Genomic DNA, 115,343 nt, shown 5'->3' with positions numbered 1-115,343 from the left:
CGGCTGACGAGCGCACCGGTGCGGGTGCGGGTGAAGAACGCGATCGGCATCCGCTGCACATGGTCGAAGACGGCGGTGCGCAGATCCAGGATCAGCCCTTCCCCGAGGTTCGCCGAGAGCCAGCGGCCGAGCAGGCCGAGCGCCGCCTCCGCCACGGCGATCACGGCGATGAGCAGGGACAGCCGAGTGACGGTACCCCCCTCCTTTCCGGCCACGATCGCGTTCACGACGCGGCCGGCCAGGACCGGAGTGGCGACCGCGAGCAGCGCCGTCGCCACGCTCAGGATCAGGAAGAGGGCGACGCGGCGCCGGTGCGGTCGGGCGAACGCGGCGATGCGTCGCAGGGTGGCTCGGTCGAAGGGGCGTCGGTCCGCTTGCGCGTTCATGACGTTGTGGAGCTGCGTCCACGCGGTGGCTTCCATGCTCATGGGAGGAACGTACGACCTCCAGTGGACTTGAGGTCAACGCCCGGGTCCGATCGGCCCCCGAGAGCCGGTTCCCGGATCCGGGGGCACCGCCCGAAGAACGTGGTGCCGGGCCCCGAGAGCCCGGCACGGTACGAACGGGAGACCCTGTGAGCTGTCGCGTGATCCCTGGTCGTCGCGGGCCCGCCAGGGATGACGGGACAGCCCTCAGACGTCGAGACCCGGAACCTCCTCGGGCAAGGGGCAGATCCGGCGGCCGTGGTGGTCGAAGACGTACAGATGGGCGAGGTCGACCAGGAGCGGAACCTGGCCGCCGGTGCGCAGCCGCATGTCGGGGCCGGTACGGACGACGAGGTCGGCCGCCGTGATCGCGGGGCGGTCCGGGCCTCGGGGTGCGCTCGGGTCGTTCTCCGGGACGGGCTCGTCGAGGGCGACGGTGGGCCCGCCGATGTACCCGATGGTGCGTTCCTTGAGGCGCTCCAGTACGCCGACCCCGCCACCGTGACCGGTGCGGCGCCGGCGTGGCGCGGCTCTGCCGGGGCGGGCCGATTCGAGTTCGGGGACCACGGCGGGCCGCGATCCCGTGTTGAGGTGGACCAGTGCCTCGTGGCCCTGGTACTCGACATGCTCGACGATGCCGCTCAGCGCGACCTCGCCGGGGCGGGCCTGGCTGGGCGGGGCGATCCTGGCGGCCTCGGAGCGCAGTCCCACGATGAGCCGGCGGCCCTGCTGGATGCGGAGCAGCTGGTGGTCCGGGCTGAGCGGTTCGGGCAGCGGCAGCCGCTGACGGCCGAGGTCGATCGACATGCGCCCCTCCAGCGGGGCATGGACGACGGCCTGCAACAGGTTGATGCGCGGGGTGCCGATGAACGCGGCGACGAAGACGTTCTCCGGCAGGGCGTAGACCTCGCGCGGCGGGCTCACCTGCTGGAGCTGTCCGCCGCGCATCACGGCGACCCGGTCGCCCAGCGACATCGCCTCTGCCTGGTCATGCGTCACATAGACGGTGGTGACGCCCAACTCCCTGGTGAGATGCGCTATCTCGGCCCGCAGATGGTTGCGCAGTTTCGCGTCGAGGTTGGAGAGGGGCTCGTCCATCAGGAAGACGGAGGGGCGGCGCGAAATGGCCCGGCCCATGGCGACCCGCTGGCGTTCACCGCCGGAGAGCTGACCGGGGTAGCGGTCGAGGACCGTTTCGATGCCGAGCATCCTGGCCGTGTGCTCGACGCGGTCGGTGTGGTCCAGGCCGGGGTTCTCCAGCTTCAGCGGAAAGCCGATGTTGGCCCGGTTGGTCATGCTCGGATAGAGCGCGAAGTTCTGGAAGACCATGGCCATCCCGCGTTCGCCGGGCGCCAGGTCGTTGGCGTGTTCGCCGTCGAGCAACAGCTCGCCCTCGGTGATCTCCTCCAGGCCGGCGATCATGCGGAGCACGGTCGACTTGCCGCACCCCGAGGGGCCGAGCAGGACGACGAATTCGCCCGGATCGACGGAGAGTGAGAGACGGTCGACGGCACGCGTGGTCCGTCCGTACGTCTTGCTGACGTTGTGCAGGGAGATGGCGCGAGTCATGTGGTTCCGCCCGGGACTGGTGGGGTGGAGCGGTGGGCAGCGGCTGCAGTGGGCCGAAATTAGCCCACGGTCCCGGGTGGTGGGAATGACTCGCGCAAAGGTTGCGCAGTACTGGGGTGGGTGGGCCGGAATTGTCAGGTGTGGTTACGGCTCGCCGAGCGCGGTCCGCGCCGGGGCACCGCCCCGGCCGGGGCGGCGGCGGACGTCACCGTCACCGGGATGCCGTTGAGCACGGCGGTACCGGAGAGCGGGTCGAGCCTGCTGCCGTCGAGGAGCTGGTTGACGTTGACGCCGGGGTGGGCCGCGGCAAGGGACATCCGGGTGCCGGGGCGGTTGTGCCCCCATCCGTGCGGGAGGCTCACCACTCCGGCCCGTACGCCGTCGTCGATCTCGACGGGTACGGTCACCGCGCCGCCGTCCGACGCCACGGTGGCCGGGGCACCGTCCGCGAGTCCGAGCCGGGCCGCGTCGGCGGGGTGCATCTGCAGCGTGCAGACGTTCGAACCGCCGCTCAGCTCGGCGATGTTGTGCATCCAGCTGTTGTTGGATCGCAGATGGCGGCGGCCGACGAGAAGGAGCGCGTCCGGTCCGTGCCGGTCCGCCAGGGCGTGGCGGAGCCTCGGCAGGTCGGCGGCGATCGGCGCGGGAAGGAGCTCGACGCGCCCGCTGCGGGTGGCGAGGACCTCCGGGATCCGGGGCCGGAGCGGGCCGAGATCGATGCCGTGCGGGTGGGCGAGCAGGCGCTCCAGGGTGAGGCCCTCGGGATCGGCGCCGAAGCCTTCGCCGTACGGGCCGAGGCGGAGCATCAGGTCGAGTCGGCGCTCGGGTCCGGTGCGGCCGGTGAGGGCGGCGGCGAGTTCGGCGGGGGTGCGGCCGTGCACGGGCGAGTGCGGGTCGGCGACGGCCCTGGTCAGCATCCGGTCGACGACCGTCGTGTCGACGGTGCAAGGATCGGCGCCGTGCATCCCGGAGACCGCGAGGACGAGTCGGGCGAGGATCTCGCTCTCGTCGAGCAGACCGTCGCCGAGGGGGACGGCCGGGCGGGTGTAGCGCACCTGGTTGCGTACGGCGAGGGCGTTGAACGCGAAATCGAAGTGGGCGCTCTGCGAGGGCGGCGGCGGAGGCAGCACCACGTGGGCGTGCCGCGAGGTCTCGTTGAGGTACGGGTCGACGGCGACCATGAAGTCGAGCCCGTCGAGGGCCCGGTCGAGCCGGTCGCCGTCGGGGGCGGAGAGCACGGGGTTGGCGGCGAGGACGATCAGGGCGCGGATCCGGCCCTCCCCCGGTGTCTCGATCTCCTCGGCCAGTGCGGAGATGGGCAGTTCGCCCTTGGCCTCGGGGTGTCCGGAGACCCGGCTCGTCCAGCGCCCCAGGGCGAAGCCCTTGCCGGGAGCGGCGGGGCGGGGGGTGCGGGCGGTGGCGGAGAGCGGGAAGAGCGCGCCGCCGGGGCGGTCGAGGTTGCCGGTGAGGATGTTGAGGACGTCGACCAGCCAACTGGCGAGGGTGCCGTGCTCGACGGTGCAGCTGCCGATGCGCCCGTAGACGGCGGCGGTGCGGGCCGCGGCCAGTTCACGGGCGATCGCACGGATGGTGGCGGCCTCGATGTCGCAGGCCCCGGCGACCGCCTCGGGCGTGAACTCCCGTACGGCGTGGGCGGTTTCGTCGAGCCCTTCGACGTGTTGGGCGAGTGCGCCGGTCGCGGTGAGCTTCTCCTCGAAGAGGACGTGGGTGAGCGCGGCGAGAAGGAGAGCGTCGGTACCGGGGCGGATGGCGACGTGCCGGTCGGCGAGCCGGGCGGTTCGGGTGCGGCGCGGGTCGACGACGGTGAGGGTGCCGCCGCGGCGGCGCAGCGCCTTCAGCCTGCCGGGGAAGTCGGGGGCGGTGCAGAGACTGCCGTTCGATTCGAGGGGATTGGCGCCGAGGAGAAGCAGATGGTCGGTGCGGTCGAGGTCGGGCACCGGGATGGCGTTCGGGTCGCCGAAGAGCAGTCCGCTGGAGACGTGCTTGGGCATCTGGTCGAGGGTGCTCGCGGTGAACAGGGAGCGGGTACGGAGTGCGGAGAGCAGGGCGGAGGGGTAGAGCGCGCCGGCCATGGTGTGCACGTTCGGGTTGCCGAGGACGACGCCGACGGCCTGCTGCCCGTGCTCCTGGGCCAGTGCGGGCACGGCGTCGGCGATCACGTCGAAGGCATCGCTCCAACTCGTCTCCGTCAGGCGGCCGTTCCTGCGGACGAGCGGGGTGCGCAGCCGGTCGGGGTCGGCGTCGAGCCCGCCGATGGACGCACCCTTGGGGCAGATGAAGCCGCGACTGAGGACGTCGTCCCGGTCGCCCCGGGCGCCGGTGACCCTCGTCCCCTCGATGGTGAGGGTGAGTCCGCAGGTGGCCTCGCACAGGGGGCAGATGCGCAAAGCGGTGCGGGAGCTGCTGAGTTCGTGCGGCATGGGCCCTCCCCGGGGCGGCGACAGCGGTGGCGCGCGTACGTGGGCAAGCACGGCCGAGCATACCGACCGGTACGCATGGCGGGGAGGTGCGGTCGCCACGACATCGGCGATCTCCGGAGGAGTCTCTCCCGGTCAGTCCAGAACCTGGGCCAGATAGGCCCGGAGCAGGACGCGGGTCTCGGCGACGATGGCCCGGTCGCCCGCCGGGTCGGTGCGGAAGGCGAGTTGGAGGAGGGCGTCGGCGGCCTCGACGCAGACGAGGACCGTCCGGAGCAGGTCGTCGTCGGGGGCCCGGCCGAGGTGCCCGGAGAGCAGTTCGGTGAGTCGGCCGGCCACCCGGCGATTGGCTTCACTGGCCGGATCGTCGTCGGGGGCGGGTGCGCCGAAGTCGACGAGCGCGAAACCGGCCACGGAGCGCTTCATCGCCAGGTACTCGTCCAGGACGGCGTCGATGGCGCCGCGCCAGTCGGCGGCCTCGATGGCGTCGAGGCGGGAGGTGATGCGTTCGGCGTAGCTGTCCAGGTTGCGCCGGGCGAGCGCGTCGGTCAGCGCGCGCTTGTTGGAGAAGAACCGGTAGACGGAGCCGATGGGGACCTCGGCGCGGACGGCGACGGCCCGGGTGGACAACTGCTCGTAGCCGGTCTCGTCGAGGAGTTCGGCGCAGGCGTCGAGTATCCGTGCGAGGCGGTCGGCACTGCGCTGCTGCACGGGGGCGCGGCGGAGGTTCGTGTTCGCTTGGGGCACGGGCTCCATCATGCCGTGGGTCTCCTCTGCGGGTGACGGGTCGGTGCGGGGAGCGGCCGTCATGCGATGAGCAGGGAGAGCCCGCCGATGGTGTAGGTGATCATCAGGACCAGCAGCGGGAGTTGCCCCGCGACGGCCCGGCCGGACGGGAAGAGGCGCACGGACCGGTCGTGCGCGGCGACGACCCCGAGTACGTGCCCCAGGACGATCGCGCCGACCTGGAGCGTGGCGACGCCGCCGGGCCCGAGGGGCGGATCGGGCGGGAGCGGATTGTCGGCGCCGGATGCCACCATGACCGTGCGTGGCCCTTCGGTGACGAACAGCGTGAAGTAGTGCGCGACGAGATAGCCGAGGGCGATCGGGACGAGCGAGTGCGCGAAGGAGGTGAGGGGGTGGCCGAGCCGGCCGGAGATCAGCCGGGTGGCGCCGGTGCAGAGGGCGTAGAGGGTGGCCACGAGGGCGACGGCGCCCAGGAGCCCGAGCGTGGCGGTGGTGGTGCGGCCCAGGGGTGAGGTCTGGACGGTGGTGATCCAGGAGGGGGCGTCGGAGAAGCCGTCGTAGGCGGTGGAGCCGAGCATGACGCAGACGGTGGCGACGAGTCCGGGAATCTGCGGGGTGCCGTCGAGTCCGTTGAACGGGGAGCGGAGCACGAGGCGGCGGTCGGTGGTGCGGCGGCCGAGCGGGGAGAGCCGGGCGAGCAGTCCCGAGTAGACCTCGAACGCGTCCGCCCGGTCGAACCATCCGGCGCCGTACCGGGCGGCGCCGGCGAGGTGGACGGCGGCGTGGAGGGAGAGGAAGAGCAGGAGAGCGGTGGTCGACGCGGGGTCGGGGGCGACGAGTTCGAGCCAGGTGAAGGCGAGGAGCCCGGTCGCGGCGGGCCGGAGACCGAGGCGTTCGGGAAGGGGGCGGCCTGCGGCGGGGTCACGGCCGAGCGCGCGGCAGACGAGGAGATGGACGGTACGGAGCGGGTTGAGCAGTCGCCAGACGGGACCGAACAGGAGTGAGGCGGGGACGAGCCCGACCCAGAGGAGTACGTAGACGGCACCGGGGGCCGGGTTGCGCTCCGGGTCGTCCGGTCCGAGGAGGAGGTGGAGCATGTCGAACGAGGCGGCGGCCAGACCGAGTACGCGCACGGCGGTACGGGTGGGCCGGGCGTCGACGAGACGCTGGACGGCGGCCGGGACCGGGCGGCCCGCCCGGTCGCCGCAAAATCGCGAGGCGGACCAGAGCAGGCCGAGCGCGAGGAAGGAGACGAAGAGCGCGGCGAAGGCTCCGGCGAAGGCGTAGAAGGGGGACAGCGGAAGGTCGTGCTGGGCGCCGATGCCGTGGGCGAGGACGCTCACCGTACGACGAGTTGGGTCAGGAGCAGGTCGGACTCGTGCGTCTCGACCTCGAAGAGCCCGGTGCGGTCGGCGGTGAAGACGAGGGTGACGGTCTTCCCCGCGGGCAGCCGGGCCTCTTCGTCGTAGCCGTGGACATGGAGGGTGTCGGCACGGTCGCTGCGGACCCGGAGCTCGACGGTCCGGCCCTTCTCGATCTCGGTACGGCCGGGGGCCGGACTGACCCTGCCGCGGGAGACGACGATCTCCAGGGTCGTGTCGGGCCGGGGCGATGCCGGTGGGGACGTTTCGGGACGGGGATCGGCGGGGGCGGAGGGCTGTGCGGTGGCGGCGAGGGACGTGGCGGCCTGGACGGGGGCGGTGCCGACGGCCCAGGCGGTGTGGTCGTCGGCGTAGAGCCGGGCGGTGAGGCGGGTACCGCCCCCCGCGCCGCGGACGAGGGAGGCGGGAAGGTGGTACCAGGGGCCGTAGACCCGGGCGAGGGGGTGGCCGTCGAGGAACAGCCGGGCATGGCCCCGCCCGAGAAGCGCGGCGCCACCCACGCTGTCCGGGGTGAACCGGAAGTTGCGCACGGAGAGATGGACGTTCCACCCGTCCTCGGAGTCCGGCCGCACGGCGACCGTCACCCCGGGGGCGTCCCCGGCGTCGACCTGGCGCAGCCGGTGGCCGGAACCGTCGTCGGCCGCCAGGAGCCGGCCGACGCTGCCGCCGGCCTGCTCGTGGCTCGTGCCGGGTTTGTGGTGGGTGGTGGCCCGCCCGCCACAGGCGCTCGCGCCGAACACGAGGACGCCCGCGGAGAGCACGGTGACGGCAAAGAGGGCGGTCCGGGTGACCCGGTCAGAACGCCCTTGCCCGAGACGGCGGTTCATGATGCGTCCCCTTCCGGAGCGGACGTCGGGGAGTCGGGTCGCGTCGGGGCCGGGGCGCGGCCCGAGCCCCGCGCCGACACCGCGCCGGGGTCCGGCGCCGCGTCCCGCCCCGACGGGCCCCTTCCGTCCGACGCACCCGGGCCGTCTTCCGGCGCACCCCGTTCGCCACCCCGTTCGCCGTGCCGGGCGGAGGCCACCACGGCCCACACCACCCAGATCACACCGAGCAGTCCACGCACCCAGGCCGGGCTGAGCGGAATCCACGGAATCATGAACACGGCCTTGTCGACGGCGTCGAGCAGGGTGAGCGCCCCCAGGACCACCGTGGTCCAGCCCAGCCAGGGCCGTTCGCCGCGCAGTGCCAGCCCGGTCCCCGTCCACCACACCCCGGTCAGCAGCAGGGCCAGCGCGGGCACATGGGTGGAGGCCAGCCCCATGGTCGATCCGGCCACATCCAGTCCGAGGCCGATCGCACCGAGCACCGTGACCACGGTCGCGAGCCGGCTGTCGCGCAGTCTGCGCCACCACAGCACTCCGCCGACCAGCGCGAGCACCACCGCGACCACCAGCGCCAACTGCACCTCGATGCGCTCGATGCCCCGTGCCCCGTACCAGTCGCAGCCGGCCGGCAGCCGCCGGGCCTGCACGTTGTAGTCGGCGCAGACCAGCAGTTGGGCGAGTTTGACCGGTTCGCCGACGAGCCGGTCGGTGCGTCCGGACACGGCGCCGCGCTCGGATCCGCAGACGGGCAGGGCGCGCGGGGAGGACGGGCCGGTGTCGGACTGCCAGCAGTTGCCGTCGCCCTGGCCGTCCCACCACACGTCGGTGCGGTTGGGCCGGGAGTTGCCCGCCCGGTCCGTGCCGAGGTGGTTGCCCGCGTACCGGTTGTGGTGGGAGGTGTCGGTCTGCTCGGACAGCGCGTTCTCGCCGCGGATGAAGGCCGGGACCGCGCTCAGGAAGAACGCGGCGCGCTGCTGACCGTAGATCCAGTTGTTCTCGTACAGGTTCCAGTTGCCGCCCGCGGTGATGATGCCGGTGCCCGGCGGCATGGAGATCTGCGGGCAGACGACCCCGTCCTCGTACCCCCGGTCCACGGGCGGCTTGGCGCAGGTGCCGTCGGCGACGTACGGGTAGTAGTCGGCGTTGTTGTCGTGGATCAGGTTGCGTTCGAAGCGTGCGTGGTTCTGGGGCAGTCCGGGGTGGCCGGGGAAGGCGCTGTCCATCGAGGCGCCGCCCATGTTGTGGTCGAACTCGTTGTCGTGGACGTGGACGGAGTCGCCCGCGGTGCCGGAGTAGCCGACCATGTTGTGGTGGCTGCGGCAGCCGGTGATCTCGATCGAGTAGCGCGGCACCTCGTAGCCGTACCCGTCGTTGATGTTCGACGCGCTGCCGGGGTAGATGCCCGAGTCCCCGTTGCCGTACGACTCGCAGTTCTTGTACAGCCCGTGGTCGCTCGCGAAGGTCAGAAAGCCGTACTCGTCGTTCCACCGGGTGAGGACGGAGTCGATGACGAAGCCGTCCTGGGCGAGAACGTACAGGGAGTTGAACGTGGTGCGCTGGGCGGTGAAGTTCTTGAAGTAGACGCCGTCGGAGCCGTCCGCGCGGATCGCGTTGAGCTTCTGGTACTTGGCGTCGATGACGACGTCGGTGCGCTCGGCGCCCGTCCCCTCGATCTGGAGGTTCTTCTTCCCGAGGATCGCCACCAGGTTCTGGTTGTGCGGGCACCGCGCCTGTTGCGCGTAGGACAGAATCTGGTAGCCGAGCTTGGAGTTGGGCGCCTTCAGCCGGGCGCACTCCCCCGTCGGCTTGGGCAGCGAGGGCTCCTCCTCGTACAGGCCGGGCAGGATCGCGATGTTCATGCCGGGCCTGGCGACCGCGTCGACGGCCTGCTGCAGATGGCGGTAGCCGGACTTCCGGCAGCGGTCGAACAGCTTCAGGTTCCGGGATCGCAGCTCCTGCGGAAAACCGGATATGCGGCGTTCGAAGTCCGCCCGGTCGCTCTTGCAGACCAGCAGATCCGGCTCGCCGGTGCGGTACACGGGGACGCTGCCGGTTCCGTCGGGCAGGGTGACCGGTCGTTCCTCGTGCGCCTGGGCGGCCGGAGCCGCGAGGAGGGCGGCGACGAGCGCCGCCAGGACCACCAGAAGTCTACGTGTCCACGACATGTGCGGGAGAGTAGAGCATTGTTCAACTTTTGGAACCCCCCTGTGCGCCCCGAATACCGTTGACGCGCCCCGTTCCGATTCCTACGGTTGTCCATAGGATTTCTTCGGCACCGGGAGCGCACATGAGCGGCATCGAGCAGGCGAGGAAGACGGCGGAGGGGCTGGAACATTCCGCCGGTTTCGGCAATCAGCACAGCTCGGAGGCGGTGCCGGGAGCGCTGCCGATCGGCCGCAACTCGCCTCAGCGCGCGCCCCTCGGGCTCTACGCGGAGCAGCTGAGCGGCTCGGCCTTCACCGAACCACGGGCGCACAACCGCCGTTCCTGGCTCTACCGGATCCGCCCGTCGGCCGCTCATCCGCCGTTCACCCGCATCGACAACGGCGCGATCCGGACCGCTCCGTTCAGCGAGTCCGTGCCCGATCCCAACCGGCTGCGCTGGGATCCGCTCCCCGAACCCGCCCCCGGGACGGACTTCCTGACCGGCCTGTGGACCCTCGGCGGCAACGGCGACGCGACGCAGCGCTCCGGCATGGCCGTGCATCTCTACCACGCGAACGCGTCCATGACCGACCGGGTGTTCAGCGATGCGGACGGCGAGCTGCTGATCGTCCCGGAGCGGGGCGGCCTGCTGCTGCGCACCGAACTGGGTCTGCTGCGCGCCGATCCGGGGCACGTCGCACTGATCCCGCGAGGCGTCCGCTTCCGCGTGGAGCTGCTCGATGCCACCGCCCGCGGTTATGTCTGCGAGAACTACGGCCGGCCGTTCACGCTCCCCGACCTCGGCCCGATCGGCGCCAACGGCCTGGCGAACGCCCGGGACTTCCTCGCCCCCGTCGCCGCGTACGAGGACGCCGAACGCCCGGTGGAGGTGGTGAACAAGTTCTGCGGGAATCTCTGGTCCGCGACCTATGACCACTCGCCGCTGGATGTGGTCGCCTGGCACGGCAACCACGCTCCGTACGTCTACGACCTGCGCCGTTTCAACGTCATCGGCTCGATCAGCTACGACCACCCCGACCCGTCGATCTTCACGGTGCTGACCGCGCCGTCCGACACCCCCGGTCTGGCGGGCGTCGACTTCGTCGTCTTCGCGCCGCGCTGGCTGGTCGGCGAGGACACCTTCCGGCCCCCGTACTTCCACCGCAATGTGATGAGCGAGTACATGGGCCTGATCGAGGGCGCGTACGACGCGAAGACGGCCGGCAAGGGAGGTTTCGTCCCGGGCGGCGGCTCGCTGCACAACATGATGTCGGCGCACGGACCGGACCGGGAGACCTTCGACCGGGCGAGCGGGGCGGAGCTGAAACCGCAGAAGATCGATGACGGTCTCGCCTTCATGTTCGAGACTCGCTGGCCGGTGACGGCGACCGGGCAGGCGGCGACCGCCGGGCATCTGCAGCACGGCTACGACGACGTGTGGCAGGGTCTGAGCCGCAACTTCAGGCCGTAGGCAACGACGCCGCTTCCCGGCCCCGCGTCGTCGCGGCCACCGTGTCGCAGTACGGAGAGACCAGGTGACCCAGGTGCCTCATATGCCCAAGACGTCCCAGGGGCCCGCCTTCGCTCCCGATTCGCTGGTCCTGAACCGCAAACTGCCGCTCTGGTACCAGGTTTCGCAGTCCTTGCGCGCCTCGATACTGGGGCGCGCCAAGGACGCCTCGGCCCGGCTGCCGACCGAGGAACAGCTCGCCGCACACTACGGCGTCAGCGTGCTGACGATGCGCCAGGCGCTCAAGGAGCTGGAGACGGAGGGGCTGATCAGCAGGCACCGGCGGCGCGGCACCTTCATCGAGCCGCGCGCCCGCCGGGTCTCGCCGGTCCGGCTGCTGGGCTCGATCGACGCGATCGTGGCCCAGCAGTCGGGCGAGCGGACCGCGGTCCTCGGTCATGGCCCGGTCGCCGTACCGGGCGATCTCACCGAGTACTTCCCCGAGTGCGCGGAGGTGGTCAGCTACCGCAGGCTGCGCCACGACGGGGACAGTGGTGAGCCCACCAACTGGGCGCAGAACGTGGTGCGGCCCGAGGTGGCGGCCCGGCTCGACGTCCGCGATCTCGAACGGTGGCCGATGACCAAGGTGCTGCGCGACCGGGTCGGTGTCCGGATCGCGCGCATCACCGACACGGTCGAGGCGCGCCTCGCCGACCCGGTCACCGCCGAGCTCCTCCAGGTACCGCTGCTGAGCCCGATCCTGTTCTACACGGGCGTGACGTACGACGAGAGCGGACAGGTGGTGGATGTGGCGCAGATCCGCTACCGGGGCGACCGGTTCTCATTCTCGGTGACGGTGGAAGCGCACTGACGGCCCGCCCTCCGGCGCCGTTACGATGCCAGGGCCGGCCCGCCGGACCGGCCCTGACAGCGGCGTGGCGACGGGGGGACGACACGGTGGCAGCACGGGCGGCGGCCGGAGCCGACGGGGACGACGACATCCCGCTGCTCGACGACCTCATGCCATGGTCCGTACGGCCCCTGCGGACCGGTCGCCCCTGGGTGACCGCCCCGGACGCCGGTTCCCTCAGAGCCCGTTGGGAGCGGCTGGTCCGGGCCGGGGCCGCCGAGCGGGAACGGCTGTTCCGGCCCACTCGTTCCCGTACCCCGCAGACCCCGGTGGCGGCGCTTCCCGGGCAGGCCACGGGCACCGGCCCGTTCGCCCGCGAGTGCGGGCCGTGTCCCGAGCCGGTACGGATCCTGCACGGCCCGTTCGACGAACAGTGGCTGATCCCCGACCACCGGCTGATCGACGCCGCCCGCCCCGAGCTGTGGCGGGTCGCCGACGGGCACCAGCTCTTCGCCGTCGAGCACGGCTACGTGCCCCGGGACACCGGGCCCGCCCTGTCCGTGACGGCGCTGCTGCCGGACGGCCATTCCCCCGCCGGCCGGCCGGGCCGGATCCGGCCGCTGTACCGGCGCCCCGGCGGTCTCGAACCCAATCTCGCCCCCGGACTGCTCGCCCTGCTCCGTGACCGCCACGGGGACACGGTCACCGAGCGCTCCGTGCTGGCCTGGACGCTGGCCGCGGCCCGCCACTCCCCCGCCGGCTGCGTGGTGCCCCTGCCCGCCGCCACGGAGCGCTGGTCGGCGGGGGTGGAGCTGGGCCAGGAACTGCTGCGACTGGAGCTGCGCGGTGCCCGTGGCGGGGAGCGCCCGCGGCTGCCCGGTGGACGCCGCCCCTACGTGCGGGCCTCGGTTCCGCCCGTACCGACCACGCTGGGGTACGACCCGGCCGACGAGACGCTCACGCTGGGCACGGGCCGGATCTCGCCCGTGCCGGCCGGGGCCTGGGAGTTCCGGGTCGGCGGGGTCCGGATGCTGGAGCTGTGGTTCGAACGGCGCACGGGTGCGGGTGCGGCGGACACGGACGCCCTGGAAGCGGTCCGGCCCCGCGTCTGGCCCCAGGAGTGGACCTCGGAGCTGCTGGAACTGATCACCGTGCTCGCGCTGCTCGACGGGCTCCGGCCCCGGCGGGAGGGCCTGGCCGACGGCCAGCGGATCACGGCCGACGAGCTCCGCGCGGCGGGCGTCCTGCCGGTCCCGGCAGCGGCCCGGCGGCCCGCGTCGGTGCTCGATCACCAGGAGGAGGGCCCGGACGGGCAGTTCGCGCTGCTGTGACGGGCCGCCGGGGGCGGCGCGCTACCGGTCGAAGGAGTCCAGCACCCGGGCGAGCATCCGGTCGAAGACCCCGTCCAGATCGATCGGCCCGGGATCCTCGGCGAATGCCGCCGCCATCCGCGGATACTTCCCGGTCCCGATCTGGCTGATCAGATAGCCGGTGCGCGCGGCCTGCTCCTGCTCCTCGGACCAGGGCAGCGACCGGCTGCGCTCCGCCGTGGCGATCTCGTTGGCCACATAGGTGGTGACCACGCCGTTGACCATGGCGATGAGTTCCATCTTCTCGCCGAACCGTGCGTCGACGCCGTCCAGAAGGCTGAGCGTGTACTCCAGATACCGCAGCGCGTTCGGGCTGAAGCCGTACACGGGTGACATGAGCCGGGGCACCCAGGTGTGACGGTGCATCATCGCGCGGGCCTGATGGGCCAGCGAGAGGAGATCGGCACGCCAGTCGCCGGACGGCGCGGGGAACTCGTACCCCCCGCTGACCGCGTCGAGCATCAGCTCGTGCAGGTCCTCCTTGCGCGGCACGTAGTTGTACAGCGACATCGTGCCGCAGCCCAGCTCCGCCGCGACCTTCCGCATGGACACCGCGTCGAGGCCCTCCGCATCGGCGATACGGACGGCTGCCGCCGCGATGTCGGCTCGGCTGAACGCGGGCCTGGGGCCTCGGCCCGCACGCTCGGGGCGCGCCCAGATCACTTCGGGTACAGCGGGTCGCCCCACCATTGATCACCACCTCTCCCACCATCGTAGTTACGTACACCGTACGTAGTGCGGTACGGTGGGCCGCATGACAACTACGTACGCTGTACTTAGTGAAGGTCTGGAGAAGCGCTACGGCGATGTCCACGCCCTGCGCGGGCTCGATCTCGCGGTCGCCGAGGGCACCGTCTGCGGAGTGCTGGGACCGAACGGCGCGGGCAAGACCACCGCCGTCCGGGTCCTCACCACGTCGACCGCCCCGGACGGCGGAAGCGCCCTGGTCGCGGGCCACGACGTGGTGCGCGAGGCGGACGCGGTGCGCGCGGCGATCGGCGTCACCGGACAGAGCGCCTCGGTCGACGGCGAACTGTCCGGCCGCCAGAACCTGCGGCTCTTCGCCAGACTGCTCCGGTTCCGGGGCGAGGCCGCGCGCAGCCGGGCCGACGAGCTCCTGGAACGCTTCGAACTGGGCGACGCAGCCGACCGTCCGGCCCGCACCTACTCCGGCGGGATGCGCCGCCGTCTCGACCTCGCCGCCAGTCTGCTGACCCGGCCGCGGGTGCTCTTCCTGGACGAACCGACCACCGGACTCGACCCGCACAGCCGCAACCAGATCTGGGCGGCGGTGCGCGAGCTGGCCGGCCTGGGCACCACCGTGCTGCTGACCACTCAGTATCTGGAGGAGGCCGACCGACTGGCCGACGACATCGTGCTGATCGACCGGGGCCGGGCCGCCCACCACGGCACCCCCGCCGAGCTGAAGTCCCGCATCGGCAGCTACGCCGAAGTGGTCGTCACCCATGAGTCGGCGCTGGTCCCGGCGGCAGCCGTCCTCGATCAGCTCACCGGCGCCGAACCGGTGCTCGACCGCGAGCACCGCACCGTGGGCGCCGTCGCGACCGACCTCACCCTCACCCTCCCCCGCATCGTCCGCGAACTCGACGCGGCCGGCGTACCGCTGGTCGACGCGAGCCTGCGCCCGCCGACACTCGACGAGGTCTTCCTCCGCCTGACCGGCCGCAACGACGGCCGCACCTCCCCGCCCCTGAAGGAGACGGCAGCATGAGCAGCATCGCACCGGCCCACGAGCCGGCCGTCGCGTCCACCGCGACAACCCCCGTCGCCGACACCCTGGCCATGCTGGGCCGCCATCTGCAGCGGATCAAGGCCGCGCCGGGCGTCATGATCCTGACCCAGACCATGCCGATCACGATGCTGCTGTTCTTCGGCTACGTGTTCGGCAGCGCGCTGGCCATGCCCGGCCAGGAGTACCGCGCCTTCCTGGTGCCGGGCCTGCTGGCGTCGACGGCGGCCAACGGGATCATGGTCGGAATGTTCCAGGCGTCGCAGGACTGCGACCGCGGAGTCATGGACCGGTTCCGTACGCTGCCGATGAGCCGGACCGCCGTACCGTTCGGCCAGACCGCCGCGGATCTGCTGACCACGGCCATCGGCATGGTTCCGCTGATCCTGGCCGGACTCGCGGTCGGCTGGCGGATCGAGGGCGGCCCGCTCGCCGCTGCGGGTGCCTTCGGACTGCTGCTGCTCCTCCGGTTCGCCACGTCCTGGCTGGGCTGCTGGCTGGGTCTGCTGATCCGCAACGAGGAGGTGGCCGGCCAGCTGGGCAGCGCCACCTTCATCCTGCCGCTGCTGTCGAGCGCGTACATTCCGACCGACAACCTGCCGGGCTGGCTGCGCACGGTCGCGGAGTGGAACCCGATCAGCGCCATGGCCTCGGCCACCCGCGATCTGTTCGGCAACGCCTCCCCGTCCGCCGACGCCGCCTGGCCGGTCGCCCATCCGGTGGCCGGGACGCTCGCCTGGTCGGCGGTGCTTCTCGCGGTGTTCGTGCCGTTGGCCGTGCGGCGTTACGCGCGCGGCGGCGAGTGACCGCGGTCACCGGGGCAGCGCGACAGGCCGGTCCAGGGCGCCGAGCAGGCTGATGAAACTCGACTCCAGGAAGGCGCCGAGCTCCGCCGGCCCCTCCGACCCGCCTGACGGCCAGCTGGTGACGGCCTCCTCCGCGAACGCCATCCAGGCCCTGGCCGCGACCGGCAGCCGGGGCGAGTCCGGCATCCCGAGCCGTCGCTGGGCCTCCTCCACCCGCCGGGCGAGGACGCCTCTGGTGCGCTCGACTATGTCCTCCACCGCAGGCTGACCGCCGGCGGCGCCGCGGACCAGGGCGAGGTACACCTTGCGGTGCTCCAGTACGTACGCCACGAAGCCGGTGATGAACGACCGCAGCCAGGGGACGGGCTCCAGCGAGGAGTCCGGTTCCGTGGCTGCGGCGAAGCCGTCGCACTCCTGCCGTACGACGGCGCGGTAGAAGTCCCGCTTGGAGTCGAAGTAGTGGAAGAGCAGCCCCCGGGAGATACCGGCGCGGCGCGCCACCTCGTCCGTGGAGAGCTCGTCCAGTGACCGGTCGGCGAGCATGTCGAGCCCGATGGCGACCAACTGGGCCCTTCGTTCGTCGGGGCTCAGGCGCGCGGCTCGCTTTTCGGGCATGCGAGCAGTCTAGTAAGTACTTCGGCGCCGAATTATTTCGGCATACCGCTCGGCATGGGCCGGATGCCTCGGCGAACACACCGAAGCGCTGCTGCGAGCCCCGGGGATGACGGGAGGGCGGACAGCAGCGCAGTGCCGGGACGGTGTGGTCACCCGAGCGGGCGGCCTGGCCAGGGAGCCCGAGCAGCGGACCGGTGCGGTCGTGACGGGCCGTCGACTCAGTGGCGGCTGCCGAAGAGCGAGCGGCGCAGTCGGCGCAGCGGCGCGAAGAGCGAGACCCGCGCACTCCTGCTCCGGTGGCTGTGGGCGACGTCGCGCGAGGTGAGCTCGCGCATCAGCAGTGTCGCCTCCGCCGCCTCCCGCTGCGGGACGGCAGGGCCGCCGAGCACCGCGAGATGGCGGTCGAGGCGCGAACTCGTCGCACTGCTTCCGCATGTGATGGCAGGCACACGAGGCCTGCTGCGCATCGTTATCTGTTCCATGTCACTCCCCACCCGTACGAGGGCACCCGGCCCGGGCAGGTTAACCCTATCCCCCCGCGACGACACCCGTGTATCCCGGTCACAGGATTGAGCACACATATACGGAGGTTGACGACCAGCACCCCGATCCGCCCGATTCCAGGGCGAGTTGGACAGAACGGAAGCGATTCGTCCGCGACGGACCGCCGGCCTGCCGGACGGAGACCCCTGCGGACGGGGGTCTCCTACCCGCCGGCCTGCCGGACGGGCCCGACGCACGGCGGAGCGGGATCAGGCGGCCGAGTTGAGGGCGGGCAGATAGCCGCCCGACTGTCCGGCCGCGGTGGGGTGGTAGGACTCACCGATGTTGAGCCAGTTGAGGCTGTGCAGCCAGGCGCTTCCGGAGCAGATCTCGTGTCCGGTGAACTTCCCCGCGACATCGGCGAAGGCGAAGCCGTGGTCGGCGGCACGCTTGGCGGTCGCCGCGTTCAGGTAGTCGGCGGCACCGTTGATCGCGGTACGCACCTTGTCGCTCAGGCCGACGACGCAGCTGCCGCCGATCTGGTAGAAGCGCGGGTACCCGAGGACCACGACACGGGCGGACGGCGCCTTGGCACGGATCGCCGAGTACACCGAGTCGAGGTTGCCGGGCAGGGTGGTGTCGACGAAGCTGCGAGCCGTGGCGATCCGGCTGAGGCAGGTGGCCTCCGACTGGAGGACACAGGTGGTCATGACGTCGGCGAAGCCCGCGTCGTTGCCGCCGATGGATATCGAGACGAGGTCGGTCGAGGCGTTCAGGGGGCCGAGCTGACCGGCCTTGACATCGCTCGTGCGAGCACCGGAGCAAGCGGTGAAGGCGAACGACGAGGGCGAGTTGGCGGCGGCCCAGAGCGCGGGGTAGGCCTTGCTGCTGCGCTTGCAGTCGCCGCTGGCGCTGTCGTAACTGCCGGATCCGACACCCGAGGAGTACGAGTCGCCGAGTGCGACGTAGTCGACGGCCTGGGCGGACGAGGCGGCATCGGCGGTGGCCGCTCCGGTCAGCGCGAGTACGGCACCGAGCAGAACCGACGACGAGAACGCCACGAGTCTGGACATCTTCATGGAACCTCCCTTGGACCGACCGGCAGGATCTCCGCCTGGTCTGCCGAGTCCGTGGTAGCAGCACCTGCACCTCCACCGGAAGTGTCCATGCCAAGTTGCTCCAACGAGTTGTCTCCCGCGCCGCCCTGAGGACACGTCGGACCCGCGGTCCGACCGTCCGAAGCGGGGAGAAAGGCGGTGAAACCCGGGTGCGTCGGGTGCTCCCTTGCCGGATCATGGGCGCCATGCCTGCCAACCCCGAGTCCGCTCTGCCGATCCGGCTCACCGTCGACGACAGCGATTCCCCGTCCGACGTCGTCGACGCGCTGTTCCTCGGGCGCTTCGCGACGGGCGAGCAGCCGTACTCGCACAGCTCGTCCCTGGATCGCGTCAGGGCCGGGGCGACTCTGCTGCCTCCGGCGGCCCAGGTGCTGCGTGTCGCGCGCGACGACGACCGCAGCGCCACGCTGGCCGAGGGCGACGGCTGGACGCTGCTCGTCTCGCGCTGGAACCGCGGCGCCGACGTCACGGTCACCGCCACCAGCGCGGAACTGGCCCAAAAGATCCTCGACCGGGCGACCGACGGTGCGAGGGACGAACCGGAACCGCAGCCCGAGAACGTGACGATGGGTTTCTGGTACGTGTCCCCGCGCCGCGGCCCGTACCGCACCACCCGGCAGATCGCCGCCGGCACCTGGGACGAGGTCCGCGCCAACTACACCGCGCCGGTGGCCGATGCCATGGACCGGCTGATGAAGGTCACCCCCGACGACATCGCGGGCCGGCTGCTCCTGCTGCACGGCCCGCCCGGCACCGGCAAGACCTCCGCGCTGCGCACCCTCGCGCGCTCGTGGCGGGACTGGTGCCAGGTCGACTGCGTGCTCGATCCGGAGCGGCTCTTCAACGACGTCGGCTACCTGATGGACATCGCGATCGGCGAGGACGACGGCACGGCGAAGGGCCGCTGGCGGCTGCTGCTCCTGGAGGACTGCGACGAGTTGATCCGCGGCGAGGCCAAGCACACGGCGGGCCAGGCGCTCTCCAGGCTGCTGAACCTCACCGACGGACTGCTGGGCCAGGGGCGCAACGTGCTGGTGGGTGTCACCACCAACGAGGACCTGGAGCGGCTCCACCCGGCGGTGGTCAGGCCCGGCCGCTGCCTCGCCAGGATCGAGGTGGGCCCGCTGACCCGCAAGGAGGCGGTGGGCTGGCTGGGTACGGAGGAAGGGCTCGGCCGCGAGGGCGCCACACTCGCCGAGCTGTACGCGCTGCGGCGCGGCATCGGTCCCGCGTCGGTGCCGAAGCAGGATTCAGGCGCGGACGCGGGCCTGTACCTCTGAGCCCGGTGGTCCGTCGCCCCCGGCCGCCCCTGACGGGCCGCAGGACCGGGCCGGACCGGCGGCCGAGGGCGGACCCGCCGCGGCCGGCCCCGGCCCCGGCAACGGCAACGGATCAACCCGCCGCGTACGCCGCCCGCACCGCGTCCTCGGCCAGGGACAGCGCCTCGGCCCGCGACAGGCCCAGCCGCCGGGCCTGCTCCGCGTACTCCTGGGCGGCGGCCGCCGCATGACGTTCCGCCGCGTCCCCCGCGGCGGCGATGAACGTGCCGTTGCGCCCACGGGTCTCGATCACCCCGTCGGTCTCCAGGGCCCGGTACGCCTTGGCCACGGTGTTCGCGGCGAGGCCGAGCTCCTCGGCGAAGCCGCGTACGGTCGGAAGTCTGAAGCCGACGGGCAGCGCGCCGGAGCGGGCCAGCTCGGAGATCTGCGTGCGCAGTTGCTCGTACGGGGCGGTACCGGCGTCCGGATCAAGGGTGATCTTCAGGGTCACGCAGCGATTCTCCCCCACCGGCCGGAAAATCAGGGGCGGCCCGTGCGTGCCCACGCGTAACGTCCGCCCCATGACTGTCCTCGTCCGCGATTTCCTGCCCGCCGACGCCGAGGCCTGGGTGCGGGTCCGGCGTGCCGCACTGCCCTACATCGTGACGACTCCCGAGCTGGTCGCCTTCGATCTGTCCAGTGCCCACCCCGGCAAGCGCTACCGGCTGCTGGTCGCCGAGGAGGACGGGGAGCTCATCGGGACCGCGCAGGTCGGCCTCGTCCACGACAGCCCCGAACCCGGCCAGGCGTTCTTCAACCCGTACACGCACCCGGACCGCACCGGGCGCGGAGCCGGTGGGTTGCTGCTGAGGACGGCCGAGGAGTATCTGGCGCGGGAGGGCGCGCTCGCGATCTACACCTGGGTGCTCGACACCCCGTCGAACCGCGCCTTCGCGGAGAAGCGCGGCTACACGGCCAGCCGCTCGGCCCACTTCCTCCATCTCGACCTGGCCCACGGGGCACTGCCGCCCCGTCAGGCGCCGACGGCGGACGTCGAGCTGCGCACCGCCGCCGACTTCGCGGACGACCCGCGCCCGCTCTTCGAGGCGGACGCCGAGACCACGGCCGACGAGCCGAGCGACACCCCGATGGAACTGTCCGACTACGAGGACTGGCTGAATCACACCTGGCGCAATCCCGCGCTCGACCACGGGCTCACCTCGGTCGCGGTGGTGGACGGGGAAGTGGCGGCGTTCAGCGCGGCGCAGACCGACGGGCTGACCCGCTACCTGTCGGGGATGACCGGAACCCGTCGGGCGTACCGCAACCGGGGCCTTGCCAGGCTCGTCAAGAACGACTCGCTGCACCGGGCGCGCGCCGCCGGATACACGGACGCGTACACCGGCAATGACGCGGACAACGGTCCGATGCTGGCCGTCAACCGATGGTTCGGCTATGAGATCTGTGCCACGGAGGTGCGCCATGTCCGCAAGCTCGGCTGAGACCGCTCTGGTGGTCGCCCTGGTGAAGGCCGGGCGGACCAAGATCCGCTATCCGGCGGACGTGGTCCGCGACGACGGCACCCGGGTGACGGTGCGCGCGCCCTGGGCGGCGCCGGGGGTCCGCGACTTCGGCTTCGTACGGTTCGAGCCGGGGGACGTGTTCACCGAGCACTACTGGCGCGACCGCTGGTTCGCCGTGAAGGAGGTCCGTGGCGGCGCGGGCGAACTCAAGGGCTGGTACTGCGACATCACCCGCCCCGCCGTGCTGCGGGACGGGGAGCTTCTGGTCGAGGATCTGGACCTGGACCTGTGGGTGTCGGCGGACGGTTCGGCCGTACTCCGGCTGGACGAGGACGAGTTCGAGGAGAGCGGGCTCGCCGAACGCGACCCGGAGGCGGCCGGGGCGGCCCGCCGGACGCTGGACGAACTGGAACACCTGGCACGCACGGAGGGTCTCGCGGCGCTGCTGGCCTGACGCGCGGGGCTCCGTCCGTCCAGCGGGGTTCCCGTAACGGGACCCCGGGCGGGCGGCACCCCGGCCGTGGCGGTCCGCCGTGCACGGGGCAGTGGGGAGTGCGTCCCGTGCGCGGCGGGCGGTGAGGCCGGGGCCCGCTCCCGCCCTCGGGCGCACTGGCCGGGAACGGCTTCCCCGATCACCGGTTGATCTAAAGTGCTCAGGCCAGTTCCCCACCCGGTGACCTGAGAAGGAATCACGGATTATGCCGACTGAGACGTTCGAGTTTCAGGTGGAAGCGCGCCAGCTTCTGCAGATGATGATCCACTCGATCTACTCGAACAAGGACGTGTTCCTGCGCGAACTCGTCTCCAACGCCTCCGACGCGCTCGACAAGCTGCGGCTCGAAGCACTCCGCGACGACTCGCTCGACGCCGACGTGTCCGATCTGCACATCGACATCGAGACCGACAAGCAGTCCCGCACGCTGACCGTGCGGGACAACGGCATCGGCATGTCGCACGACGAAGTCGTCCAGCTCATCGGGACCATCGCCAACTCGGGCACGGCGAAGTTCCTGCGGGAACTCAAGGAGGCCGAGGACACCGCCGCGGCCGAAGGGCTGATCGGCCAGTTCGGTGTCGGTTTCTACTCCAGCTTCATGGTGGCCGACGAGGTCACGCTGCTGACCCGGCGCGCGGGCGAGAGCCAGGGCACCCGCTGGACGTCGAGCGGCGAGGGCACGTACACGATCGAGTCCGTCGACGACGCCCCCCAGGGCACCGCGGTCACGCTGCGGCTCAAGCCCGAGGACGCCGACGACCGGCTCTACGACTACACCTCCCCGTGGAAGATCAGGGAGATCGTCAAGCGGTATTCGGACTTCATCACATGGCCCGTCCGCATGGCCGCGGAGACCGCCTCCGACGACACCGCGAAGCCCGGTGAGGAGGCCGACGGCGACGCCCCGCGCGAGCCCGAGACCCTGAACTCGATGAAGGCCCTCTGGGCACGCTCGCGCGACGAGGTCACGGACGACGAGTACCACGAGCTGTACAAGCACATCAGCCACGACTGGATCGCCCCGCTCGAAACCATCCGGCTGCAGGCGGAGGGCACTTTCGAGTACCAGGCACTGCTCTTCATCCCGTCGCACGCGCCCCAGGACCTCTTCATGCAGGGGTACAAGCGCGGCATCCAGCTCTATGTGAAGCGCGTCTTCATCATGGACGACTGCGAAGCGCTGATGCCGCCGTACCTGCGCTTCGTCAAGGGTGTCGTCGACGCGCAGGACCTGTCGCTCAACGTGTCGCGCGAGATCCTCCAGCAGGACCGCCAGATCCAGTTGATGCACCGGCGTCTTGCGAAGAAGGTGCTGTCGACGGTCAAGGACATGATGTCCGCCGACCCGGAGCGCTACGCCACGTTCTGGCGGGAGTTCGGCCGTGTCCTCAAGGAGGGGCTGCTGAGCGACTTCGAGAACCGCGACGCCATCCTCGGCGTCGCCTCCTTCGCCACAACCCACGACAAGGACGAGCCGACCACGCTGCGGCAGTACGTGGAACGGATGAAGGACGGCCAGGAGCACATCTACTACCTCACGGGTGAGTCCCGGCAGGCCATCGAGAACTCCCCGCACATGGAGGCGTTCCGGGCCAAGGGCGTCGAGGTGCTGCTGCTGACCGATCCCGTCGACGAGGTGTGGGTCGAGGCGGAACCCGAGTTCGACGGCAAGCAGTTGCGGTCCGTCGCCAAGGGCGAGGTCGACCTCGGTACCGAGGAGGAGAAGAAGGAGGCCGCGAACGAGCGCGAGAACCGGCAGCAGGAGTACGCGGATCTGCTCGCCTGGATGACGGACCGGCTGAGCGGGACCGTGAAGGAGGTACGGCTCTCCTCGCGCCTCACCGTCTCTCCCGCCTGCATCGTCTCGGACATGCACGACGTGACACCGGCGCTGGAGAACATGTACCGCGCCATGGGCCAACCCGTCCCGCACGTCAAGCGCATCCTCGAACTCAACCCGGAACACCCGCTGGTCAGCGGCCTCAAGCGGGCGCATTCCGAGAAGAACGAGGAGTCCGGCACCGGCCTGGAGGAGACGGCCGAGCTCCTCCACGACCTGGCACTGCTGGCCGAGGGCGGCGAACTCGGCGACCCGTCGCGTTTCGTCAGGCTGATGGCCGACCGCCTCGAGCGCACCCTGTGAGCCGAGGTCCTGAGGGCCCGGACGGCCTCCGGGGCCCGTCCGGGGCCTCAGGGCCGGACAGACCCTGAGGGCTGTCCCGTGGTTGCGCGGGTGGGCGGGCCCCCGCGCAACCGGGGTCCGGCCCTCCGGTGCCCGGACGAGCGGACCGTCGAGCAGAACGCCGAGGCGGTACGCGTCCGACGGGAGGAAGCCCCGCCGGCGTTCCGCCCGGGAACGCGCACCGCGGGCGCCGCGGTGCTCCTCGCCGACCGGGCCGGCATTCGTCCCGACCGGATCACCGGCCGGGACGAATGGTTCGGTTCGTCCGAGGAGCGGCCTCGACCGGACGGCGGGACATCAGCTTCCGAAGCCCAGGCCGAGCCGGTCGAGGGTCTTGAGCCAGAGGTTGCGTCGTCCGGAGTTCTCGTCCGCACGGGCGAGAGACCATCTGGTGGCCTGGATTCCCGCCCATCGGACCGGTTCCGGCGGAAACGGAAGGGGTTTGCGCCGCACCATCTCCAGTCGCGTCCGCTCGGTGCGCTCGCCCGCCAGCAGGTCGAGCATCACCTCGGCACCGAAGCGGGTCGCACCCACGCCGAGGCCGGTGAATCCGGCCGCGAAGGCGACGCGGCCCCGGTGAGTGGTGTCGAAGAACGCGGAGAAGCGGGTGCAGGTGTCGATCGCGCCGCCCCAGGCGTGGGTGAAGCGCAGCCCTTCGAGTTGCGGGAAGGTCCGGAAGAAGTGCCGGGCCAGGGTGGCGAAGGTCTCCGGCCGCTGGTCGTGCTCGGCACGCACCCGTCCCCGGTAGTGGTAGAGGGTGTCGTAGCCGCCCCACAGGATGCGGTTGTCGGTCGAGAGCCGCACGTAGTGGAACTGGTTGGCGGCGTCGGAGAATCCCTGCCGGTTGCGCCAGCCGACGGAGGCGAGCTGTTCGTCCGTCAGCGGCTCCGTCATCAGCGCGTAGTCGTACACCGGGACGGTGTAGAGGCGATGCCGCTTGACCAGGGAGGGGAAGGCGTTGGTCGCGAGGGCGACCCGGTCCGCCAGGACGCGTCCGTACGGGGTGCGCACCGTGATCCCCGGGCCGGTCTCCTCGATGGCCGTCGCCCGGGTGCGCTCGTGGATGCGCACGCCGAGGTCCTGACAGACCTGCTTGAGGCCCCATGCGAGACGCGCGGGGTTGAGTATCGCCGTGCCCTCGTCGTCCCTGAGCGCGCCCAGGAAGGTCGGTGAGTCGATCTCGGCACGGGTCTGGTCGGCGTCGAGCACCGTCTGCTCGGAGCCGTAGCGGGCGGCGAGCGCGGCCATCTCGTGCAGGTCGTCGACCTGGTACGGCTCGGTCGCCACGTTGAGGGCGCCGGTGCGCTCCCAGTCGCATGCGATGCCGTATCCCTTGATCGTGTCCTCGATCGCCTGGAGGTTCCGGATGCCGAGCCGTTCCAGCTCGGCAAGCTCGTCGGGCCAGCGCTCGAAGCCATTGCCCAGACCGTGGGTGAGGCTGGATTCGCAGAAACCGCCGTTGCGCCCGGACGCGGCCCAGCCGATCTCCTCCCCTTCGATCAGGACGACGTCACGGGAGGGGTCGCGCTCCTTGGCGATCAGGGCGGTCCACAGGCCGCTGTATCCGCCACCGACCACGAGCAGATCGCAGCGGGTGTCGGCGACCAGGGCCGACGCGGCCTGCGGGCGGCCGGGGTCGTCCAGCCAGAAGGGGGTGGGACAGGCATCCCGGAGCGCGTGGACGGGATCCATGGAGGACTCCTCGGGTGGTGCGTAGTGCGGCTGGGCCCATGGGTCCCGCCATCAGACTCCACCCGGAGATGCGTGTCAACGGCGTTGACGTAAGCCTTGGTGCCGCGCCCCGTCCGGAACGCGGGCCGGAACGGCCGGGATCCCGGCCGCGCCCCGCCCGGTCCGTCCTTCCGGCGGGCGGCGTGGCGGGAGCACCCGGTCCGGGCTCAGCCGGCCTCCCCGCCCGCCCGGGGCAGCCTGGCCTCGACGGCGTCGAGCAGCAGCTCCAGCGCGAACGGATAGCCACTGAGCATCATGTCGGTCGCCAGCAGTTGCGCGGTGGCGGCGATGTGGGGGTAGGAGTTCGCGTCCAGGCGGCCGTAGCGGTCCTGCCACACCTGGAGATCGGCCGCCTGTGCGGGAGCCGGCAGGGCGAGCGCCGCCGCGTCCAGGGCCGCGAAGGCGAGCGCCTGGTCGACGAAGGCGTGATAGATCCGCACCGCCTCCCCGTCCCGGAAGCCCGCCGACCGCAGCACGCCGAGGATCGTCTCCACGGCCCGCATCTCGTTGTCCCGCCCGGTCGTCCGGTGCGCCGCCAGCAGGGCGGCCTGCGGGTGCGCCTGGTACGAGGCATGGACGCGCAGACCCAGCTCGCACAGGTCGGTACGCCACTCGCCGGTGGCCTTCCAGCCGTGCTGGGCCCGGCCGATGAGCTCGTCGGCGATCGCGAGCAGCAGGTCGTCGGTGTTGCGGAAGTACCGGTAGAGCGCACTGGGGTCGGCGCCCAGAGCCGCCCCCAGCCGCCGGACCGTCAGCGCCTCCGCACCATGCTGACCGACCAGCCGCAGGGCCGTCTCCACGATGGTCTGCTCGGACAGTACCGTGCCCTGCTTCGTCGGCCTTCTGCGCCGCCGCTGCCGCTCCGGAACCACACGCTCATTCATGGCGCGGAGCTTATGACAACAGCATTGACGTGTGAAGGGGGCAACGGTTTCATGGCCTGCCATCCGGACCCTCCGGCCACCTCCCCCGAGCGAGGCGACGACCGTTGGTGGTACCAGTGAAAAGTGCAAGCACCACGCCGAGGAACAGCGCCCAGGCCCCCCAGCCCGCGATGCGGAAGTCCATCGGCGTCGTCGACGGCATCGTCCTCGCCGCGTCGAGCACCGCGGCGACCAGCAGTATCGGCATCGGCCTCGGTCTGATGGCGAGCATCGTCGGCCTGCACCTGCCGGCGATCATGCTGCTGGCCTTCCTGCCCGTGCTCGGCATAGCCGGCGGATACGGACGGCTCAACCGCGTCGAACCCAACGCGGGCAGCAGCTACAAGTGGGTCGGCCGCATCTTCAGCCCCTGGCTGGGATTCCTGATCGGATGGGTCAACGTCGTCGGCACCATCGTGTTCATGGCCTACACCACCACGGTGACGGGCTCGGCGATCATCCAACTCCTCGGCCAGGCCTCCGTCCACAGCGTCGCCGGCCTCTCCCTCGATCCGGACTCCACCCTCCAGTCCACCCTGCTCGGCATGGCCGTCCTGGTCGCCGCCGCGCTGGTCGCCGTCCGCGGGCTCGACCTCGCGGCACGTCTGCAGAAGTACCTGTTGATCTTCGAGTACGGCGTGCTGCTCGCCTTCTGCGGCTACGGCCTGTTCGCCGGGGACCAGCCCTTCTCGCTCCAGTGGTTCAACCCCTTCGACATCCCCTCGGCAGCGGCCCTCGCCCAGGGCATGGTGCTCGCGGTCTTCTGCTACTGGGGCTTCGAGTCGGTCTTCAGCGTCGGAGAGGAGGTCGGTGATCCGCGGGACGCCTCCCGTGGCGGGTTCATCGCCCTGACCGTCATGCTGCTCCTCTTCCTGCTCGCCGGCACCGCCTTCCAACGGGTCCTGCCTCTGGACGAACTGGCCGACAACGGCGCCCAGGGACTCGCCTACTTCGGGATGAAGCTCGCCGAGCAGCCGCTGGCCGCACTGCCGCTCATCGCCCTCATGTTCTCCGCGGTGGCGTCGCTCCAGGCCTCGGTCATCCCCACCGCCCGCGGGATGTACGCGATGGGCCGCGACGGCGTTCTCGGCTCCGTCTGGACGCGGCTGCACCCCAAGCACGGGACCCCCGCCGTCGGCACCCTGCTGATCACCGCGATCGCTCTGGCCCTCGCCGCGATGGCGCTGGTCATCCCCACCGTCAACGACTTGATCTTCGCCGCCGTCAACGCGATCGGCATCGTCGTCGCCCTCTACTACGCCCTCACCGCCGCGGCCGCCGCGGTGCACTTCCGCCATCTGCTGCGCACGTCACCGCTGGAGGCCCTGCGCGCTGTCGTCGGACCGGTGCTGGGGGCGCTCGCGCTGCTCGCCACCGGCGGCTACCTCGCCTGGACCTTCTACCGCTCCACCGACCACTTCGAAGTCTCCGCCGACAACGGCTGGTTCGCACTGCTCGTCCCGGTCCTGATGATCGGCTCCGGACTGCTGGCCGCCGCGTGGGCCCGCTGGCACCACCGGTCGCCCTACTTCGTCCCCACCCGCGACGCCACCGTCGCCGACGGACTCGACACCGCCGTCTGACCCCCGTGCCGTCGGCGCCCGGCGCGGACCGCGGCACCGCGTTCCCTCCAGCGGTCGGGGGAACGCGGGTGCACTCCGTCCGCCCCCGGCGGGGTCGCGACCCGCATCCGGCGAACGGCGCCACGCACCCACCCGACACCTCTGATCACTCCGATCCACCAAGGACCCTCACATGACCGACCTCACCGACCTCGCCCATCTGCCGGCCACCGAGGCCCTGCGCCGCTTCCGTGACCGCTCCCTGTCACCGGTCGAGCTGATGACCGCGATCATCGCGCGTGCCGAAGCCGTCGAGCCGAAGGTCAACGCCCTTGCCGAGCAGACCTTCGAGGAGGCGCTCGTCGCCGCCCGCGAGGCCGAGGTCAGGTACGGAGGCAAGGGCGAAGCACCTCGCGCACTGGAGGGCCTCGCCGTCGCGACGAAGGAGGAGCAGCCCATCGCGGGCCGTCTCATCACGGACGGTTCCCTGGCGTTCCAGGGGGAGATCGCCGAGCGGACGCACCCGGTGATCGAGCGGGTCCAGGCCGCCGGAGGCATCGTGCACGCCCGGACCACGACCCCGGAGTTCAGTTGCGCGGGTTACACGCAATCGCGACTGTGGGGCGTCACCCGCAACCCGTGGAACTTGGAGTTCACCCCGGGCGGCTCCTCGGGCGGCGCGGGCGCCGCACTCGCGGCGGGCGAGACGACGCTTGCGACCGGCTCCGACATCGGCGGCTCGATCCGCATCCCCGCTTCGTGCACGGGCACGGTCGGCTTCAAGCCGCCGTACGGGCGCGTGCCGGCGATGACGCCGTTCAACCTCGACACGTACTGCCACGACGGCCCGATGGCGCGCACCGTCGCCGACTGCGCCCTGTTGGAGAACGTCATCGCGGGGCCCCACCCGTTGGACGCCGTCTCGCTGCGGTCCGAACTCGTCCTGCCCGAGCGGTTCGAGAGCGCCGAAGGCCTGCGGGTGGCGCTTTCGGTCACCCTCGGGGACTGGCCGGTCGATCCCGAGGTCGAGGCCAACACCCGCGCGGTCGCGGAGGCGCTGCGCGCGGCCGGTGCCGTCGTCGAGGAGGTGGAGGTTCCCATCATGCGGGCGGACGTGATGCGGGCATCCATGATCCACTTCGGCTCGATCTTCGGCCCCTACATCGCCTCGGTCGCCGCCGAGCACGGCGACCGGCTCACCACGTACGCGCTCGACTTCGCCCGGCGGGCCGCCGAGGCCGTCCGCGAGCCCGGCAGCTTCCTGCAGGGCCTGGAGATCGAGGCCGCGGTGCAGACGACGCTCGGTGTGCTGCTGGACCGCTACGACGTCCTGCTGTGCCCGACGACCGCCGTCCCGGCGCTCAGGGCGGACGACGACCACCTCTCGGCCAAGGTCGTGATCAACGGCGTCGAACTGGACTTCTACCTGGAATCCGCGATGACCACGGCGTTCAACATCGCCGGCCGCTGCCCCGTGCTGAGCGTGCCGTCCGGTTTCGCGTCGACCGGAGTACCGACGGGGGTGCAGGTCGTCGGACGCACCTACGACGACGCCACGGTGTTCCGTGCCGCCGCGGCGATCGAGTCCGTCCGGCCCTGGAGCGGCGTCCCGGCGCTCTGACGTGACGTCAGGCATCCGAACCAGGGACCGGGTGCTCTGTCGCGGGGGCCGGAACCGGGCGAGTCACCGCCCGCCCAACGGGGCCGACCCGCCACCGGTGCGGGACCCGGTCCGCCGAACCCGCCGCCGTCCCGCACGACGTGGGCTGCGCGAGATCGTTCCGGACCCGAACACCCTTTCAGTCCCGGCGCCACGCCCATACGTCGGTGTGCGGCGCCGGGACCTGGGGCGCGGGGCGGGCCGGCGGGACGTCGGCGACCAGCTCCACCTCGTACCCCGCCGCGTCCTCCAGATAGGCGGCGGTGTGCCCGTCGCCGCCCGCGTGCGGGTAGCGGTCGGGGAAGAGTGGCCGCCAGCCGTGTTCGAGGGCCCCGGCCACCAGTGCGTCGAGGGTGGCGCGGTCCCGGACGTGGAACGCCAGGTGGTTGAGCCCGGGGCGGCGGCGGTCGTGCGTCTCCCCGGTCAGGTCGGGTGACTGCTCGACCACCACGTAGCTGTCGCCGCGTCGCCAGCTCCGCCCGTTCTCCCAGCGCTGGTACGGGACATGACCCAGCTCGCCGAGCAGCCAGCCCCACCCCCGCTCGGCCGTCGGCAGATCGGGCACCCACAGTTCGATGTGGTGCACCCCGCCGGTGCGGGCCGCGCCGGCCGGCAGCGGGACGGCGCGGCGGACGCCGTGCGGCTGGTACGCCACGGTGTCGCCGTCCTCGTGCCAGTGGATCAGGAAGTGTTCGCCCGCCCGATAGCCGTCGAGCCCCGCCCGGCAGTAGGCGACGATGTCGTCCGGGAGGGCGTCCAGCGGGAACCAGGCCAGCTCGGAGCACTTGTCCGGTTCGCGGTTGTACGGCGGGCGGGCGGGGTCGTACTCGGCCTCGAAGAACCAGCCGGTCCGCGGGCTGCCGCCGGGGCCGCGGTGCTGCATGACGAGGGCGACCCGCAGCTCGTCCGGCCCGAGCTCGACACCGATCTCCTCGGCGGCCTCGCGGATCATCGCCTCGCGGACGTCCTCGCCGTCCTCCACGTGTCCGGACGGGCCGTTGAACAGCCCGTCCGCGTACCCCGTGCCGGCCCGGCGGGCGAGCAGGACGTCGGGGCCGCGGCGGAGGATCAGATGCACATCGACGACCTCGGTGTGCCGCCGCGGCGGTTCGGCGCGGGCCACCAGGGCGTAGCGCTCGTCGTCGACCCGCTTGCCCCACAGGGCCGGATCGTCGGAGAGCCGCTCGTGGTGGATGCGCTCGGTGAGCTCGGAGAGCAGACCGGTCAGCCGCTCGGCGGAGAGGCCGACTCCGCCCCAGACGCCCTCGACAAGGATCAGCCGCCCGCCGGGGCGCAGCAGGGTGAACCAGTGGCGCAGGGCCGCCGCCGGATCCGGCAGCAGCCACACCACGTGCCGGGCCATGATCACATCGAACTGCTGCTTGCCGACCGGTGGTTGGGACGCGTCCCCGAGATGCACCGCGGTGCCGGTCCCGGCGAGTTTGGTCCGCGCCTGCTCCACCATGCGCGGCGACCGGTCGACGGCGGTGACCCGGTGCCCCTGTCCGGCGACGAGCAGGGCCAGGCTTCCCGTGCCGCACCCCAGGTCGAGCACCTCGGAGCGCTCGCCGGGCAGCCAGTTCTCCAGCCGCCGCGCCCAGGCGTGCCGGACCGCCGGATCGAGCAGCCCGTGGTCGGGCTCCTCGTCGAAGGAGTCGGCCGCGGAGTCCCAGTCGATCGTCGTCATGGGTCGATCGTGCCATCCGCCACCGACAACGGCGTGGCGCCCGCCGGATCGCGACCGGGCCGGCGTCCCGTCCGGCCGGCGGTGCGACGGCGGGCCGTACGGGACGGGACGCCCCGCCCGGGGTTCCTTCCGCGGGCGGGGCGTCCCGTGGTTCCGTTCCGATCCGGACGAAAGACCTGAGGGCTGTCCCGTAATCCCTGGCGGGACAACCCTCAGCCGACCACCGAGGCACAGGTGGTGGGGGTGGCATGAGCCGGATCCAGGGCGTTCGCCACCTCGTGGTAGGCGATCCGGTCCACGGTGCCGATCGCCACGTGCTCGGAGAGGTCGACCGGGCACAGGTCCTGGAGCAGGACGTTGCGTACGTTCGGACCGTCCAGGAACTGCGTGCGGTACGGGGTCACGACCTCGTCGTACCTGGTCGCGATGACGGTGTAGCGCACGCCGGGCACGGTGTCGCCGCCCGCATTGAGCTTGGTGAGGAAGGGAGAGCCCGCCACCTGGTCGGCGAGACCCGGCGTGTTGGCGTTCAGCAGGTCCTCCGCCCCCGGGAAGTACGGCAGCAGTTTCGTCAGGCCGAGAAGAGTGGTGCCGTGGTTGTCGGGTGCGAGCCCGATCATGGCGTTCACCTTCGCGGCCCCGCCGAGGAACTTCAGATAGTAGTTGGGCATCATGCCGCCCTGGGAGTGCCCGACGACGTCGGCCTTGGACGCGCCGGTGGAGGCGAGCACCCTGTCGACGAATGCGGCGAGCTGGCCGGCCGACTTGTCGATCGGGCCGAGGCCGTTGAAGAGAGGCACGCCGGGCAGCTGCCCGTAGTCCAGCGAGTAGACGCAGTAGCCCCGGTTGACGAGATAGGGGGCGAGGACCAGCCAGTTGTCGATCGAGTTCCCGAAGGTTCCGTGGACCAGGACGACGGGGCGGGGATGGGCCGCGGAGGGTTTGCAGGAGTAGTCGTTCCAGCCACGGGAGGTGGCGACGGTGGGGGTGGCTGCAGCGGCAGCGGCCGTGGGGGTGGCGACTGCGGCGACGGCGAGGAGCAGTGCGGCGAGGGCTCTCCGCGCACGTGGGGCGCGCGGCGCACGGTTCCGGGGCAGCATCGTGTGGTCTCCTTGCGGATCAAGGGAGTTGCGATGTCGGTGCGCCCTGCGGCCCGGACCACAAGTTCTGACTGCTAAATTTCTGTGTGCTCATGCCAAATTACGCATGAGTAGGGGGCGCGGGAAGTTACGCGTCGGTAAAAACTGAGCGTTCATCAACAAGGGGACGTCAGAGGGCCGATCGTCCCGCGAGCCGGCCCGGCATCACGGCCTGCGGGCCGAACCTGGCCCGTAGCCGGTCCGCCACCGCCTCGATCCGGCGCGCCCGCTCGTCCACCGGGTCGAACGACAGCTGGTGCGTGGCCCGTTCGCCGTCCATCAGCCCTTCCGCGCGCAGCGCGATCCCCCGCACCCGGGCCCGCTGCAGAGCGAACGAGTCATGGATCCGGTACGCGAGTTCGGTGAGCGCCGCGGAGTGGGCCGTGGGCTCCCGGAGCGTACGGCTGCGGGTCAGCGTCGAGTAACCGGTCCGGTCGGCATAGCGCACGGAGACCGCCAGCCCGCGGCACACCTGCCCGTCCCCGCGCATCCTGGCCCCCAGCTCCTCGGTGAGCGACATGAGCGCGCGGCGCTGCCGCTCCCGGTCCAGTTCGTCGCGCGGGAAGGCGCGTTCGGCGGCGATCGACCGGGCGGCGGCGCCCGGAACGACCGTCGTGCGGTCGATGCCGTGCGCCCGCTCCCACAGCTCGCGACCGGTCCGTACACCGGTGATCCGCTGCAGAGTACCGAGCGGGGTCGCCGCGATCCGGCCGATGGAGTCGAGTCCGTACCCGCACAGGGTGCGGGCCGTCGCCGCCCCGACGCCGTCCAGCGCCGCGGCCGGCTTGGCCGCGAGGAACCCGGCCCCCTCTCCCCCGGGCACCACGAAGGTCGTTCCGGGTGCGGCCTGCCGTGCCGCCATCCGGGCCAGCATCGGGTTCTCCGCGGCCCCGATCGCGCAGTCCACGCCGTGCAGGGCGAGCGCGCGGACCCGGATCACCGCGGCCAGCCCCCTCACGTCCTGCCCGAAGTAGCGCAGCGCGCCGCGCACATCGGCGAGCGCCCCGTCGGGCGGGACCGCCTCGACCATCGGGGTGAACGCGCCGAGAAGGGCGAGCAGCCCCTCGTAACCGGCGGCGTCCGGGAGGCCTCCGCCGATCCTGCGGAACCGCAGGTACAGGATTCCTGGCTCGTCGTGTGCCGCGCTCATCCCGCGCTCCCCGGGCTCTGGTGCCACAACTTCCTTCCGGTGGCGACGCCTTCGCCGGGCGGCTGGAGGTCGGACCAGGGGTTCATCTCGTATCCGGTGGACATCCGGATACGACGGCCGTCGCCGTCGGGAGCGGGCTCGGCCCCCTCGGGGGTGTCCTCCTCGGACGGGGGCCCGGCCGCCAACCGGGCGGCGACCGCGTCCAGTCCGCCGGTGCGCCGCAACTCGGCCAGCTCCGCCAGATTCCAGGCCGCCGAGCCGACCACGCTCAAACTCCGCGGTCCGCGCCGCTGCACCACTCCGCGTACCAGCAACAGCCAGGAGTGGAAGACGGTGTGCGCGCAGGCGGCATGGCTGTCGTCGAAGAAAGCCAGGTCGACCAGGCCCGTACCGTCGTCCAGGGTGGTGAAGACGACCCGGCGACCGGAACGGACCGGCGGGGTCTGGGTGGCCGCCTTGGCGCCCGCGACCAGCACGGTCTCCCCGTGCCGCGCCTCGCGCAACCGCTTGGCGGAGACCGCGCCGAGCTCCTTCAGGAACGCATGGTGATCACTCATCAGATGGCGGGAGACGTCCATGCTCAGTACGCCCAGCTCGGCACTGAGCCGTTCGGTCGCGTTGAGGTCGGGCAGCCCGATGGAGCCGGTCCGGTGTCCGTTGCCGAGCGGAAGCTGCGCACCGGTGGCGACGGAACCCGCGCCCCGCCGGGCGCGGTGCAGTTCGGACAGATGCAGCAGCAGATCGCGCCGATTGGCGCCGAACGCGTCCAACGCGCCCACCTGGGCGAGCCGTTCGGCCGCCGCCTTTCCCGGCCTGGCCCGTTGCCAGAAGTCCAGCAGCGAGGTGTAGGGCTGCCCGGCCACGATCCGGGCGACCTCGGCCTCGCCGATGCCATGGACGTCCGAAAGCGCCAGCCGCACTCCCCAGGCTTCCTCCCTTCCTTCACCATCAGACACCAGTTCGATTTGATGAGTGGCCGCCGACCGGTTCACATCCAGCCCCAGTACCGGCACCCCGCGCCGCCGGGCGTCCGCGAGCAGCAGCCGCTTCGGGTACATCCCCGGGTCATGGGTGAGCAGCCCGGCGTAGAAGGCCGCCGGGTGGTGCGCCTTGAGCCACGCCGACTGGTACGTCGGTACGGCGAAGGCGACCGCGTGCGCCTTGCAGAAGCCGTAACTGCCGAACGCCTCGATGATCTCCCAGGTCCGGGCGATCACTTCGGCGCTGTACTTCCTCGCCGCCGCCCGCTGCGCGAACCACACCTTGATCCGGCCCTGCGACCCGGGGTCGGAGAGCCCTCGCCGCACCCGGTCGGCCTCGTCCCGGCCGCAGCCGGTCATGATGTCGACCATCTCGATGATCTGCTCGTGGAAGACGACCACGCCGTACGTCTCGCGCAGCGGCCCCTCCAGATCGGGGTGCGGATAGCGCACGGGCGCCCGGCCGTGCCGGGCCTCGATGAACGGCCGCACCATGTCGGCGGCGACCGGCCCGGGGCGGAACAGCGAGATGTCGACCACCAGATCGTGGAAACCGGCGGGCTGGAGCCTGCCGACCAGATCGCGCTGGCCGGGGGACTCGATCTGGAAGCAGCCCAGCGTCTCGGCGCTTCTGATCAGCCGGTACGTCTCCGGATCGCCCGGCGGTACGGCATCCAGGTCCACGTCCCGCCCCGAGACCCTCTTGACCTCCGTGACCGCGTGCGCCATCGCCGACTGCATCCGCACACCCAGCACGTCGAGCTTGAGCAGCCCCAGATCCTCCACGTCCTCCTTGTCGAACTGCACCATCGGGAAGCCCTCGCCACTGGTGGGCACGACGGGTGCCCGGCGCAGCAGGGAGGCGTCCGAGAGGAGCACCCCGCACGGGTGCATGGCGATGCCGCGCGGCAGGGCGTCCAGCGCCTCCACCAGTTCCCAGAGCCGCCCGTACCGGTCCTTCTCGCGTGCCACCTCGCGCAGTTCGGGCAGCTCCGCCATGGCCGCGCGGGCGTCGCGGGCCCGGATGTGCGGGAAGGCCTTGGCGAGCCGGTCGGTCTCCGCCGGGTTCATGGAGAGCGCGGCGCCGACGTCCCGGATGGCGTGGCGCACCCGGTAGGTCTCGGGCATGGCGACGGTCGCGACCCGCTCGGTGCCGAAGCGTCCGATGATCGCGCGGTAGACGTCGAGCCGACGGGCGGACTCGACGTCGATGTCGATGTCGGGCAGCACGGCACGGCGCTTGGAGAGGAAGCGCTCCATCAGCAGCCCGTGCTCGACCGGGTCGGCGTGCGCGATCCCGAGGAGATGGTTGACCAGGGAACCCGCGCCGGAGCCCCGTGCGGCGACCCGAATCCTCATCTCCCTTACGTCATCCACGACTTGAGCGACCGTCAGGAAATAGGAGGCGAACCCGTGGTAGGCGATGATGTCCAGCTCCTGATGCATCCGCTCCCAGTAGTCGCGCCTGCGGTCGTAGCCGCGCAGCACCATGCCGGCGGCGGCGCGGGAGGCCAGCACCCGCTGGGCGGTGCGCCGACCGGCGCCGACGAGATGCGGTTCGGGGAAGTGGACGGCACCGAGACCGAGGTCGCCCTCGGGGTCGACGACGCAGGCGTCGGCGGTGTGCCGGGTCTCCGCGAGCAGCCGCGCTCCGGCGTCCCGGCCGAGGCCGGCGGCGGAGGCGATCCGCTCGGCGGTCCGCTCCATCGCGCGGGCATCCTTCAGCCAGCGTTCACCGCTGTCGAGCGGGGCACGGCGGGGATCGACGGGGACCAGCCCGCGGGCCGCGTCGAGCACATCGGCGACCGGGCCCTGCCCGGGGTCGGCGTACCGGACGGCATTGGTCAGTACGGCCCGCACCCCCTGTTCGGCGGCGAAGCCGACGGTACGGGCGGCGAGCCGCAGCGACCCGGGGCCGGTGCCCGCGCGTCCGTGATGGACGACTTCGAGGCGCAGGTCGTCCCCGTGCATCTCCCGCCAGGGGACGAGCAGCGCGGCGGCCCGGTCCGGGCGGCCGGCGGCCAGCGCCCTGCCGACGTCGGAGGCGGGGCCGAGCAGCACGGTGAGCCCTTCGGCGGGCAGCTCGGACCGGTCGACCAGGGGCTGCCCGGCACCGGCACCGTCGGATGGGGAGGCGTGGGCGGCGGTGACGAGCCGGCACAGTTCCGCCCAGCCCCGCGCACCGTCCCGGGCGAGGAAGGTGACCCGGGGTGCGGATTCATCGACAAAGGCGCCGCCGCGGACCGGGGGGCGCAGCCGATGCGTACGCCCGTCGCCTCTCGTATGCTCCGCCGCCGCGGGACCCACCGCGAGCCCCACCCCGAAGAGCGGCCGCACCCCGGCCGTCTCACAGGCCTTGGCGAAGCGGACCGCCCCCGCGAGCGTGTCGCGATCGGTCAGCGCGAGAGCGTCCATCCCCCGCTCCGCGGCGCGCTCCGCCAGCCGCTCCGGGTGCGAGGCCCCGTACCGCAGGGAGAACCCGGAAACGGTATGCAGATGCGTGAACCCGGGCACCCGCACCTCCTGGACCGATCCGTACTCACCACCCCCCTCGCTCTCCACCATAGACCAAGTTTCGAACATTCGTACGATACTCGAAAGGCGAGATCCTCACCCGGCCCGGACCGTAGGCCCTCTCAGCCATTCGGCCCAGCCCCACCTGCACGAATGGCCGACGCCCCGGAGCGTGGGGGCATGACTTTCGCTGACGAGGTGAAGAACGCCGTCACCCCACGGGCCGCACTGCTCGTCATCGGTGTGCTCGGGCTGCAACTGCTGTTCATCACGTCCTACGTCGGGGCGCTGCACAAGCCGAAGCCGACGGACGTACCCTTCGGAGTCGTCGCGCCCCGGCAGCTGTCCGCGCAGCTCCTGACCGAGCTGAAGAATCTCCCGGGCGGCCCGCTGGACCCCCGTACGGTCGCCGACGCGGCCACGGCCCGCGAACAGATCCTGAACCGCGAGATCGACGGCGCCCTGATCGTCAGCCCCACCGGCACCACCGACACCGTCCTCGTCGCCTCCGGCGGGGGCACCGCCATGGCCGACACCCTGACGCGCACCCTCACGAAGGTGGACCTGGCCCGGCAGCGCACCGTGCGGACCGTGGACCTGGCTCCCGCCTCCGACCAGGACTTCAACGGAATCTCGTCCTTCTACCTGGTCGTGGGCTGGTGCGTGGGCGGCTACCTCTGCGCCTCGATCCTGGCGATCAGCGCCGGGGCCAAACCCGCCAATCGGCAGCGCGCACTGATCCGGACCGGCGTCATGGCGCTGTACTCCGTCGTGGGCGGGATCGGCGGCGCGATCATCATCGGCCCGGTCCTCGGCGCCCTGCCCGGAAGCTTCTGGGGCCTGTCGGGGCTGGGGGCGCTGACCGTCTTCGCGGTCGGCATGCTCACCCTCGCCCTGCAGGCCCTCACCGGCATCGTCGGCATCGGGCTGGCCGTCCTGATCGTGGTGATCGCGGGCAACCCGAGCGCCGGCGGCGCCTTCCCGCTGCCGATGCTCCCGGACTTCTGGCGCACGATCGGCCCCGCACTGCCGCCCGGGGCGGGCACCTGGGTGGCCCGCTCGATCGCGTACTTCAAGGGCAACGCGGTCACCGGCCCCCTGCTGGTGCTGTCCGCGTGGGCGGCGGCGGGCACGCTCGTCACACTCCTGCTCTCCATGCGCCGCACACCGGACGACGACGCCGCCCGGCCACCGTTCGGCTCGACGGTCGACTGACCCCTCGGCCGGCCGCGCCCGTCAGCGGTCGCGGCCTTCCGGTGTCCACTCGTCCCAGGTGGAGATGGCAGAAAAGCCGCTGCGCGGGATGGTGACCATGCCCCGGATGTCGCCGCGCCCTTCGCGCTTCTGCCGGCTCCGCTTCCTCGCCCCTCCGCCCTGCGCGACAGCCGACGCCGCTCCCCCTTCAGCTTCTTCTCCGCCCGGCGCCTGGAATCGGGGCGAGGTGACGCGGGAGCCGTCCGCCATGACGGCGAAGCGATCCGGGCCCGGTTCATGCGCGGGCCATGCCAGGGAAACCTGTCCGTCTATCACCTGCATCACCATCACCGGTGACCCGAAGCGCCTGCACACAGCACTTTCACTGACATGACATACGATGCACACATCCGATCACACCCCTTCCGCTTGAGGATGCCCACGTCATGTCTCTCGGTGTCACGTCCCGTTCCGCGCGCGGTATATCCGCTGTCATGGCCCTGATCTCGGTCGGAGCGGTGGGATGCTCCGCCCTCGACAGCGCAAAGACCGGCGCCAAGAAAGTGGTTCGCCAGCGATCGGTCTTCTCGCTCGCGACCGGCGACTGCTACAACCCGAACAACGGGGCTTCCAAGAGCGAGGAGTTCAGCGTCGAGGTCGTGCCGTGCAAGGAACCGCACAAGGGGCAGGTCGTCGGCGACTTCAAGATCGACGGACAGTCGACGTATCCCGGTGAGGACAAAACCGCACAGATCGCCGACGAACGATGCCCGGCCGAGGCGCAGAAGTTCACCCCCGACGCCTGGGCCCTGCCCAAGGGCGTCGACATCTACTACTACTACCCCACCAAGGAGAGCTGGGCGACGGGCGATCGGGCCGTGAGCTGCACGTACAGCAAGGAAGCGGGCACGTTCTCCGGTTCGCTGAAGAGCAAGCCCCTGACCGCCGACCAGCTCGCGTACCTGAAGGGTTCGAACGCCGTCAACGAGGCCCTGTGGACGAACCAGCCCGAAGCGGATCACGTCGAGGACGACTTCGCCGGCTACAAGAAGCAGGCCAAAGCCGTCACCGCCGCGCTCGGCACCCACCTCACGGCTCTGAAGGGCATCCAGCAGCCGGAGACCGCCAAGCTCCGTGCACAGCTGAAGGAGGCCGCCGATGCATGGGAGAAGGCCGCCTCGGCCGGTGACACGGACGCCTTCTACCTCGCCTACGACCGGGCCTTCGCCGGTATCGACCCGAGCAAGACGGTCGCCGCCCGCAAGGAACTGAAGCTCGCCACCACCGTCCCGGCCGACGAAGCCGAGGTCTGGGCCGGCTGACCCCGTCGGACAAGTCCCCCCGCGCCGCACTCAGGGGGAGCAGGTCACCTCCGCCCAGACCGTTTTGGTGAACGCGTCACGGACGGTGCAGCCCCAACGGTCCATCGGGGCGGTCGGGGACGGCGAAGCCGCGCGCGACGGCCTTGCCCGCGTCACATGAGGTGATGGGGGCGAGCCCCGGCACGCCGGATCGAGAACTGCCCGAAGAAGCCGCACGATTACGCGCCCCCGAACACCTCCACGGTTTCCCGACACGCAGTCCCGGTAACGGCTCTGATGGGCCATCATCGACGTGGGCGGGAAAAGTCGGACACACCGTGTCCGCACCAAACGGAGGAGGCACGGAGTGCGTAGTCGGGTGCGCGCAACGGACGGGCGGCATCTGGTGGTGGAGCGTCTCGGTGATCCCCGTGGCAGACCGGTCTTCCTCCTGCACGGAATGCCCGGCAGCAGGCTCGGGCCTGCTCCGCGCGGCATGGTGCTCTACCAGCGCAAGACACAGCTGATCACCTACGACCGGCCGGGATACGGCGAATCCGACCGGCTGCCGGGCCGCTGTGTCGCCGACGCCGTCCAGGACGTACGGGCCATCGCCGACCATCTCGGGCTGGAACGGTTCGCCGTGGTGGGCCGGTCCGGTGGCGCCCCGCACGCCCTGGCCTGCGCGGCGCTGATGCCGGAGCGGGTGACCCGTACCGCCGCGCTGGTCGGGCTGGCCCCCTGGGGTGCCGACGGGCTCGACTGGTTCGACGGCATGGCCGCCTCGAATGTGCACGCGTACTCCACCGCGGCGGCCGATCCGGACGAGCTCGCGGAGTCGTTCATCTCACGGTCCGCAGTGATCAGGAAGAACCCGGTCCGGCTCATCGACGACCTGCGCCGGGAGCTGACCGACTCCGACCGGATGGTGGTCAACGACGCCGGCGTCCGCACCATGCTGCTGCGCAACTACCGTGAAGGGCTGCGCACTTCGGCATGGGGGTGGATCGACGACGCGCTCGCGTTCAGTCGGCCCTGGGGCTTCGACCCCGCGGACATCACGGGTCCGGTGCTGCTGTGGCACGGCGAGAAGGACGTGTTCTCACCGGTGGGCCACTCCCGCTGGCTGGCCGGGCGCATCCCGAACTCCACCGTCGTGGTGGAACCGACGGCCGCGCACTTCGACGCACTGCACGCCCTGCCCAGGATCCTCAACTGGTTGCTGGAGCCGACCGACGCCTGAGGACAGAGAACGGCCCGGAGGACCGGGAGCGTCCGGTGGTGGCCGGACGCTCCCGCGGCTCATACCGCCGTCGGCTCCAGCTCGCGCTCGAACCGGTTCTCGTTCCGGGCGATCCGGGTCATCGGGTGATCGTCGCCGAGCTGCCTGGCAAGCTCGTCCGCCGTCTCCGCCCGCAGCCGCGACGCCTCGTCCTTGCGGTCCAACGCATCGAGCGTGACCGCCATGTTGGACATCATGGCCAGGGTCTCGGGATGGTGCGCCCCGAGGACGCGCCTGAGCTGTCCCGCCACCTTTCGTTCGGTCTCCAGCACAATGCCGAGGTCGCCCCGTTCGGCCGTCGCGTTGGCCAGGTTCATGACGCAGAACAGGGTGTTGGGGTGCTCCCGCCCGTACACCTCCCGCATCGACGCGACCACCCGGGTCAGCACCTGCTCCGACTCCTCCACCGCCCCGACGCCCAGTTGGTACACGGCGAGGTTGTTCAGGGCGGCGAGGGTGTACGGGTGCTTCTCGCCCGGCACCTTCATGTACTGGTCGACGACCTCCTGTGCCGTGTCCCTGGCCTCGGTCGCCTCGCCCGCCGCGTACAGGTCCGCCGCCAGATTGAGGTCACAGGCGAGCCATTCCGGGTTGGCGGCGGTGTACTTGGCCCGGTACCGGGCCCGGGTGGCCACCGTCAGCCTGCGGGCGTCCTCCAGCCTGCCCGCCCGGCGCAGCGACACCGCCAGGCTCTTCGCCGCGCTCAACGTGCCGGGGAAGGCCCGGCCGAGCGTGGCCTTGTAGCTGTCGTACGTACGGCTGAGGATGCTGACGGAATCCTCGTACCGGCCGACGTCACGCAGGTCGCGGGCCAGGTTCATGGCCGAGGAGAGGCTGTAGGGGTGCTCCGCGCCGAGCACCTCGACCCGGCGGTCGAAGACGTCCTGGTCGATCTCCCTGGCCCTGGCGTACTGCCCGATCGACCGCAGGGTGAACGCGAGGTTGTTGGCCGCCGCGAGGGTCCTGGGGTGGGAATCGTGGAAGATCTGGTTGAACCCGTCGGTGGCTTCGGTCGCCAGCTCGATCGCCCTGGTGTACTCGCCGAGCGTGCCGAGGTCCGTCGCCAGACTGCTGGTGCTCATGTACGTGTGCGGATGCTCCGGGCCCAGGACCTCCCGCTGCGTCGCCAGGGTGATCTCGTCGAGGTCCCTCGCCTCCACGTAACGTCCGCGCGAGCGGTAGATGTTGGAGAGGTGGAAGCAGAGGTAGAGGTACTGGATGTCCCGCTCCCCCAGCGTCTCCTTCCAGATGGCGCGCAGCTCCTCGCAGAGCGCGGCGGCGGTCCTGAAGTCGCCTCGCTTCCAGAGGTAGCGGACCCGGTCGATCAGCAGTCTGCGGGCCTCGGGCTCCTTGCAGTTGCGTGCGTCGGACGGACCGAGGTGCGGCCAGATGGTGGCGAACTGCGGCCAGGTCGAGGGGTTGTCGATCGGTTCGTCGTCGTCGGGCCGGGCGCCGGCCAGAATCCGGTGGACGGCGTGCCGGGCGTCCTGCTGCTCCTGCTCGCTGAGCTGCGCCCGGATGACGGCCTGGACGAGCCGGTGCACCTGGATGGAGTTGGAGACCTGGTCGACCTTGGCGAGGGCGAACCGGCCGATCTCCCGGATGACCCGGCCCAGCACCAGCTTCTCCTGGAGCGAGGCGTCGTACGGCTTCAGCGCCTCGATCATCTCCTTGCTGTAGAGGAGATTCCCCGAGATCGGCTCGGGAGCGAAGAAGGCACAGAGCTGGAGCAGCCGCACCGCGGCGGGGGAACGCTCCTTGAGCCGTTGGATGGAGATGTTCCAGGTCGCGGCGACCGGCTCGGGGTAACCGGCCGGCTGGTTGAGCGCCAGGACCTCGGGGGCCTGCTGCGCCAGCTGTTCGAGATAGGCGTCGATCGGGGTGGCGGTCTCCGCGATCCAGGCCGCCGCCTGTTCGACGGCGAGCGGCAGGTCACCGACCGCGGTGGCCACCTGGGCGGCGTCCTCGTCGCTCAGCCCCGGGGCCCGGCGCTGAAGGTGTTCGATGGACTCCTCGCGCAGGAAGACGTCGACGGGCAGGGCGTCGCCGTGCTGGGACCAGGCCTGGTTCCGGGAGGTGACGAGGATGTGCCCGGAGCCGCCCTGCGGGAAGTAGCGCCTGAGCCGCTCGGGGTCGTCGGCGTTGTCGAAGACCAGCAGCCAGCGGTCCGAGGGCACACCGCGCCGCAGCAGGTCCACGGCCTCCTGGGAGGCGGCAGCCATGTCGTCGCCGCCCTGGGCGCCGAGCCGCACGGCCAACTCGGCGAGAGAGGCGACCACGTCGTCGGTCTGCTCGGACGATATCCACCAGACCAGGTCGTAGTCCGCCATGAAGCGGTGCACGTACTCCAGGGCGACCTGGGTCTTGCCGACGCCACCGAGTCCGTACAGGGTCTGCGGCTGGGGCAGTACGACGGCCATGCCGCCGCCGAGCTGGTCACGCATCCGTTCCAGGACCATGGAGCGGCCGGTGAAGCCGGGGTTGCGCGGCGGCGCGTTCCAGATCCTGGGGACGGTGCCGGGGAACCGCGGTCCGGGCGACACGCCGTCGGTGAGCTGTACGGGCCGGTCCAGGGCGCGCAGCAGGGCGGCGGTGGCATGCACCTCGTCGAGCCGGAAGAGGTCGACGGGGTTGCGGTCGATGTAGGGCGCGGACAGCCGCACGTCACCGACCCTGAGAGGCAGCAGATGGCGCCGGCCACCGCCGGGGTCCTCCGCCACGGCCCGGTCCCAGAGGTTCACCGCACGCTGCGACTTGAGGTAGGCGCTGGAGAGCAGCACCACGGTACGCGTGGCGTTCTCGGTGGCGACGGCGGGCGGTTCCACGGCCTCCCGCTCGGCGGACACGTCGCGCGGTACGACACGGAACCCGGCCCGGGTGAGCACGGACTCGATCCAGTCGGCCCACATCCGGTTCTCCGCCACGTAACTGAGGAAGAGATCGGCGGGCAGCGCGGGCCTGCGCCGGGTGAACGCGTCACGGATACGCAGCCGCACCTCTTCGCCGACCGGTGGCATCGAGGTGATCTGCTGGTCGGTGATGACGGAGGTGAGCCGCTCGAAGGCCGAGAGCAGCGAGTTGGTGAGCCCGGCCTCGTCGCCGAAGGTGGCGAGGGTCTCCTCGTACGCGTAGTAGGGGCGGTAGGGAATCTCCACCGCGCCCCAGTAGGCGGTGAGTTCGTCGCCGGACAGGTCGCGCGGCAGCCGGTCGAACTTCAGCCGGGCCAGCGCCCGCCCGGCATCGGCCTTCTCCTTCTCGCCCTCGTCGATGCGCATCGGGACGGGGAAGATGGAGATGGGACGTCCGGTGTAGCGCTCGGAGATCTGCCGGGCGACCGAGGCGGCGCCGTCGATGGACTGGTCGCTGAGGGTGAAGCAGTCGACCAGGACGTCGGGCAGGTGCACGGTGCAGATGTCGGCGATGTCACTGAGGCCGGTCCGGCTGTCGATCAGGACGTAGTCGTAGTTGGCCTTCATGTCGTCGCGCAGGGCGTCGAAGAAATGACCGCCGCCGAGCCGGTCGTAGAAGTTGTCCCAGTCGAAGGTGGAGACTGTCGCGGAGTATTCGCGGTTCTGCCGTCCGGCGGAGACGAAGTCGAGGGTGCCGCCGTGCGGGAACTCCCAGCCGAGCGCCTCGGGCGTGAGGGACACGGCGTGTGGCTGGATGCGGGCGTAGTCGCGGTGCCAGTCGTCGGCACGCTGGACGGGGCTGGTCGCCGCCCACGCGTACTCGGTGATCAGATCGATGACGCCGGTGGTGGCGCCGAGTGTCGAGGGGTCGAGGAACGGATGGAAGAACCGGTGCAGCCCCGGTGCCTCCAGGTCCCAGTCGACGGCCAGTACCCGCTTTCCGTTGGCGGCGAGTATCCAGGCGGTGTTGGCCAGGGCCATGGTGCGCCCGGTGCCGCCCTTGTACGAGTAGAAGGTGACGATGCGCCCGTCACGACCGGCCGTCATCCGTGTCCTCCGCATCCGTCGCAGGGTCGTGTGTCTCGGGGATGTAGTGCGTCTGCGCCATCGGCCCCATCAACCGTGTCCGTTCGGTGTGTCCGCCTCCGGTGGCGGGTGGGTAGACCGCCGCGTGTCTCAGATACTGCTGGGCCGCCGCCTCGACCACCTGCGGCAGGATCTGGCCGAAGGCCTCCATGCTGGGTACGCCCTTGGCGGCGACCCGGCAGTAGGCCCTCCCCTGGCGCATCTTGGTCGGCATGGTCTGTTCGAGCTTCTCGGTGAGCTCGGCCTCGGCCGCCCGGCTCTCGTGGTCCTCGCGGTTCCACGGCACGACCATCGTCACCCAGGGACGGTTCTCGGCGTCGAAGGCAGCGAGCCGCCGGCACCGTTCCTCGTCCTGCAGGGCCCAACGGTCGACGAGCAGGATCTCCGGCCTGCTGGGCGGTTGTTTGCCCTCCCCATGCCCCGACTCCTCGTCGAAGGAGGAGATGGTGGCCTGGTAGTTGAGGGAGCGCACCAGGTCCTCGGCGACATAGGCCAGGGGGCGCGCGGCGGCCGGGTGGTAGGGGTTCCAGTCCTGCGGATTGTCGCCGTAGTAGTCGGCGTTGCGCCCCTCGGGCAGATCGTGCCGGGTGGGGGCCGCGATGGTCACCTGCATGGGGCGGGGGCCGCCGACTCCGCTGTTCGGCGGGCCGAACGCGCTCGGTGCCAGCCGGTAGTCGACAGGGCGGCCGGTGCCGATCCTGATGGTGTCCGCGACATTGACGATGCGCTTGGCGAGTTCGTACACCGCGCGCTCGTACTCCTCGGCGAAGAGCCTGAGTTTGATCAGTCCGTAGAGTCCGTCGCTGACGTAACGGTCCCCGAAGTCGCGGTGGTTGAACTGTAACCGTTCGGCGGGGCCCGGGAGTTGGCTCGGCGGCACCGGTACCCAGAGCGCCGGGACGATCGCCTCGGCAGGCTGGTTGGAGCGGGCCCGGTAGTGAATGGCGCGCTGCGCGAAGGCGTACCACTCCTTGCCGCACATCTCGCTGGCGAAGTAACGCGGCGAGAACAGCGGCACGAATACCCGGCAGGTGGCGAGCACCTCGCCGAGCCGCTCCGACCAGCCCTCGCCGGACCGTATCTCGCGGTCGATGAACCCGGCGGGCGCGCCGGCGGGCAGATCGGTCATGGCCATCACATGGCCGCAGAGATCCTGGAAGAGCCGCTCGACCCACATATCGGGGTCCGTTCCACCGCCGTACCCCGGTGTATGCGCATAACTCAAGAAGAAGTACGGCCGATGGTCCGCCGCTCGCTGCTGCGTCGTTGCGTGCACACGACCCCCGTCCTGTGTGAGCACCCGCACCCGAGGAGTGAAGTGAATGCGAGCGAATTCATCATTCCGGAGCGGACGTTGCTCCACCCCCATGACGTTCGGTCATTCAACGCCGGTTTTCAGTCATACGTTCCCGGGTTCAGCCGATCACTTTCTTGATCGAATATGGTCTGCGACGTTCTTCCCGGTTGTCCTGTGTGTACCGGCGACCCGGTCGAACCGGAATGTGAGCCTCAGATCTCCTTTCGCATCAGATCCACCAGCCGTTTTCCACTGACGGTCAGTTCGGCGGCACCCTCAAGCGTGTCGAGGGCCTGCGATACGCCCTCCAGATATCGGGGTTCGAAAGCCCCCAATGCCATTCGCTCGTAGGTGTCGGCCAGCAGCCGGGAAAACGGAACTGGTTCTTCCCGCCAAGGCGTCCGATGGTCCCAGGAGCCGTCCGCCGCGTAAAGGTCCGTGACATCGAGCAGCGCCCGCAATTCGGCCCTACGGAAGCCCCGTAGCAGTGCGAACGCCAGATCCTCCGCACTGCCGTCCGGAGAGATTCCCAGCGCACCGTAACCGTGCCGCCCGACGGCGGGCTCCGCCGGGGCCGGACGGACCAGTGGAGTGAGAGTGGTGAGGCGGCCCGCCATCTCCCCGGTGCGTCCGGGCGCCTTCGCCTCGATCAGCTTCCACGCTGCGCCGATCCTGGCCCCGAGGTCGGCGGCGGTGCGGTCGTCGAGACGGTCGACGGCCGGTGCGTCGAAGCACCAGCGGTACGGATCGAGGTCGTCGAGCACGAGGCCGGGCGAAGAGCCGGCCGTCGTGACCCTGCGCAGGGGCCGCCAGCCGGCACCGGCCGCCTCCGGCCGGACAACCCGCCGTTCGGCCGCGTCGCCCCCTTCCCGCCGGACCACGAAGCCGTCCTCGGTCGCCCGTACGAGTGCCGTGCCGTGCTCCGCCCCTCCCGCGATCCGCAACGCGCCCAGGCCGGGCAGGAAGATCCTGCCGCCCGTGAAGGCCACCGGTACGCGCAGATCGAGGCCGGCCCGCACGACCGCGCTCGCGAGGTACGCCGACATCTCCCCCGCCACCCGCTCGGCCCCGGACCGTTCGTGGACGACCTCCAGGGCGGAAAGCAGCCAGCTGCGGGTGTAGGGATGGGCCAGCACCTCGTCCAGGCCGCGGGCGCCCTCCTCCGACTCCTCGATGGCGGTGGCCAGCGCCCAGGCCTCCGCCCACCGCTCGCCGCCACGCCCTGCGATGTCGGCGTTCAGGCGGGCGAGCAGGGTGCGGGTGAGGTCCAGCTGGGCGGTGAGCAGCTCGACGGGCTCGGCCACCGCGGGCGCGACGAGGGCCGCCGCCGTGCGTACCTCGATGCCGCGCACCAGGGCGGCCAGATCGGCGCAGTACACGGAGGGGTTGTCGAAGCCGCCGGACGGCCCCTCGGAACGGTACCGGTGGGTGTAGAGACCACCTCCGCACGAGCGGACGACCGGGCATCGGCGGCAGGTCTCGCTGACACCGGCCAGTCCGAGCTGCCGGGCCCGCACACCGGGATGGGCCGCGACCTCGTCGAAGGTGTGGGTGAAGACGTCGAAGCCGGTGGCCGCCGCGCCCTCATAGGCGCTCTTGAGCGAGTCGACCTGCTCCAGCTGGCCGTCGGTCTCCACGACGACGAGGTCGGTGGGGGCCAGGCCCAGCGACTCGGTGAGGCTGGGGCCTCCGTTCAGGGTGGACAGGACCGAGGAGAAGAGCCGGACCGGCACCGGGCGCCCCTGCTCCTGCCAGCGGTCGAAGACCGCGAGGAGCCAGTCGGCGTAGGCGGTGGGCGATCCGCCCGGACGGGGCGGCGGCTCGTCCCAGGTGGCGTGCGGAAGCAGGAAGTCGATCAGCGGCGGTTCGAGCTCCGTGAGCGCGTCGAGGACCGCGTGCGGGTCGTTCTCGATGTCGACGGTGCACAGGAGCCCGAGGTTGAGATGGCTGTAACGCTCCTGCCGGAGCAGCTCGACGGCCTTGAGGACCAGGGGATGGCTGCTGCGCCCGTCGGCGTAGCGGCGGTGCCGGTCGTTGGCGGCCCGGTCGCCGTCGAGGGAGATCCCGACCTTGACGTCGAACTCGTCGAAGAGGTCGAGATAGCGCGGGCTGAGCTGGAGTCCATTGGTGTGGATGCGGAGGTCGAGCTCCGCGACGCCTTCGAAGGCGGAGGTGAACTCTTCGCAGACGCGCCGCAGTCGGGCGGGGCCTGCCAGTAGAGGCTCCCCTCCGTGCAGGATCACTGACACGGAGGGCAGTGCATGTGCCTTGGCATGCTCAGCCAAGCGTTGAGCAGTCCGGAAGATGACTTCGTCAGAGATGGCTCTGGGTCGGGTTCGCCAGCTCTGATCTGCATGTTCATAGACATAGCAATGGTCACAGGCAAGATCGCACCTGCTGTGAACCTTGAGAACGACTTCGCGGAAAGGGACCAGGGGTCCTGTCATTCCACCAGTCTAGCCAGCCTGCGGGGATGTTTGAGTATTCCAGCCGGCCCGCAGGGTCGCTCGGGCATTGCAGCCGGCCCGCAGGGTCGCTCGGGGCGTCGGTTCAGAGTGCCGAGTTGAAGGTCGATGCCTGGGTGGGGCGACCGGCCGACGCGGCATGCACGCGACCGAGCTTCCGGACAGCGGTGGCGCCGCGCACGTCGATCTCGGTGAGCGGCACACGATTCTTCTTCGCAACGGCGAAGGAGAGGGAGGATTCAGAGGTCTTCACGGCCGTCCTTGAGGGGGTTTGTTCCGATGGAATGGTTCCGGACAGGAATGCAGCAAAGGTATCTGCACCATTGCAGTGTCCGGCGGCACGACTTTACTCTCATGACCTCCGTTGGCAACTGAGGGCGCCCACTTGGAACAAGAGCGTCACACAGGGCTGCCCCGGGCCCGACGGAACCATTGATTCCACCATTGAGGTGACGACATAACCGCAGACGGGAGTGAACATGACGGCGATTCCCGGACCGCTCCAGAGCATGGTGTTCAGGAACGCTGATCTGCCGGAGCTCTTCCACCACACGGACGCGATCGCCATCGCCCGTCAGCGGGAGGCCGTGAACACCACCCGGATCCAGCTGATCCTGCTGGTCATCGGCACGGTCCCGGCGGCGCTCCCGTGGCACGTGGAACTGGGTGGCACGTTTCAACTCATCGACGCCGTCGGTGTGTTGGCCTATACGGGTGTCCTGATCACGACGTACCTCTTCGCCCGGCGCAAAGCAAAGTCGCATTGGCAACTCAACCGCTCGGCGGCGGAGTTCATCAAGTCGATGTGCTGGCGCTACGCGGTCCACGGCTCGCCTTTCGACACCCACACCCAGCACCCCGAGGCGGTGTTCGCGAACCGTCTCGAAGAGGGGCTCCAGGAGCTCCGGAAGGTGGGGTGGGCAGACCCCCGCGACCTCACCGCGGACTCGGGCGGACTGATCACCGAATCCATGCGCGAGTTGCGGGACAAGGCGTTCACCGTGCGCAAGGAGACATACGTACGGGACCGGCTGATAGAGCAGCGCAGTTGGTACCGCAGGCGCCAGGAGGTTTCCCGGCGGGCCACGCTGGTCTGGTCGACCACCATTGCCGTGCTGACGGCTCTCGCCCTGGTGTTCGCCCTGGTGAGAACGTTCTCCGCCGCCCAGTCCTTCGCCCTGACCGGGGCCCTGTCGGCCGCGGCGGCGGCCTGTCTGGCGTGGAGCGAGATGCGCCGCCATCACCCGCTGATCTCGGCCCACTCGCTGGTGGAGCAGGATCTGGAGTCGATGCAGGTGGCGATGGAGACCACACTGACCGAGCGCCAGTGGCCGCGGGCGGTGTTCGAGACCGAGCGCATCGTCTCCCCCCAGCACACCGACTGGCTTGCCAGGCACCAGATGTGACGCTGCGTCGAACCGCTTGCGCGAGAGCGCGGCCGTATACGAAGACGGCCGCGCACACGTCAGCCGCGCTCCACGCCCTCGCGCCAGATGACGGTGACCGGGCGGCCCAGACTGCGGGCGTACGTCACGATGTCACCCGTGCCGCCGAGGCCGCGGGCCGGCCTTCCGTCCCACACGGCGAGCAGCCGGTCGCAGTGGTCGGCGATGTACGCGCCGGCCGCGAAGTACGCCTCGTCGGTCGAGTGCGGGTAGCCCAGCCGGACCTCCCGGGCCGCCCGGCCCTTGAGGTCCCGGTAGCGGGCGAGTTCGGCGGCGTCGGCGAAACAGGATTCGTAGTCGCCGCTGGGGATGACCACGGTCAGATCCGCGCCACAGGCCAGGGCGAGGTCGGCGAAGAGCTGGTCGGCTCCCACCGCAAGGCTGGAGAGGGCCTCCAAGGACCCTTCGAGGCCGCAGAGCGCGGCCCGTAACCCGGACAGCACATGGGCATGGGCCTCCCGCGGAATGCTGCGGTGGCCGGTCACTCCGATGCGTTTCACGGACCTGGAACCCCCTGAAGTATCTGCGGGGGTTCCGGAAGGCATCCCTCCGGAAAGCACAGCATCCGCCCCCGTTTGCTCCTGCTTGACCGACCTGCCCCACATTCTCTCAAAAGCCGTGGGGTGAGCGGGAGTCCCCGCCCAGCATTCGGGCGGGGACTCCGTCTCGGTCGACTACCTGTTCCAGGGCCGGACCGGGATGCCGGAGCGTCAGTTCAGGGTGACCCCGTACGCACTGAGCGCCTCGGTGACCGGCTGGAAGTACGTGGTGCCACCGGAGCTGCAGTTGCCACTGCCGCCCGAGGTGAGACCGATCGCCTTCGAGCCGGAGTAGAGCGGACCGCCGGAGTCGCCGGGCTCCGCGCACACATTGGTCTTGATCATGCCGTAGACGATGTCGCCGTTGCCGTAGTTGACCGTGGCGTTGAGGCCCGTGACGCTGCCGCCGTGGACGCCGGTGGTGGAACCGCGGCGGGTGACGGACATGCCGACCGTGGCGTTGGCCGCTCCGGTGATGGTGACGCTGCCGACGGTGCCCGGGTGGGCGAGCGAGGCGTTGTCGTACCGCACCAGGCCGTAGTCATTGGTCGGGAAGCTGGACCCGACCGTCGGGCCGATGCTGGTCGTGTTCGAGGAGTTGGTGTACCAGGGCGGGTTGCCATCGGTGCAGTGACCGGCGGTCAGGAAGTAGTAGGTGCTGCCGCTGTGGACGTTGAAGCCGAGGGAGCAGCGCCAGCCGGGGGCGTAGATCGCGTCGCCACCGGAGAGCAGTTTGCTGAGCTTTCCGGCGGTGCGCTCGATCCGCAGGGCGCCGGCGTTGGCTCCGACGGACTGCTTGATCTGCTTGATCTCGGCCTGCGAGACCGTGCTGTCCGCAGTGACCACGAGGGAGTTGGTCGCCGGGTCGATGCTCCAGGCGGTCCCCGCCACATCGGCGCCGAGCACGGCGTCGCTCGCGGCGGAGAGCTGCTTGGCGCTGAAGGTGGTGGGGGCGGTGTCGGCCTGGGCGCTGGGGACGGCGAGTGCGGCGACGGCGACGAGGCCTGCTGCGACGGCGACAGCCCTGCTGCGTCTCGCGGTGCCGCTGAGGGGGGTGGTGCGCTTGATCCTCACTTTTCATTCCTCCCGAGGGGAAGTCGGGGGTCCGCCTGTGGGGTGGTCGGACCCGTGAGGCGCAGTCGTCGGCACGGGCATACCCGCCCGCGGTGCGGAATGCCGTGCTCCTGACAAGCGCTGCTCGGGAGTATTCAAGGGGTCAACTTCTGACGCAAGAGGGCCTTCTGGCCCGAACCTGTCGCGTCACGACGGAAGGTCCCGGCAGCCCGTGGGCTGCCGGGGCCTTCGTCCCGGGGCGATCCGGGGCACACCGGCCATGGACAGCGGCCTTTGTCCCGAGTCGATTTGACGGTGCGTCAGCCGTCGATCCGGTTCCGCTCGCCCGCCTCGACGGCGATCGGCAGGGTGTTGCCGGGCGGCGGGAAGGGGCAGATGAAGTGATCGGCGAAGGCGCAGGGCGGCAGCAGCGCCCGGTTGAGGTCCACCGTCACGCTGCCGTCCTCGGCCGGGGCCGCGGGCCGCAGGAACCGGAAGCGGTAGCTGCTGTTCCCACTGGTGGCATCCGCGAAGACCGCCCAGAGCGATCCGTCGGGCTCGACCGCGACCTGCAGCGTGTGCCGGGCGCCGTCGAGCTCGAACGCGATCTCACCGCCGAGCCCGAGGCCACGTTCGACCCCGTCGGCGTTCTCGACGCGGACCGTACGGGCGCGGTCGTACGGGCGGAAGGTGCCCGGCAGCTCCCAGCGGGCCTCGTACGGGGTGGCCTCGATGGCCCGGAAGGCGCGCCGCGCCGCCGAGGCCGGGTCGAAGTCCCGTACCGCCCAGAGCCCTTCACGGCTCAGCACGACCAGCCGCCGCTCACCGTGCGCGACGCGGGACTCGCCGATCGGGCCACGGTCGGCGGCGAGGCGGACCCGGCCGGTGAAGGGCTTGCCGTCGACGGTCAGGCCGTCTGCGGCAAAGGCGCTGAGCAGCAGCTCCTCGCCGTCCGCGCGCCACTGTCCGGGCACCCCCGGAATGCGGCCCTCCGGGTGGTCGGAGAGCCAGTGGGTACCGGTGAGGGAGAGCGGTCCGTACGGCGCGGACACCGTGGCGGTGCGCCCCTCGTGCCAGTGCTTCCAGTCCTGTGCCGCCTGCCCGGAATCGTGCGGCCGGTGTGTTTCCGTGCTCATGCGTTCAACCTTTCCACACCGGTTCGGCGAGTCCGAGATGCGACCGCAGCGTGAGACCCGTGTACGCGGAGCGGAACACGCCGCGCTCCTGGAGGAGCGGGACGACCCGGTCGACGAAGTCGTCCAGGCCGCCCGGGGTGAGATGCGGTACGAGGATGAACCCGTCGGCGGCGTCGGCGGCCACGAACTCGGTGAGCCGCGCCGCTACCGTCCGCGGGCTGCCGATGAAGGACTGCCGCCCGGTCGTCTCGATGACGGTCTGGCGGATGGACAGCCCCTTCTCCTTCGACAGCGCGCGCCAGCGGGCCGCGACAGCAAGAGGGTCGCCGTGCCTGACCCGGCCCTGGACCAGCGAGGACTCCGGGTCGGGGTCGATCTCGGGGAGCGGTCCGTCGGGGTCGTAGGAGGAGAGGTCACGGCCCCAGACCTGCTCCAGGGCCAGCATCGCGTTCTGCGGGGAGACCTGCTGGAGGCGGATCTCGGCCGCTCTCTCCTGGGCCTCGGCATCGCTGTCGCCGAGCACGAAGGTGACCCCCGGCATGATCTTCAGATCGCCCGGCTCCCGGCCGTACTTCGCCAGCCGCGCCTTGACGTCGGTGTAGAAGGTGCGGCCGGCCTCCAGGGTGCCGTGCCGGGTGAAGACGACATCGGCGGCGGACGCGGCGAACTCACGGCCCTCCGGGGAGTCCCCGGCCTGGATGACGACCGGATGGCCCTGCGGGGAGCGCGGGACGGTGAACTCCCCCTCGATGGTGAAGTGCTGCCCGTGGTGCGCGAACGGGCGGGGGGTGCCGTCGGGAGCCCAGCTGTCCCACAGTTCGCGGGCGGTCGCGACGAACTCGGCCGCGCGGGTGTATCGGTGGGCCCGGTCGAGATAGCCGCCGCGCCGGAAGTTCTCCCCGGTGAAGGAGTCCGAGGAGGTGACCACGTTCCAGGCGGCCCGGCCGCCGCTGAGATGGTCGAGGGTGGCGAGGCGGCGTGCCAGTTCGTAGGGCTCGTTGAACGTGGCGTTGACGGTCGCGGCGAGGCCCAGCCGGTCGGTGACGGCCGCCAGCGCGGCCAGCACTGTGAGGGATTCGGGGCGGCCGACCACGTCCAGGTCGTGGATCCGGCCGTTGTGCTCGCGCAGCCGCAGCCCCTCGGCGAGGAAGAAGAAGTCGAACCTGCCGCGTTCCGCGGTGCGGGCCAGGTGCTCGAACGAGGAGAAGTCGATCTGGCTCCTGGAGCGCGGGTCCGACCAGACGGTGGTGTTGTTCACACCCGGGAAGTGGGCGGCGAGATGCATCTGTCTCGTCGTGGTGCTCATGCCCGTCCCCCTTCGAGGGCGTAGCGGTTGGCGGGACGGGCCAGCCCCAGGTGCTCGCGCAGGGTGCCGCCGGGATGGAAGGTGCGGAACAGGCCGCGGTGCTGGAGCAGGGCCACGGTGCCGTTGACGATGCGTTCGAGGTCGCGCCCGGGGGTGATGGGCGTGAGGTGGAAGCCGTCCACCGCTCCCCCGCGGTGCCACCGGATGATCAGTTCGGCGAGGTCGACCGGGCCGCCCCGGTAGTAGGAGCCGCCGGCGGCGAGCGGGGGTCCGCTCTCCAGCCCCGGTTCCGGGGCGGTCTCGGCGTCGCCGAGGTCGACGGTGAGCGCGACCAGCACCCGGAGGGTGTCGGGGTCGCGTCCGTACGCCGCGGCGCGCCGGCGCAGATCGGTGCGGATCACGGCGGCCCGCTCGGGGGCGGTGGCCCGGACGAGGACGACATCGGCGTGGCGGGCCGCGGTCTCCCTCGCCGTGCCACCGGTCCCGTCGACGACGGTGACCGGGTGTCCCTGCGGGGGCCGGGGCACGATGGCCGGGCCACGTACCGAGAAGGAGGCGCCCTCGAAGTCGACGTGGTGCAGCTTGTCGCGGTCGATGAAACGTCCGGTGGCGACGTCCCGGATCTCGGCGTCGTCCTCCCAGCTGTCCCAGAGCCGGGCGCTCACATCGGCGGCCTCACCGGCCTCGCGCCACAGTTCCTCCGCGGGCGCGGCCGGGCGCCGGCCGAAGAGCCGGGCCTCGGCCTCGGTCGTCGACACATCGACGCACCAGCCCGCCCGGCCGCGGCTCACCCAGTCCAGGGTGGCCACGGCGCAGGACACGTGGAACGGCTCGGTGTGGGTGGTGGTGACGGTCGGTACCAGACCGATCCGGTCGGTGGTGGGGGCGACCCGGGCGAGAACGGCGAGTGCGTCGAGTCCGGGCCGGGCGAACGAGTCGCCGAGCGTGACGAAGTCGAGGGCGCCGCGCTCGGCGAGCCGGGCGAGGCCGATGTGGTGCCCGGGGTCGTAGCGGGGCGGACCGCCGATCTCGGCGGCCAGGTGAAGGGGTGCGGTCGAAGGCATGGGCGTCACCTCTCGGGGCTCAGTTCCTGGGCCTGGGCAGGCCGGGCGGGTTGATCTCGGACTTCGCGACGGCCTCGCCGGAGAGCCCCCAGCGCCCCAGCACCTCGGCGTACGAACCGTCCTGCACGATGTGGTCGATGGCGGCCGCGTACGCCTCGACCAGGCCGCTGCCCTTCTTCGTGGTGGCGGCGATCTTGCCCTGGAGCCCGTCGCCGGCGCCCGACAGCGTGCCGACGATCTCGGACTGGCCGGCCGAAGCGACGTGGTAGTTGGCGGAGGGGCTGGGACCGAGATAGGCGTCGATGCGGCCGGACCGGAGGGCCAGGTAGTAGTCGGTGTCCTTCTGGAAGTACTTGATCTCCACCGGCTTGCGTCCGGCCTCGACGTTCTGCTCGTTCCAGTCGACCAGGATCTTCTCCTGGTTGGTCCCGGAGGAGACGGCGATCGTCCTGCCCGCCACGTCCTTCGGCCCCTTCACCTTCCAGCCGGATCCCTTCCTGGCCTCGAAGGCGATGTTGTCGAGCCGGTAGGTCGCGAAGTCGTACTTCTCCTTGCGCTCCTCGGTGACCGTGACGTTCGAGAGCACTCCGTCGAACTTGGAGCTGTCGAGACCGACGAAGAGGTTCTCCCAGGAGACCTGCTCGAACACGGGCTCAAGACCGAGCGTGTCGGCGATCAGGGTCGCCAGGTCGATCTCCGAACCGATCCGGGTCTTGTCGTCGGTCGCGTAGAAGCCCAGCGGTGGCGAGGCGTCGGCGCTCGCGCCCAGCCGCAGCGTGCCACGCTCACGGACGGCCTCGGGCACCTTCGCCGCGATGGCGTCGACCTTCTTGCCTCTGATCCGATGCTGGTCGGGGCCGATGTTGATGCCGGTGCCCCGCTGCCCCTTCGGCTTCACCTCGGTGGTGGCGGCGTCCCCGCTGCCGCAGGCCGTGAGCAGCCCCGCGGCGGTGAGGGTGGCGAGCGCGGTGGACAGGGTGCGTCGGACGGACACGTGCGTACTCCTCGAAGAGAACAGCAAAAGGGGCATGGGCGGATTCACAGGACCTTGGAGAGGAAGGCTCGGGTGCGCTCGTGCCGCGGACGGTCGAGCACCTCGTCGGGCGCGCCCTGCTCGACGATCCGTCCCTCGTCCATGAAGACGACGGTGTCGGCGACCTCGCGGGCGAAGCCGATCTCGTGCGTGACGACGATCATCGTGGTGCCCTGGACCGCCAAGTCCTTGATGACGTCCAGGACTTCACCGACCAATTCGGGGTCGAGCGCCGAGGTCGGCTCGTCGAAGAGCAACAGCTTCGGTTCGAGGGCCAGCGCACGGGCGATGGCGACCCGCTGCTGCTGTCCACCGGAGAGCTGCTTGGGGTACGCCCCGGACTTGTCGGCGAGCCCGACCCGGGCGAGCAGCTTCTCCGCGGCGGCGACGGCTTCCTTCTTCGGGCGGCCGAGGGCGGCGACCGGGGCCTCGATGACGTTCTCCAGCACGGTCAGGTGCGGGAAGAGATTGAAGTTCTGGAAGACGAAGCCGATCCGGGTGCGCTGGCGCAGCACCTCGCGCTCGCGGAGCTCGTACAGCTTGTTGCCGTCCCTGCGGTAGCCGACCAGGGTGCCGTCGACGCTGATCCAGCCGTTGTCGACCTTCTCCAGGTGGTTGATGGTGCGCAGCAGCGTGGACTTGCCGGAACCGGACGGGCCGAGGACGACGGTCACCTCTCCGACGCGTACGGAGAGGTCGATACCGCGCAGCACCTCCAGGCCGCCGAAGCGCTTGTGGACGGAGCGGATCTCGACCATGGTGTCCGCGGATCCGGTGGTGCGGTCGGTGGTGGTGCTCATCGCGCGGCCCCCTTGGCGTAGTGACGTTCGACGTAGTGCTGGAGGACGGAGAGCACGGTGGTCAGGAGGATGTACCAGACCGTCGCGACCATGAGCAGGGGCACGACCCTGCCGTTGCGTCCGTAGACGACCTGGACCTGGTAGAAGAGTTCGCCGATCGCCATCACGGAGACGATCGAGGTGCCCTTGAAGAGCGAGATGATCTCGTTGGCGGCGTTCGGCAGGATGGAACGCATCGCCTGCGGGAGCACGATCCGCCGCAGCTGCCGGTGCCGGGGAATCCCGAGCGCGGCCGCGGCCTCCAACTGACCGCCGTCCACGGCCAGTACACCGCCACGGACGATCTCCGCCGCGTAGGCGGCCTGGTGCAGTGCCAGTCCGAGGACGGCGGCACTCATCGCGCCGACCAGGTTCATCGTGTCGAAGGAGAAGAATCCGGGCCCGAACGGGATGCCGAACTGCAACTCCTCGTACAAGTAAGCGAGGTTGAACCAGAAGAGCAGCTGAACGATGAGCGGGATGGAGCGGAACGCCCAGATGTACGCGTAGGCGACCGCGTTGAGGAACGGACTCGCCGACAGCCGCATGAAGGCGATCACGATGCCGAGCGCGAAGCCGAGCACGGTGCCGTGGAGCGTCAGCTGGAGCGTGACCCAGACAGCCTTGAGGACGGTCCCGGCCGTGAAGAACTGGACGAAGACGTCCCACTCCCAGCCGGGATTGGTGACCAGTCCGTGCAGGAACTGGGCGAGCAGGACGGCTGTGACGGCGACGGCGACCCAGCGCCAGGGGTGGCGCAGGGGCACCACGGTGAGCGTGTCGTGGTCGGCGACGTCGGGCGTGGCGACACGTGGTCCTGTCGCCTTGTCGATGGGTGGATCGCTGGTGAGGGACATGAGGGTCCTTGGGATGCGGGGTACGGGGGTGGGTGGGTGCTTCCGCGTAAAGCCGCGGTCAGGCGCCGAGGGGGCCGTCGCCACAGGCGAGGTCCCGGAGGAGGGCGAGCGCCGTGCGTGCGGTGGCGTCGTTCTGCCGGAAGGCCGGGCCCCCGGTGCGCGGCCGGGTGAACGCTCCGCCGGCACGAGCGGTGGTGAACGGGCCGAGCGCGAAGCGGCGTGGGTGCGGATGTCCGTCCCGGCCCAGGATCCGGCCGTCGTCGGGGTCCACGGAGAGCAGCCCGGTGTCGGTGGCGGCCGCCCCGTCCTCGTACAGTTCCCGGAGCAGGCTGCTGCGGGTGCGCTCCAGTGAGGGATCCGGCAGCCGGGCCTCGACCAGGGCTCGGGCCTCGATCGACTCCCCGGGCACGGTGGCGCTGCCGGCCCGGAAGACGCCCCGGCGCTCATCGGCCTCGACGGTCATTCCGGCACCGAGGAAGCGGACGACGCCGGCCCGGGAGAGCGCGAGGAGCTGATGCAGCCGGGGGCCCGGCGGTCCTGAGGCGAGGTAGCTGAAGAAACCGTGCCACCAGCCGCCGATGTCGCCGAGCCGGATCAACTGCCCGTAGGCGGAGAGGAGTCCGAGGAAGACGGCGAGATCCGGGCTGTGACCGGGGTCGTGGCGCCGTTCCAGGTCCGCGGAGATGTAGGCGCGCATCCCTTCCTGGAGTGAGTCGTACGACGGATGGCGCACCCCGTCCAGGGGGCGGTCGAGCGCTTCGAGATCGAGCCGGTCGGCGGGGTCCGGTACGGCTGCCGCCACGAGGGCGCTCAGCTCGGGGCCGGCCGGATCCGCGGCGGCGTACTTCGCCTCGAAATCGTGCCAGTCGGCGGTGGTCCGCTCCGGGTGGGCGGTGAAGAGCCGGTGGTAGTGGGCGTAGCCGAGCTCCTTGTCGACATGTGGCCACACATCGCGCCGGAAATCGAGCGGCTCGCCCGTCTTCAGCAGTGCCTCGATCCGGTCCGGGCCGAGGAAGCGCGGCAGCGGCGGTCTTTCACCCTGCCAGGCGTAGCCGATCTTGGAGTGGTAGGGAACGCCCCGGCGCGATCCGATGTGCAGCACCGGTTCCCTGCCGGACGGCTCGTACTCGCCGTTCTCGTAGCGTCCGCCGCGGCCCTCGGTGAGCAGCACCATCAGATCGACGAAGGCGAGTCCGAAGCCCCGGACGATGACGGGTTCGCCCGCGGGCAGTGCGGTCAGATCGGTGTCGGCGGTGAAGTCGGGCGGCAGGTGGACGAGCCCGTGCCGCCCCGCGAAATCCGCCAACTCGACTTGTTCCGGCTCCGGTTCGGCGTCGAGGTGACCGATGGTGACGGCGACGAGATCGGCGAGGAGCGGCTTGTCGGCCCCCTCCAGCCAGACGCTCTGACGCCCTTCGCGCGACCCGCTCACGCGCACGGCCCTGCCCCGGTGCCAGTGGACGGTGACCCCCTCGGGGAGCGCGGCCACGGCCTGCTCGTGCACCCAGCGCAGATAGACGCTCTGCAGCCGCCTGCTCGGAAAGTCCTGCCCCTTCAATCCCTTTATCTCGGAGTGGAGTTCGGGTTCCGGTACGGCCTCGTCGGAGAGCTTCAGACGCCCGTCCCGGATGTCCGCCGCCCAGGTGTGCAGCGCGGGCCCCGGACGTACCGGCCCCTCCAGCCGGACGGTGTCGTCGGTGAACATCGTGACGTCCTCGGCCATGGAGTTCATCCAGAGCAGCGGCGACTGGTCGTGCCGCCAGATCCGCCCGCCGCCGGGCGGGTGGGGGTCCACGAGATGGATGTCCAGCGGGCGGCCCTCGTACAGACCGGGGGCGTTGGCGGCGATGCGCTCGATCAGACCGGTGCCGCGCGGTCCGGCGCCGATGACGACGAGCGCCGGTGTGCGGCTCATCGGGCACCGGCCGTGCCGCGCGCGTAGTGCCGCTCGACGTAGTGCTGGCCGACACCGAGCAGTGAGGTGACGAGGGCGTACCAGAGCGTGGCGACCAGCAGCAACGGGATGACCTGGTAGGTGCGGTGGTACACGAGCTGCACGGAGTACAGCAGGTCCTGTACGGCGATGACGCTGACGATCGATGTGCCCTTGAGGGTGCCGATCAGCATGTTCCCGGCGGGCGGGACGATGGAGCGCATCGCCTGCGGCAGCACGATCCGGCGGAGCCGGCGCCAGGGCCCGAGGCCGAGGGACTGGGCGGCCTCGATCTGTCCGCGTTCGACGGAGAGGATGCCACCGCGGACGACTTCGGCGGCGTATGCGGCCTCGTGCAGGGTGAGCCCGATGACGGCGACCGTGACGGGGCCGAGGAGGTCGACCGTACGTACGCCGAGGATCTCCGGGTAGAGCGCGCCGATGTTGAACCAGAACAGCAGCTGGACCAGGATCGGGGTGGACCTGAAGAGCCAGACGTACCCCCAACCCAGCGCCTGCAGAACGCGGTTGTCGGAGAGCCTGAGGACGGCGAGCAGGGTACCGAGGGCGAAGCCGAGCACCATGACCAGTGCCGTCAGCCAGAGAGTGAGGCCGAGGCCCCGCAGGACGGCGGTGGTGGTGAAGTACTCGGCGACGACGTCCCACTGGAAGGCGTCGTTGCGGATGACGGAGTTCAGCACCAGGGCGAGGAGCGCGAGGGCGCCGACTGCCGCCGTCCACTGCCCTGTTCGGCGTACCGGGACGATCCTGAGCCGGTCGGTCTGCTCGCTCTTCGCGAGTGGGGCGGGGAGCGGGGAAGGAAGGGTGTCTGTCTGCGCGGACATGCGAAGGCTCCGTGGATGCAGAGATCGAACACGGGGCGCGTCTTCAGCAGAAACACAACGCGGACCGGGCCCCTCAGCGCCGGTCCGCTTCCGAGATAAACGCTGTTCGCCGCGCGTTGTCAAGCTTGTCCACACTGTGAGTCGTACGTCTCAGTTCAGTTGACGGACCACCGGATGCCTGTTCCACTGGGGCCATGCATTCGCAGCAGTGGCTGGTCAAGCGCTCCCACATCGACTTCGGTCGTGTGTGGTCCTCCTCCTGTTGAGCCGACCCCCTGCATTTCCTCGCGTCTTTTCCCGGCGCCGTGTGCGGCGCCTGAGCACTGTCCTTTGCGCGTCTTCACGTACACAACATCGCTTCACCCTCCCCTCCCTCGTTCCGTAGCTCTTCCGCGCTGTGTCGATCTCTCGTTCTGTCGACTTCTCGTCCTTCCGTTCGCTTCGCCCCGGCCGTGGGGTCGCCGCGCGCTGCCCTGCTCACGGGCCCGCCGCGCCCGCTCACGGCCGACGACCCTGGAGAACCACGCCTCATGCCCCGAACCCGGCACACCGCCGCCTTCGCACTGATCACCGCCGCCGCCTTCGCCCTCACCGCGTGCGGATCCGGCGATCCGGCATCCGCGCCGGCCGGCGTCGCGGACGCCAAGGGGAAGGTCCCGACCACCGATGTCGTGTCGTCGGTGCGCAAGGACGAGGCCGCGGCGAGGCTGCTGCCCGCCGACGTCCGCGCCTCCGGCACCTTGACCATCGCCTCCAGCATCGGCAATCCGCCCGGTGCCACCTACCTCGCCGACGGGAGGACGGTGGCCGGTACGGACATCGACTTCGCGGACGCGGTGGCCAGGAAGCTCGGGCTGGGACTGAAGCGCGAGGTGGCCTCCTTCGAGGCGATCCTGCCCGCGCTGGACAGCGGCAAGTACGACGTGGGCACCGGGAACTTCGGGGTGACCGACGAACGCCGCAAGACGCTCGACTTCGTCACCTACATCAATGACGGCCAGGGGTTCGCGGTCCGCGACGACAGCAAGCTGAAGAAGGTCACCGATCTGACCCGGCTCTGCGGCCTGACCGTCGGCACCGGAGCGGGCACCACGTTCGAGGTGACGCTGGAAGAGAACAGGCATCGGTGCTCCGACGCGGGCCGGAAGCCGTACGAGGTGAAGACCTACAACGACCAGGGGGCGACCTGGGGTTCGCTCCAGCAGGGGCGCAGCGATGTGGTGATGTCCACCATCAACGGGCTGCGGTACGCGGTGGATCAGCAGGAGGGTGTGCGCTTCCTCAACGAGTTCAAGCGCCTCGACGTCGGCTTCGCCTTCAAGAAGGGCACCCCGCTGGCACCCGCCTTCCAGGCCGCGGTGAACGGCCTCAAGGCGGACGGCACCTACGACCGGATCCTGAAGAAGTGGGGCATCGGCGCGTCGGCCATCAGGACCTCGCAGATCTCACCGCCCGAGATCCGGTGACACGGGCCCGCGGACCGGTGCCGGGGCGGCGCGGCCACGGTCGCGACGCCCGGCCTCCCGCTCAGCAGCTGCAGTCGCACCCGCAGTCGCAGCAGTCGCACCCGTCGCAGCAATCCCCGCAGTTGCTGCAGCAGTCACACGCATCGCAGCAGTCGCTGCAGTCGCACTGACTGCACAGTCCCTCGCGGCGCTGATGGGTCCACGGATCCTCGAAGGTGCCGCAGCACATCTGACAGGTGCAGGCCAGCCCCGCCCACACCAGGCAGCCGGCTATCAGGCCCCGCCGGTCGCGCGGGGGCTCGGGCGGGGGTTGCGGCGGCCCGAAGGGGTTGCCGGGGCTCGGTGCGTACGGATTGCCCGGCGGCGGGCCGAAGGACCCCGTCTGCTGTCTGTCCGACGGGCGGCCGGCTCCGTCCGGTACCGGGACGCCCGCCCCGTGGGAGCACGCCGTGGTGCCGAACGCCCGGTCCACCGACTGCCGCAGTTCGTGCACCAGCAGCACATGGGCCAGCTTGTCGTCGGTGAATTCCGCGTCGCGCAACGCCAGCCGTACGCCGCGCAGCGCGTCGTCGCACAGCCGTCGGGCCTCGGCCCGCGACGTGCCGGTCGCGGTGAGCGGGTTCCAGGCGCCCGACGCGGCGTCAGCTTCCTGGTCCTCCACGGCATCCAGCAGATGCGCCAGTCGTCCGAAGAGCCGGCCCGCCTCGGCCAGCGGCTCCGCGTTCTGCGGCCGGCCCGCGAGTATCGCGGTGTGGGCGAAGGCGGCCGCAGTGGCGGTCTCGGTGGGCTCGGTGACCGTGAGCAGCGGGGTGCCGGGCCCGGCGAGCAGCTCGATTCCGGTCTGCCGGTCGACGGCGTCCACGAGCAGCGCCGTGTCGAATCCGAGTTGTGCGCCGGTTCGCGCGCCTGCCCGGTCCCAGCCCGCCGCGACCCGCCGCGCGGCCGCGGCGACCGGGCGGCGCTTCAACAGGCCGTCCCGGTCGGCGACGTGGTCCCGTACCTTCGCCGACGCCAGCACCAGTGAGACGGCGGCGGCCAGCCTGGCTCCCTCGCCGCGGGCGACCGGGGCGGTCCGCATGGCGCGCAGCGGACAGGGCCCCGCGGTGCGTCGCCATCCGTTGGTGCGCTCGGCCTGAGCCTCCGTCAGGACCGAGACGATCAGGCCGTCATAGTTCGTCACGATGCGGGCGAATTGCCCGTGGTCCGAGCGAAGTGCGAGACAGAGCCCGCAGAGATGGGCCATCCACTCGGTCCTGAGCCCTTCGGACAGCCGGTGCGTACAGGGCCTGACTATTCCGAACACGACGATCCCCCGAGAGTCGTTCACTCGTGCGCCGAGCTCGTGCGCGTGCGCGACGTGCATCGTACCGAGCACTTCGTTCACCCGTACGTCCCCCGCGTCACCCGTACGGAGCGGCGCATCATATTTTCTTTCTTTCAGGCCCCTGATGCAGGAGGAACCTTGACGAACCGCCACATCTTCTGCACCAGTACCGTCACGAATCCCCTGCGCGCCGACTATCCACTTGGCGCACGATCCGCATCATGGACGACCATAGGGACACGAAAGATATAGAGATGCGGAACATCACGGAACCGCGGTGAGAGGAGGCGTCCATGGGATCGGTGCGCAAGGCGAGTGCCTGGCTGGGCCTCGTGGAGGACAACGACGAGCGGTACTACGACGACGACGAGTACGCCGGGGGTGCGCAGACCGGGACCGGCCAGGCATGGGTGACCGACCCCCGGGTGCAGGTGGCTTCCGAGGCGGCCGTGGAGACGGGCCGCCGGATCGCCACCGTCACCCCGGACAGCTTCCGGGACGCGCGAGGCATCGGGGAGCTCTTCCGGGACGGCGTGCCGGTGATCGTCAACCTCACGACCATGGACCCCACGGACGCCAAGCGCGTCGTGGACTTCGCCGCGGGGCTGACCTTCGGGCTGCGCGGTTCGATCGAGCGCGTGGCCACCCGGGTCTTCCTGCTGACCCCCGCCGACACGCGGGTGGTCAACGGCGAAGCCGTCGGCCGGCCGGCCGACGGCTTCTTCAACCAGAGCTGAGCAGGGCGCTCGCCGGACCGGTCTACCGGAACGCGTCGAGACCGGTGAGCGCCTTGCCCAGCACCAGCTGGTGCATCTCCACGGTTCCCTCGTAGGTGAGCACCGACTCCAGATTCGTCGCATGCCGCATCACCGGGTACTCCAGCGAGATCCCGTTGGCGCCGAGGATCGTGCGCGAGGTACGGCAGATGTCGATCGCCTCCCGCACATTGTTGAGCTTTCCGAAACTGACCTGCTCCGGGCGGAGCCTGCCCGCGTCCATCCGCCGGCCCAGATGGTGCGCGAGCAGGATGCCCTTGTGCAGTTCCACGGCCATGTCCGCGAGCTTGGCCTGGGTGAGCTGGAAGCCGCCGATCGGCCTGCCGAACTGTTCCCGGGTACGCGCGTAGTCGAGGGCCGCCTCGAATGCGGAGCGCGCCGCGCCCATGGCTCCCCAGACGATGCCGTAGCGGGCGTGACCGAGACAGCTGAGCGGGCCGCGCAGACCGGTGACTCCGGGCAGCACGGCATCGGCGGGCAGCCGTACCTCGTCGAGGACCAGCTCGCTGGTGACCGAGGCGCGCAGCGACCACTTGTGCTTGATCTCGGGCGCCGTGAAGCCCGGGGTGTCGGTCGGCACGACGAATCCGCGGATTCCACCGCCCGCGCCGCCCTCGTCCGTCTGCGCCCAGACGACGGCGACCCCGGCGACCGAGCCGTTGGTGATCCACATCTTGCGGCCGGTGAGCACCCAGTCTCCCCCCGCGTCGCGCTTGGCGTACGTCCGCATCCCGGCCGGGTCGGAGCCGTGGTCCGGCTCGGTGAGACCGAAGCACCCGATGACCTCGCCGGCCGCCATGCCCGGCAGCCACCGCTGCCGCTGCTCCTCGGAGCCGAAGCGGTGGATGGCGTACATGGCGAGCGATCCCTGTACGGAGACCAGCGAGCGGATCCCCGAGTCCGCCGCTTCGAGCTCCAGGCAGGCCAGCCCGTACTGCACGGCGGTGGCACCCGCGCAGCCGTACCCCTGCAGGGACATGCCGAGGGCGCCGAGCGAACCGAGTTCGCGGGCCAGTTCCCGGATGCCGGGCAGCTCGCCGTTCTCGTACCACTCGGCGATGTGCGGCATGACGCGGTCGGTGGCCCAGCCCCGGACGGTTTCGCGGATGGCGAGGTCCTCGGTGTCGAGCAGGTCGTCGATGCCGATCGGGTCGGCGGGGTCGAAGGGCGGGAGCTTCGAGGACGGGGTGGTGGACATGAGGGCGCCTCCGGCGGCTCGCACGATGCTAAAACTAGCAGTGTTAGTTATGGCCTCGTGCCGACGTTACGGCTCAGTGTCCCGCCCGTCCAGAGCCGGTCGCCTCGGCGGGTCGGCGCCGGGCGGACAGCGCGAGCGACCGCTGCGCACGGCCCGCGACGGGCACCTCGTGCGGCTCGGGGCATTGCGGCGCCTCCCCCGCGTCGGCCTCCGGGGTTTCGTCGGGAGCCGGCGACGGGCACTCCATCACGCGTGGCAGCCGCAGCGCGGCGAGCGCGCCGGCCAGCAGCAGGGCAGCGCTGACCAGCAGCGTGACATGCAGCCCGGTGATGAAGGCCTGGCGGGCCGTGGAGCGCAGCGCCTCGCCCAGCGGACCGCCGAGCCGGTCCGCCACCTGGTAGGCCTCGCCCAGCGAGTGGGCGGCGGCCGCGCCGTCCCCGACAGGGACGCCCTTTCCGGGGAGCGTCGCGAGTCCGGGGGCGTAGGCGGCGTTCATGACACTGCCGAGCAGGGCGATGCCCATGCCCGCGCCCAGCTGGTACGAGGTCTCGCCGATCGCCGCCGCCCCGCCCGCCCGGTCGGCCGGGGCATCGCTGAGCATGGATTCGTACGCCCCGAAGAGCGTGGTCTGCAGCCCGAAGCCGAGCGCGACGAACGCCGCGGTCAGCAGGCCGGGCCGGTCGTGCTGCCCCATGGCGGTCAGGATCAGCACCGAGGCGGCCGTCAGCACGAAGCCCCAGCCGACCATCCGCCGCGGCCCGATACGGCGCAGCGTGTACGACCCGGTGGCGCCCGCGGCCATGGCCGCGAAGGTGAGCGGCAGCAGCCTCAGCCCGGTCTCCAGCGGGCTCAGCCCGAGCACGAGCTGGAGGTACTGCACGGCTATCAGTTCCAGCCCGACCAGGGCCAGCATGGCGAGGACGATGCAGCCCACCGCGGTGGAGAAGGCCGGCCGGGCGAACATCCCGATGTCTATCAGCGGATGCGCACGGCGCCTCTGACGGCGTACGAAGGCGACGAGCAGTACGGCCCCGATCAGCAGCGGGGCCAGTGCGGCCGCGCTCAGCACCCCCTCCCCGGCGCCCGCCCGCTTCACTCCGAGGACCACGCCGATCACACCGGCCGCGGCCATCAGTGCGCCCAGTACGTCCCACGGGCCGTCGTCACTGCCGCGCGACTCGGGCAGCAGCAGGCGGCCCACCGGCAGGACGAGGGCCATCAGCGGGACGTTGATCAGAAAGACCGAACCCCACCAGAAGTGTTCGACCAGGAAGCCGCCGATGACGGGCCCGGTGGCCGCTCCGACGGCGGCGACCGCGCTCCAGACGCCGATCGCCACGGCCCGTTCGCGCCGGTCGGGGAAGACCTGCCGGAGGATCGACAGCGTCGCAGGCATGATCATCGCCCCGCCGACCCCGAGCAGGGCACGCGCCGCGATCAGCACGCCGGGGCTGTCGGCCATCGCGGCTATCGCCGAGGCGACGCCGAAGAGGGCGTAGCCGAGCAGCAGCACGCGGCGCCGCCCCACCCGGTCGCCGAGGGTGCCGAAGAGGATCAGCAGCGAGGCGCAGACCAGCGGATAGGCGTCCACTATCCAGAGCAGACCGGCGGCACTGGGCCGCAGGTCCTCGGTGACGGCGGGGACGGCGACATGGAGCACGGTCGCGTCGAGTGCGACGAGCAGCAGGCTGAGGCAGAGGACGACGAGGACGACCCACCGATTGGCACCGTCGGCGGCTGAGCGCAGCCGGATTCGGCCTGTGGTCGTCCCGGACATGCACGTACCTCCCAAAGGTCCCTCGCGCTCGGCGGGCCAGCCGGGGACGCGGCGGTTCGCTGCCCCTCGGGGCCCGGCATCGACGGGCGAGTGATCCGTCAGCGTACGCGAGTTCGGAGCACCCACACGTGGTCCACCTCATACCCCGACGAGCCGTGGAGTGTGGCGTACGCCACGCCGGGTCGCCGCCCGGAGCCCGTCGGACCTGCACGAACGACCGCCACCGAAGACCGCTCGAAGCTGCGCCGCCGACCTCCGCATCCGGCTCAGAAGGTACCCGGCGTCACTCCGGCACCACCGGCCGGGCCTGCACCGAAAGCGGTCGGTGACCGCACGGACACCTTCGGTTCCACCCCCTCCAGGGGCCGGATAAATTCATACGGGCACCTCCTTCGCTTTTCTTCCCACCCTCAAACACCCTTCCGAAATAAGTGCGAAATAAAAAACGCGGGGGCCCGACGAGATGCTTCTTCGAGTCAGGAATTAAGGTCCCGCTGAGACATAGTCCACATCACATCGTCATCACAAAGAGACCGGATCGACCTGTCCACGCACTAACTCGCTGTAACGTCGATTGGGTGCGTACCGACATCTTTGCCCGCCTGGACCGGGAGCCGGAGCCGCCGAAGATAGAGCCACCGCGGATGAGCCGTCACCGCATCGCTCTCTTCGGCGGGACGTTGGCGTTCTATCTCGCCATCGTCGTCGCCGTGCTGGTCTCCTCCTGGCTGGTGACCCTGGACTGGAAGGTCATGCTCTTCCGGCCCTATCAACAGTGGCCGCAAATCCATGCGTTCCTCGACTACTACATCGTGCTCGGTCAGCGCGGCCCCACCGCCACCATGGTCGCCTGCTGGCTCGGCTGGCGCTCCTGGCGGCAGCACACACTGCGGCCCCTGCTGACACTCGGCGCCGCACTGCTGCTGCTCAACGCGACGGTCGGCGCCGTCAAGATCGGCCTGGGGCGGCTCGGCCCGCACTACGCGACCCAGATCGGCTCCGCCGAACTCTTCGCCGGCGGCGATATATTTCCGTCGGGCCACACCGCCAACGCGGTCGTGACCTGGGGGATCCTCGCCTACCTGGCGACCACCCCGCGGGCCAGGCGCTATCTGTCGGCCGTGTCCGCGATCGTCTCGCTCGGCGTCGGACTCACCACGGTCTACCTCGGCACGCACTGGCTCAGCGACGTGCTGCTCGGCTGGGCCGCGGGGCTGCTGATCCTTCTGGCCCTGCCCTGGGTCGAGCCGCTGATCACCAGGGCCGAGGCCTGGATCTTCGCCCAGCGCGAGATCCTGCGGGGACGCCCCCGCCCCGTTCCCTCCCTGCCCGTCGCAGCGGGTGGACCCCGGACCGCGCTGCTCCCGCAGTTGGACGGCGGCGACGCCGGGGCGGAGAGCCCGGCGCTGGAACCGGTCGCCGCGGGCACGGTCACGAGCCCCCGTTCGCGCACACACTCGGCTCCCCCGTCGCATCCTGCACATCTCGTGCGCTCGGAACGGACTCCGGTCACCCCCGCCGGGAGCCGGCGCCCGCCGCACGCGGACCGTACGCCACGCGGCGGCACGGCCTCGGCCCGCCCGGTGTCCGGCGGCTGAACGGAGCCGGGAGCCGGTACGCACAGCCGCTCCCCCGTTCCCCCCGCACAGCGAAGGCCCCGACTCCGGTCGGGGCCTTCGCTCGTGCCGGAGCCCGGCAGCGGCCGTTCTCAGCCCACCCAGCAGCGGGTGACTACGTCGTCGACGGCCTCGAAGTTGATCCGCCCGCCCCGGAACTCCATGGTGATGATCGCCCCCGGCGGCAGGGATCTGACAGTGGTCCAGCCATGGCTGCGGGCTCGCCGTTCGGCCGCTTCGACAGCGAGGCCGACGTACGCACCGGGTGCGTCCTCGGGCTGGACGGGAGGGGTCGGTATGGGTGCCATGTCTCTCACCGTAGGCTCCCCCGGACCACGACGGAAGGCGGGGCACGCATGGCCGCACGGCATCCTCGCGTCCCCCGCCTGTCACGCTTGTGTCACAGGATCTCGACACGCGCCGCCCGGATCACGCCACCCGGACTCGCCGCCCACGACCCGACACACAGTAATCACACAAGCCGGGAAACGATCACGCGGAACACCCGAAAACAAAACGGAGTGCGTCGTATCGGGCAGTCGGAATTCCCGTGGCGAATAACCCGCGTAAATGAGCATGCCACCAGGAATTCACGCTTCCTTATGGCAGCCTTATCCTCTGGTCACAAAACCTGTGGCACGGACCCCGCCGCCGCCCGTATAGCGGACGAGCGAACCGTCACCGTGCGGGAACACCGTCGGAGACGCTCAGCCCAGGGCCCTCGACAGCCGGTCCCTGACCGCCCTGACGACATCATTGAGCTCCGGAGGTTCGACGACCTCGAAGTCGATTCCCATCAGCACGACGTGGATGACCAGCACATCGAGACTCGTGGCCCCGGTGCGCAGCAGACAGCTGTCGGTGCCGTCCGCCTCCAGCACCCCGGCCGACGGCGGGATCCGTTCCGCCGCGCGCTCGATCCCCGCCTTCAGCCGGATCACCGCACGGGCCGCGTACGCGGTGGTGGAGATGCCCTCCAGGACATAGGCGGCCAGATCCTCGGCCGGTGCGTCGCGGGGCACGAACCTCGGGCCGTGCGGCGGTGCGGGGGTGATCCGGTCCGCACGGAACGTACGCCAGTCCGCGCGGTCCAGATCCCAGGCGACCAGATACCAGCGGCGTTCGGTGCACACCAGCCGGTGCGGTTCGACGGCCCGGCGGGACACGGAACCGGAATGGTCCCGGTAGTCGAAGCGCAGCCGCTCGCTGTCCCGGCAGGCTGCGGCCAGTTCGGTGAGCACCCCCGGGTCGGCGGTGGACGCGCCGGGCCCGCGCAGCAACGGCACCGTGAAGGTGTTCAGCGCGTTCACCCGGCGGCGGAGCCGGTTCGGCAGCACCTGCTCCAGCTTGGCCAGGGCGCGCACGGAGGTCTCACCGATGCCCTCGACCCCGTTGCCCGCCGCGGTGCGCAGTCCGACGGCGACCGCGACGGCCTCCTCGTCGTCGAGGAGCAGCGGCGGCAACTGCGCACCGGCGCCGAGCCGGTATCCGCCGCCCGTGCCGGGGGCGGCATTGACCGGGTAGCCCAGTTCGCGCAACTTGTCGACGTCGCGCCGGACGGTCCGTGGTGTGACTCCGAGCCGCTCGGCGAGATCGGCGCCCGACCAGTCCCGGTGCGCCTGGAGCAGTGAGAGCAGGCGCAGCAGTCGTGCCGAGGTCTCCAACATGGGGCGAGTCTGCCAGGGATCGCGGACAGCCCGTGTCCGCGATCGGCTGCCGAGGCCTCACCCGGCCGGCGTCGGACCGGGTTCGATCCGGACGCAGAGATCGTTCTCGGCCGAGTAGCAGGGGGTGGCGCGTACGCCCTCACCCACGTCGCGTCCCGGGTACACGAAGATGTTCTTGCGGTCCCAGACGTCGTCGAGGAGGCGGGAGATCCGTACGCCGTCGGCCGGCTCACCGCCGGACGTGCCGGGGATCAACCAGAGCGTCCACAACTGCTTCCCGGTGACCGGCCCGGTGGCCAGCCGGTCGAGGGGCAGCGTGAAGGAGAACGTGTCCCCCTTCCCGGTGACCGGTACCCGGCAGACCCGCTCGCCGGTACCGGGCGATCGCGCCTCGACACGGGCGTCGTCGCCGAGACCGGTCCCGTACAGCGTGCCCTCGACGGTCATCCCGTCCCGGTCGAGGGCGACCGGTCCGGCCTCGGCGTGCGGTGAGCGGATCCAGCAGTGCAGGGCGAGCCGGCCGTCGACGGTCGGATACGGGATGCGGACCGCGATCCGCCCGGTCCGGGGTGCGCGGTCCATGAGGAACCGCAGATCCCTGGTCCCGGGCTCGACGGCCACCTCCCCGTCGTCACCCGCGCCCGGATCGCGCACATAGACGTCCCAGCGTCCCTCGGCGGGCTCCGCGGTGCTCGGCAGCTCCGCCCGCAGCCGTCCGTCGCCCAGCGGGCTCAGCGGCAGCCGCAGGGTGCCGTCGTCGCCCTTGCTGCCGCGCAGCCGGAGAAGCAGTTCCGGTGCCGTCCCCTCCGCACGGCGACCGGGGTCGAGGTCGAAGACGATCCCGCCGTCCGGGCCGGCGGCGCAGTCGGCTCGTGGTGTCGGTCGCTCTGTGGAGACGGTCATGCGGGCTTCCCCTTGCGGATGACGTCGGCGGCCTTGTAGCGCAGGGCGTACGCCCCGTCCAGTACGGTGCCGCGCGCGCGGTGCAGTGTGGTGCGCAGAGCGCCGTGCGAACGGTCGCTCGGGGCTCGGGAGGCGAGTTCGGTGAAGAGCCGCTCGTGGCGTTCGGCGATCCGCGACGGATCGAACCGCTGCGACGCGACCAGCGCGGCGCGTCCCGCCCGGTGCCGTGCTTCGTCGTCGTCGATCAGACCGAGCAGGGCCGTCGCCACCGCCGTCGTGTCACCGACGGGCACCAGCCGCCCGTCCGTGCCGTCCTCGATGATCTCGCGGGGGCCGTGCGGGCAGTCGGTGGCGACGACCGGCAGGCCGCAGCGCATCGCCTCGACGATGGTCATGCCGAAGGACTCGCGGTCCGAAGTGACCGCGGCGATCGCCCCCTTGGGCCACTCGGCCTCCAGCGGGTTGACCGACCCCATCAGGAACACGTGGTTGTGCAGGCCGAGTTCACCGATGAGGGTGAGCAGCGCCTGCCGCTCGTTCCCGGTCGCGTCACCACCGCCGTAGATGCGCAGCCGCCAGTCCGGACGGACGGCGACGACGTCGGCGAAGGCCCGGACCAGCAGGTCGTACCGCTTGACCTTGTGCAACCGGCCCGCGGCGATCACCCACTTGCTGTCGCCGTCGGCGGGCGCGATCCCCGGGGCGGGCACGCTGTTGGGAATGGACTCGATCCGCACGCCGGGCAGCTTGAACCCGCTCCGGTAGGCACGGGCGTCGGCCTCGGTGACGGTGGTGATCGCGTCCAGCAGGGTGTAGCGGTGCCCGATCTCGCGGCGCAGCCGGTAGCCGTGGCTCTCGAGGGTGAGGTGCTCCTGTCCGATCCGGACCGGACCGCGTCGGGTCTGCCTGCTGATCTGCACATTGAGCCCGGGGCGGGTTCCGACCACGACGTCCGCGTCCAGCGACCGCAGATGGTCCGCCACCCGCGCGTCGGTCAGCCTGCTGTACTGCCGGTACCGGCTGTCGCCGCGCGGGAACACGCTCGCGGGACGGGCGTGGTCGGCCACGTCGCCGTCGTACGTCGGGCTCTTCTTCCGCAGGTCGACGAGGTGGCCCAGACGCACGCCCGCGGGAGCGCCCAGCGCCGGGACGTCCCGGTGCCGGAAGACGGAGACGATCTCGACGTCATGGTGCTCGGCCAGCGCCCCGGCAAGATTGAACGTCGTACGGATCGTGCCCCCGACTCCGTAGGCGTTGTGGAGCAGGAAAGAAATGTGCATAAAACGGTGCATCTCCCGGTTCGGCCGACCGTTGGAGGGCGGCACTACCCATGACGACGCGAACCGGCCGAAGGTTCACTCCGGACGTCGGCCAGTTCCGGCCATCCTCACACTCGCCCGCTTTCCTGATTTGTCGATGTATCGGTGAACCACTCCATGACCGAGTCGACCACATCACCCCACGGCCGATCAGGACAAACAGCCCGTAAGCGTCCCCCCGGATCCCGAGATTCACCCTCCGCGTCGGATGGTTCGATTACGTTCCCTTTCTCGCGTGACCCCGGCCACGGATCGCCCGTTGTCTTCTTCATGAGCCGGGAACCGCTCGGCCCACGCAACGAGTTCGAGGAGCCACCCGTGCCGCGCATGCTCGACGTCAGCGAGGACGTACGCGCCGAGATCGGCGACGCCGAAGCCGATCGGCTGCTCGTCGGCGACAACACCCCAGGCAGCTACGACTGCACCTCCTGCCGCACTCCCGGAGACTCCGAGCAGGAACGCACCAGCACGGTGCTCTTCGTCGGTGACGAGACCGCCGTCCTGGCCTTCGCCCACGCGAGCTGCATCCCCTCGCAGGTCGTCCAGGTCGCCGAGGAGCAGCTCCAGGGCGCCGTCCGCAGCATCACCCGCAGTGACGCGGAACACCCGGAGGGCCCGAACACCGAGCAGGCCGTCCTCGGGGTCACCAGCGGCCTCGTCCTGATCGACGACGAACTCCATCCGGCCCTGGTCGTCGAGCCGACCGGCGCCATCGCCCGTCCGGGCACCGACGGCAGCCGGGGCGACGAGTTCCTGCAGCTGCTGCTGGAGCAGGGCTTCCAGCCGGTGCACCGGGTGGACCTGATGCCCTCGGTGCTGCACGGCTGGTCGGTGCTGCTCGCCATGGGCCGGCTGCATGCCGTGCTCCAGCCGGGCACCGGCGGCACCCCCGTCGCCTGGTGGCAGGCACACGCGCCGCTCCAGGTCACCGAGGGCTGGCGAACGGCGGCCAACAAGTCGCAGACCGTGCTCCTCTTCGCCGCGCCGGCGGGAGCGATCGGCCAGCAGCCCCGCGAGGACCTGTTGCGCGACGCCCTGGACAGGGCCGCCGCCGCCGGGCTCCTGGTCGCCGCGGCGATGCCGCTGGCCGGGACCTGATCATGTCCGTCGGCTCCTCGCGCCTGCGGCGAACAGCTATTTCTCCGCCGGGCCCGCATCCGACGGACACCGGGGTCGTTGGCACATACGTGCACGCATACGACTCCTCCCACCAGCGACCGAGCCCGATCCCTGCCATGCGTCCCTCGCAGGAACCCTCGGGCGGTCAGTCCCACACCCCGATCTACGACGCGCTGTACTCGGAGTACCGCCGGTCGTTCCGGGCGTTGCCGGGCGATCGGAGCGGCGAGGAGAATCTCGGCTTCATGGCCTTCGGCACCGGGCTCTTCGGCAGCCGCCTCCCGCTGAGCGGCCACTCCGGTCTCTCCACCGGCCTCTCCGCACACGGCGCGACCACCGGACACGGCAGCGGCCCGAGCACACACACCGGCAGCCTCGGTTCCTGGCAGCGGGTGGGACGCCACTCCGGGCGCACCCAGCCCGCGGCTCTGCCCCCGGGATCGCGAGGGGCCTGACCGCGTGGAAGAGCCCCGGACCGTTCCGCGGCCGGAACGGTCCGGGGCTCTTGCGTCCTACTTGTTGCGGCCGCGCTTCTCGCGCACCCGCACCGAGATGTGGATCGGAGTGCCCTCGAAGCCGAACTCCTCGCGCAGGCGGCGCTCCACGAAACGCCGGTAGCCGTGCTCCAGGAAGCCCGAGGCGAACAGCACGAAGCGCGGAGGCTTGGTGCCCGCCTGGGTACCGAAGAGGATCCTGGGCTGCTTGCCGCCGCGGACGGGGTGCGGGTGGGAGGCCACGATCTCGCCGAGGAAGGCGTTCAGCCGACCGGTGGGGACGCGCGACTCCCAGCCGGCGAGGGCGGTCTCGATCGCCGGGACCAGCTTCTCCATGTGACGGCCGGTGACCGCGGAGACGTTGACCCGCGGGGCCCATGCGACCTGCGCGAGCTCCGTCTCGATCTCGCGCTCCAGGTAGTAGCGGCGCTCCTCGTCGAGGGTGTCCCACTTGTTGTACGCGATCACCAGGGCACGCCCGGCCTCCACGGCCATGGTGACGATGCGCTGGTCCTGGACGCTGATGGACTCGGAGGCGTCGATCAGGACGACGGCGACCTCGGCCTTCTCCACGGCGGCGGCGGTACGCAGCGAGGCGTAGTAGTCCGCACCCTCCTGGAGGTGGACGCGGCGGCGGATACCGGCCGTGTCGATGAACTTCCAGGTGATGCCGCCGAGCTCGATCAGCTCGTCGACCGGGTCACGGGTGGTGCCCGCGAGCTCGTTGACGACGACGCGGTCCTCGTTCGCCACCTTGTTCAGCAGCGAGGACTTGCCGACGTTCGGACGGCCGATCAGCGCGATCCGGCGCGGTCCGCCGATCACGGTGCCGAAGCGCTGTGCCGGGGCCTCCGGAAGCGCTTCGAGTACGGCGTCGAGCAGGTCGCCCGTGCCGCGCCCGTGCAGCGAGGAGACCGGGTGCGGCTCGCCGAGGCCCAGCGACCAGAGCGCGGTGGCGTCCGCCTCCCCGCTCTGGCCGTCGACCTTGTTGGCGCACAGCACGACGGGCTTGCCGGCCCGGCGCAGCAGCTTGACGACGGCCTCGTCGGTGTCGGTGGCGCCGACCGTCGAGTCGACCACGAAGACGACCGCGTCGGCGGCCTCGATCGCGTACTCGGCCTGGGCGGCGACGGAGGCGTCGATGCCCAGCACGTCCTGCTCCCAGCCGCCGGTGTCGACGACCTTGAAGCGGCGGCCCGCCCACTCGGCCTCGTAGGTGACGCGGTCGCGGGTGACGCCGGGCTTGTCCTCGACAACCGCCTCGCGGCGGCCGATGATCCGGTTCACCAGCGTCGACTTGCCGACATTGGGGCGGCCGACGACGGCGAGCACGGGAAGCGGTCCGTGACCGGCCTCCCCGATCGCGCCCTCGACCTCTTCGGCGTCGAAGCCCTCCTCCGCGGCGAGCTCCATGAACTCCGCGTACTCGGCGTCGCCAAGCGCTCCGTGCTCGTGGTCCGAGCCTTCGGAGTGAATCTGGTCGTTCATGAAGTCCGTTCCTCTTTGCATCATCATCGATGAGCCGCGACCACGCGGCTCACTACTCAAGTCTTACCTACGCCCGGTGAAGCGCCTGGCCTCGTCCAGGTGGGCGGTCAGCCGGGCCTGGATCCGCACCGTCGCCTCGTCCAGCGCCTTGCGTGTCCGCCGCCCATTGCCGTCGCCCGCGTCGAAGGCGTCGCCGAAGACGACGTCGACCCGGCTGCGCAACGGCGGCAGTGCCGATATCAACCGTCCGCGGCGCTCGGTGCTTCCCAGTACGGCCACGGGCACGATCGGTGCGCCGCTGCGAACCGCGAAGTACGCCAGCCCGGCACGCAGGGAGGCGAAGTCGCCGTCGCCCCTGGTGCCCTCGGGGAAGATCCCGAGCACCCCACCGCTCTCCAGCACGCCGAGGGCGTCGGTGATGGCGGTGCGGTCGGCCGTCGTACGGTCCACCTTCAGCTGACCGATGCCGCGCAGGAACGGGTCCAGCGGGCCTACGAACGCCTCTTTCTTGATCAGGAAGTGGACGGGCCGGGGCGCGGTGCCCATCAGCATCGGACCGTCGATGTTGTGGGAGTGGTTCACCGCGAGTATGACGGGTCCGGAGGCGGGGACCCGCCACGCACCGAGGACGCGGGGCTTCCACAGCCCGTACATCAGCCCGATGCCGATCCCGCGCCCGACCGCCGCGCCGCGCGGCGTGGGCGAGCCCGTGGCTCGGGTCACTTCACGGCCCGCTTCTCCTCGACGAGGGTGACGACGCACTCGATGACCTGCTGAAGGGTCAGCTCGGTGGTGTCCACCTCGACGGCGTCGTCCGCCTTGGCCAGCGGGGAGGTCTTGCGGCCGGAGTCGGCCGCGTCCCGCTTGATCAGCGCCTTCTTGGTGGCGGCGAGATCGGAGCCCTTCACCTCCGAGCTGCGGCGGGCGGCACGCGCCTCCGGCGACGCGGTGAGGAAGATCTTCAGGTCGGCGTCGGGCAGCACGGTCGTGCCGATGTCACGGCCCTCGACCACTATGCCCCCCTCGGCCGAGGCCGCGATGGTGCGCTGCAGCTCGGTGATCCGGGCGCGCACCTCGGGGACCGCGCTGACGGCGCTGACCTTGGAGGTGACCTCCTGGGTACGGATCGGGCCCGAGGCGTCCTCGCCGTCGACGGTGATGGTCGGGGCCGCCGGGTCCGTACCGGAGACGATGACGGGCTTGGCGGCGGCGGTCGCCACCTCCATCGCGTCCTGCACGTCGATGCCGTTGTTCAGCATCCACCAGGTGATCGCCCGGTACTGGGCGCCGGTGTCCAGGTAGCTCAGGCCGAGCTCGGCGGCGACGGCCTTGGACGTGCTGGACTTGCCGGTGCCGGAGGGCCCGTCGATGGCGACGATCACTGCGGCCGGGGCCGTCCGGGCGGCGGCGCTTGCGGTTTCCACGGTGGTGGACACCTTCCTGGTACTCGGGGTGGGCGGGACGGGGACGCGCGAACCCGCCCCGCACAAGGTTACCGAGTGCCGGAGGGGTCCTCTGCACCCCTGTGGACAACCTCCTCGCGGGCCCGCCGCCCGGGGCCTACTGGCGCAACGACCAGCCCCGCTCGCGCAGCGCCTCGCTCAGCCCGGCGACCGCGCCCGGCTCGACCATCAACTGGACCAGGCCGGCCTGCTGCCCGGTGGCGTGCTCGATGCGGACGTCCTCGACGTTGACGCCGGCCCGTCCGGCGTCGGCGAAGATCCCGGCCAGTTCGCCCGGCCGGTCGCTGATGAGCACGGACACGATCTCGTACGAGGCGGGGGCCGTCCCGTGCTTGCCGGGCACCCGGACCCGTCCCGCGTTGCCGCGACGCAGGACGTCCTCGATGCCTTCCGTGCCTTCGCGGCGCCTGTCGTCGTCGCCGGACTGCAGACCGCGCAGCGCCCGTACCGTCTCGTCCAGATCGGCGGCGACCCCGGCCAGTACGTCGGCGACCGGCCCGGGATTGGCGGAGAGGATCTCCACCCACATCCGGGGGTCGGAAGCGGCGATCCGGGTGACGTCCCTGATGCCCTGGCCGCAGAGACGCACGGCGGTCTCGTCGGCCTCCTCCAGGCGGGCGGCGACCATCGACGAGATCAGCTGCGGGGTGTGCGAGACCAGGGCGACGGCCCGGTCGTGCGCGTCGGCGTCCATGACGACGGGGACGGCGCGGCAGAGCGCCACCAGTTCCAGGGCGAGGTTGAGGACCTCGGTGTCGGTGTCACGGGTCGGGGTGAGGACCCAGGGACGGCCCTCGAAGAGGTCCGCGGTGGCGGCGAGGGGGCCGGACCGCTCCTTTCCGGCCATGGGGTGCGTACCGATGTACGGGGTGAGGTCGACGCCCTGTGCCTCCAGCTCACGGCGCGGGCCGCCCTTGACGCTGGCGACGTCGAGGTAGCCGCGGGCGACACCGTCCCGCATGGCCGTGGCCAGGACCGAGGCCACATGGGCGGGCGGCACGGCGATGATCGCCAGGTCGACGGGGCCCTCGGGCGCCTGGTCCGTACCGGCGCCGAGCGCGGCCGCGGTGCGGGCCGACTCGGGGTCGTGGTCGACGAGGTGGACCTGGATGCCGCGCCCGGCCAGGGCGAGGGCCGCGGAGGTGCCGACGAGGCCCGTTCCGATGACGAGGGCGGTTCTCACTGGGCGATGTCCTTGCGGAGGGCGGCGGTGGCGCCGAGGTACACGTGTGCGATCTCGGACTTGGGGAGGTACGTCTCGACGTGGGCGAGGATGCGCACCACCCGGGGCATCGCGCCCACGACGTCCAGCTCCTGGGCGCAGATGAGCGGTACGTCGACGATACCGATCCCACGCGCCGCGGCGGCCGGGAAGTCGCTGTGCAGATCGGGGGTGGCCGTGAACCAGATGCTGATCAGATCGTCCGCGACGAGACTGTTGCGCTCCAGGACGGCGGTGAGCAGAGCACTGACCCGCTCGCCCATGTGACCGGCCTCGTCCTGGTCCAGCTGGACGGCTCCACGGACCGCTCGTACCGCCACGTCGTTGCTCCTCGCTTCTTCGTGCGTGTCACGCCTGCTGTCCCTTTGCGTGATCTTTCCGCGTGATCAGCCTAGAGGGACGGAGCGGCGGGCGGGCGGGGTGCTCTGTCAGTGAGACGTGGCGCCCGCGCGCGTGGTGGCCGGCCTCGGGGTTCACGGCGGGCGCACGGCGCGGCCGGCGGCTCCGCCGTGGTGACGAAGGCCTCCGGCCGCGTGGGGATGCTCCGGGGGGAGTTCGTCCTGCCGCGCGGTGTACGGTCTCCGCGGCCGTTCACCGGCCTCGGAGCGGCTGCTCCCGGACCAGCTCCTCGATCGAGCGGCCCTCCGGCACCTCGCCCGACGCGGTCGGTCCGCCGACCGCCGTCGGCAACGAGCGGGCGATCCCGTCGGCCGCCTGTTCCGTGGAGACCCCGGCCTCCTCGGCGACCCTCCGCAGGGTCTCGTCCGGCAGCGCCCCGGCGACCCGGGCGCCGCCGACCACCTGGTTCTCACCGGCGCCGACCCAGGAGTGCGCCTGGTCGACGAGGCCGGACCCGGTGAGCATCCCGATCGGCCCTTCGCGCGCATTGCCACTGCCGCCCGAACAGCCTTGGCCGGAAGCCCGGCGCGCCCAGCAGCGCACCGAGGATGTTCCCGGCGCCGCCGCAGGCGCCGCTCCGGCCACCGCCGCCCAGCGGACCACCGAGGTCGTCGTCCGCCATGAGTGCGCCTTTCCGGACGTAGGGATTCATCGACAAAGTCGATCAGAACCCTGACCACTGTCACGTGAACGGGGCCCGGCCACCGTCAACCGGCGGTCGTCCGACGGCTCCGGCGGACATCGGCCAGGAGCGCCGCCTCCGCGACATCCGGATGCGCGCTGCCCTTCAGTGCGGACAGCTCGTCCGGCCAGGGGTCCGCCCACCGGGTGTGCCCGCCCGCCCGGACCACCAGCTCCACCGCGGCCAGCTCCGCGACGGCCGATCCCCGCGCCCGCAGCGCGGACACCACCGTGCCGATCGCCGCGAGCGGCAGTGCCCTCCGCGGCCCCCGCCAGTCGTGCCGGATCGCGTCGAGGGAACCCGGCCGCTCCCCCGCGAGGGCCAGCCACCGGTCCCACCGCTCGACCGCCGCCCCGACCCTTCCCCCGGCTGCCTCCGCCGACGCCGGCTCGCCTGCCGCCGGCGCCGACTCGTCCACCTGGTCCGCCTCCGTCAGCGACGCAAGGGCCGCCGCAAGTGCCACGCCGGACGCGGTGCGGACGAGCCCCGCCTCCCGGAGCGCCTCGGTGACGATGTCCAGGGCGGCGACCGGACGCGGTGGGAAGTCCCGTTCCAGCGAGTCGAGGACGGACAGCGCGTCCCGGCGCTCCTCCTCGTCCGCGGATCCGGCCTGGTCCACCACCGCGTCGAGTGCGCCCTTGAGCGCCGACCGCCCCTCCCCGGTGGTCGCCCATGCGCACAGCAGGCGCGCCGCCTTGCCGCGGACCCCGCTCGGGCGGCCGCCGTCGGTCACCGCGGCGGCGACGGCGTCGCGGACACGGGCGGTTGCGGCAGCGCCGAGGAGCGCGTCGGCGGCGGCCGCCGCGGACACCGACTCGCCCGTGGCCACCGTGTGTGCGAGGAACCCGGCCAGGGCCTCGGCGGCCGACGGCCGGTCGGGCCGCGCCGCCATCACCCGTTCACGCACCGCCGCATGATGCAGTTGCGCCGTGAACCGCTCCGCGACACCGGCGACGTCCATGCGGGTCGCGAGCACCCCGGCCATCGTGGCGTGGACGTCCCGGTGCTGTCCCGGTACGTCCCATCCGGCCAGCACGGCCGCGAACGCCGCCGGAGAGGACCGCTCGGCCAGCCCGCGCGCCGCCGCCTTCCGGCCACCGACGGACCCGGTGACGTCCCCGACGACCCGGCTGAGCAGCGCCACGGCCCCGTCGTCGGGCACCGTGCCGAGCAGGGCCCGCACACCCGTCATCGCGGCCCGCCCCCGTACCCCTCCCTGCCCGGCGTGTCCGAGCAGGAAATCCAGGGTCCCGGCATGGGCCCGGACACCACCGCTGTCCGCGGCGCGCTCCCCGAGCGCGGTGAGCGCGGCCGCGGCGACAGGCTGCGGGGCCGTCCCCACCAACGCACGCAGACCGTCCGTCTCGCCCCAGAGGGCGGCGGCGTCGGTCCGTTCCGGCAGGGGTGCCTCGTCGTCGGTGGCGACACGCGACAGCTGCGCATCGAGTGCGGCGCGCTGGGGCGGCAGCCAGCGGCCCAGGACGCTCCGGCGCGTCCGTGGCACCCAGCGCGGTGGCAGTCCCGATCCCAGGACGGTGTCGAGCAGGTCGGTGCGGCGCCGGGCGAGGGTGCGCCAGACGACGGGCACGACCACCGACGTGGGCGCGGCGGCGAGGAGTTCGGCGCAGCGCCGCTCCCGGGTGACCGGGTCCGCGAGCCACAGTTCGGCCGCCTGCCGGGCGTGCCTTCCGCCCGACAGATCCCGTGCCGCCCGGCCGATCGCCTCGTCCAGGGCGGGGATGTACGGCAGGTGACGCACGAACAGGGCCGCGAAGCGCACGAGTGCGGGCACCGCCGTCGGGCCTCCGAGCTGCCACACACCGACGGCCGTGTCCCTGCCCAGCGGCAGCGGCCGGACGGTTCCGGGGCCGCGCGGGTCGGCGAGGACCCGGAGCAGCAGGCCGATGACCGCTTCGGCCCGGCGCAGGTCGCCGTTGCGGGCGGCGCTCGACGCCGTGCGCCGCAGCCACTCCTCGGCGGCCAGGAGCGACGCCCGGGTCGAGTCGCGGGACTGCACCGTGGTCATCGCGGCATCGCGCAGAGCCGCGTACGGCGCCGCGTCCAGCAATGCCTCCGGGACGGTGCCGGCCGCGGTCAGGGTCGCGCGGCGCACCTCCTCCTGGTCGTGCCAGGCCCGTTCGCAGGAGGTGAGGACACGCGCGTACTCCTCCGGATCCCCGTGTCGTGCGGCACAGACCAGGAGGGCGGGCCAGGCCGCCGCCCGCTCGAACGGGCGGTGCGCGGCGGCGAGTTCCCGCAGGCGCGGCTCGCCGTCGGGCAGCGGGAGCAGGGCCGTGATGGAGGTGCACGGGTAGGTCCGGCGCCCGGCCCGTCCGGTCAGCCAGCGTGTGGCGATCTCCGCCCTGTCGCCGGGTGCGAGGGCGGCGACGCCGCCGAGTTCGCCCCTCCAGCCGGTGAGCCCGTCGCCCGATCGCGATTCGACCACGCGCCGCCGTTGCGCAGGGGGCAGCAGGGCGAGCAGCGGCTCGGGGGCCTCGTACGCCCCGAAGGATGCCCGCCCCCTCGGGGATTCGACGCGCAGGACACGCGCGAGCAGGACAATGTCCTCCCGCTCACAGGTGGCGAGGGAGCTGAGCGCCCTCCGGGACAGGTGCTGCGGTGCCAGGGGCAGGCGCGCCGTGCCGGTACGGCGCAGTGAGGCCAGCACGGCGGCGGGGTCGCTCAGCAGTGCGGCCGTCGCGCCACCGGTGACCAGATGCGGGGCCCGGTCGAGCAGCAGGATCCCGGCCGCCGGATCGCGGGTGGCGAGGCGGGTCACCAGGAATGTGCCGCGTGCCCGCAACCCCCTGGGTTCGGACCGCCCGGCATGCTTCGCCGGCAGCCGGTCGGCGAGATGCGCGGCGAGTGCGGCCGGTGCGGTCCGGGCGAGGGCGTGCAGGACACCGGGCGGCACCTGGGCCAGCCGTGGCAGCCACTGTTCGGCGGCGCCGGGCGTACAGGCGGGAAGCAGCCGGGCCGCGTCCTCGTCGCCGTGCCGTGCGTGGACGTGCGGCAGCAACCGGTCGGCGAGCGCGGACCGGCCCGACAGCCGGAGGATCCGGTAGGTGTGGTGGCGTACATCCCTCAGATCGCCCGACGCCAGGTCCGTCAGGACCTGTTCGTCGACCGGAAGCCTGATGGCGGCGGCCAGGGCGCGGGGTCTGAGCAGCGGATCGGCGAGTGCCCGGGCGACCGCGTCGAGGTCGCGGCGGACTACGGCCAGGAACAGCGCCAGCCGGCGTTCCTCGGGGTTCCCGCGATCGAGGGCCCGGTGCGCGGCGCGGTAGGCGGCGTCGTCGAGGGAGCGGGTGTGTTCGGCGACGGCCCGCATGCGGGCCGGGTACGGCAGGTGTGCATACCTGGTGTACAGGGCGGTTGCTTCTTCTCTGGGGTACGGAGGTGTCGTCATCGCGCTCACCGGAGGGGGGCGCGGCGTGCCTTTCCGATCATCGTCATGGCGGCGATCGTGGCACCGGAAAACGTCCGGGGCAACATCTTTTCGTTCACGTACCCTCGCGGCCATGATCACTCCTGACCCCGTGGCGCTCGTGCGCGATCACACGGTCTACTCCTGTGTGATGGGCTCACGCGCCTTCGGGCTCGCCACGGAGGACAGCGACACCGACCGGCGCGGCGTCTTCCTCGCGCCGACCCCGCTGTTCTGGCGGTTCGACAAGCCACCGACGCATGTCGAGGGCCCGGCGCAGGAGCAGTTCTCCTGGGAGCTGGAGCGCTTCTGCGAGCTGGCCCTGCGGGCCAACCCCAATGTTCTGGAGTGCCTGCACTCGCCGCTGGTGGAACGCGTCGACGCCGTGGGCGATGAACTCCTTTCCCTGCGGGAGGCGTTCCTGTCCCGGCTGGCCCATCGGACCTTCGTCCGGTATGCACTGGGCCAACGCAGAAAGCTGGAGGCGGACCTCCGGCAGTACGGGGCTCCGCGCTGGAAGCACGCCATGCATCTGCTGCGGTTGCTGACCAGTGGCCGGGACCTGCTGCGCACCGGCGAACTCACGCTCGACGTGGGCCCGGCCCGGGAGGAACTGCTGGCGGTGAAGCGCGGCGAGGTGCCCTGGTCGGAGGTCGAAGCCCGTATGACCCGGCTGGCCGAGGAGAACGACGCGGCGGTCGCCTCCTCACCGCTGGCGGCCGAACCGGACCGGGCCCGGGTGGAGGACTTCCTGATCCGCACCCGCCGGGCGTCCGCGCTCCGGCCCGAGGAGAGCTGAACGACCCGACGAGACCTCAGCGCCCCTTCCTGTCGTCTCCGTTCCGGTGCACGGCCCTGCGCTCCCACGACGATGCCGGCAGCGGAGCCCGCACCTCGTGGGAGCGCGCGGAGCCAGGCCCGTCCGCCGTCCAGCGGCGAGGACAGCCGTCCCCTCAACCGTGCACGCACCACGAGATCGTGCAGCGCCTCGAACGCACCGGCCGCCTCGGGAAGTCCCGACCCCGCCTGCGCGGCGTCCAGCACCTCGTGCAGCGTCTCGACGTCCCCGGACACCACCGCGGCTTCCACCCGCCCCGCTCGCCCGTGCTCGGCCTCGGCCTTCGCGTCGATCAATTCGGGCAGATACGCCGGGGCCGCCACCTCTTCGAGGAGCGTCGGCAGATGGGCGCACACCTCGCCGCTGCGCATCAGATGGACGCCGGTGAGCAACGCCCGGAACGTGTACAGCAACGGCTTCAGTTCGCCGGACTTCTCGAAGAGCCGCCACTGTGTGCGGGCGAACCCCCGGTAGTGGTGGGCGTGATGACGGGTCAGCACCCCGGGGGCCAGGGCCACCGGTTCCGCGTGCAGTCGACCCGTGTGGACGACGAGCGGGGACAGCAGCTGCTCCAGCACGTAGCCGTTCGGTCTCAGCATCAGCCGGACGAACTTCCGCAGATCGTGGGTGACGAGGTCCATCTCGACCCCGTCCCGGTCCCACATCCGCGCGCGCGTCTCCTCGGGGCGGCGCAGTCCGACGAGTTCTTCCGCGGGCAGGAGATGGACCCCCCGAAGGTCCACATGCGAGTCCCTGGAAGGAAACCGTACAGATGCGCACCGGAGACGGTGGCGAACAGCAGCGGCCGGCCTTCCGCGGCGAGCACCGGGCCGAAGTCCGTGACCGGCAGGCCGGCTTCCTCGAGGCGCGTCGTCGTGCGGTTCATGGCTCAAGCGTCCCAGAGCGCCCCCAGCGAGAGCAGATCGCTCCGGTACTCGATCCGCTCCGCCCACTCCTTGGGCCAGGCCCCCGCCCCCAGGTGCGCCCCGGCGAGCGCGCCGGTCAGGCAGCCGAGGGAGTCCGAGTCGCCCCGTGTGCAGGCGGCCCGGCGCAGCGCGGTGACGGGCTCGTCGGGGAAGAGCAGGAAGCAGTGCAGGGCCGTGGCCAGGGCGTCCTCGGCGATCCAGCCGTCGCCGGTCGCCTCGCAGGGGTCGGTCTCCGGGGACGGGTCGCGCAGCGCGTCCTGGACACGGGCCAGGGCGGCAAGGCATTCGTCCCAGCCCCGCTGGATGTACAGCTCCGGCGAGGAGTCGCCCGCGTACCGCCAGAGGTCGCCGAGCCAGCGTGTGAGGTAGCGGCTGCTGTTCTCGTACGCGTAACTGCGCAGTTGCCCGATCAGACCCATCGGCTCCGCCCCCTGTGCCAGCAGGTACACCGCGCGGGCCGTCAGATCGGACGCGGCGAGTGCCGTAGGGTGCCCATGGGTGAGGGCCGCCTGCAACTGGGCCGCGCCGGAGCGCTGTTCGTCGCTCAGCCCCGGCACGAGTCCGAGCGGCGCGACGCGCATGTTGGCGCCGCAGCCCTTGGACCCGGTCTGGCTGGCCTCCTGCCAGAGCCGGTCGCTGTCGAGCAGGCGGCAGGCGGTCATGCAGGTACGGCCGGGGGCACGGTTGTTGTCGGGCGAGTGGTACCAGTCGACGAACTCCTCACGGACCGGGCGGGTCAGCCGCAGCGGAGTGAGCAGCCCTCGGTCCATGGCGGTCCGGATGCCCCGCCCCAGGGCCAGTGTCATCTGGGTGTCGTCGGTGACGATCGCCGGTTCCGGCAGCCGCATCCGGCGCCACGGCCCGCACTTGGCGAGGATCGACGGCACGTTGTTGAACTCGGTCGGGAAGCCCAGTGCATCGCCGAGCGCGAGCCCGGTCAGTGCGCCGGTGGCGGCCTGTTTGGTGATGGTCCTGGTCACGATCACGAGGTTCTTCCTTCCGGTCTCAGGAGTGGAGGGTGCAGTGCGGTGGCGGCGCCCGCCCGGTAGAGAGCGGCCGGCTTCCCCCGTCCGCCGGTGCGGCGCGGCGGACTTTCCACGGCCTGGACGAAGCCGGGCGTGGTGAGGACCTTGCGCCGGAAGTTGGGCCGGTCCAGCTCGACTCCCCAGACCGTCTCGTACACCTGCTGGAGCTCTCCCAGGGTGAACTCGGGTGGACAGAAGGCGGTGGCCAGGCAGCTGTACTCGAGTCTGGCGCCGATCCGGTCGTGTGCGTCGGCGAGGATGTGGTCGTGGTCGAAGGCGAGCGGGCCGACGGCTCGGGCGTCCCACCACCGGGCGCTCGCGGCGTCTCCGCCGCCACGGGGTTCGGGCAGGTCGGGTACGAGTGCGGCGTAGGCGACCGAGACGACCCGCATCCTCGGGTCGCGGTCCGGCGCGCTGTAGGTGCGCAGCTGTTCCAGGTGGAGGGCACAGACGGTGCCCTCGGTGAGGCCGGTCTCCTCGGCGAGCTCCCGGCGGGCGGCGTCCTCGGCCGACTCGCGCGGCTGGACGAAGCCGCCGGGCAGTGCCCAGTGGCCCTTGTAGGGGTCCTCGCCCCGTTCGACGAGCAGCACGTGCAGCCGGGTGTCGCGGACCGTGAAGACGGCCAGGTCGACGGTGACCGCGAAGGGTTCGAAGGCGTACGGGTCGTAGCCTGCGGGGGCACCGGCGTTCATCGGCGCTCCGGGAGGGGGGCGGCGAAGTTCCAGCCGGCGGCGAGCAGGGCGTCGACGGCGGCGACGGCGGTGGCCAGGCGTTCCTCATGGGTTCCGGTGAGCTCGATGAACTCTCTTCCGGTACGGGTGAGTTCGGCCCGGAACCGGTCGGTCATCCAGGGCCGCAGCTCCTCGCCGTCGCGCAGCCCGTCGTCCTCGAAGGCGACGCCCTCGTGGTCGGTGAGCAGCCACAGATGGTGGGCGACCCGGTCGGCGGTCTCCTCGACGAGCGGGTTGCGGCCGCCGACGTACCGCTCGTGCCAGACGGTGGTGGCGAAGGAGTCCGTGTCGCAGAGGAGCACCGGCGACCCGGTGCGCGCGGCCGCCTCCTCCTTGGCGTTCTGCGTCTCGGCGATCAGCGGGAAGTCGTCGGTGCCGAAGGTCACGTCCTCCCACTGGGCCCCGGGCCACCGGGCGCGCAGCGCGGCCAGTTTCTGTTCGCTGAACTCCCGTCCGTACTCGTCGACGCACTGGGTTCGCGCCCAGACACCGCCACGCCGCCGGTAGTGGTCGGCGAGGGCGCGGGCCATCGTCGTGGTGCCGGTGGATTCCGCGCCGAGGACGACGATCCGGCGGGTGAGCGCGGCCCGTACGGGCGGTTCGAGGAAGTCCCAGCAGCCGACCGGGTCCTTGCGGACGGCGGTGCCGGAGACCGGGAAGACCGTACGGTCGGGGTCGACGCAGACGGACTCGGCACCGAATCTGCGGGCCAGTTCGTCCCCGTACGACTCCGAGGTGAAGACGGCGTCCACCGGTTCGGGCACGGCCTCGGTGAAGACGGCCATGTGCGCGTCCCAGATCGCCGGGTCGTGGAGGTCCATGGGGACGTCGTCGACGGCGCCCACGACCCGTACGTCCGGGTGCACCTCCCGCATCCAGGCCACCCGGTCGGCGAGCGGCACGGATTCGACGGACGCGGCACACACCAGGACGGTCAGCCGCTCGCAGCGGTCCTGCGCGGTGCGGACGAGGTGGTGGTGGCCGGCGTGCGGCGGATAGAACTTGCCGAGGACGAGCCCGTGCGCGAAGCGCTTCACGCCGCTGCCCCGTGGCGACCGAGCACTCACAGCGACCCCCCGTGCCCCCGGCCCACGCCGACCCCGTGCCCGGGTGCCACCGCCACCTCCACGGGCTGCCGTTGCCCGGCGAGATCACGCCGCCAGTTGCTCAGGCCGATCAGGCACAGCGTCAGGAAGCCGACGTACAGCAGGGAGGTCAGATAGAGCTCCTTGTACGCGTACAGCGGGATGTACACCACATCGGCGGCGATCCAGAGCCACCACGACTCGACGAGCTTCCTGCACTGCCCGTACGTCGCCGTCAGGGACAACGCGGTCGTCAGGGCGTCCCAGAAGGGCACGGTCGAGTCGGTGGCGCGGTCCAGCAGGACGGTCAGGGCGAGGGTCCCCACCACCCCTGCCGCGAGCAGCCAGGTCCATTCGGTGCGCGAGGTGCGCCGCACCGGCAGGTCCGGCGTCCCTGGTCCACCCCCGTGGGTCCAGGTCCACCAGCCGTACGCGGCAAGGGCGATGAAGACGATCTGGAGTCCGGCGTCGGCGTACAGGCCGGACTGGGCGAACAGCAGGATGAAGAAGAGGTTGTTGGCGATGCCGATCGGCCAGTTGGCGAGGTGCTGGCGGGCCACGAGCCACACGCACAGCGCCCCGCTGCCGAAACCGAGCACCTCGGTCCAGCTGACCGGGGTGTCGAGGACCGTCACCAGGGGCTGTTGCAGGGGATCGAGGACATCCGCGAGACTCACTCCCGCCTCCTTAATAGTCAGTCTGACTATAAAGGGGGAACGGTCGCAGCAAAAGGCCCGCGGCCGATTCCTGTTCGAAAACAGGAACCGGCCGCGGGCCGTGGAGCGGACGGAGCCGGGGCGGAACGTCCGGACGGTCTCGGAGGAGCTCCTCCTACAGACCGACCTCGCGCATCAGCATGCCGACCTCGGTGTTGGTGAGGCGGCGCAGCCAGCCGGACTTCTGGTCGCCCAGCGGGATCGGCCCGAAGGACGTCCGGACGAGCCGCTCGACCGGGAACCCGGCCTCGGCCAGCATCCGGCGGACGATGTGCTTGCGGCCCTCGTGGAGGGTCACCTCGACCAGGTAGTTCTTGCCGGTGTTCTCCACGACCCGGAAGTGGTCGGCGCGGGCGTACCCGTCCTCCAGCTGGATGCCGTCCTTGAGCCGCTTGCCCAGGTCGCGCGGGAGCGGTCCCTGGATGGCGGCCAGGTAGGTCTTCTTCACCCCGTACTTGGGGTGGGTCAGGCGGTGGGCCAGCTCGCCGTGGTTGGTGAGCATGATGATGCCCTCGGTCTCGGTGTCCAGCCGCCCGACGTGGAAGAGCCGCGTCTCACGGTTGGTGACGTAGTCGCCGAGGCACTGACGGCCGTCCGGGTCCTCCATGGAGGAGACGACACCGGCGGGCTTGTTCAGCGCGAAGAAGAGGTACGACTGCGCGGCGACGGTCAGACCGTCGACCTTGATCTCGTCCTTGTGCACATCGACGCGCATGCCCTGCTCGACGACGATCTTGCCGTTGACCTCGACGCGGGCCTGCTCGATCAGTTCCTCGCACGCGCGGCGCGAGCCCATGCCGGCCCTGGCGAGGACCTTCTGCAGCCGTTCGCCCTCCTGCTCGGCACCCGGGAAGGTCTTGGGCGTCCTGACGTCGGGCTTGTTCGCGTACCTGTCCCGGTTGCGCTGCTCGATCTTGGCGTCGAGCTCACGCGGACGGGACGGGGCGCCCTGGCGACGCGCGCCGCCGCTCCGGCCGCCACCGGCCTGCGCGGGCTTCGGACCGCCCTTGGCGCCGCCGCGGGCCGCGGCGCCGCGGCCCTTGCGGGGACCCTCGCCGCTCTTCTCGCCGGTGGCGCCCACGTCGTAGCGGCGTTCCTCGGGCCGGGGCCGACGAGGACGCTGCTCCTGCTTGCCGTCGCGCCCGGCGCCGGCACCCCGGGGATTCCGGTTGCCGCCGCTCCTGCCGCTGCCGCTTCCGCTGTTCCTGCCACTGCTTCGCATCAAAATTCCGTCTTGTCGTCTGCGTGCGTTTCCGGGGTGTCCGGTGCGTCCGGATCGAACGACGGCACACCCTCTGGCGTCTCGGCCTCGATCGCGTCCGCCTCGGGGAGGAAGGGCGCGAGCTCCGGGAGCTCATCCAGGCCACGCAGGCCCATCCGCTCCAGAAAGTAGTTCGTCGTCCTGTACAGGATCGCACCTGTTTCGGGTTCCGCGCCCGCTTCCTCGACGAGGCCCCGCTGCAGGAGGGTCCGCATGACCCCGTCGCAGTTCACGCCGCGGACCGCGGAGACCCTCGACCGGCTGACCGGTTGACGGTACGCGACCACAGCGAGGGTCTCCAGCGCCGCCTGTGTGAGACGGGCCTGCTGGCCGTCCAGGACGAAGCCCTCGACGGCCGCCGCGTACTCCGGGCGCGTGTAGAAGCGCCAGCCGCCCGCGACCAGCCGCAGGTCGAACCCGCGGCGCTGCACGGTGTACTCGTCGGCCAGCTCGCGCAGCGCGTCGGCGACGGCCCTGCGGGGCCGTTCCAGCACCTTGGCGAGGTGTTCCTCCGTGGCGGGCTCGTCCACGACCATGAGGACGGCCTCCAGCGCGGGCTTGAGATCGAGATCCGCGACGGTGGAACCCGTGGTGTCCTGCTGACTCATGCCTTCCCATCCTCCCGGACGTCCTGCGCCCCGGTCGCCTCGGTGTCGAACTCGTCCGTCACGACGGGCTCGGCCCCCTCTCCCCCGGCCCAGCGCACCAGGAGCTCCCCCAGCGCCTCGTCCTGGTCCAGCACCACGGCCTTCTCCCGGTACAGCTCCAGCAGCGCGAGGAACCGGGCGACGACGGTGAGGGTGTCCGACGCGTCCTCGGTGAGCACCCGGAAACTGATCTCCCCGGCCTCGCGCAGCCGGGCCACCACGATCCCGGCCTGTTCCCGCACGCTGACCAGCGGCGCGTGGATGTGGTCGACGTAGACCTGCGGCTCGGGCCTCGGCCGCATCGCCCGCGCGGCCAGTTCGGCGAACTTCTCCGCTCCGATCCTGATGACGACCTCGGGCAGCAGCTCGGCGTGGTGCGGCTCCAGGCCCACGGTCCGCGGGAAGCGCCGCCCCTCCGACTCCAGCCGGTCGCTGAAGATCTCCGCGACGCGTTTGTACGCACGGTACTGGAGCAGCCGGGCGAAGAGCAGGTCGCGCGCTTCCAGCAGCGCCAGATCCGCCTCGTCCTCCACCTCCGCCGCGGGCAGCAGGCGGGCGGCCTTGAGGTCGAGCAGGGTGGCGGCTACGACGAGGAACTCGGTGGTCTGATCAAGGTCCCAGTCCGGTCCCATGGCCCGGATGTGGGCCATGAACTCGTCGGTGACCTTGGACAGCGCGACTTCGGTCACATCCAGCTTGTGCCTGGAGATGAGCTGCAGCAGCAGATCGAACGGCCCCTCGAAGTTCGCCAGGCGAACGGTGAACCGCCCGTCGTCGGCGGGCTCGGGGGACGGGCCCGGTGGCGCCGTCGCGACGGGTTCAAAGGGCGGTACGGGTTCCCGGGACCCGACGGTTGTGGCAGGCCGGGCCGCCGCCGCATCCGGCGGTGAGGGGGCCGGGGACGCATCGTCGGTGCCGGGAAGCGGCACGACGGCACCTTCACCGTCGCCGCCCCCGGACACCGCGGGTGCCGGGGCAGGCCGACCGCCCGGACCTCGGCCCAAGGGGCGGCGAGGGGTGCGGGCGGGCTCGTCGTTCGTCGGCATGAGGGTCCAGGGGCAAGCGGGATACGGGCGGCGGGCGGAGGCCCGTACGGAAGGGGCCGGGCCGCTCGGCCGACGGCGGCACCCCGGGCAGGCTACCGGCGCCCCACCCGTCAGCGGCCGCGCAGCCGCCGTACGAGGATGCTCGCGTCGCCCCGCGACTCCAGGTCCGCGAGTACCACCGCGACGGCCTCGCGGACGATCCGTCCGCGGTCGACCGCGAGCCCGTGCTCCCCGCGCAGCACGAGACGCGCGTGTTCGAGGTCCATCAGTTCCTCGGCGGAGACATAGACGGTGATCTTCTCGTCGTGGCGCTCACGGCCGCTGGGCCGCCGGTTCGCCCCGCGCCCGCCACCACGCCTGCGTTGCTGCTGGACGGCGGGGGCGGGAACCGCCTCCTGCGCGGACGACGGCGTCGGCGACTGCGCGGACGGCGAGGACTGCTGGGGCCTGCGCCCCGGCTGTCCGGCCATCGCGACCCGGTCGCCACCGCGGCTGCGCGATTCCCCCGCGTCGGCGTCCGCCGCGGAGTGCTCCTCCCGCGCGGCGGCAGCGGTGCCGGTCTCCGTCGTACCCGCGGCCGACCCGTCGGCCCCGGTGTCGCTCTCACCGGCCGGACCGGGCACCCGGGCCTCGCCGTTCGCCTTGCGCCGCCGGTCCGCGGGGGACGAGGCCTGCAGGCCCATCCCCCCGGTGGTACGGAACAGTTCGTCGGCCCCGGGCAGACTCACTCGGCGTGACACCGGGCGAGCACCTCCCTGGCGAGCTGGCGATAGGCGGCGGCACCGACCGAGTTGGAGGCGTACGTGGTGATGGGCTCACCCGCGACCGTGGTCTCCGGGAAACGCACGGTGCGCCCGATGACCGTGTGGTACACGTGGTCGTCGAAGGCCTCGACGACGCGCGCGAGGACCTCGCGGCTGTGCACCGTACGGGAGTCGTACATGGTGGCGAGGATGCCGTCGAGCTCCAGATCCGGGTTGAGCCGCTCCTGGACCTTCTCGATGGTCTCGGTGAGCAGGGCCACGCCGCGCAGCGCGAAGAACTCGCATTCGAGCGGCACTATGACCTTGTGGGCCGCCGTCAGGGCGTTCACGGTGAGCAGGCCCAGCGACGGCTGACAGTCGATCACGATGTAGTCGTAGTCGGCCATCAGCGGCTTCAGGGCGCGCTGCAGCGTGGATTCCCGGGCGACCTCGCTCACCAGCTGCACCTCCGCAGCCGACAGGTCGATGTTGCTGGGCAGCAGGTCCATGTTCGGGACCGCGGTCTTCAGCAGCACCTCGTCGGCCGACATGCCCCGCTCCATGAGCAGGTTGTAGACCGTGAGGTCGAGCTCCATCGGGTTGACGCCGAGCCCGACCGACAGGGCTCCCTGCGGGTCGAAGTCGACGAGCAGGACGCGACGTCCGTACTCCGCGAGTGCGGCACCCAGGTTGATGGTCGACGTGGTCTTGCCGACGCCGCCCTTCTGGTTGCACATCGCGATGATCTTCGCGGGACCGTGATCGGTCAGCGGACCCGGGATCGGGAAATAGGGCAGGGGCCGACCGGTCGGGCCGATCCGCTCGCGGCGCTGTCGGGCAGCGTCGGGCGCGAGGGTGGCCGCGTACTCCGGATCGGGCTCGTACTCGGCGTCGGGGTCGTAGAAGTGCCCCTGGGGCACCTCGTCGAAGTCGGCGAAGTGGGCGGTGTCTCGGCCACTCTCGTTGCCGGCCATGGCGTTCACGTGTAGGCCGTCCATCATCTGGGGGGCTGTCGTCATGTGCTGGTGGGTGGCGAAGGTGCGGACAGCGACGGAGCCGACAGCCTCCAGCCCGTTCGGGCCCTGGCCCCGTGCAGGCATCCCTGGTTGAACACCCCCGGGAGTAAATGTCGACTCATTCACAAGTCGTCTTACCTCCTTGGATGTGACCAGGAAACTTATCGATAGGTCAGCGTGGCACCATGCCGACGATTGGCGACTCTATGGCGTGTCACCGCTCCGCAGCAACACAATCCGCCGGACCCGGCCCGATGTGTCGGCAATCGAACACCTCCCTGTCAAGGGCACGCAGCCACCGGCGCACACTTTTCACGGGTGCACGAATCGGTTGAAGGGTTACGTTCGAGACGAGTTGCGCGGAGGCCTCGCAGGGCCCGACACGAGTCCGGCCGGACCTTGCTCGGCAAGGTCCGGCCGGACTCGTGAGGTTGACTGAAGCTGTTGACCCGTCAGCCGAGGAGCGAGCTCAGCTCGACGTGCGGCAGGCCGTGCGCCTCGGCCACCTCGCGGTAAACGACCTGTCCGTCATGGGTGTTGAGACCCTTGGCCAGTGCGGCGTCACGGCGCAGCGCCTCGACCCAGCCGCGGTTGGCGAGCTCCACGATGTACGGCAGCGTGGCGTTGGTGAGGGCGTACGTGGAGGTGTTCGGCACCGCGCCGGGCATGTTCGCGACGCAGTAGAAGACCGAGTTGTGGACCATGAAGGTCGGCTCGGCGTGGGTCGTCGGGTGGGAGTCCTCGAAGCAGCCACCCTGATCGATTGCAATGTCGACAAGTACACTTCCGGGCTTCATCTTGGCGACGAGCTCGTTGGTGACGAGCTTCGGGGCCTTCGCGCCCGGGATGAGCACGGCACCGACGACGAGGTCGGCCTCGACGACGGCCTTCTCCAGCTCGAAGGCGTTGGAGACGACCGTCTGCACCTTGGTGCCGAAGATCTTGTCGGCCTCGCGCAGCTTGTTGATGTCCTTGTCGAGCAGCGTGACGTGGAAGCCGAGGCCGACGGCGATCTGCGTGGCGTTCCAGCCCGAGACGCCGCCGCCGATGACGACGGCCCTGCCGGCCGCCGTGCCGGGAACCCCGCCCGGCAGCACGCCGCGGCCACCGGCCGAGCGCATCAGGTGGTAGGCGCCGACCTGCGGGGCCAGCCGGCCCGCGACCTCGGACATCGGGGCGAGCAGCGGCAGCGCGCGGTTCGCGGTCTCGACCGTCTCGTACGCGATGGCCGTGGTGCCCGACTCCAGCAGCGCGTCCGTGCACTCGCGGGAGGCGGCGAGGTGCAGGTAGGTGAAGAGCGTCTGGTCCTTGCGGAGGCGGTGGTACTCCTCGGCGACCGGCTCCTTGACCTTGAGCAGCAGGTCGGCGGCGGCCCAGACCTCGTCGGCGGTGGCGAGTATCTGCGCTCCGGCGGCGATGTACTCCTCGTCCGTGATGGAGGAGCCGGCCCCGGCGTTCTCCTCGACGACGACCTGATGGCCGTGGCGGACGAGCTCGTTCACACCGGCAGGCGTGATCGCCACGCGGAACTCGTTGTTCTTGACTTCGCGGGGGATGCCGACCTTCACGTCGATCACGGTCCTTGACTCAGAGGGTTACCCGGACACAGCTACACATACCCGGATAGACACTGCGTAAATGGAGACACCGCGAACACACGCGGTACAGCCAGTTTAATGAAGGACTTCTCACTGTCTAGCCTTACAAAGCATTATTTTTCAGTGATCACACTGCGGATTTCGTAGGTTGCACCCTTCTCGCCCAGCAATCTGTCGGCCAGCCCCCGGTGCAGCCGGGCCGCAGCCGGGTCACCGAGCCGTTCGAGCGTGTCGGCCAGCCGCAGCTCCAGCGCCGCCTGCAGCCGTACGTCCCCGGCCCGCCTGGCCCACTCGACGGCCTCCTGGCAGGTGTGCAGCGACTCGCGCGGGCGGCCCGCGTACTCCTGCACCCGGGCGGCCTCGCTCAGGGCCCGCGCCTGGGCCGGGACATCGCCGAGCCTGCGGTACCCGGCGGCGGCGGCGCGCCAGTTCCGCAGCGCCTCGCCGTACCGCCCGGCATAGGTGTGGACGGCGCCGAGCCGCCCGTACAGCCGCGCCTCGTCGGCCCGCTCGCCCTGGGAGAGCCGCTGCGCCAGCGCGCGGCCGTACCAGTCGGAGGCCCGCTGGAAGTCCCCCAGCTCGGCGTAGGCGCCACCTACGGATTCCATCGCGCGGCCGGTGGCGTACGGGTCCTTCGCGGCCCGTCCGGCGTCCAGCGCGGCGCGGTAGCGGGCCAGCGCCTCCCGCGTACGGCCGGTCCTGGCGTCGAGGTCGGCGAGGTTGAGCAGTGCGGCGGCCCGCTCGCGCGGCAGCTCGCGCCGCTCGGCGACGGCGAGCACCAGACCGTGCAGTCCGTACAGATCGGGCGCGGCGGCCTCGGTGCCCTGGTGCACGGCCAGCGCCCGCACCAGAGCCGCCACCAACCGCCTTGCCAGAGTGTCGAGTTCACCGTCCTCGACGGCGATCCTGGCCAAGGCCTGCAGCGCGGGCGTGCGCATCCGCAGCCATGCGGCGGCCGCGTCGGGGCCGGGGAAGCGCAGCGACCGCGGCAGCCCGGCGAGCTTGCGGCGGGACGGGGAACCCTCGGGGTCGGTGACCGCCCGGCAGGACTGCAACAGCCGTACGGTCCGCTCCAGCATCCGAGCCCTGGCCAGCTGGATCTCCGTCGGCCGGTCCCGGGCCTCCAGGAGCGCCCGCAGCAACGGGGCGAGGCAGCCGGGCACCTCGTACTGCGGCTCGTCCGCCCCGTCGGTGCGCAGCAGTCCCAGGGCCACGAAGTCGTCGAGGGTCGTCCGGGCGGCCGAGACGGAGCAGCCGGCCAGCGCGGAGGCGGTGTGCGCGTCGGCGAGCCCGGCGGGAGCGAGGGCGAGCAGGCGCAGTATCCGGGCGGCGGTCGCCGGCAGGGAGTCGTGGACCAGCCGGAAGGCGCGGGCCAGCGGGCGGGCGCCGTTGGGCTGCTCCGGCTCGTCCGGCAGTTCCCGCAGCTGCTTGGTGACATCGGCGACCGAGGCCATGGGACGGGCGGCGAGCCAGCCTCCGACCATCACCAGGGCCGCCGGCAGTCCGCCGCACTCCTCGGCCAGGGTCTCGGCGGTCCGCGGGTCGACGGTGATCCTGACCTGGCCGATGAGCCGGGCGAGCAGCCGGACCGCGGAGCCCGCGTCCAGACCGCCGAGGGTGCAGGGGCGGACGCCCGCGATGCCGGTCAGCGGGCCCTCGGAGGTGGCGACGACCAGACAGTCGGGGTCGTCCGGCAGCAGCGGGTCGACCTGTTCCGCGTCCACCGCGTCGTCGAGGAGCAGCAGGGTGCGGCGCCCGGCGAGCGCCTCGCGGAGCAGCTCGGAGAGTTCGTCCCCGTCCGCGCCCGGCGGCCCCGTCACGCCCAGCTGGTCGAGCAGCTCGCGCGCGGAGCGCTCGGTGGGAACCGGCGCGCCGCCGGGATCGGTGAGCCGGGCCCTGAGCAGTCCGTCCGCGTAGTCGTCGGTGGCGAGCAGCCGTCCGGTGAGTTCGTCGGCGAGCGCGGTGCGTCCGGATCCGGGACGGCCGGCGATCAGCAGAACCCGGGCGCGGGCGGCCTTGCGGCCGGCCATGGTGTCCAGTCCGGCCCGCTCGATGTCGGCCCGTAGCGCCTTCAACTCGCGTTCGCGGCCGAAGAATCGGGGTGGGGCGGTGCCGGACGGCTCCTCGGTTCCCGCTGCCTCAACCGGGCCGCTGGTGTCCACCGCCTGATCCGTCACGGGCCACGCTCCACTTCGCTGCACGCATCGCCCGCCGGGACTCCGGTCAGGGCATTCCGAGCGTAGTTCAGGCGTATGGACGAATTCTGTGGAGCATGGCGCAGAGGTCCCTCGATCGGATCAGCATCTTTTCCGATCGGAGGGTGTCGGTGAACCGTTCAGCGGCCCGCGGAGCCGCCGGGTCGGGCTGCCGATCTGGCCACCGGGCCCCGGGCGACGCCCCGCCCGGTCCCCGTACGATCCCTTCCCGTCGAACGGCCGGACCCCGAGCGGTACTTGCGAATCGTCAGGCCTCGAACGGGCGGGCCGGCCAGGGCGCCTCGGCCGGACGCAGGGAATCGATCCCGTCACCGGCACGCACCGCCGCGAGCGAGAGGACGCCCACCACGAGGCAGTTGTTGTGCAGATCCCCGGCGAGCACCCCGCGCACCAGCTCCTGGAGCGGCACCCGGGCCAGCTCCATGTCGGCCTCCTCCTCGGAGACCTCGTAGCGCTCCCCGTCGGCCTCGGAGAGATTCCGGGCCAGGAAGATCCGTACGGCTTCGTCGCAGCCGCCCGGCGTGGTGTAGACGTCCGTCAGCACCCGCCAGTCCTCGGCCTTGGCGTACGCCTCCTCGTAGAGCTCGCGCTGTGCCGCGTGCAGCGGGTTCTCACCGGGGATGTCGAGCAGTCCGGCCGGGATCTCCCAGAGCTTGTGGCGCACCGGGTGGCGGTACTGCCGCAGCACGAGGACCCGGTCCTCCTCGTCGATCGCGAGCACGGCGACCGAACCCGGGTGGACCTGGTAGTCGCGGCGTACGACCGTACCGTCGGGCATCACCACGTCATCGGTGCGGACGCTGGTCTTGTTGCCGGTGAAGGGCGTCTTGGTCGCGGTGACCTGCCACTCCTCGGGCGTGTCCTGGAAACCCATCTACGTCCTCCCACGAAGAACAGAAACCGGGGCACGCATCCACAGTGGATCCGTACCCCGGTCAACGTTAATGCCTGCGTACCGCCGGACTACTTGCCCGATGCGGTGGTCTGCTCGCCGGCGGCCCCGGCACCCGTCTTGCGCTCGACGGCGGCCTTCACCAGGCCCGCGAAGAGCGGGTGCGGGCGGGTCGGGCGGGAGCGGAGCTCCGGGTGCGCCTGGGTGGCGACCAGGTAGGGGTGGATCTCGCGCGGGTACTCGACGTACTCGACGAGCTTGTTGTCCGGGGAGGTGCCGGAGAAGACCAGACCGGCCTTCTTCTCCAGCTCGGCCCGGTAGGCGTTGTTGACCTCGTAGCGGTGGCGGTGACGCTCCTCCACGTACGGCTGGCCGTCGTACGCCTCGCGGACCAGCGAGCCCTCGGCGAGCTTCGCCGGGTACAGGCCGAGCCGCATGGTGCCGCCCAGGTCCCCCGCGCCCTCGACGTACGCGAGCTGCTCCTCCATCGTCGAGATGACGGGGTGCGCGGTGGCGGCGTCGAACTCGGTGGAGTTGGCGTCGGGGATCTCGGCGAGGTTGCGCGCCGCCTCGATCACGATGCACTGGAGGCCGAGGCAGAGGCCGAGCAGCGGCACCTTGTTCTCACGGGCGTACTGGATGGCGCCGATCTTGCCGTCGACACCGCGGTCGCCGAAGCCGCCCGGGACGCAGATCGCATCCACGTCGGAGAGCTGCCCGGCGGCGCCGGCCGGGGTCTTGCAGTCGTCGGAGGCGACCCACTTGACCTTGACCCGGGCCTTGTTCGCGAAGCCGCCGGCCCGGACGGCCTCGGTGACCGAGAGATACGCGTCGGGCAGGTCGATGTACTTGCCGACGAGCGCGACGGTGACCTCGTGGTCGGGGTTGTGGACACGGTCCAGCAGGTCGTCCCAGGTGGACCAGTCGACGTCACGGAACGGCAGGTCGAGCTTGCGCACGACATAGGCGTCCAGGCCCTCGGTGTGCAGCACCTTGGGGATGTCGTAGATCGACTTGGCGTCCACGCAGGCCACCACGGCGGCCTCGTCGACGTCGCACATCAGCGAGATCTTGCGCTTGATGGCGGTCGGCACGTCACGGTCGGCGCGGAGCACGATGGCGTCGGGCTGGATGCCGATGTTGCGCAGCGCGGCGACGGAGTGCTGGGTCGGCTTGGTCTTGAGCTCGCCGGACGGGCCGATGTAGGGCAGCAGCGAGATGTGCACGACGAAGACGTTGTCCCGGCCGACCTCGTGGCGGACCTGGCGGACGGTCTCCAGGAACGGCAGCGACTCGATGTCACCGACCGTGCCGCCGACCTCGGTGATGACGACATCGACGTCGTCGGTGGCCATGCGGCGGATGCGGTGCTTGATCTCGTTGGTGATGTGCGGGATGACCTGCACGGTGTCGCCGAGGTACTCGCCGCGCCGCTCCTTGGCGATCACCTGGGAGTAGACCTGCCCGGTGGTGACGTTGGCGGAGCCGTCGAGGTCGACGTCGAGGAAGCGCTCGTAGTGGCCGATGTCCAGGTCGGTCTCGGCGCCGTCGTTGGTGACGAACACCTCACCGTGCTGGAACGGGTTCATCGTGCCCGGGTCGACGTTCAGGTACGGGTCGAGCTTCTGCATGGTGACCCGGAGTCCGCGCGCCTTGAGCAGGGCGCCGAGGCTGGAGGCAGTCAGACCCTTGCCGAGGGAAGAGGCGACACCCCCGGTGACGAAGATGTGCTTGGTCGTCGTGGATGTGGGCTGCATAGCCAAAGGGGGCTCCCGTGGTCGCGATCGTGAGGTGCGTACCGGCGTTGCCGTCCGGTGATTCCGGAGGTGCCGTCGCTGCGGTTCGGGGGCCTCGTCTGCGGTTGCGGACGACCACCGGTCCACGGGCTACCAGGGTATCAGCGCCGCGGGGAGGCTGCTTCCGGCCACACCCCGCACACTCACTACACAAGATCATCTCAAGCCCCTCACGCCGTACCCGTTCGGCGCAGACCCGTTGATGAGACGGTCGCGCAGATCACCCGGGTGCGTCGTATCCTGCTCGGACACTCGCTCCGGGCGAGGTTCCGAGCAGGCAGGTTCCCCCACAACAACCCCTTGCGACGACCTCTTGACCCGCAGTAATGCCCTACGGGGCGACATGGCCGTTCGACTGGAGATGCACGTGGCCGGGCGCATCGAGGATTACGCACTTATCGGAGACATGCAGACCGCCGCCCTGGTCTGCCGGGACGGCACAGTCGACTGGCTGTGCCTTCCCCGCTTCGATTCGCATGCCGTTTTTGCGGGACTTCTGGGTACTGAGGAGCACGGCTTCTGGCGCCTGGGACCGGCGCGGGAGGAGGGGGCCGAGCCGCCCTCCGCCGACCGCCGCCGCTACCGCGGGGATTCCCTGATCCTGGAATCGGAATGGGACACCCCGCGCGGAACGGTCAGAGTGACCGATTTCATGCCGCCGCGTGACGGTGCACCGCAGGTGATCCGGATCGTGGAGGGAATCAGCGGCCGGGTACCCATGCGCTCGGAGTTGCGCATGCGGTTCAGCTACGGCCGGGTCACCCCCTGGGTGCACAAGGTCGACGGCCGTACGGTCGCCGTCGCCGGCCCGGACTCCGTCTGGCTGGACACTCCCGCCGACACCTTTGGCGAGAACCTGACGACGTACTCCGATTTCACGGTCGCACCGGGTGACCGGATCGCGTTCACGATCAGCTGGCAGCCCTCGCACCACGAGCCGCCGGGTCTGCCGGACCCGGAGGGCTCGCTGGACGCGACCGCCGACTTCTGGCGCGAATGGGTCGAACAGTGCACGTACCACGGGCCCTACCGCGAGGCCGTGGTCCGCTCCCTGATCACCCTCAAGGCGCTGACATACGCGCCGACCGGCGGCATCGTCGCCGCGCCGACCACCTCCCTGCCCGAGGACATCGGCGGCTCCCGGAACTGGGACTACCGCTACACCTGGCTGCGTGACGCCGCGATCACCCTCTCCTCCCTGTTGCGCACCGGATACCGCGAGGAGGCCCGCGCCTGGCGCGAGTGGCTGCTGCGGGCGGTCGCCGGGGACCCGGAGAACCTGCAGATCATGTACGGCATCGCGGGCGAGCGCGAGCTGGGCGAGGCCGAGCTGGACTGGCTGCCCGGTTACGAGAACTCCGGCCCGGTCCGGGTCGGCAACGGCGCCGCGGGCCAGCTCCAGCTGGACGTGTACGGCGAGGTCACCGAGGCGCTGCACCTCGCCCACATGACGGGCCTGACCCGCAACGACTACGCCACGGGCCTCCAGCTCAAGCTGATCGAGTACCTGGAGAAGCACTGGGACGAGCCGGACGAGGGCATCTGGGAGGTGCGCGGCCCGCGCCGCCACTTCGTCCACTCCAAGGTGATGGCCTGGGTAGCCGTCGACCGCACCATCAAGCTGATCGAGTCCGGTGACGCGGAAGGGCCGCTGGAGCGGCTTCGGGAACTGCGTGACGAAATCCACCGCGACGTCTGCGACCGGGGTTACGACGAGGAGCGCAACACCTTCACCCAGTCCTACGGGTCGAAGGAGCTGGACGCCTCCCTCCTGCTGATCCCCCAGATGGGATTCCTGCCGCCCGACGACAAGCGCGTGATCGGCACGATCGAGGCGATCCAGCGCGAGCTGTCCACCGAGGACGGCTTCGTGCTGCGCTACCCCACCAAGGGCGAGGACGCCGGCGTCGACGGTCTGGAGGGCGACGAGGGCGCGTTCCTGGCCTGCTCGTTCTGGCTGGCCGACGACCTGGCGATGATCGGCCGGGTCGACGAGGCACGCCAGCTCTTCGAGCGCCTGCTGTCCCTGCGCAACGATCTGGGCCTGCTCGCGGAGGAGTGGGACTCCCGTCTGCAGCGCCAGGTGGGGAACTTCCCCCAGGCGTTCAGCCACGTGCCGCTGATCGACACGGCACTGCGTCTGACGGCGAGCGGGGCATACGTCGGCTGACCTCGGGAAGGGGGCGGGCATCGCGCGAGCGGTGTCCGCCCCCTTCCGTTCGCCCGGACGTCGGCCTGCTCCGGTTCCGGGCCTCGCAGGAGTGCGGCGAGCGGTGTCAGCGCGGCTGCCCCACGCTCTCCGCCCCGGTCACGACGGGCAGCTGCGAAGGCAGCCCCCATTCGCTCCAGGACCCGTCGTACACGGCCGGGTCTCGGTACCCGGCCAGCTCGGCCCCGAGCGCCAGCACGCAGGCGGTGACGCCCGATCCGCAGCTGAAGAACAGCCGCTGCCGGTCTCCGGCGAGAGCGGCGAACACGGCGCGCAGCTCATCCGCCGGGCGCATCCGGCCGTCGCGTCGAAGCTCGCCGAAGGGCAGATTGACCGCCCCCGGCATGTGGCCGGCGCGCAGCCCCGGTCGTGGCTCGGCAACCGCGCCGGAGTACCGCTCCCGGGAACGGGCGTCGAAGACCGCCGCCGCGGGGTCGGCCAGGGCCGCCACCACCTCTGCGCTGCCCACGATCCGTCCCGCGCGCGGCCGGGCCGTGAAGTCGCCCCGCTCGGCGGCGGGCTCGGGCCGGACGGTCTCCAGCGGCAGCCCTGCGTCCGTCCAGGCGGGCAGGCCGCCGTCGAGCACCGCGGCCCGGTCGAAGCCCATCGCGCGCAGCATCCACCAGGCACGCGGGCTGGAGTAGATGCCCGCGCCGTCGTAGACGACGACGGTGTCGGCGTCGTGGACGCCGAGGGAGCGCAGCTCCTCGGTGAACCGGCGGGCATCGGGCATCGTGTGCGGCAGTGGTCCCGAGTGGTCGGACAGCGCCCCGTCGATGTCGAAGGGCCGCGCGTGGGGGATCCGCAGCCCGGCGCCGCGGTGCGCGCCCACGGAGGCGTCCAGGACCACCAGTCCGGGCTCGCCCAGCCGCGACGCGAGCCAGTCGACCCCGACCAGGGGGCCGGGAAGGCCCACCCTGCTTGCGTACGCCGATACGTCGTCGCCCACGTCTGCTCCAGGTCCGGGTAGGAGAGCCGCACGGCCCGAACCGCACGGCGGTGACAAGATCGCAGCGGCCCCGACCCGTGTCAACCGTGGTTCCATGTCCCCGGGCAGGTCGAAAGCGGCAGATCAGAGCCGCCGCTCCCGGTCGGCGGACCCCCTCGGCACCTCCCCGACCGCGCCTTCCGCGCCCGGGGCCGGTACCTTCCTGAATCAGGGCGACCGCCCGTCCGAACCGAATGGAAACGCGAGGCCAGAGCCAGTGGAGACGCAAGGCGGAATCACCGTGCAGCGGGCCCTTGAGCTGCCGGGGCTGCGCAGCGGGCTCCCGGAGGTGGTGGCCGGTGCGGACCGGCTGAACCGTACGGTGCGCTGGGTGCACGCGGGCGAGGTCCCGAACATCGCTTCGCTGCTCAAGGGCGGTGAGCTGCTGCTCACCACCGGGCTGGGACTCGGCACCCGTCCCGCCGAGCAGCGCGCCTTCGTCCGCAGGCTCGCCGACCGCGGGATCGCCGCCCTGGTGGTGGAGCTCGGTCCGCGCTTCAGCAGGCTGCCCGCATCGATCGTGGACGCCGCCCGAGCGGCCGGTCTGCCGCTGGTGCAGCTGCACCGCGAGGTGCCGTTCGTGACGGTGACCGAGGAGATACACACCGAGATCGTCAACGGTCACTACGCCCTGCTGCGGCAGGCCGAGGACGTGCACCGCAGGTGCACGGAAGCGCTCCTCGGCGGTGGCGGGGTGCCCCAGGTGCTGGGCATCCTGGCGGACTTCGCGGCCAACCCGGTCTTCCTGGAGACGGCGGACGGCCAGCTGCTGTACGCGGCCGGCCCCGGGTCCGGGCCGGTGTCCGCCGATCCGCTCCAGGTGTGGGACGGAATGCGCGGCGGCCGGGCGGCCCGCGAGGCGCCGCCCACGGGTTCGGTGCTGGTGGACGTGCCGGGCGGCGGCCCGGGAACCGGTTCGGTACGGGCCAGACTGGTGCTGCTGGCCGTGTCCGCACCGCTGGTGACGGTGCACCGGATGGCGGCGGAACGGGCGGCGGGGATCCTCGCCGTCGTGCTGATGCAGGCCCGTCAGGAGGAGGAGCTCGCGGCGCGCGGCCGGGGCGACTTCCTGTCGGATCTCGCGGAGGGCCGGATCGCTCCGGAGGACGCCCCGGCGCAGGCCCGCGTGCTGGGCTTCAAGCCGGGCGGGACGCCGTTGTTGCCGGTGGTGATGCGGCTGGCCCCCGAGCTGTCCGTGTCGGGGAACTGGGCGCTGCTGGCACGGGCGGTGCTGGAGGAGCTCTCGTCGGTGGGCGTGCCGGTGCTGCTCGGCGTGCGGCCCGTGGAGGGCCGGGTTCCGGTGTTGCTGGGGCTGCGGTCCGAGACGGAGCGCACGGCGGTCGCGGACCGGGTCGCGGCAGCGTTGCGGGCCGGTGTGGAACGCGCCGGTCTGGAACGTGCCGGATCGCATCCGCCGGTCGTGGTGGTGGGCGTGGCCGGCGGCTGGGCCGCGGCCGGTGCCGGACTGCGGCACGCCGCGGAGACGGCGACGGCCGCGCAGGGACTCAGCGACCGGCCCTGGTACGACGCCCGGCGCCTGGACATCGACCTGCTGCTGTGGCGGCTGCGGGACCATCCGGATCTGGCCGCGTTCGTGGACCGGGCGATCGGTCCGCTGCGCGACCACGACCGCAGTTCGCGCCCTCCGCTGCTGCCGACGCTGGAGACGTACCTCGCCCACGCGGGCCGCAAGGCGGAGACGGCACGTGAACTCCATCTGAACCGGCAGACGTTGTACAACCGGCTGGCCCGCATCGGCGAGCTGCTCGGCACCGACCTCGACGACCCCCAGGCGGTCCTGGCCCTGAGTCTGGCGCTCCGGGCCCGCCGCCACACCTCGTAGCCCCGGGCCCGCCGCCACACGTCGCAGCCCCCCACTGCCCCGGACCTGGCGGAGCACGGCGACGGAGCGTTCACCGCGTCCGGGCCACCGCCAACGGCTGCGTCAACTCGTCGTAGACGGAGAGGACTTGCGCGATCGTGTCGTCCTCCGTCGGCCAGTCGGCGGCCTGCGCGCGCCCTGCGGCCACCAACTGCTCACACCGCTCCGGATCACCGAGCAGCCTGACGACCGCCCGCCCGAGCGCCTCGCCGTTGCCGCACGGCACGAGCTCCGCCCCGTCCCCGACGAGTTCGGGCACCCCTCCGACCGCGGTGGCGACCAGCGGAACGCCGAGCCGCAGCGCCTCCTGGGCCAGCACCGAGCGCGCCTCCCACCGGCTGGACAACACGGCCAGATCGGCGACGGCGAGCAGTTCGACGATGTCGTCGCGGCTGCCGATGAGCCGGACGGACAGCTCCTCGTCGCTGATCCGGCGCTGCAGGGCCGCCCGTTCCCGCCCCTCCCCCGCGATGACCAGCAGCGGCACGGGGTCGAGCCCGCGCCACATCCGTGCGGCGTCGAGCAGCGTGTCGTACCCGTGGTGCGGCACGAGACTCCCGTACGAAACGATCAACGGTCGCTCCGTCACACCGAGTTCGGCCCGCGCCTTGCCCTCGTGGACGACGACGGGCTGCTGCGGCACGGGGGCCGAGACCGGCGAGAGCCGGGCGTCGCGCGCACCTCGGCGCCGCGCCCGGTCGACCAGGTCCGATGTCGTGCCGAGCACGACTGCCGCCGCACGGGCCGCCCTTCGCTCCATCAGATGCAGCAGTCGGCTGCGGGCTCCCTCGGCGTGGGCGCGGGCGTGCCAGGTGACGACCAGCGGGACGCGTCGGCCGCCGAGCGCGAGAGCGGCCCGTACGGCGGCGTGCAGACCGTGTGCGTGGACCACGTCCGCAGTCAGGCATGCGGTACGCAGCGCGGCGACGGCGGTGGGGTCACTGCGTCGCGGTACGGGGGCGAAGTCGACTCCCCTGCCGGAGAAGTCGTAGGCGTGGTCCAGTTCGGCGGGGGCGCAGACGGTGACGTGCACGCCTCTCGCCACCAGCCCCGCGGCGAGCGAGCTGACGTGGGCACTGCTGCCCGCGCTGCCGCCGCCCAGGACTTGGACCGTACGCAGCTGTGACACGTTGAATGGCTCCCGGGGGTCCCGAGTCGGCGGTGATGGCACGCCAAGGATGCCAGTCCGTACGCACGTTCCGGCACAGTCGGGCCACTGTCCCGCTGCATACAACAGCAACCGGCCACGACCTACCACTCGTACAGGTGAGAAGCTGACGTGATGTTGACACGCCCGTGTCCCGGCCTCCTCCGTCGGCGGTCCCACAGCCCGCGGACGAGCCGGCTGACCCGGTCCCCGTGGACCGTCGCCACGACGAGCCCCGCGGTGTGGGCGACGAGACCGGCCCGGCCGCGGCCGGCGACGACGGCGACGCCGAGCGCGGCGCCCAGGGCGTAGGCCCCGGTGTCCCCGATCATGGTGCGCTCCCTCAGGTCGTCGGTGACGAGGGCTGCCGCGGCGCCCATCGGCGCGGCGGCGAGCGCGGTCCCCGGCAGGCCCGGGGCCCCGAGAGCGAGCACGGTGGCGGCAGCGGCGGCGGGCCGTACGTCCGTCAGATTGACGAGGTGCGCGGTCGCGGCGATCACGACCCCGGCGAGGATCCGATCGACGGGACGCTCCTTGAGCAGTGCCCCGGCCGCGAGCCCTGCGGTCCCGATCCCGAGAAGTTTCACCGCGCCGCTGGTCACCTCACCGCCCCGCAGCGCGCCCAGATGGGCCCGGAACCCCTGGCGCGGATCGTCGGCACCGACGAGGTCGTCGTAGGCACCGCAGCCGCCGGCCGCGAGCACGGCGAGCACGGCGGCGCACCTGGTGCGAGCAGGCAGCGGAAGGACTGCGGCTCCGGCCACGGCGCCGAGCGCGGCGGCCGGGCCCGCGTACAGATCGACGGTGCGGCCCGCGTAGTTGGTGCGCTGCCCGCGCTTTCGCGGCCGGGCCCGCAGCACCCGGTACGCGCCCCCCGCGACGGCGGCGGCGACCGCACCCGACACCACGGCCCTGCTCCACGCTGCTCCCATACGGGCCAGGCTACGCAGCGCTCCGCCGGGGCCGTCCGGCGGCCGCCCGGTACCCGAACCGCCGGGCGCCCCGGAGGACGAGGACGCCCGGCCGCCGGCCGCGAAGCCCCGGCTACCCGTCCGCCCGCGCCGCCGCGAGCAGTTCCTCCGCATGGGCCCGCGCCGTCTGCGAGTCCTCCTGCCCGGCGAGCATCCGGGACAGCTCCCGCACCCGGTCCTCGCCCTCCAGGACCGTGACCCCGCTGCTGGTCACCGACCCGTCGACGGTCTTCTCGACGAGCAGTTGCCGGTCGGCGAAGGCCGCCACCTGCGGCAGGTGCGTGACGACGACGACCTGGGCGGACCTGGCGAGCTTCGCGAGCCGCCGCCCGACCTCCACGGCGGCCTTGCCGCCGACGCCCGCGTCCACTTCGTCGAAGAGGTACGTGGGCACGGGATCGGAGCCGGCGAAGACCACCTCGACGGCGAGCATCACCCGGGACAGCTCGCCGCCCGACGCGCCCTTGGCGATCGGCCGCGGCTGGGCTCCCGGGTGCGGAGCCAGCAGGAGCTCGACCTCGTCGGCGCCGGACGGACCGTAGACCACGCTCCGCCCACCGACCTCGATGCCGGAGGTCTCGTCGGCCGCCTCGGTCTGCCGGATGTCGAAGGACACCCGGGCGTGCGGCATCGCGAGGGAGGCCAGTTCCGCCGTGACGGCCTCGGCGAAACGCTCCGCCGCCCCGGTACGCGCGTCGGTCAACGCCTGTCCGAGGCCCGAGAGTTCTGCCCGCAGCGCGTCGCGCTCCGCCGTCAGTTCGCCGATGCGGTCGTCGTCGCCCTCCAGCTCGGTGAGCCGGGCGGCCCCCTCCTGGGCCCAGGCGAGCACGGCGGTGATGTCCTCGCCGTACTTGCGGGTGAGCCCCGTGAGCGCCGCGCGCCGCTCCTCCACCGCGGCGAGCCGCAGCGGATCGGCGTCCAGCTGGTCCGCGTACCCGGCCAGTTCACCCGCCACGTCGGCGAGCAGGATCGAGATCTCGCCGATCCGGTCGGCGAGCGCGGCCAGCGCCGGGTCGTGGGCCCGCACGGCGTCCAGGGACCGTCCGGCGGCCGCGACCACGGTCGTCGCGTCGACACCCTCCGGGTCCTCCGGGTTGCCCGCGAGCGCCGTGTGCGCGAGGGCCGCCGCGGAGGCGAGGGCCTCGGCGTGACCGAGCCGTTCGGCCTCGGCGGCCAGGTCGTCGTCCTCGCCCGCCAACGGTTCCACCCCGGCGATCTCGCCCAGCCCGAAACGCAGCAGATCCGCTTCCTGGGCGCGTTCGCGGGCGCGCGTCGTCAGCTCGTCGAGTTCCGTGACGACGGCCCGCAGCCGCTGGTACGCCGCCGCGTACTTGGCGTGCGGCACGGCGACGCCGTCGCCCGCGTACCGGTCCAGGGCCTGTCGCTGCCGGGCGGGCTTGAGCAACCCCTGCTGGTCGGTCTGGCCGTGCACGGCGACGAGTTCGTCGGCCAGTTCCGCGAGCACCCCCACCGGCACCGATCTCCCGCCGAGATGCGCCCGGGAGCGCCCCTCCGCGGAGACGGTACGGCTGATCAACAGCGCACCGTCGTCGAATTCGGCCCCGGCCTCCTCGGCCCGCAGGGCCACGGCCTCGCCCTCGGACACCGTGATCCGTCCCTCGACGACGGCGGCCTTGGCCCCGATCCGTACGAGGGCGGGGTCGGCACGCCCGCCGAGCAGCAGCCCCAGGCTGGTGACGACCATGGTCTTGCCCGCGCCGGTCTCACCCGTCACCGCGGTGAAACCGGGTGACAGCTCGACCACCGCGTCGTCGATGACTCCGAGCGACCGTATCCGCATCTCCTCCAACACGGACATGACCTTACGAGGTCCGAGCCCCGATGTGCGACGGACCCCGCCCCACGGGGTTCACTCTCCCGTGTGCTCCTGGAGCATTCGGACCGCCTCCGGAGGCGTGTCCGCCGGTCAGTGCGGCGCGCCCCGCCACCCCGAGACGGGCAGCGCGAACTTCGCCACCAGCCGGTCCGTGAACGAGGCGTGGTGCAGCCGTGCCAGCCGTACGGGCACCGCACCGCGGCGCACCTCGACCCGCGCGCCCGAGGGCAGCTCCACGGTCCTGCGCCCGTCGCACCACAGCACCCCGTGCGGGGTGTGCTGCTGGACCTCGACGGCCAGCACCGAGTCCGGCGAGGTCACCAGTGGCTTGGCGAACAGCGCGTGGGCGCTGATCGGCACCATCAGCAGCGCCTCGACCTCGGGCCAGACGACGGGACCGCCCGCCGAGAAGGCGTAGGCGGTCGATCCGGTCGGGGTGGCGCAGACGATCCCGTCGCAGCCGAACCCGGTCACCGGCCGGCCGTCGATCTCCAGGACGACCTCCAGCATCCGCTCGGGCGACACCTTCTGCACGGCCGCTTCGTTGAGCGCCCAGTCGGTGTGGACGACGTCGCCGTTGCTGTGCACGACGACATCGAGCGTCATACGTTCCTCGACCTGGTACGCCCGGGTGACGACCCGGTCGACCACCTTGTCCAGGTCGTCCCGCTCGGCCTCGGCGAGGAAGCCGACCCGGCCGAGGTTGACACCGAGCATCGGCACCCCCGAGGCGCGGGAGAACTCGGCGCCGCGCAGCAGCGTCCCGTCCCCGCCGAGCACGATCAGCAGCTCACAGCCGTCCACGGCGCCGGGTGTGGTGTCCGTGACCGTCTCGACGGACGCCGGCAGCGGCAGATCGGCCGCCTCGGTGGCCAGCACCCGCACCCCGAGGCCGCTGCGCAGCAGTCCCTGTACGACAAGTTCGGCGCTGCGGATCGCGGCCGGGCGGCCGGTGTGCGCCAGAAGAAAGACAGTTCGTGCCGCATTCGTCGTCAACGAGGCCCCTCCGCCACTGCACGGTCGACATCCGCCGGGTCCAGCTCGGGCGCTCCGGCCCGCAGCCACAGAAAGTACTCGACATTTCCTGCGGGCCCCGGCAGCGGGCTCGCCGTCACTCCCCGCACTCCCAGGCCCAGCGCCCAGGCCCGGCGCGCCACCTCCCGTACCGCCTCGGCCCGCAGTTCGGGGCTGCGCACCACACCGCCGCTGCCGAGCCGCTCCTTGCCGACCTCGAACTGCGGCTTGACCATGAGGACCAGGTCGGCGTCCGGGGCCGCGCAGCGCGCCAGGGCGGGCAGGACCAGCCCCAACGGGATGAACGACAGGTCACCGACCACCAGATCCACCGGCTGTCCGTCGATCGCCTCCAGGGTCAGTTCGCGCACGTTGGTACGGTCCTTGACGGTGACGCGCTCATCCGACTGCAGCGACCAGGCGAGCTGTCCGTAGCCGACGTCGACCGCGACGACATGACCGGCGCCGGCCCGCAGCAGTACGTCGGTGAAGCCGCCGGTCGACGCCCCGGCGTCCAGCGCCCGCCGCCCCTCGGTCCTCAGCCCGAGGGGCACGAAGGCGGCGAGGGCCCCGGCGAGCTTGTGTCCGCCGCGCGAGACGTACTCGGGGTCGCTGTCGTCCTTGGTCACGACGATGGCGGCGCGGGTCTCGACCTGGGTGGCGGCCTTGGTCGCGGTGTTGCCACCGACGGTCACCCGTCCCGCGGCGATCAGCTGGCTCGCGTGCTCGCGCGAGCGGGCGAGCTCACGGCGTACCAGCTCGGCGTCGAGGCGGTGACGTGTCACTCCTGCCACGTTCGGTTCAGCTCCTGTGGTTGTACGAGGGCATCGGTGCGGGTGCGGGTCCTGCGTCCAGCGCGGTCAGCGCGTCGCGCAGCCCACGATGTACATCCTCGTACACCTCGACGTGCCCGTCCGCCGTGAGGTGGTCCGCATCGGCCAGACGCTCCAGCCGCGCGTCGACCTCCGCGTTGCCGGTGGGGGTGCGTGCGATGCCGAGGGGAGCGGGCGCGGCGGGCTCGGACACGGTTGCGGCGCCCGGGACCGTGTCCTCGTCGGGCGAGCCCTGCGCCGCTTCCCCGGACGTCGCTCCGGACGTTGTTGCGTGTACCGTCCCGGGCCCCGGCATCGAGTCGCTCATGCGGGAAACGCTACCGCGTGGGGCTGCGGTACCGTCGGTCACGATGGCGACCATGGCGGAGTGCCGCAGCGCACTCGACAGACTCTCCGGCAACCTCGCGGTGGCCGACGGCGACGTGCGCAGCGCGGCGGCCCTCGACCGCTCGCTCAGCTGCCACATCAAGGACCTCGACATCACCTTCACCGGGCGGCTGGCCGATGGCCGGATCCAGGTCCTGGACACGGCCGACGGCCCGCCCAGGGAGAAGGCCGAGATCCGGCTCGCGATGACCGGTGACGATCTGGTGGCCATGGTGGACGGTGAGCTGAACTTCGCCAAGGCATGGGGCACGGGCCGGGTCCGGCTGGAGGCCGGCTTCCGCGACCTGCTCAGACTCAGGACGCTGCTGTAGCCGCCGCGCGGGCCCCTTCCCCGGCCCGTGACGCGACCGGGGCGGCGGCTCGTTCGGTCCCCTCGTTCCGTCAGCCCCCCGTCGAGGCCCCGGCGGACGCCTTGCCCCGTGTGCCCGCCCCGCCGCTCCGCGGCTTGCGCGCGGCCGGGACCACCAGCGGCGTACCGGTCTCCGGGTCGTCGATGACCTGGCAGCGCAGGCCGAAGACCCGCTCCACCAGTTCCGCGGTGACGATGTCGCCCGGCGCCCCCTCGGCGATCACCTCGCCCTCCCGCATCGCGATGAGGTGTGTGGCATACCGCGCGGCGTGGTTCAGATCGTGCAGGACGGCCACCAGGGTGCGCCCCTGCGCCTCGTGCAGTTCCGCGCAGAGGTCGAGGACGTCGATCTGGTGCTGGATGTCGAGGTACGTCGTCGGCTCGTCGAGCAGCAGGAGCGGTGTCTGCTGGGCGAGCGCCATGGCGATCCAGACGCGCTGCCGCTGCCCGCCGGACAATTCGTCGACATAGCGATCGGCGAGCGTGCCGACCCCGGTCGCCGCCATCGATTCCTCGACAATGCGTTCGTCGTCCGGCGACCACTGCCGCAGCAGCCCCTGATGCGGGTACCGGCCGCGCCCGACGAGGTCGGCGACGGTGATCCCGTCCGGCGCGACGGAGGACTGCGGCAGCAGTCCCAACGTCCTGGCCACCTTCTTCGCGGGCATCGCGTGGATCGCCTGCCCGTCCAGGAGCACCCGTCCGCTGTTCGGCTTCAGCATCCGCGAGAGCGCGCGCAACAGGGTCGACTTGCCGCAGGCGTTGGGACCGACGATCACCGTGAACGAGTTGTCGGGGATCTCGACGGAGAGATTCTCCGCGATGACCCGCCGGTCGTAGCCGAGGGTCACCGAGTCCGCGGTGAGGCGCTGCATGGGTCGTACTCCCGGGGTCGGGGGTGATCGGGCGCGAGGGCCGTCCTTCACCACAGGCGGCGGGTGGGCCCGAGCCCGGCCCGACCCGCCTGGCGGGTCGGCCATCCGGACGGCGGCACACCGAGCAGAACGAAGTTAGGTTAGCCTACCCTCCTTTGCTCTTGAAGCGCCGGGAGCCGTTCCTACAGCCCCAGCCTGGCGACCGCCTTCGCCACGTCCAACCCGCACGAGCCGTCCCCCGCGTACGACCACGCCGCCCCGCAGAGCGCCCGCAGCCCGTCGAGCACGTCCCCGTCCCCCTCGATCGCCAGGTCGCCACCGCGCACCGCCGCCGTCCAGCCACCGCAGCCGAACCCGTCGCCCGTCCGCGTCACCTCGGGCTGCCCGGTCAGCAACCCCCGCAGGTCCGCGTCCACGAACGTCGGCCGGTGCTTGGGCCCGGCGGCCAGCAACCGCGCCGCGTCCGTCACCCCGGTGAGCACCAGCAGGGAGTCCACACCCCCGTTGAAGGCACCCTCGATGTCCGTGTCCAGCCGGTCCCCGACCACCAGCGGACGCTCCGCCCCGGTCCGCAGCACCGTCTCCCGGTGCATCGGCGGCAACGGCTTCCCGGCGACCTGCGGCTCGGCCCCGGTGGCGATCCGTACGACCTCCACCGCCGCGCCGTTCCCCGGCGCGATCCCCCGGGCACTCGGAATCGTCAGATCAGTGTTGGACGCGAACCACGGCACCCCCCGCGCGATCGCGTAGGCCGCCTCGGCGAACCGCCCCCACGCCATGTCGGGCCCGCCGTACCCCTGCGCCACCGCGGCCGGCTCGTCGTCCGCCGATTCCACCGGCACCAGCCCGCGCTCGCGCAGCGCGACGCGCAGCCCCTCGCCACCCACCACCAGCACCCTTGCACCGGCAGGCAGCTGATCCGCCATCAGCCGCGCCACCGCCTGCGCCGAGGTGATCACATCGCCGGGCCGGGCAGGCACCCCGAGGTCGGTCAGGTGCTCGGCCACCGCGGCCGGCGTCCGCAGGGCGTTGTTGGTCACGTACGCCAGATGCATCCCGCCCTCCCGCGCCGCTCCCAGCGAGTCGACGGCGTGGACGATCGCATGACCGCCCGCGTACACCACCCCGTCGAGATCGAGCAGCGCCGTGTCGTACGCCTCGTTCAACGCGGTGCCGCTGCCGCTCGGCCTGGTCCTGCTCGCCTGACTCATTCTTTGCGCTCCTCGTTCCATGCTTCTGTCCCGATCATCGCGCATCCCCGCCTCACACATACGATGCAGAAATGAACACATCAGGTCCGGCCGGCCAGGGACTGCGTCTGGCCCCGTTCCGTGGACTGCGCTACGTCCCCGAGCGGGTCGGCAGTCTCGCCGCGGTGACCTCACCGCCGTACGACGTCGTCGTGCGCCCCGACGGACTGCACCACCTGGAGTCGGCGGACCCGCACAACATCGTCCGGCTGATCCTGCCGCAGGCCGACACCGCCGCGGCCCGTCACAAGCAGGCCGCCGAGACCCTGGACCGCTGGCTGGCCGAGGGCGTTCTCGCTCCCGATGCCGAGCCCGCGCTGTACGTCTACGAACAACGCGACGCCGAGATCCTGCAACGCGGCGTCGTCGGAGCACTGGCACTCTCCGCACCCGCCGAAGGCATCGTCCTGCCGCACGAGGACGTGATGGCCCACGTCGTCGAGGACCGGGCCGACCTGATGCGCACCACGGCCGCCCATCTCGAACCGCTGCTGCTCACCTACCGCGGCGACGATTCCGTCTCGGGCGCGACCTCCGTCATCGAGCGGACCATCGAGCGTCCACCGCTGCTCGCCACCACCACCGAGGACGGCTACAGCCACCGGCTGTGGGCGGTCACCGATCCGGCCGAACGAGCCGAGATCGAGGCCGATCTGGCCCACCACCAGGCCCTGATCGCCGACGGCCACCACCGCTGGGCCACCTATCTCCGGCTGCAACAGGAGCACACCGCTCCCGGCCCCTGGGACTTCGGCCTGGTCCTTCTCGTCGACACGGCCCGCTACCCGCTCCGGGTCCGCGCCATCCACCGGCTGCTGCACCGCCTCCCCGTCGCCGACGCGCTCGCCGCGCTGAACGGCCTCTTCCGCGTCCGCGACATCGAGGGCCCGCTGCCCCTGGCCCTGGAGGCACTCGCCGAGGCGGCCGTCGAAGGCAACGCGTTCCTGCTCGCCGGCGACGGTCGCTTCCACCTCGTCGACCGCCCCGACGCCGCTCTGCTGGCACGTACGATTCCGGCCGATCACCCGACCGCCTGGCGGACCCTCGACGCGACGGTCCTGCACGCGGCTCTGCTCGACCACGTCTGGCGGATCCCCGACGCCCCCGAACACATCGCGTACATCCACGACACGGCGGCCGCCGTCGAACAGGCCGCACGCCACAACGCGACGGCGGTCCTGATGCATCCGGTACGCGAGGAAGTCGTCCGGGACCTCGCCCGACAGGGCGTCACCATGCCTCGCAAGTCGACATCCTTCGGCCCCAAGCCCGCCAGCGGCCTGGTCCTGCGAAGCCTCGCACTCGACTGACCCCCGGAACGGCAAAAGGGCGGCACCCCGCAGGGTGCCGCCCTCTGTCATGCCTTACGCCTCGGACGTACCGTCCTGGTCCCGCCCCTTGTCCTGGTCGTCGTCCGCAGCGGTGGCCGAGGGAGCGACGTCGTTCTCACCCTCGTCGTCCTCATCCAGGGCATCGACGAACTCGACACCCTCCAGCTCGGCGAGCCGGTCCGACGCATTGGTGGCGCCGTCCTTGTCGGCCTCCAGCGCCTTCCCGAACCACTCACGTGCCTCGTCCTCGCGCCCCGCCGCCAGCAGCGCGTCCGCGTACGCGTAGCGCAGGCGCGGCGTCCACGGGTGCACGGCGTTCGAAGCCAGCTCGGGGCTCTGCAGCGTGACAATGGCCGCATCGATCTGCCCCATGTCACGACGGGCCCCGGCAGCCACCAGACGCATCTCGACCTGACCGGCCTTGTCCAGCTTCTGCACCTCGGGCTCGCCGGCCATCGCCATCGCCCGCTCGGGGCGCCCGAGTCCACGCTCGCAGTCGGCCATGACGGGCCACAGCTCCACGGAACCGGTCATCCGCTTGGCAGCGCGGAACTCCGCCAGCGCCTCCGAGTACTTCTGTGTCGCGTACGCGGCGAACCCGGCCGCCTCACGCACGGCCGCGACCCGTGAGGCCAGTCGCAGTGCGATCCGCGAGTACGCGTACGCCTGCTCGGGGTCCTCGTCGATCAGGCGGGCCACCATGACGAGGTTCCTGGCGACATCCTCGGCCAGGGTCTTCGGCAGGCTCATCAGCTCCTGCCGCACATCCTTGTCGATCTCGTCGCCGGTGACGTCCTCCGGAATCGGAAGCCGCTTGATGGGCTCACGGTCCCGGTCGTCCCGCCGCTCGTACCCACCGCGGTCGTCGCGCCCGCGGTAACCGCCCCGGCCACCGCGGTCGTCCCGCTGGCCGCGGTATCCCCCGCCGCGGCTGTCGTCACGACGGAACCCACCACCGGAACCGCCGCGGCTGTCGTCGCGCCGGTACCCGCCGCCACGGCTGTCGTCGTCGCGACGCGGGCCACGCGG

95 protein-coding genes and 1 pseudogene (1 of these 96 running past the window's edge) are annotated in these 115,343 nt (G+C 71.4%); 25 read left to right on the top strand and 71 right to left on the bottom strand.

Features of this window, described 5'->3' with window-relative positions; all coding sequences use genetic code 11:
* The 7 genes from ACIRP2_RS25245 to ACIRP2_RS25215 form a co-directional block, all read right to left on the bottom strand.
* Positions 1-428, bottom strand: partial view of an ABC transporter ATP-binding protein gene (locus ACIRP2_RS25245; protein WP_404253940.1) — the 5' end (the start) only. 1,459 nt of this gene lie to the left of the window's left edge; only the first 428 of its 1,887 coding nucleotides appear in the window; the start codon lies at positions 426-428; the stop codon falls past the left edge of the window.
* 204 nt (positions 429-632) lie between these two features.
* Positions 633-1,994, bottom strand: coding sequence for an ABC transporter ATP-binding protein (locus tag ACIRP2_RS25240; RefSeq protein WP_404253938.1), 1,362 nt, complete (start codon positions 1,992-1,994; stop codon positions 633-635).
* Between the two features lie 134 nt (positions 1,995-2,128).
* Positions 2,129-4,435 (bottom strand): molybdopterin-dependent oxidoreductase, encoded by a 2,307-nt coding sequence (locus tag ACIRP2_RS25235; protein ID WP_404253936.1) that lies wholly within the window; start codon positions 4,433-4,435, stop codon positions 2,129-2,131.
* A gap of 132 nt (positions 4,436-4,567) precedes the next feature.
* Positions 4,568-5,188, bottom strand: coding sequence for a TetR family transcriptional regulator (locus tag ACIRP2_RS25230; protein WP_404254434.1), 621 nt, complete (start codon positions 5,186-5,188; stop codon positions 4,568-4,570).
* Positions 5,189-5,238: 50 nt separating this feature from the next.
* Positions 5,239-6,522 (bottom strand): hypothetical protein, encoded by a 1,284-nt coding sequence (locus tag ACIRP2_RS25225; protein ID WP_404253934.1) that lies wholly within the window; start codon positions 6,520-6,522, stop codon positions 5,239-5,241.
* A complete protein-coding gene (locus ACIRP2_RS25220) occupies positions 6,519-7,388 on the bottom strand; it encodes a hypothetical protein (protein WP_404253932.1) in 870 nt (289 codons plus the stop codon). The genes ACIRP2_RS25225 and ACIRP2_RS25220 overlap by 4 nt, the downstream gene beginning before the upstream one ends.
* Positions 7,385-9,553, bottom strand: a complete 2,169-nt coding sequence (locus ACIRP2_RS25215; protein WP_404253930.1) for a right-handed parallel beta-helix repeat-containing protein — start codon at positions 9,551-9,553, stop codon at positions 7,385-7,387. Before ACIRP2_RS25215 ends, ACIRP2_RS25220 begins: the two co-directional genes overlap by 4 nt.
* A 122-nt stretch (positions 9,554-9,675) precedes the next feature.
* On the opposite strand from ACIRP2_RS25215, the gene hmgA reads away from it, so the two are divergent.
* The 3 genes from hmgA (at position 9,676) to ACIRP2_RS25200 (ending at position 13,164) form a co-directional block, all read left to right on the top strand.
* Positions 9,676-11,004: a homogentisate 1,2-dioxygenase gene (gene hmgA, locus ACIRP2_RS25210; RefSeq protein WP_404253928.1), complete on the top strand. Its 1,329-nt coding sequence runs from the start codon at positions 9,676-9,678 to the stop codon at positions 11,002-11,004.
* An 82-nt stretch (positions 11,005-11,086) separates the two neighbouring features.
* On the top strand, positions 11,087-11,854 hold the full coding sequence (locus ACIRP2_RS25205; protein ID WP_404253926.1) for a GntR family transcriptional regulator: 768 nt from the start codon (positions 11,087-11,089) through the stop codon (positions 11,852-11,854).
* A gap of 86 nt (positions 11,855-11,940) precedes the next feature.
* Positions 11,941-13,164, top strand: a complete 1,224-nt coding sequence (locus ACIRP2_RS25200; protein WP_404253924.1) for a type ISP restriction/modification enzyme — start codon at positions 11,941-11,943, stop codon at positions 13,162-13,164.
* 21 nt (positions 13,165-13,185) lie between these two features.
* Here the strand turns inward: ACIRP2_RS25200 and ACIRP2_RS25195 are convergent, their stop codons facing one another.
* Positions 13,186-13,893, bottom strand: coding sequence for a TetR/AcrR family transcriptional regulator C-terminal domain-containing protein (locus ACIRP2_RS25195; RefSeq protein ID WP_404253922.1), 708 nt, complete (start codon positions 13,891-13,893; stop codon positions 13,186-13,188).
* 64 nt (positions 13,894-13,957) lie between these two features.
* Here ACIRP2_RS25195 and ACIRP2_RS25190 point away from each other — a divergent pair, with 64 nt between their 5' ends.
* Both ACIRP2_RS25190 and ACIRP2_RS25185 read left to right on the top strand, forming a co-directional pair.
* Positions 13,958-14,935 carry an ATP-binding cassette domain-containing protein gene (locus ACIRP2_RS25190; RefSeq protein ID WP_404253920.1) on the top strand — a complete coding sequence of 326 codons (978 nt, stop codon included), beginning with the start codon at positions 13,958-13,960 and terminating at the stop codon, positions 14,933-14,935.
* Between the two features lie 71 nt (positions 14,936-15,006).
* Positions 15,007-15,759, top strand: coding sequence for an ABC transporter permease (locus ACIRP2_RS25185; RefSeq protein WP_404254432.1), 753 nt, complete (start codon positions 15,007-15,009; stop codon positions 15,757-15,759).
* Positions 15,760-15,765: 6 nt separating this feature from the next.
* Here ACIRP2_RS25185 and ACIRP2_RS25180 read toward each other — a convergent pair whose 3' ends face one another.
* The 3 genes from ACIRP2_RS25180 to ACIRP2_RS25170 all read right to left on the bottom strand — a co-directional run bounded on the left by ACIRP2_RS25180 (position 15,766) and on the right by ACIRP2_RS25170 (position 17,936).
* Positions 15,766-16,374, bottom strand: a complete 609-nt coding sequence (locus ACIRP2_RS25180) for a TetR/AcrR family transcriptional regulator (RefSeq protein ID WP_404253918.1) — start codon at positions 16,372-16,374, stop codon at positions 15,766-15,768.
* A gap of 218 nt (positions 16,375-16,592) precedes the next feature.
* The gene (locus ACIRP2_RS25175; RefSeq protein ID WP_404253916.1) at positions 16,593-16,856 is read right to left on the bottom strand and encodes a hypothetical protein; all 264 of its coding nucleotides are present in this window, start codon (positions 16,854-16,856) and stop codon (positions 16,593-16,595) included.
* Between the two features lie 270 nt (positions 16,857-17,126).
* Positions 17,127-17,936, bottom strand: a complete 810-nt coding sequence (locus tag ACIRP2_RS25170) for an SGNH/GDSL hydrolase family protein (RefSeq protein WP_404253914.1) — start codon at positions 17,934-17,936, stop codon at positions 17,127-17,129.
* A gap of 224 nt (positions 17,937-18,160) precedes the next feature.
* On the opposite strand from ACIRP2_RS25170, the gene ACIRP2_RS25165 reads away from it, so the two are divergent.
* Entirely contained in the window at positions 18,161-19,255 is a 1,095-nt protein-coding gene (locus tag ACIRP2_RS25165; RefSeq protein WP_404253912.1) for a DUF5925 domain-containing protein, read from the top strand.
* Positions 19,256-19,367: 112 nt separating this feature from the next.
* Here the strand turns inward: ACIRP2_RS25165 and ACIRP2_RS25160 are convergent, their stop codons facing one another.
* On the bottom strand, positions 19,368-19,745 hold the full coding sequence (locus tag ACIRP2_RS25160) for a GntR family transcriptional regulator (protein WP_404253910.1): 378 nt from the start codon (positions 19,743-19,745) through the stop codon (positions 19,368-19,370).
* A 70-nt stretch (positions 19,746-19,815) separates the two neighbouring features.
* Here ACIRP2_RS25160 and ACIRP2_RS25155 point away from each other — a divergent pair, with 70 nt between their 5' ends.
* From ACIRP2_RS25155 to htpG, 3 genes are all read left to right on the top strand, one after another.
* A complete protein-coding gene (locus ACIRP2_RS25155) occupies positions 19,816-20,736 on the top strand; it encodes a GNAT family N-acetyltransferase (RefSeq protein WP_404253908.1) in 921 nt (306 codons plus the stop codon).
* Positions 20,717-21,211, top strand: a complete 495-nt coding sequence (locus tag ACIRP2_RS25150; protein WP_404253906.1) for a DUF402 domain-containing protein — start codon at positions 20,717-20,719, stop codon at positions 21,209-21,211. The genes ACIRP2_RS25155 and ACIRP2_RS25150 overlap by 20 nt, the downstream gene beginning before the upstream one ends.
* A 244-nt stretch (positions 21,212-21,455) precedes the next feature.
* A complete protein-coding gene (gene htpG / locus ACIRP2_RS25145; RefSeq protein ID WP_404253904.1) occupies positions 21,456-23,396 on the top strand; it encodes a molecular chaperone HtpG in 1,941 nt (646 codons plus the stop codon).
* Between the two features lie 336 nt (positions 23,397-23,732).
* Here the strand turns inward: htpG and ACIRP2_RS25140 are convergent, their stop codons facing one another.
* Both ACIRP2_RS25140 and ACIRP2_RS25135 read right to left on the bottom strand, forming a co-directional pair.
* A complete protein-coding gene (locus ACIRP2_RS25140; protein ID WP_404253902.1) occupies positions 23,733-25,127 on the bottom strand; it encodes an NAD(P)/FAD-dependent oxidoreductase in 1,395 nt (464 codons plus the stop codon).
* Between the two features lie 206 nt (positions 25,128-25,333).
* Positions 25,334-26,050, bottom strand: a complete 717-nt coding sequence (locus ACIRP2_RS25135) for a TetR/AcrR family transcriptional regulator (RefSeq protein ID WP_404253900.1) — start codon at positions 26,048-26,050, stop codon at positions 25,334-25,336.
* A gap of 170 nt (positions 26,051-26,220) precedes the next feature.
* On the opposite strand from ACIRP2_RS25135, the gene ACIRP2_RS25130 reads away from it, so the two are divergent.
* Both ACIRP2_RS25130 and ACIRP2_RS25125 read left to right on the top strand, forming a co-directional pair.
* Positions 26,221-27,672 (top strand): APC family permease, encoded by a 1,452-nt coding sequence (locus ACIRP2_RS25130; RefSeq protein ID WP_404254430.1) that lies wholly within the window; start codon positions 26,221-26,223, stop codon positions 27,670-27,672.
* Between the two features lie 172 nt (positions 27,673-27,844).
* On the top strand, positions 27,845-29,272 hold the full coding sequence (locus ACIRP2_RS25125) for an amidase (RefSeq protein ID WP_404253898.1): 1,428 nt from the start codon (positions 27,845-27,847) through the stop codon (positions 29,270-29,272).
* A 178-nt stretch (positions 29,273-29,450) separates the two neighbouring features.
* Here the strand turns inward: ACIRP2_RS25125 and ACIRP2_RS25120 are convergent, their stop codons facing one another.
* From ACIRP2_RS25120 to ACIRP2_RS25105, 4 genes are all read right to left on the bottom strand, one after another.
* Positions 29,451-30,998 carry a trifunctional class I SAM-dependent methyltransferase/NUDIX hydrolase/VOC family protein gene (locus ACIRP2_RS25120; RefSeq protein WP_404253896.1) on the bottom strand — a complete coding sequence of 516 codons (1,548 nt, stop codon included), beginning with the start codon at positions 30,996-30,998 and terminating at the stop codon, positions 29,451-29,453.
* Positions 30,999-31,210: 212 nt separating this feature from the next.
* The gene (locus ACIRP2_RS25115; protein ID WP_404253894.1) at positions 31,211-32,098 is read right to left on the bottom strand and encodes an esterase/lipase family protein; all 888 of its coding nucleotides are present in this window, start codon (positions 32,096-32,098) and stop codon (positions 31,211-31,213) included.
* 169 nt (positions 32,099-32,267) lie between these two features.
* The gene (locus tag ACIRP2_RS25110; RefSeq protein WP_404253892.1) at positions 32,268-33,287 is read right to left on the bottom strand and encodes a hypothetical protein; all 1,020 of its coding nucleotides are present in this window, start codon (positions 33,285-33,287) and stop codon (positions 32,268-32,270) included.
* Positions 33,284-36,832 (bottom strand): DNA polymerase III subunit alpha, encoded by a 3,549-nt coding sequence (locus tag ACIRP2_RS25105; protein WP_404253890.1) that lies wholly within the window; start codon positions 36,830-36,832, stop codon positions 33,284-33,286. Before ACIRP2_RS25105 ends, ACIRP2_RS25110 begins: the two co-directional genes overlap by 4 nt.
* A 129-nt stretch (positions 36,833-36,961) precedes the next feature.
* Here ACIRP2_RS25105 and ACIRP2_RS25100 point away from each other — a divergent pair, with 129 nt between their 5' ends.
* Entirely contained in the window at positions 36,962-37,996 is a 1,035-nt protein-coding gene (locus tag ACIRP2_RS25100) for a DUF3533 domain-containing protein (RefSeq protein WP_404253888.1), read from the top strand.
* 21 nt (positions 37,997-38,017) lie between these two features.
* On the opposite strand, the gene ACIRP2_RS25095 is transcribed toward ACIRP2_RS25100, so the two are convergent.
* Positions 38,018-38,323 carry a hypothetical protein gene (locus ACIRP2_RS25095; RefSeq protein ID WP_404253886.1) on the bottom strand — a complete coding sequence of 102 codons (306 nt, stop codon included), beginning with the start codon at positions 38,321-38,323 and terminating at the stop codon, positions 38,018-38,020.
* Between the two features lie 98 nt (positions 38,324-38,421).
* Here ACIRP2_RS25095 and ACIRP2_RS25090 point away from each other — a divergent pair, with 98 nt between their 5' ends.
* Both ACIRP2_RS25090 and ACIRP2_RS25085 read left to right on the top strand, forming a co-directional pair.
* Positions 38,422-39,297 (top strand): septum formation family protein, encoded by an 876-nt coding sequence (locus ACIRP2_RS25090; RefSeq protein WP_404253884.1) that lies wholly within the window; start codon positions 38,422-38,424, stop codon positions 39,295-39,297.
* 346 nt (positions 39,298-39,643) lie between these two features.
* A complete protein-coding gene (locus ACIRP2_RS25085; RefSeq protein ID WP_404253882.1) occupies positions 39,644-40,519 on the top strand; it encodes an alpha/beta fold hydrolase in 876 nt (291 codons plus the stop codon).
* Between the two features lie 59 nt (positions 40,520-40,578).
* Here the strand turns inward: ACIRP2_RS25085 and fxsT are convergent, their stop codons facing one another.
* The 4 genes from fxsT to fxsA form a co-directional block, all read right to left on the bottom strand.
* Entirely contained in the window at positions 40,579-44,514 is a 3,936-nt protein-coding gene (fxsT, locus tag ACIRP2_RS25080; RefSeq protein WP_404253880.1) for an FxSxx-COOH system tetratricopeptide repeat protein, read from the bottom strand.
* Positions 44,498-45,853, bottom strand: coding sequence for an FxsC protein (fsxC, locus tag ACIRP2_RS25075; protein ID WP_404254428.1), 1,356 nt, complete (start codon positions 45,851-45,853; stop codon positions 44,498-44,500). The genes fxsT and fsxC overlap by 17 nt, the downstream gene beginning before the upstream one ends.
* Positions 45,854-46,062: 209 nt before the next feature.
* On the bottom strand, positions 46,063-48,297 hold the full coding sequence (fxsBH, locus tag ACIRP2_RS25070) for a radical SAM/SPASM protein FxsBH, inactivated beta-hydroxylase extension form (RefSeq protein WP_404253878.1): 2,235 nt from the start codon (positions 48,295-48,297) through the stop codon (positions 46,063-46,065).
* A 103-nt stretch (positions 48,298-48,400) separates the two neighbouring features.
* Positions 48,401-48,568 carry an FxSxx-COOH cyclophane-containing RiPP peptide gene (fxsA, locus tag ACIRP2_RS25065; protein ID WP_404253876.1) on the bottom strand — a complete coding sequence of 56 codons (168 nt, stop codon included), beginning with the start codon at positions 48,566-48,568 and terminating at the stop codon, positions 48,401-48,403.
* A gap of 226 nt (positions 48,569-48,794) precedes the next feature.
* Between fxsA and ACIRP2_RS25060 the strand changes: the two genes are divergently transcribed.
* Positions 48,795-49,721 (top strand): DUF4231 domain-containing protein, encoded by a 927-nt coding sequence (locus ACIRP2_RS25060; RefSeq protein WP_404253874.1) that lies wholly within the window; start codon positions 48,795-48,797, stop codon positions 49,719-49,721.
* 59 nt (positions 49,722-49,780) lie between these two features.
* Here the strand turns inward: ACIRP2_RS25060 and ACIRP2_RS25055 are convergent, their stop codons facing one another.
* The 10 genes from ACIRP2_RS25055 to ACIRP2_RS25010 all read right to left on the bottom strand — a co-directional run bounded on the left by ACIRP2_RS25055 (position 49,781) and on the right by ACIRP2_RS25010 (position 60,365).
* Positions 49,781-50,260 (bottom strand): hypothetical protein, encoded by a 480-nt coding sequence (locus tag ACIRP2_RS25055; RefSeq protein WP_351074798.1) that lies wholly within the window; start codon positions 50,258-50,260, stop codon positions 49,781-49,783.
* A 210-nt stretch (positions 50,261-50,470) separates the two neighbouring features.
* The gene (locus ACIRP2_RS25050) at positions 50,471-51,373 is read right to left on the bottom strand and encodes a S1 family peptidase (protein ID WP_404253872.1); all 903 of its coding nucleotides are present in this window, start codon (positions 51,371-51,373) and stop codon (positions 50,471-50,473) included.
* A 299-nt stretch (positions 51,374-51,672) separates the two neighbouring features.
* Entirely contained in the window at positions 51,673-52,488 is an 816-nt protein-coding gene (locus tag ACIRP2_RS25045) for a DUF1684 domain-containing protein (protein ID WP_404253870.1), read from the bottom strand.
* Positions 52,489-52,492: 4 nt separating this feature from the next.
* Positions 52,493-53,773, bottom strand: coding sequence for an NtaA/DmoA family FMN-dependent monooxygenase (locus tag ACIRP2_RS25040; RefSeq protein ID WP_404254426.1), 1,281 nt, complete (start codon positions 53,771-53,773; stop codon positions 52,493-52,495).
* A 17-nt stretch (positions 53,774-53,790) separates the two neighbouring features.
* The gene (locus tag ACIRP2_RS25035) at positions 53,791-54,858 is read right to left on the bottom strand and encodes an LLM class flavin-dependent oxidoreductase (protein ID WP_404253868.1); all 1,068 of its coding nucleotides are present in this window, start codon (positions 54,856-54,858) and stop codon (positions 53,791-53,793) included.
* Positions 54,859-54,877: 19 nt separating this feature from the next.
* Positions 54,878-55,852, bottom strand: coding sequence for an ABC transporter substrate-binding protein (locus tag ACIRP2_RS25030; RefSeq protein ID WP_404253866.1), 975 nt, complete (start codon positions 55,850-55,852; stop codon positions 54,878-54,880).
* A gap of 44 nt (positions 55,853-55,896) precedes the next feature.
* Complete coding sequence (locus ACIRP2_RS25025; protein ID WP_404254424.1) at positions 55,897-56,649, bottom strand: amino acid ABC transporter ATP-binding protein; 753 nt, start codon at positions 56,647-56,649, stop codon at positions 55,897-55,899.
* Between the two features lie 38 nt (positions 56,650-56,687).
* A complete protein-coding gene (locus tag ACIRP2_RS25020) occupies positions 56,688-57,587 on the bottom strand; it encodes an amino acid ABC transporter permease (RefSeq protein WP_404253864.1) in 900 nt (299 codons plus the stop codon).
* Between the two features lie 58 nt (positions 57,588-57,645).
* Positions 57,646-59,502, bottom strand: a complete 1,857-nt coding sequence (locus ACIRP2_RS25015) for an FAD/NAD(P)-binding protein (protein ID WP_404253862.1) — start codon at positions 59,500-59,502, stop codon at positions 57,646-57,648.
* On the bottom strand, positions 59,499-60,365 hold the full coding sequence (locus ACIRP2_RS25010) for an amino acid ABC transporter permease (RefSeq protein WP_404253860.1): 867 nt from the start codon (positions 60,363-60,365) through the stop codon (positions 59,499-59,501). Before ACIRP2_RS25010 ends, ACIRP2_RS25015 begins: the two co-directional genes overlap by 4 nt.
* A 530-nt stretch (positions 60,366-60,895) precedes the next feature.
* On the opposite strand from ACIRP2_RS25010, the gene ACIRP2_RS25005 reads away from it, so the two are divergent.
* Positions 60,896-61,831 carry an ABC transporter substrate-binding protein gene (locus ACIRP2_RS25005; protein WP_404253858.1) on the top strand — a complete coding sequence of 312 codons (936 nt, stop codon included), beginning with the start codon at positions 60,896-60,898 and terminating at the stop codon, positions 61,829-61,831.
* A 61-nt stretch (positions 61,832-61,892) separates the two neighbouring features.
* Here ACIRP2_RS25005 and ACIRP2_RS25000 read toward each other — a convergent pair whose 3' ends face one another.
* Positions 61,893-63,134: a DUF5685 family protein gene (locus tag ACIRP2_RS25000; RefSeq protein ID WP_404253856.1), complete on the bottom strand. Its 1,242-nt coding sequence runs from the start codon at positions 63,132-63,134 to the stop codon at positions 61,893-61,895.
* 314 nt (positions 63,135-63,448) lie between these two features.
* Between ACIRP2_RS25000 and ACIRP2_RS24995 the strand changes: the two genes are divergently transcribed.
* Positions 63,449-63,892: a cell division protein SepF gene (locus ACIRP2_RS24995; RefSeq protein ID WP_404253854.1), complete on the top strand. Its 444-nt coding sequence runs from the start codon at positions 63,449-63,451 to the stop codon at positions 63,890-63,892.
* 22 nt (positions 63,893-63,914) lie between these two features.
* Here the strand turns inward: ACIRP2_RS24995 and ACIRP2_RS24990 are convergent, their stop codons facing one another.
* Together ACIRP2_RS24990 and ACIRP2_RS24985 are read right to left on the bottom strand one after the other, a co-directional pair.
* Positions 63,915-65,129: an acyl-CoA dehydrogenase family protein gene (locus ACIRP2_RS24990; RefSeq protein WP_404253852.1), complete on the bottom strand. Its 1,215-nt coding sequence runs from the start codon at positions 65,127-65,129 to the stop codon at positions 63,915-63,917.
* 73 nt (positions 65,130-65,202) lie between these two features.
* Positions 65,203-66,906, bottom strand: coding sequence for an MFS transporter (locus ACIRP2_RS24985; RefSeq protein ID WP_404253850.1), 1,704 nt, complete (start codon positions 66,904-66,906; stop codon positions 65,203-65,205).
* Between the two features lie 578 nt (positions 66,907-67,484).
* On the opposite strand from ACIRP2_RS24985, the gene ACIRP2_RS24980 reads away from it, so the two are divergent.
* Positions 67,485-68,504, top strand: a complete 1,020-nt coding sequence (locus tag ACIRP2_RS24980; protein WP_404253848.1) for a phosphatase PAP2 family protein — start codon at positions 67,485-67,487, stop codon at positions 68,502-68,504.
* Between the two features lie 110 nt (positions 68,505-68,614).
* Here the strand turns inward: ACIRP2_RS24980 and ACIRP2_RS24975 are convergent, their stop codons facing one another.
* From ACIRP2_RS24975 to ACIRP2_RS24960, 4 genes are all read right to left on the bottom strand, one after another.
* Complete coding sequence (locus ACIRP2_RS24975; RefSeq protein WP_404253846.1) at positions 68,615-68,830, bottom strand: proteinase inhibitor I78; 216 nt, start codon at positions 68,828-68,830, stop codon at positions 68,615-68,617.
* Between the two features lie 399 nt (positions 68,831-69,229).
* The gene (locus ACIRP2_RS24970) at positions 69,230-70,189 is read right to left on the bottom strand and encodes a helix-turn-helix transcriptional regulator (RefSeq protein WP_404253844.1); all 960 of its coding nucleotides are present in this window, start codon (positions 70,187-70,189) and stop codon (positions 69,230-69,232) included.
* A 57-nt stretch (positions 70,190-70,246) separates the two neighbouring features.
* Positions 70,247-71,092, bottom strand: a complete 846-nt coding sequence (locus ACIRP2_RS24965) for a transferase (protein WP_404253842.1) — start codon at positions 71,090-71,092, stop codon at positions 70,247-70,249.
* Positions 71,089-72,372, bottom strand: coding sequence for a glycosyltransferase family 4 protein (locus ACIRP2_RS24960; protein ID WP_404253840.1), 1,284 nt, complete (start codon positions 72,370-72,372; stop codon positions 71,089-71,091). Before ACIRP2_RS24960 ends, ACIRP2_RS24965 begins: the two co-directional genes overlap by 4 nt.
* 357 nt (positions 72,373-72,729) lie before the next feature.
* Here ACIRP2_RS24960 and ACIRP2_RS24955 point away from each other — a divergent pair, with 357 nt between their 5' ends.
* Together ACIRP2_RS24955 and ACIRP2_RS24950 are read left to right on the top strand one after the other, a co-directional pair.
* Positions 72,730-73,509 carry a hypothetical protein gene (locus ACIRP2_RS24955; RefSeq protein ID WP_404254422.1) on the top strand — a complete coding sequence of 260 codons (780 nt, stop codon included), beginning with the start codon at positions 72,730-72,732 and terminating at the stop codon, positions 73,507-73,509.
* A 137-nt stretch (positions 73,510-73,646) separates the two neighbouring features.
* Complete coding sequence (locus tag ACIRP2_RS24950) at positions 73,647-73,985, top strand: hypothetical protein (RefSeq protein WP_376208783.1); 339 nt, start codon at positions 73,647-73,649, stop codon at positions 73,983-73,985.
* Positions 73,986-74,042: 57 nt separating this feature from the next.
* On the opposite strand, the gene der is transcribed toward ACIRP2_RS24950, so the two are convergent.
* The 7 genes from der to ACIRP2_RS24915 form a co-directional block, all read right to left on the bottom strand.
* A complete protein-coding gene (gene der / locus ACIRP2_RS24945) occupies positions 74,043-75,512 on the bottom strand; it encodes a ribosome biogenesis GTPase Der (protein WP_404253838.1) in 1,470 nt (489 codons plus the stop codon).
* 63 nt (positions 75,513-75,575) lie between these two features.
* Positions 75,576-76,235: a lysophospholipid acyltransferase family protein gene (locus tag ACIRP2_RS24940; RefSeq protein ID WP_404253836.1), complete on the bottom strand. Its 660-nt coding sequence runs from the start codon at positions 76,233-76,235 to the stop codon at positions 75,576-75,578.
* Positions 76,232-76,948, bottom strand: a complete 717-nt coding sequence (gene cmk / locus ACIRP2_RS24935) for a (d)CMP kinase (protein ID WP_404253834.1) — start codon at positions 76,946-76,948, stop codon at positions 76,232-76,234. The genes ACIRP2_RS24940 and cmk overlap by 4 nt, the downstream gene beginning before the upstream one ends.
* Positions 76,949-77,072: 124 nt before the next feature.
* On the bottom strand, positions 77,073-78,158 hold the full coding sequence (locus tag ACIRP2_RS24930) for a prephenate dehydrogenase (protein ID WP_404253832.1): 1,086 nt from the start codon (positions 78,156-78,158) through the stop codon (positions 77,073-77,075).
* Positions 78,155-78,517 (bottom strand): chorismate mutase, encoded by a 363-nt coding sequence (gene aroH / locus ACIRP2_RS24925; protein WP_404253830.1) that lies wholly within the window; start codon positions 78,515-78,517, stop codon positions 78,155-78,157. Before aroH ends, ACIRP2_RS24930 begins: the two co-directional genes overlap by 4 nt.
* Before the next feature lie 271 nt (positions 78,518-78,788).
* Entirely contained in the window at positions 78,789-79,061 is a 273-nt protein-coding gene (locus tag ACIRP2_RS24920) for a YidB family protein (protein WP_404253828.1), read from the bottom strand.
* Between the two features lie 242 nt (positions 79,062-79,303).
* Positions 79,304-82,687 (bottom strand): hypothetical protein, encoded by a 3,384-nt coding sequence (locus ACIRP2_RS24915; protein WP_404253826.1) that lies wholly within the window; start codon positions 82,685-82,687, stop codon positions 79,304-79,306.
* A 112-nt stretch (positions 82,688-82,799) separates the two neighbouring features.
* Here ACIRP2_RS24915 and ACIRP2_RS24910 point away from each other — a divergent pair, with 112 nt between their 5' ends.
* The gene (locus ACIRP2_RS24910) at positions 82,800-83,504 is read left to right on the top strand and encodes a DNA polymerase beta superfamily protein (RefSeq protein WP_404253824.1); all 705 of its coding nucleotides are present in this window, start codon (positions 82,800-82,802) and stop codon (positions 83,502-83,504) included.
* Positions 83,505-83,653: 149 nt separating this feature from the next.
* Here the strand turns inward: ACIRP2_RS24910 and ACIRP2_RS24905 are convergent.
* The 14 genes and pseudogenes from ACIRP2_RS24905 to ACIRP2_RS24840 all read right to left on the bottom strand — a co-directional run.
* A pseudogene (locus ACIRP2_RS24905) lies at positions 83,654-84,429 on the bottom strand (DNA polymerase beta superfamily protein); the annotation flags it as partial.
* Positions 84,430-84,432: 3 nt separating this feature from the next.
* Positions 84,433-85,455 (bottom strand): ADP-ribosylglycohydrolase family protein, encoded by a 1,023-nt coding sequence (locus ACIRP2_RS24900; RefSeq protein ID WP_404253822.1) that lies wholly within the window; start codon positions 85,453-85,455, stop codon positions 84,433-84,435.
* Positions 85,452-86,186, bottom strand: a complete 735-nt coding sequence (locus ACIRP2_RS24895) for an NUDIX hydrolase (RefSeq protein WP_404253820.1) — start codon at positions 86,184-86,186, stop codon at positions 85,452-85,454. Before ACIRP2_RS24895 ends, ACIRP2_RS24900 begins: the two co-directional genes overlap by 4 nt.
* A complete protein-coding gene (locus tag ACIRP2_RS24890; protein ID WP_404253818.1) occupies positions 86,183-87,262 on the bottom strand; it encodes an AAA family ATPase in 1,080 nt (359 codons plus the stop codon). The genes ACIRP2_RS24895 and ACIRP2_RS24890 overlap by 4 nt, the downstream gene beginning before the upstream one ends.
* Positions 87,263-87,288: 26 nt before the next feature.
* The gene (pnuC, locus tag ACIRP2_RS24885; protein ID WP_404253816.1) at positions 87,289-87,987 is read right to left on the bottom strand and encodes a nicotinamide riboside transporter PnuC; all 699 of its coding nucleotides are present in this window, start codon (positions 87,985-87,987) and stop codon (positions 87,289-87,291) included.
* A 154-nt stretch (positions 87,988-88,141) separates the two neighbouring features.
* A complete protein-coding gene (locus tag ACIRP2_RS24880) occupies positions 88,142-89,248 on the bottom strand; it encodes a pseudouridine synthase (RefSeq protein WP_404253814.1) in 1,107 nt (368 codons plus the stop codon).
* Positions 89,248-89,895 carry an SMC-Scp complex subunit ScpB gene (gene scpB / locus ACIRP2_RS24875; protein ID WP_391740422.1) on the bottom strand — a complete coding sequence of 216 codons (648 nt, stop codon included), beginning with the start codon at positions 89,893-89,895 and terminating at the stop codon, positions 89,248-89,250. The genes ACIRP2_RS24880 and scpB overlap by 1 nt, the downstream gene beginning before the upstream one ends.
* Entirely contained in the window at positions 89,892-90,980 is a 1,089-nt protein-coding gene (locus ACIRP2_RS24870; protein WP_404253812.1) for a segregation and condensation protein A, read from the bottom strand. Before ACIRP2_RS24870 ends, scpB begins: the two co-directional genes overlap by 4 nt.
* Positions 90,981-91,090: 110 nt before the next feature.
* Positions 91,091-91,708, bottom strand: coding sequence for a hypothetical protein (locus ACIRP2_RS24865; protein ID WP_404254420.1), 618 nt, complete (start codon positions 91,706-91,708; stop codon positions 91,091-91,093).
* A complete protein-coding gene (locus tag ACIRP2_RS24860; RefSeq protein WP_404253810.1) occupies positions 91,705-92,823 on the bottom strand; it encodes a ParA family protein in 1,119 nt (372 codons plus the stop codon). The genes ACIRP2_RS24865 and ACIRP2_RS24860 overlap by 4 nt, the downstream gene beginning before the upstream one ends.
* Before the next feature lie 368 nt (positions 92,824-93,191).
* Positions 93,192-94,307 (bottom strand): alanine dehydrogenase, encoded by a 1,116-nt coding sequence (gene ald / locus ACIRP2_RS24855; RefSeq protein WP_404254418.1) that lies wholly within the window; start codon positions 94,305-94,307, stop codon positions 93,192-93,194.
* A gap of 143 nt (positions 94,308-94,450) precedes the next feature.
* Positions 94,451-96,514 (bottom strand): tetratricopeptide repeat protein, encoded by a 2,064-nt coding sequence (locus tag ACIRP2_RS24850; RefSeq protein ID WP_404253808.1) that lies wholly within the window; start codon positions 96,512-96,514, stop codon positions 94,451-94,453.
* Between the two features lie 286 nt (positions 96,515-96,800).
* Positions 96,801-97,427, bottom strand: coding sequence for an NUDIX domain-containing protein (locus tag ACIRP2_RS24845; protein WP_404253806.1), 627 nt, complete (start codon positions 97,425-97,427; stop codon positions 96,801-96,803).
* 89 nt (positions 97,428-97,516) lie between these two features.
* Positions 97,517-99,202: a CTP synthase gene (locus ACIRP2_RS24840; protein WP_404253804.1), complete on the bottom strand. Its 1,686-nt coding sequence runs from the start codon at positions 99,200-99,202 to the stop codon at positions 97,517-97,519.
* Between the two features lie 406 nt (positions 99,203-99,608).
* Here ACIRP2_RS24840 and ACIRP2_RS24835 point away from each other — a divergent pair, with 406 nt between their 5' ends.
* Positions 99,609-101,411 (top strand): glycoside hydrolase family 15 protein, encoded by a 1,803-nt coding sequence (locus tag ACIRP2_RS24835; protein ID WP_404254416.1) that lies wholly within the window; start codon positions 99,609-99,611, stop codon positions 101,409-101,411.
* A 106-nt stretch (positions 101,412-101,517) separates the two neighbouring features.
* Here ACIRP2_RS24835 and ACIRP2_RS24830 read toward each other — a convergent pair whose 3' ends face one another.
* Positions 101,518-102,399 carry a sulfurtransferase gene (locus ACIRP2_RS24830; RefSeq protein WP_404253802.1) on the bottom strand — a complete coding sequence of 294 codons (882 nt, stop codon included), beginning with the start codon at positions 102,397-102,399 and terminating at the stop codon, positions 101,518-101,520.
* 256 nt (positions 102,400-102,655) lie between these two features.
* On the opposite strand from ACIRP2_RS24830, the gene ACIRP2_RS24825 reads away from it, so the two are divergent.
* Entirely contained in the window at positions 102,656-104,281 is a 1,626-nt protein-coding gene (locus tag ACIRP2_RS24825; RefSeq protein ID WP_404253800.1) for a PucR family transcriptional regulator, read from the top strand.
* 70 nt (positions 104,282-104,351) lie between these two features.
* Here the strand turns inward: ACIRP2_RS24825 and ACIRP2_RS24820 are convergent, their stop codons facing one another.
* From ACIRP2_RS24820 to ACIRP2_RS24795, 6 genes are all read right to left on the bottom strand, one after another.
* Positions 104,352-105,449: a glycosyltransferase family 4 protein gene (locus ACIRP2_RS24820; protein ID WP_404253798.1), complete on the bottom strand. Its 1,098-nt coding sequence runs from the start codon at positions 105,447-105,449 to the stop codon at positions 104,352-104,354.
* A 122-nt stretch (positions 105,450-105,571) separates the two neighbouring features.
* The gene (locus ACIRP2_RS24815) at positions 105,572-106,399 is read right to left on the bottom strand and encodes a hypothetical protein (RefSeq protein ID WP_404253796.1); all 828 of its coding nucleotides are present in this window, start codon (positions 106,397-106,399) and stop codon (positions 105,572-105,574) included.
* Positions 106,400-106,511: 112 nt separating this feature from the next.
* Positions 106,512-108,257: a DNA repair protein RecN gene (gene recN, locus ACIRP2_RS24810; protein WP_404253794.1), complete on the bottom strand. Its 1,746-nt coding sequence runs from the start codon at positions 108,255-108,257 to the stop codon at positions 106,512-106,514.
* A gap of 108 nt (positions 108,258-108,365) precedes the next feature.
* Positions 108,366-109,271 carry an NAD kinase gene (locus ACIRP2_RS24805; RefSeq protein WP_351085792.1) on the bottom strand — a complete coding sequence of 302 codons (906 nt, stop codon included), beginning with the start codon at positions 109,269-109,271 and terminating at the stop codon, positions 108,366-108,368.
* The gene (locus ACIRP2_RS24800; protein ID WP_404253791.1) at positions 109,268-110,083 is read right to left on the bottom strand and encodes a TlyA family RNA methyltransferase; all 816 of its coding nucleotides are present in this window, start codon (positions 110,081-110,083) and stop codon (positions 109,268-109,270) included. Before ACIRP2_RS24800 ends, ACIRP2_RS24805 begins: the two co-directional genes overlap by 4 nt.
* 7 nt (positions 110,084-110,090) lie before the next feature.
* On the bottom strand, positions 110,091-110,429 hold the full coding sequence (locus ACIRP2_RS24795; RefSeq protein ID WP_404253789.1) for a hypothetical protein: 339 nt from the start codon (positions 110,427-110,429) through the stop codon (positions 110,091-110,093).
* 43 nt (positions 110,430-110,472) lie between these two features.
* Here ACIRP2_RS24795 and ACIRP2_RS24790 point away from each other — a divergent pair, with 43 nt between their 5' ends.
* Positions 110,473-110,820 (top strand): SCP2 sterol-binding domain-containing protein, encoded by a 348-nt coding sequence (locus tag ACIRP2_RS24790; protein ID WP_404253787.1) that lies wholly within the window; start codon positions 110,473-110,475, stop codon positions 110,818-110,820.
* A gap of 70 nt (positions 110,821-110,890) precedes the next feature.
* Here the strand turns inward: ACIRP2_RS24790 and ACIRP2_RS24785 are convergent, their stop codons facing one another.
* Entirely contained in the window at positions 110,891-111,733 is an 843-nt protein-coding gene (locus tag ACIRP2_RS24785; RefSeq protein ID WP_404253785.1) for an ABC transporter ATP-binding protein, read from the bottom strand.
* Between the two features lie 182 nt (positions 111,734-111,915).
* Entirely contained in the window at positions 111,916-112,944 is a 1,029-nt protein-coding gene (locus ACIRP2_RS24780; protein ID WP_404253783.1) for an HAD hydrolase-like protein, read from the bottom strand.
* A 71-nt stretch (positions 112,945-113,015) separates the two neighbouring features.
* Here ACIRP2_RS24780 and ACIRP2_RS24775 point away from each other — a divergent pair, with 71 nt between their 5' ends.
* A complete protein-coding gene (locus tag ACIRP2_RS24775) occupies positions 113,016-114,293 on the top strand; it encodes a DUF1015 family protein (RefSeq protein ID WP_404253781.1) in 1,278 nt (425 codons plus the stop codon).
* A gap of 54 nt (positions 114,294-114,347) precedes the next feature.
* Here the strand turns inward: ACIRP2_RS24775 and ACIRP2_RS24770 are convergent, their stop codons facing one another.
* Entirely contained in the window at positions 114,348-115,064 is a 717-nt protein-coding gene (locus tag ACIRP2_RS24770; RefSeq protein ID WP_404254414.1) for a tetratricopeptide repeat protein, read from the bottom strand.
* Between the last annotated feature and the right edge of the window lie 279 nt (positions 115,065-115,343).

Source organism: Streptomyces sp. NPDC101194, from assembly GCF_044767885.1.
GTDB lineage: Bacteria > Actinomycetota > Actinomycetes > Streptomycetales > Streptomycetaceae > Streptomyces.
The sequence above is the reverse complement of the archived record's forward strand: the minus strand, read 5'-3'. Positions and strand labels throughout refer to the sequence as shown.

Excerpts from the sequence above, each read along its gene's own strand:
- ACIRP2_RS25240 (WP_404253938.1), bottom strand. The coding sequence starts at position 1,994 with ATGACTCGCGCCATCTCCCTGCACAACGTCAGCAAGACGTACGGACGG.
- ACIRP2_RS25235 (WP_404253936.1), bottom strand. The coding sequence starts at position 4,435 with ATGCCGCACGAACTCAGCAGCTCCCGCACCGCTTTGCGCATCTGCCCC.
- ACIRP2_RS25230 (WP_404254434.1), bottom strand. The coding sequence starts at position 5,188 with ATGGAGCCCGTGCCCCAAGCGAACACGAACCTCCGCCGCGCCCCCGTG.
- ACIRP2_RS25220 (WP_404253932.1), bottom strand. The coding sequence starts at position 7,388 with ATGAACCGCCGTCTCGGGCAAGGGCGTTCTGACCGGGTCACCCGGACC.
- ACIRP2_RS25215 (WP_404253930.1), bottom strand. The coding sequence starts at position 9,553 with ATGTCGTGGACACGTAGACTTCTGGTGGTCCTGGCGGCGCTCGTCGCC.
- hmgA (WP_404253928.1), top strand. The coding sequence starts at position 9,676 with ATGAGCGGCATCGAGCAGGCGAGGAAGACGGCGGAGGGGCTGGAACAT.
- ACIRP2_RS25205 (WP_404253926.1), top strand. The coding sequence starts at position 11,087 with ATGCCCAAGACGTCCCAGGGGCCCGCCTTCGCTCCCGATTCGCTGGTC.
- ACIRP2_RS25195 (WP_404253922.1), bottom strand. The coding sequence starts at position 13,893 with ATGGTGGGGCGACCCGCTGTACCCGAAGTGATCTGGGCGCGCCCCGAG.
- ACIRP2_RS25190 (WP_404253920.1), top strand. The coding sequence starts at position 13,958 with ATGACAACTACGTACGCTGTACTTAGTGAAGGTCTGGAGAAGCGCTAC.
- ACIRP2_RS25185 (WP_404254432.1), top strand. The coding sequence starts at position 15,007 with ATGCTGGGCCGCCATCTGCAGCGGATCAAGGCCGCGCCGGGCGTCATG.
- ACIRP2_RS25180 (WP_404253918.1), bottom strand. The coding sequence starts at position 16,374 with ATGCCCGAAAAGCGAGCCGCGCGCCTGAGCCCCGACGAACGAAGGGCC.
- ACIRP2_RS25175 (WP_404253916.1), bottom strand. The coding sequence starts at position 16,856 with ATGGAACAGATAACGATGCGCAGCAGGCCTCGTGTGCCTGCCATCACA.
- ACIRP2_RS25170 (WP_404253914.1), bottom strand. The coding sequence starts at position 17,936 with ATGAAGATGTCCAGACTCGTGGCGTTCTCGTCGTCGGTTCTGCTCGGT.
- ACIRP2_RS25165 (WP_404253912.1), top strand. The coding sequence starts at position 18,161 with ATGCCTGCCAACCCCGAGTCCGCTCTGCCGATCCGGCTCACCGTCGAC.
- ACIRP2_RS25155 (WP_404253908.1), top strand. The coding sequence starts at position 19,816 with ATGACTGTCCTCGTCCGCGATTTCCTGCCCGCCGACGCCGAGGCCTGG.
- ACIRP2_RS25150 (WP_404253906.1), top strand. The coding sequence starts at position 20,717 with ATGTCCGCAAGCTCGGCTGAGACCGCTCTGGTGGTCGCCCTGGTGAAG.
- htpG (WP_404253904.1), top strand. The coding sequence starts at position 21,456 with ATGCCGACTGAGACGTTCGAGTTTCAGGTGGAAGCGCGCCAGCTTCTG.
- ACIRP2_RS25140 (WP_404253902.1), bottom strand. The coding sequence starts at position 25,127 with ATGGATCCCGTCCACGCGCTCCGGGATGCCTGTCCCACCCCCTTCTGG.
- ACIRP2_RS25135 (WP_404253900.1), bottom strand. The coding sequence starts at position 26,050 with ATGAATGAGCGTGTGGTTCCGGAGCGGCAGCGGCGGCGCAGAAGGCCG.
- ACIRP2_RS25130 (WP_404254430.1), top strand. The coding sequence starts at position 26,221 with ATGCGGAAGTCCATCGGCGTCGTCGACGGCATCGTCCTCGCCGCGTCG.
- ACIRP2_RS25125 (WP_404253898.1), top strand. The coding sequence starts at position 27,845 with ATGACCGACCTCACCGACCTCGCCCATCTGCCGGCCACCGAGGCCCTG.
- ACIRP2_RS25120 (WP_404253896.1), bottom strand. The coding sequence starts at position 30,998 with ATGACGACGATCGACTGGGACTCCGCGGCCGACTCCTTCGACGAGGAG.
- ACIRP2_RS25115 (WP_404253894.1), bottom strand. The coding sequence starts at position 32,098 with ATGCTGCCCCGGAACCGTGCGCCGCGCGCCCCACGTGCGCGGAGAGCC.
- ACIRP2_RS25110 (WP_404253892.1), bottom strand. The coding sequence starts at position 33,287 with ATGAGCGCGGCACACGACGAGCCAGGAATCCTGTACCTGCGGTTCCGC.
- ACIRP2_RS25105 (WP_404253890.1), bottom strand. The coding sequence starts at position 36,832 with ATGGTGGAGAGCGAGGGGGGTGGTGAGTACGGATCGGTCCAGGAGGTG.
- ACIRP2_RS25100 (WP_404253888.1), top strand. The coding sequence starts at position 36,962 with ATGACTTTCGCTGACGAGGTGAAGAACGCCGTCACCCCACGGGCCGCA.
- ACIRP2_RS25095 (WP_404253886.1), bottom strand. The coding sequence starts at position 38,323 with ATGGTGATGCAGGTGATAGACGGACAGGTTTCCCTGGCATGGCCCGCG.
- ACIRP2_RS25090 (WP_404253884.1), top strand. The coding sequence starts at position 38,422 with ATGTCTCTCGGTGTCACGTCCCGTTCCGCGCGCGGTATATCCGCTGTC.
- fxsT (WP_404253880.1), bottom strand. The coding sequence starts at position 44,514 with ATGACGGCCGGTCGTGACGGGCGCATCGTCACCTTCTACTCGTACAAG.
- fxsBH (WP_404253878.1), bottom strand. The coding sequence starts at position 48,297 with ATGACAGGACCCCTGGTCCCTTTCCGCGAAGTCGTTCTCAAGGTTCAC.
- ACIRP2_RS25060 (WP_404253874.1), top strand. The coding sequence starts at position 48,795 with ATGACGGCGATTCCCGGACCGCTCCAGAGCATGGTGTTCAGGAACGCT.
- ACIRP2_RS25045 (WP_404253870.1), bottom strand. The coding sequence starts at position 52,488 with ATGAGCACGGAAACACACCGGCCGCACGATTCCGGGCAGGCGGCACAG.
- ACIRP2_RS25040 (WP_404254426.1), bottom strand. The coding sequence starts at position 53,773 with ATGCATCTCGCCGCCCACTTCCCGGGTGTGAACAACACCACCGTCTGG.
- ACIRP2_RS25035 (WP_404253868.1), bottom strand. The coding sequence starts at position 54,858 with ATGCCTTCGACCGCACCCCTTCACCTGGCCGCCGAGATCGGCGGTCCG.
- ACIRP2_RS25025 (WP_404254424.1), bottom strand. The coding sequence starts at position 56,649 with ATGGTCGAGATCCGCTCCGTCCACAAGCGCTTCGGCGGCCTGGAGGTG.
- ACIRP2_RS25020 (WP_404253864.1), bottom strand. The coding sequence starts at position 57,587 with ATGTCCCTCACCAGCGATCCACCCATCGACAAGGCGACAGGACCACGT.
- ACIRP2_RS25015 (WP_404253862.1), bottom strand. The coding sequence starts at position 59,502 with ATGAGCCGCACACCGGCGCTCGTCGTCATCGGCGCCGGACCGCGCGGC.
- ACIRP2_RS25010 (WP_404253860.1), bottom strand. The coding sequence starts at position 60,365 with ATGTCCGCGCAGACAGACACCCTTCCTTCCCCGCTCCCCGCCCCACTC.
- ACIRP2_RS25005 (WP_404253858.1), top strand. The coding sequence starts at position 60,896 with ATGCCCCGAACCCGGCACACCGCCGCCTTCGCACTGATCACCGCCGCC.
- ACIRP2_RS24995 (WP_404253854.1), top strand. The coding sequence starts at position 63,449 with ATGGGATCGGTGCGCAAGGCGAGTGCCTGGCTGGGCCTCGTGGAGGAC.
- ACIRP2_RS24990 (WP_404253852.1), bottom strand. The coding sequence starts at position 65,129 with ATGTCCACCACCCCGTCCTCGAAGCTCCCGCCCTTCGACCCCGCCGAC.
- ACIRP2_RS24985 (WP_404253850.1), bottom strand. The coding sequence starts at position 66,906 with ATGTCCGGGACGACCACAGGCCGAATCCGGCTGCGCTCAGCCGCCGAC.
- ACIRP2_RS24975 (WP_404253846.1), bottom strand. The coding sequence starts at position 68,830 with ATGGCACCCATACCGACCCCTCCCGTCCAGCCCGAGGACGCACCCGGT.
- ACIRP2_RS24970 (WP_404253844.1), bottom strand. The coding sequence starts at position 70,189 with ATGTTGGAGACCTCGGCACGACTGCTGCGCCTGCTCTCACTGCTCCAG.
- ACIRP2_RS24965 (WP_404253842.1), bottom strand. The coding sequence starts at position 71,092 with ATGACCGTCTCCACAGAGCGACCGACACCACGAGCCGACTGCGCCGCC.
- ACIRP2_RS24960 (WP_404253840.1), bottom strand. The coding sequence starts at position 72,372 with ATGCACATTTCTTTCCTGCTCCACAACGCCTACGGAGTCGGGGGCACG.
- ACIRP2_RS24950 (WP_376208783.1), top strand. The coding sequence starts at position 73,647 with ATGCGTCCCTCGCAGGAACCCTCGGGCGGTCAGTCCCACACCCCGATC.
- der (WP_404253838.1), bottom strand. The coding sequence starts at position 75,512 with ATGAACGACCAGATTCACTCCGAAGGCTCGGACCACGAGCACGGAGCG.
- ACIRP2_RS24920 (WP_404253828.1), bottom strand. The coding sequence starts at position 79,061 with ATGCTCACCGGGTCCGGCCTCGTCGACCAGGCGCACTCCTGGGTCGGC.
- ACIRP2_RS24915 (WP_404253826.1), bottom strand. The coding sequence starts at position 82,687 with ATGACGACACCTCCGTACCCCAGAGAAGAAGCAACCGCCCTGTACACC.
- ACIRP2_RS24910 (WP_404253824.1), top strand. The coding sequence starts at position 82,800 with ATGATCACTCCTGACCCCGTGGCGCTCGTGCGCGATCACACGGTCTAC.
- ACIRP2_RS24895 (WP_404253820.1), bottom strand. The coding sequence starts at position 86,186 with ATGAACGCCGGTGCCCCCGCAGGCTACGACCCGTACGCCTTCGAACCC.
- ACIRP2_RS24880 (WP_404253814.1), bottom strand. The coding sequence starts at position 89,248 with ATGCGAAGCAGTGGCAGGAACAGCGGAAGCGGCAGCGGCAGGAGCGGC.
- scpB (WP_391740422.1), bottom strand. The coding sequence starts at position 89,895 with ATGAGTCAGCAGGACACCACGGGTTCCACCGTCGCGGATCTCGATCTC.
- ACIRP2_RS24870 (WP_404253812.1), bottom strand. The coding sequence starts at position 90,980 with ATGCCGACGAACGACGAGCCCGCCCGCACCCCTCGCCGCCCCTTGGGC.
- ACIRP2_RS24860 (WP_404253810.1), bottom strand. The coding sequence starts at position 92,823 with ATGCCTGCACGGGGCCAGGGCCCGAACGGGCTGGAGGCTGTCGGCTCC.
- ACIRP2_RS24845 (WP_404253806.1), bottom strand. The coding sequence starts at position 97,427 with ATGGGTTTCCAGGACACGCCCGAGGAGTGGCAGGTCACCGCGACCAAG.
- ACIRP2_RS24840 (WP_404253804.1), bottom strand. The coding sequence starts at position 99,202 with ATGCAGCCCACATCCACGACGACCAAGCACATCTTCGTCACCGGGGGT.
- ACIRP2_RS24815 (WP_404253796.1), bottom strand. The coding sequence starts at position 106,399 with ATGGGAGCAGCGTGGAGCAGGGCCGTGGTGTCGGGTGCGGTCGCCGCC.
- recN (WP_404253794.1), bottom strand. The coding sequence starts at position 108,257 with ATGTCCGTGTTGGAGGAGATGCGGATACGGTCGCTCGGAGTCATCGAC.
- ACIRP2_RS24795 (WP_404253789.1), bottom strand. The coding sequence starts at position 110,429 with ATGAGCGACTCGATGCCGGGGCCCGGGACGGTACACGCAACAACGTCC.
- ACIRP2_RS24790 (WP_404253787.1), top strand. The coding sequence starts at position 110,473 with ATGGCGACCATGGCGGAGTGCCGCAGCGCACTCGACAGACTCTCCGGC.
- ACIRP2_RS24785 (WP_404253785.1), bottom strand. The coding sequence starts at position 111,733 with ATGCAGCGCCTCACCGCGGACTCGGTGACCCTCGGCTACGACCGGCGG.
- ACIRP2_RS24780 (WP_404253783.1), bottom strand. The coding sequence starts at position 112,944 with ATGAGTCAGGCGAGCAGGACCAGGCCGAGCGGCAGCGGCACCGCGTTG.
- ACIRP2_RS24775 (WP_404253781.1), top strand. The coding sequence starts at position 113,016 with ATGAACACATCAGGTCCGGCCGGCCAGGGACTGCGTCTGGCCCCGTTC.
- ACIRP2_RS24770 (WP_404254414.1), bottom strand. The coding sequence starts at position 115,064 with ATGAGCCTGCCGAAGACCCTGGCCGAGGATGTCGCCAGGAACCTCGTC.